Source organism: Fuscovulum blasticum DSM 2131 (assembly GCF_003034965.1).
Classification (GTDB): Bacteria; Pseudomonadota; Alphaproteobacteria; order Rhodobacterales; family Rhodobacteraceae; genus Pseudogemmobacter; species Pseudogemmobacter blasticus.
The window spans coordinates 1-110752 of record NZ_PZKE01000004.1 but is presented as its reverse complement, the minus strand read 5'-3'; the positions used below and the strand labels follow the sequence as shown (position 1 = coordinate 110752).

Sequence of the window (110752 nt, the reverse complement as noted above, 5' to 3'; positions counted from 1 at the left end):
GCGGATGGCGGCCAGTGCCGGGCGTTCGGGCTTGTTGGTGGCGACGGCCATCGCGCAGCCCATGGCGGCCAGGGCATCAAGCGCCTCGACCACGCCGGGATAGAGGGTGTTGCCCTCAACCTCGGTCTCATAGCGGGTGACAAGATCGGCATAGAGCGGATCGAACAGCGGGCCGTCGGGGTTTTCGCCGGCGTTCTGCAACAGGCAGCGCACCAGATGCGGCGCCCCCTTGCCGACGAAGCTGCGCACCGTGGCCATGTCCAGCGCCGGATAGCCGCGCGCCGTCAGCACGGCATTGGACACGGTGTGAATGGCCGGGGCGCTGTCGATCAGCGTGCCGTCCAGATCGAAGATCAGCGCCGTCATTCCGGTTTCCACTTGATCGAACAGCCCATGGCGGCGACCTGATGGTCGGGGCCACGGCCGGTATGGGCGATCTGCACCATCGCCTCATACAGCTCGCGACGGGCGTCGGGGGCGGCGGTCTTGCCGCTGGAATCCAGCCGGCCGCGATAGTGCAGTTTTCCGGCGGCATTCAGGCCAAAGAAATCCGGCGTGCAGGCCGCGCCCCAGGCACGGGCCACCGCCTGCGTTTCGTCATGCAGATAGGGGAAGGGCAGCGCCAGTTTCTTCATCTCGTCGAAACTGTCATCGGGATAGGCGGCGGCATCATTGGCGTTGATCGCCGCCACGCCGATGCCGAAGGCGCGCAGGTCGTTCGCATCGCGGACCAGCCGGTCAAGGATGGCCTTCACATAGGGGCAGTGGTTGCACATGAAGACGATCAGGGTGCCCTTCGGCCCCGCCACATCATGCAGCGTCCACAGCTTGCCGTCGGTGCCGGGCAGGGTGAAGCCCGGCGCCTTCCAGCCGAAATCGCAGACCGGCGCGGCGGTCGCCATCAGGCGGCCTCGGCGGCGGCGCGGATGGCGCGGATGTTGGCGCCATAGACTTCGGGCGCGGCAACCGAGCCGCCCTTGAACACGGCCGAGCCGGCGACCAGCACATCGGCCCCGGCCGCCGCCATCAGCGGCGCGGTGGTCGGGTCCATGCCGCCGTCGATCTCGATATGCACCGGGCGATCCCCGATCATGGCGCGCAAGCGCCGGACCTTGGCCGTCATGTCAATGTATTTCTGCCCGCCGAAGCCGGGGTTCACCGTCATCACGCAGACCAGATCGGTCAGGTCCAGCAGGTGTTCCACCGCATCGGCCGGGGTGCCGGGGTTCAGCGCCACGCCCGCCTTCATGCCCGCGCCGCGAATGGCCTGCAGCGTGCGGTGGATATGCGGCCCGGCCTCGATATGGGCGGTCAGGATGTCGGCGCCGGCCTTGGCATAGGCGTCGATATAGGGATCGACGGGCGCGATCATCAGATGCACGTCCATCACCGTTTTCACATGCTTGCGGAAGGCGGCCACGGCGGGCGGCCCGAAGGTGAGGTTCGGCACGAAATGGCCGTCCATCACATCAACATGCACCCAGTCGGCGCCCTGATCCTCGATCGCGCGGATCTCGCGGCCAAAATCGGCGAAATCGGCCGAGAGGATGGACGGGGCAATCTTGATGCGGCGGTCGAAGGTCATGTCGGTCTCCAGAGGAAGGGGGGCGGGGTGTCCCCCGCCCGTGTATCAGGCCGCTTACGCGACGCCCAGCTTTTCGCGCCAGCCGGGATACAGCTTGTCCGCATCGCTTTGGAAGCTTTCGAAGGCGCGGGCAAGTTCGCGGTGATCCTTGGCATAGGTGACCAGATCCACCCCTGCCTTCCAGGCGTCACAGCTTTGGCGCAGCGATTTCGCCCCGGCGGTGCCGCCGTCGACATGGCCGAAGGCGCCGCCGCCAGAGGTCTGGATCACGTTGGAATGGCCGAGGTTGTCAAAGAACCCGGGCAGGCGCAGCGCGTTCATCCCGCCCGAGATGATGGGCGTGGTGGGTTTCATGCCCAGCCAGTCCTGATGGTAGAACGGGCCTTGGGCGGCATCGTCGGTCAGCATGTAGGCCATGATCTTGTCCGACGCGTCGCCCTCCATCTTGCCATAGCCCATGGTGCCGGTGTGGATGCCGCTGGCCCCTTGCAGGCGCGACATCTTGGACAGCACGAAGGCGGTGTAGCCGCGCATTGACTGCGGGCTGGTCACGGCGCCGTGGCCGGCCCGGTGGTAGTGCAGGAACTGGTGCGGGAACTGCCGCCGCGCGGTGGTGATGGCAGCCGGGCCGGTGACATAGCCATCGACCAGGAAGGCGACGTGATCGGCGTTTTCGCCGAAGGTTTCCAGGATGTATTCGCCCCGGGCGACCATTTCGTAATGGTCATCGGCGGTGATGTTGGCCGAAAAGAGCTTGGCCTCGCCGGTTTCGTCCTGCGCGCGCTTCATCGCATCGGCAACCAGGCGGATGGTTTCCTTCAGCGGCGCGAAGGTCTGGTTGCCCTGCGGTTCATCGTTCTTGATGAAGTCGCCGCCCAGCCAGAATTCATAGCAGGCGTCCGCAAAGGGTTTCGGACGCAGGCCCAGTTTCGGCTTGATGATGGTGCCCACCACCATGCCGCCATCGCGCACATCGCGGCCCAGAACGCGCCACATGTCGGCGATGTTCATCGACGGGCCGTCGAACAGGCGCAGGTAGCAGGGCGGAACCCAGAAGTCGTGCATCTTGGCGTATTCGACATCGCCCATGCCCTGGTTGTTGCCGATGGTCAGGGTCAGGAACGAACACAGCATCGCCCGGCCGTCGATGATGTTGCGGTCGAACAGTTCAACCGGATAGGCGATCTTCATGATCTCCTTCGCGGGGTCGATCTCGTAGACCAGCGCATCGACGCCGCGGGTGAAATCGTCGGTGGTCGACACCTCGACGTTGGTGCCGGTGCTGCTTTCGGCCGCGAAATGGGCGGCGGTTTCAAGGTAGCCGTAGCCCGCCTTGGGTTTCATCACATAGGCGCACAGCACATGGCGGCCCCCGGCGATGAGATCGGCTTCCTTGAGGTCGAGCCGGGCGTAGCGGTTTGATTGGTCCATGGTGGTATCTCCTGTCAGACGGCCTTGAGCGCGCCGCTGGCGTAACGCTTGGCCATGTCATCCATCGCGATGACCTTGATCTTCGATGCCTGTCCGGCGGTGCCGAAGGCTTCAAGCCGCAGCTTGCACAGATCGCGCATGGCATCCATCGCGGGTTTCAGGAACTTGCGCGGGTCAAACTCGGCCTTGTTCTGGGTGGCGATCTTGCGGAACTGGCCGGTCATGGCCATGCGGCAATCGGTGTCGATGTTGACCTTGCGCACGCCCATCTTGATGCCGCGGACGATTTCCTCGACCGGAACGCCAAAGGTTTGCGGCATGGCGCCGCCGTATTCGTTGATGATGTCCTGCAGATCCTGCGGCACGGACGAGGAGCCGTGCATGACAAGGTGCGTGTTCGGCAGCTTCTTGTGGATCGCCTCGATCACGTTCATCGCCAGGATGTCGCCGGTGGGCTTGCGGCTGAACTTGTAGGCGCCGTGGCTGGTGCCGCAGGCAATGGCCAGCGCATCGACCTGCGTCTTCTTCACGAAATCCACCGCCTGATCCGGGTCGGTCAGCAACTGGCTGTGGTCCAGTTCGCCCTCGGCGCCGTGGCCGTCCTCGGCCTCGCCCTTGCCGGTTTCAAGGCTGCCCAGAACGCCCAGTTCCCCTTCGACCGAAGCGCCCACCCAATGGGCCAGTTCGGCGACGCGGGCGGTGACGTTGACGTTGTAGTCATAGCTGGCCGGGGTTTTCGCGTCGGCCTCAAGGCTGCCGTCCATCATCACCGAGGTGAAGCCGTATTTGATGGCGGAGAGGCAGGTCTTTTCGTTGTTGCCGTGATCCTGGTGCATACAGAGCGGGATTTCCGGGTAGATCTGCGCCAGCGCCTCGATCATCTTGGCCAGCATGATGTCATTGGCATAGCTGCGGGCGCCGCGGCTGGCCTGGATGATGACCGGCGCGTCACAGGCCTTCGCGGCCTCCATGATGGCCAGGCCCTGTTCCATGTTGTTGATGTTGAAGGCCGGAACGCCGTAGCCATGTTCGGCCGCGTGGTCCAGAAGTTGACGAAGCGTGATCAGTGCCATGGTGTTCGGTTCCTCAGATCAGTTTGCCCATCGCGACGGCGGTGTCCGCCATGCGGTTGGAAAAGCCCCATTCGTTGTCGTACCAGCTCAGGACCGAGCAGAAGGTGCCGTCCATCACCTTGGTCTGGTCCAGATGGAACACCGACGACCGCGGGTCGTGGTTGAAGTCGGACGAGACGTTCTTGAATTCGGTATAGCCCAGGATGCCCTTCAGCGGCCCGTCGGCGGCGGCCTTGATGGCGGCGTTGATCTCGTCCGCGCTGGTGGCGCGCCTGGCAATGAACTTGAGGTCGACGACGCTGACATTCGGCGTGGGCACGCGGATCGCGAAACCGTCCAGCTTGCCCTTCAGATCGGGCAGGACCAGACCCACGGCCTTGGCGGCGCCGGTCGAGGTGGGGATCATCGACAGGGCGGCAGCGCGGGCGCGATACAGATCCTTGTGCATCGTATCCAGCGTGGGCTGGTCGCCGGTGTAGCTGTGGATGGTGGTCATCATCCCCTTCTCGATGCCGATGGCGTCATGGATCGCCTTGGCAAAGGGGGACAGGCAGTTGGTGGTGCAGCTTGCGTTCGACACGACCAGATCGTCCTTGGTCAGCGTGTCGTGGTTCACGCCATAGACGATGGTCTTGTCCGCGCCATCGGCCGGGGCCGAGACCAGAACACGCTTCGACCCGTTCTTCAGGTGCAGCGCAGCCTTGTCGCGGGCGGTGAAGATGCCGGTGCATTCCATCGCGATGTCGACATTGGCCCAGGGCAGGTCTTCCGGGTTGCGGATCGCGGTGACCTTGATCTTGCCCCGACCGGCGTCGATCCAGTCTTCGCCGGTGGTCACGGTGCCCGGGAACCGGCCATGGACCGAGTCGAAGCGCAGCAGATGCGCGTTGGTTTCAACCGGGCCCAGATCGTTGATCGCCACGACCTCAATGTCGGTGCGGCCCGATTCAATGATCGCGCGCAGCACGTTGCGGCCGATCCGACCAAAGCCGTTGATGGCTACCTTAACCGTCATCTCATTTTCCCGTCAGTTTGCGGGCCGCAGCGGCGGCGGCCTCTTTGGTGATGCCGAAATGCGCGTAAAGCGCGGGGGCGGGCGCCGAGGCGCCAAAGCCTGTCATGCCGATGAAGGCGTCGTCGCTGCGCAACACCGCATCCCAGCCCTGGCGGATTGCCGCCTCGATGCCGACGCGGGGCGCGGTTCCCAGAACGGCCGTTCGGTAATCATCCGGCTGGGCGGTGAACAGCTCGAACGAAGGGGCCGAGACCACGGCGGCGGCGATGCCGTCGGCGGCCAGAAGGTCGGCGGCGGCCAGCGCGATTTCCACTTCGGACCCGGTGGCGATCAGCGTCACGTCGCGTTTCGCCACATCGCGCAGGACATAGGCGCCCTTCGCGGTAAGGTTTTCGGCCGCATCGCTGCGCAGGGTGGGCAGGTTCTGCCGGCTGAGCGCCAGAAGCGTGGGCGTCGTGGCCGAGGCCAGCGCGATTTCCCAGGCTTCGGCGGTTTCCACCGCATCTGCCGGGCGGATCACCGTCAGGTTCGGAATGCAGCGCAGGCCGGCCAGGGTTTCCACCGGCTGGTGGGTGGGCCCGTCTTCGCCCAGACCGATGCTGTCATGGGTGAAGACATAGGTGACGGGCACACCCATCAGCGCGGCCAGCCGGATGGAGGGGCGGCAGTAGTCGGCGAAGACCAGGAAGGTGCCGCCATAGGTGCGGAAGCCGCCATGCAGGGCGATGCCGTTCATCGCCGCCGCCATGCCGTGTTCGCGGATGCCGTAGTGGATGTAAGACCCCGAGAAATCGCCGGGCTTCACAGATTTCTGCGACTTGGCCCTGGTCAGGTTCGATCCGGTCAGGTCGGCCGAACCGCCCACGACAAAGGGCAGCGCACCCGCCACCACCTCGATGGCCATTTCGCTGGCCTTGCGGGTGGCGACCTTGGGCTTGTCGGCGATCAGTTTCGCCTTGTGCGCCGCCATGGCCGGGGCCAGCGGGGCCGGGTCGGCGGCCTGCGCGGCCTCGAACGCGGCGCGGTCGGGGTGGGCGGCCAGTTTGCGCAGCCAGTTGATGCGGGCCGCCGCCCCCCGGGCCGAGACCCGCGCCCAGGCGTCGCGGATCGCGTCGGGCACGACGAAGGGTTCATGCGGCCAGCCCAGATGCGCCCGCGCGGCGGCAATCTCATCGGCGCCCAGAGGGGCGCCGTGCACATCATGGCCGCCCTGCTTGTTCGGCGCGCCGAAGCCGATGACCGAGCGGCAGGCAATCAGGCTGGGGCGCGGATCGGTCTTGGCCGCCGTGATCGCGGCGGCGATGCTTTCGGGATCATGCGCGTCGCAGTCGGCCACATGCCAGCCGTAGGCGGCAAAGCGGGCCTTCTGGTCGGTCGAGGTGGACAGCGCGGTATCGCCGTCGATGGTGATCCTGTTGTCATCCCAAAGCACGATCAGGCGGCCCAGTCCCAGATGGCCGGCGAAATCGCCCGCTTCGTGGCTGATGCCTTCCATCAGGCAGCCGTCGCCGGCGATGACCCAGGTGTAATGGTCCACCAGCCCCGGAAAGCGCGCCGCCGCCATGCGTTCGGCCAGCGCCAGACCGACGGCGGTGGAAATGCCCTGCCCCAGCGGCCCGGTGGTGACTTCGATCCCTTGCGCATGGCCGTATTCCGGGTGGCCCGCCGTGCGCGCGCCCATCTGGCGGAACTGGCTGAGCTGCTCCATCGGCATGTCGGGATAGCCGAGCAGGTGGTTCAGCGCGTAAAGCAGCATCGAGCCGTGACCGGCCGACAGGACGAAACGGTCACGGTCGGGCCAGCGGTGATCGGCCGGGTCCAGCGTGATGAAGCGGTTGAACAGCACCGTTGCCACATCGGCCATGCCCATGGGCATACCGGGGTGGCCCGAGTTCGCCTTCTGCACCGCATCCATGGCCAGCGCGCGGATTGCGTTGGCCATGTCGCGTTCGGACACCGTTCTGGTGGGGGCGTTCATCTTGCTTTCTCCCGAATGTCAGGCGCGCTTGGCGTCGCGCACAAGGCGCTCGATCAGCGGGGTCAGGATCAGTTGCATCGCCAGATCCTGCTTGTTGCCCGGGATCACGATGGAGTTGGCCCGCGTCATCCAAGACCCGGCGATCATCGACACCAGATAGGGGAAGTCGATGCCGCGCGGATTGCGGAAGCGGATCACGACAAGGCTTTCGTCGGGCGTGGGAATCCAGCGCGCGACGAAGGGGTTGGACGTGTCCACCACCGGCACCCGCTGGAAGTTGATGTCGGTGCGGGTGAATTGCGGCGTGATGCAATGCACATAGGCGTGCATCCGGCGCAGGATGGTATCGGTCACCGCTTCGGTGGAATAGCCCCGGGTGGCGCGGTCGCGGTGGATCTTCTGGATCCATTCAAGGTTGATCACCGGAACCACGCCGATCTTGAGATCGGCCAGGCGGGCCAGATCGACGGTATCGTTCACCACCGATCCGTGCAGACCTTCGTAGAACAGCAGGTCCGACCCTTCCTCGAACGGGGCCCATTCGGTGAAGTTGCCGGGGGCGACACCGGTCTTGGCGGCCTCGGCCTCGTCATGGACATAGGTGCGGCTGCGGCCCTTGCCGGTTTCGCCGTATTCGCGGAACACCCGCTCCAGTTCAGCCAGTTCGTTGGCCTCATAGCTGAAATGAGAGAAGGTCTGGTCGCCTTCGGCCGCGCGACGGGCCAGTTCGGCCTTCATGTCGGCGCGGTTGAACTTGTGGAAGGCGTCGCCTTCGATCGACACCGCCTTGATCCCTTCGCGGCGGAAGATCTGTTCGAAGGTGTGTTTCACCGTGCTGGTGCCGGCACCCGACGACCCGGTGACCGAAATGATGGGAAAACGCTTGCTCATGATCTGTCAGCTCCGGAACAGTCCGCGCCGCCCGAACAGGGCGGACTCGATTTCAGGCATGTCGTGATAGGCGGCGATCCGGGCGACCTTGGCCCTGGTGCCGAAGATGAACGGGGTGCGCTGGTGCAGGGTTTCCACCCGCATCTGCAGGATCGGATCGGTGCCGTCGGTGGCACCGCCGCCGGCCTGCGCGCACAGCATGGCAATCGGCGCACATTCATACAGCAGCCGCAGCCGGCCGCGTTCATAGCCCTTGCGGTCATCGGCCGGGTAGAGGAACACCCCGCCGCGCGCCAGGATGCGGTGCGCCTCGGCCACCAGGCTGGCGATCCAGCGCATGTTGAAATTCTTGCCGCGCGGCCCGTCAACGCCGGCCACGCAATCATCGACATAGGCGCGGATCGGCTTGGGCCAGTGCCGGTAGTTCGAGGCGTTCACCGCAAATTCGTTCGATTCCGGGGGAATGGAAACCTGCGGCTCGACCAGAACGAAGGCGCCGGTGTCATAGTCCAGCGCATAGCGCTGCACGCCCTGCCCCAACGTGACGACCAGCGCCGTCTGCGGCCCGTAGATCACATAGCCCGCGCCGACCTGTTCGCTGACCGGGCGCAGGAAGCTGGCATCCGGCGTGTCGGCGGCGGCGTAGATCGAGAAGATGGTGCCGATCGACACGTTGGTGTCGATGTTGGACGACCCGTCCAGCGGATCAATCGCCAGCGCCCAGTCGCCGGCGCCAAGGTCGACGACACGATCCTGCTCTTCGCTGGCATAATGCCGCACCCCCCCGTCACGGGCGGCTTTCAGGAACAGATCGTCCGCCCAGACATCCAGCGCCTTCTGCGAATCGCCGCCGGCATTGGTGGCTTCGGCATCGGCGCCCAACTTGTGCTCAATGCCGTTTCGGGCAATCAGGCGGGCCAGAGAGATGGAGGCGGTCGCGATGCTTTGCATCAGCGGGCGCAGGGGTTCCGGAACATGGGTTTCGGGCAAGGCACGGCGGGTTGACATCTTTATCCCCGATGGCTGTCTAGCAAGAGTTACATACTTGCTTTGACATCAAATGGAATTTAAATCTCTTATCGTCAGTTTAAGGGAAATCTAATGAACCCGGCCGAGATGATTACCCTGCGCCAGTTGCGCGCGCTGGCCACCGTGGCGCGGACCGGGTCGATGACCGCCGCCGCGCGGGAACTGGGGCTGACCACACCCGCCGTGCACAGCCAGATCAAGATGCTGGAAGAGGCGCTTGGCCTGCCGCTGCTGTATCGCCATGGCGACGGATCGGGCAGCGGGCCCACGCTGGCGGGGCAGGTGATGCTGGCCAGCGCCGGCCGGATCGACGCGGCGCTGACCCAGGCGGTGCAGCAGGTGCTGGCCTTTCGCGATGGCCGCGCGGGGCGGGTCACGCTGGGCGTGGTCTCGACCGCCAAGTATTTCGCGCCGCGTCTGGTCAAGGTGCTGCGGTCGCTGCATCCCGACATCGAGGTGGTGCTTGAGGTGGGCAACCGCGAACAGATTCTGGGCGATCTGGAGCGGATGCATTTCGATCTGGCGATCATGGGCCGCCCGCCGCGCACGCCGCCGAACGAGGCCTGGCCGCTGGGCCCGCATCCGCATGGGGTGATTGCCCCGCCCGACCATCCGCTGGCCGGCATGGCGGGGCTGACCGCCGCCGATCTGTCGGGCGAGACCTTCATCGCGCGCGAACCGGGTTCGGGCACCCGCATCCTGATGATGCGCTATCTGGAACGGCTGGGCGAAGGGGCGCCACGGTCGCTGGTCGAGATGGGGTCGAACGAGACGATCAAGCAGGCGGTGATGGCGGGGCTGGGCATTGCCTTCCTGTCGCTGCATACGGTGGCCGACGAATTGCGCAACGGCAGCCTGATCACCCTGCCCGCGCCCGGACTGCCGGTGGAACGGCACTGGTTCCTGGTGCGGCGGCTGGACCAGCCCGCCCTGCCCGCCACGCGGGAACTGGAGAAGACCATCCTTAGCCTGAACGGCTCTTTCCTGCCGGTGCTGCCCGTGCTGCCGACCCCCGTTGCAACCCCGACCACGACAGGCTGACCGATGCGCACCGCCCCCGATGACACATTCGAGACCGAAGCCCGCGCCGCCGGCGCGCTGTATATCGTGGGCGTCGATGAGGTGGGCCGGGGGCCGCTGGCCGGCCCGGTGACGGCCGCCGCCGTGCGGCTGGACCCCGGCCGTATTCCCCCCGGTCTGGCCGACAGCAAGGCGCTGAGCGCGGCCGCGCGTGACCGGCTGGCCGGCTGGTTGCAGGAACATGCGGCCGTCTCGGTCGCACATGCCAGCGTGGAGGAGATCGACAGCCTGAACATCCTGCGCGCCAGCCATCTGGCGATGGAGCGGGCCATTGCGGGGCTGCCGGCCGATTTCGCGCTGATCGACGGCAACCTGCTGCCGCGCGGGCTGGCCCTTCCGGCACGGGCCGTGGTCAAGGGCGACGCGCGCTGCCTGTCCATCGCCGCCGCCTCGATCGTGGCCAAGGTGGCACGCGACCGGATCATGGTGGATTTGGCGCAACAGCACCCCGGCTATGGCTGGGAAAAGAACGCCGGATACCCCACCAAGGCGCATCTTCAGGCGCTTCTACAAATTGGTGTTACCCCTTGGCATAGGCGTTCCTTCGCACCCGTCCACAACATCTTGTGCCAAGAGAAATCAGTAACCTCTTGATTCAAAAAAGAATTTGACGGCGATTCGCGGCTGACTCATTCTGGGGCCCAACATCGGCACACCAAGATGCCGGGGACAGAGGCAGAGAATGAGCATCACCAAGACCAAGGCGGAGCCCGTGCTTCCGCTGAACCAGATCCTTGACGGCGACTGTATCGAGGTCATGGAAGGGCTGCCCGCCGGCAGCGTTGACCTGATTTTCGCCGATCCGCCCTATAACCTGCAACTGAAGGGTGAGCTGCTTCGCCCCGACAACAGCCTTGTCGATGCGGTGGATGACCACTGGGACCAGTTCTCATCCTTCGCGGCCTATGACGACTTCACCCGCCGCTGGCTGAAGGCGGCCAAGCGGCTACTGAAGCCGAATGGCGCGATCTGGGTGATCGGCAGCTACCACAACGTGTTCCGTCTGGGGGCCGAGTTGCAGAACCAGGGCTTCTGGCTGCTGAACGACGTGGTCTGGCGCAAGTCGAACCCGATGCCCAATTTCAAGGGCAAGCGCCTGACCAATGCCCATGAGACGCTGATCTGGGCCAGCCGGGATGAAACGGCCAAATACACCTTCAACTATGAGGCGCTGAAGGCGCTGAACGACGGCGTGCAGATGCGGTCGGACTGGGTGATTCCGCTGTGCACCGGCCATGAACGGCTGAAGGATGAAAACGGCGACAAGGCGCATCCGACGCAGAAGCCCGAGGCGCTGCTGCACCGGGTTCTGGTGGCCACCACCAACCCCGGCGACGTGGTGCTTGACCCGTTCTTCGGCACCGGCACCACCGGCGCGGTGGCCAAGATGCTGGGCCGCGATTTCATCGGGATCGAACGCGAGGCCGCCTATCGCAAGGCCGCCAGCGAACGGCTTGCGCGGGTTCGCAAGTATGACGCCTCGGCGCTGGAAGTGACCGGCTCGAAACGGGCCGAACCGAGGGTGCCCTTCGGGCAGGTCGTCGAACGCGGCATGTTGCGCCCCGGCGAAGAGCTGTATTCCATCGGCAACCGCTACAAGGCCAAGGTCCGCGCCGACGGCACGCTGGTCGGCAATGACGTGAAGGGGTCGATCCATCAGGTCGGCGCCGCCTATGAACGGGCGCCAAGCTGCAATGGCTGGACCTACTGGCACTTCAAGCGCGACGGCAAGATGATTCCGATCGACATCCTGCGCCAGCAGATCCGTGCCGAGATGGAGGCCGGGGGCACCCGCCCGAACTGACCCTTTCCAACCCGGAATTCCGACGCCTGCGTTCCCGGACCGCCCGGAAACGCCACTGCCCCGCCATGCCTGCATGGCGGGGCCTTTTCGCGTGGCAATGGCGCTTTGCGCGGCTTAAGGGGCGCCGTGCGGCAGGGGGGTGCGGCCCTTGTTGTAATCGTGCCAGTCGGTGATGTCGGGGTAGAAGGTCTTGCGCCAGGCCCGCACGCGGGGGTTCATCACCCGGCGCCACAAGGGCGGGATCATCGCGGCGAAGGTCATCATCGGATAGCCGAAGGGCAGTTGCGGCGCCTCGTCTGCGGGATAGTTCTGCAACAGCGGAAACCGCCGGTCGGGCTTGTAATGATGGTCGGAGTGGCGCTGCAGGTTGATCAGCAGCCAGTTCGTTGCCCGGTGGGCCGCATTCCAGGAATGGCGCGGCTGGACATGTTCATAGCGGCCGTCGCCCAGATACCGCCGGGTCAGACCGTAATGTTCGACGTAATTGGTCAGCTCCAGTTGCCACACCGCCACCCCGGCCTGGAACAGGAACAGCCCCAGCCCGGCCCAGCCCCCCAGCAGCAGCGCCAGCGCCAGCATGGCCAGTTGCAGCGCGCCATAGCGCCAGAACGGGTTGGACAGGTGCCACACCGGACGGCCCCGCCGCGCCAGCATTGCCTTTTCCGCCGCCCAGGCCGACCGCGGGCAATCGCGCAGCACCCGCGCGTAATAGCGGTGGAAGCCTTCGTTGTAGCGGGCCGTCACCGCATCGCGCGGCGTGCCGACATAGATGTGATGCACGCGCAGGTGTTCGCTGCGGAAATGCGAGTAGAGCACGCTTGCCAGCAGAAGATCGCCCAGCCAGCGTTCGATCCGCGGGCTTTGGTGCAGCAGTTCATGCGCATAGGGCAGGCCGATGGTGCCGGTCATCACCCCGATGCCGAAGAACAGGCCCAGCCGGGCGCCCAGGTCCAGATGCGGGGCCTGCGGCACATACCACAGCATGAAGCACAGCGTTGCGAACTGCGCCGGAAACCAGGCCATGGTCAGCAGGCGATACAGGCCAAGATGGTCTTCGGGGGTGTCCGGGCTGGCGTCATCAAGGTTCAGCCCGGTTACCGCATCCAGCATCGAGAACAGATACCAGCAGTAGACCGGCAGGGCGATCACCCAGAACCCGCCTGCAAAGGCCCCCAGAAAGGCCAGCGGGATGGTTCCGTAAGACAGAAAGAACGGCAGGGCGGCGCGCGGGCGGGCAACCTCCTGCGGGGAAAGAGTCGTCATGAAACAGCCTCCTCAGGGCGGCTGCAGGATACGCCTCTGGGCGCCAGCCTCAAGCGTGGGTCAATGCCGCATCCGCCAGTGCCAGCGCCTTGCGCATGACCGTGGGCAGATCCGAGGGGCGGAAGCCGTCTGCCGGCACCGGCGCGCCACGTTGCAACGGCACCTCGGCCCGGGCGGCCAGCACGCGCAGGTGCAGGTGGAAATGCGTGAAGGTGTGGCGCACCTCGCCAGCCTCGATCCAGTCGGTGCTGGCCGGGGGCGGGCCGCCGGGGCTGCCGTCCCAGCCATCGCCGGGCAGGCCCCACATGCCGCCCAGAAGGCCCCTGTCGGGCCGCCGTTCCAGCACCCAGCCCACCGGCAGGCGCAGCGCCCAGACCGTGCCTTGCCGCGTGGGCTTGGGCGTCTTCGCGGCCTTGCGGGGCAGGCCGGCCTGCACGCCCTCCATCCGGGCACGGCAGCGGTGCGACCAGGGGCAAAGGGCACAGGCCGGGCTGCGCGGCGTGCAGATCGTTGCGCCAAGGTCCATGACCGCCTGCGCATAGTCGCCGGGCCGGTCCTGCGGGGTAAGCCCGGCGGCAAGGCGGGTCAGCTCGGGCTTGGCGGCGGGCAGCGGGGTTTCCACCAGGAAGAGCCGCGCCATCACCCGTTCGACATTGCCATCGACCACCGCCGCCGGTTCATCGAAGGCAATCGCGGCCACGGCGGCGGCCGTATAGGGCCCCACGCCAGGCAGTGTGAGCAGCCCGTCGCGGCTGCCGGGAAACCCGCCGCGCGCCACCACCGCGCGGGCGCATTTCAGCAGGTTGCGTGCCCTGGCATAGTAGCCAAGCCCCGCCCATTCGGCCATCACATCATCATCCCGCGCCGCCGCCAGCGCCTGGACATCGGGCCAGCGGTCGGTGAAGCGGCGGAAATAATCGCGCACGGCGGCCACGGTGGTCTGCTGAAGCATCACCTCGCTCAGCCAGACGCGATAGGGATCGGGCATCACGCCCGCCGCCCGTTCGGCCGGCCCGACACGCCAGGGCATCACCCGCGCGTGGCGGTCATACCAAGCCAGAAGTTCGGGGGCGGCGTCCTGATCGGACAGGGGGAAGGCGTCACGCAATCTTTATGCTCTCTTCTTCCCGACATGGTGGCGGGGCCACGAACTTTCGCTAAGATAGCCCGCGAAAAGGCAAGGACCAGATGGCCCGCACACCCGCCCCTGCGAAACCTTCAAGCGAACACCGCCGACGCGGGTTCGAACCGGCCTTCTCGCTGATGCAGGGCCAGTTGCGCCATGCCGGCGAGGCGCGCGGGTTTGCCGTGGCCCGGCTGGTGACCCACTGGCCCGAGGTGGTGGGCGAGGACATCGCGCGCGTCACCCGGCCGGTCAAGGTGGGCTATGGCCGCGAAGGCATGGGCGGCAGCCTCACGCTTCTGGTGCAGGGCGCCGCCGCCCCGATCATCGAGATGCAGAAGGACACCATCCGCACGCGGGTCAATGCCGTCTACGGATATAACGCGATTTCGCGCATCCTGCTAACGCAAACCTCGGCCTTTGGCTTTGCCGAAGGCCAGGCGCAATTCACCGCCGCGCCCAAGGCCCCTGCCCCGGTTGACCCGGCGCTGGCCGAACGCGCCAGCGCCGAAACCGCCGCCGTGGGCGACCCGGGCCTGCGGGCCGCGCTTGAACGGCTGGCGCAAAACATCTTAACTCGCCACAAGGCTGAATGAGGACCACTCCATGACGACAATCAACAGACGGGCGCTGATGGCGATGGCCGCCGCGATGGCCGGGCTTCCGGCCTGGGCGCAAGAGACGACCACCGCCGAGACGCCCGCCACGCCGGAGGCCCTGCCCGAGGTGAAGGATTTCTCGCTGGGAGATCCGAACGCGCCGGTGAAGATTGTCGAATATGCCAGCTTTACCTGCCCGCATTGCGCCAATTTCCACAGAACGGTGTTCAAGCCGCTCAAGGCCGATTACATCGACACCGGCAAGGTGCAGTTCACCTACCGCGAAGTCTATTTCGACCGCTTCGCTCTGTGGGCCGCGCTGGTGGCGCGCTGCGGTGGCGATCTGCGCTATTTCGGCATTTCGGACATGCTCTTCGACCAGCAGGCCGAATGGCTGGCCGACCAGGACCCGAATGTCGTGATCGGCAAGCTGCGCACCATCGGCATCACGGCGGGGCTGACCAACGAACAGCTTGATGCCTGTCTGGCCGATGCCAAACAGGTGGATGCCATGGTCAAGCGGTTCGAAGAAAACATGAAGGCCGACGGCATTGAAGGCACGCCGACGCTGATGATCGACGGCGAGAAACACTCGAACATGAGCTACAACGACCTCAAGGCCATCATCGACGCCAAGCTGGCGGGCTGATCCATGGCCGCGCCGCTGGAGGGACTTCGCGTCATCGAACTGGCGCGGATTCTGGCTGGCCCCTGGGCCGGCCAGACACTGGCCGACCTTGGTGCCGAGGTGATCAAGGTCGAGGCCCCCGAAGGCGACGACACCCGCCGCTGGGGGCCGCCGTTCCTTGAAAGGGACGGCGACCGTTCCGCCGCCTATTTCCACTGCTGCAACCGCGGCAAGAAGAGCATCACCTGCGATTTCCGCACCCCCGAGGGGCAGGAAACCGTGCGCCGGCTGGTGGCCGGGGCCGATGTGGTGATCGAGAACTTCAAGGTTGGCGGTCTGGCGAAATACGGGCTGGATTACGAAAGCCTGCGCCAGGTGAACCCGCGGCTGATCTATTGTTCCATCACCGGCTTCGGGCAGGACGGGCCCTATGCGCACCGGGCCGGATACGATTTCATCATTCAGGGCATGGCCGGGCTGATGAGCGTGACCGGCGAGGCCGCGGGCCAGCCGCAGAAGGTGGGCGTGGCGGTGACCGATGTCTTTACCGGCATCTATGCCGCCACCGCCATTCTGGCCGCCGTCGTGCAGCGCGGCACCACCGGGCAGGGCCAGCAGATCGACATGGCGCTGATGGATGTGGCGACCGGCATCATGGCCAATCAGGCGATGAACTTCCTGGCCACCGGCACCGCCCCGCGCAAGATGGGCAATGCCCACCCGAACCTTGCCCCCTATGCGGTGTTCGACTGTGCCGATGGCTGGATCATCATCGCCACCGGCAATGACGGCCAGTATCGCAAGCTGTGCGGCATCCTTGGCCTGCACGACATGGCCGAGGCGCCCGATTTCCTGACCAATGCCAGCCGCGTTGCCAACCGCGTCGCGCTGACCGACCGGCTGACCGCCGTGACCCGCACCTGGACCAAGGACGCGTTGCTTGCCGCCTGCGAAGCGGAAGGCGTGCCCGCCGGCCCGATCAACGATCTGGTCGAGGTCTTTGCCGACCCGCAGGTGGTGGCGCGAAAGATGCAGATCGAGGTGGACGGCATTCCGGGCGTGCGCACGCCCATCACCTTTTCGGGCGCCGAACTGGCCCTTGGCCGCGCCGCGCCAAAACTGGGCGAACATCAGGACGAGGTGCTGGGTTAGGCCCGCAGCCCGTCCATGGTGCGGACCAGCGCCTCGCTGATGCCGGGTTCGGACAGGGCATGGCCTGCCATGGGAATCATGCGGATCTGGCAGTGATCCCAGCCCTCGGCCAGTTTCCAGGCCGAAACCGGGGGGCAGACCATATCATACCTGCCCTGCACCACCGTTGCCGGGATATGGGCGATGCGCTTGCGTTCCCGCAAGATCCAGCCGTCGCATTGCAGGAAGCCGCCGTTCTGGAAGTAGTGGTTTTCCAGCCGGGCAAAGGCGCGGGCGTAATCGGCCGGGCTTTCGCCCACATGCCCGTCATGCTGGATCGAGGCCAGCGCGTTTTCCCAATGCGCCCAGATCCGGCCGAAGCGGGTTTCCTCGATCATGTTGCCGGAAAACAGCCGCCGGTGATAGGCAAGGATCAGGTTGCCGCGTTCATCGGGCGGCACGGCATTGGCGAAGCGGTTCCACACCTCGGGGAAGAAGGCGCCGGCCCCGCCGCCATAGAACCAGTCCAGCTCGGACCGGGTCATCAGGAAGACGCCGCGCAGGACAAGCTGCTTCACCCGTTCGGGGTGGGTCAGCGCGTAGATCAGCGCCAGGGTGGCGCCCCAGCTTCCGCCAAAGGCGATGAACTGGTCGATCCCCAGTTGCTTGCGGATCACCTCGACATCCGAAACCAGATGCCAGGTGGTGTTCGAGGCCACGCTGGCATGGGGGCGTGACCGGCCACAGCCGCGCTGATCGAACAGGATCACCCGGTAATGCGCCGGGTCGAAATAGCGCCGCATCGTCGGGCTGCAACCGCCGCCCGGCCCGCCATGGAACACGACCACGGGTTCGCCTTGCGGGTGGCCGCATTGTTCGACATAGACACGGTGTCCATCGCCAACGTCGATCACGCGCTGATCGAAGGGGTCGATCGGCGGGTACAACATGTCGAACGCGCGTCTTTGGCCTGATCTGTGGTCCATTGCGTTCTATATATAGCCGCAGGGTGACGGAGTCGAAAGCAATGTCAGACGCGATGCACGCAAATACAGCGCCCGGAACGGGCACGGTGGATGCCGCCGAGGTGGCCAAGTTCGAAGCCATGGCCGCCGAATGGTGGGACCCAAACGGCAAGTTCAAGCCGCTGCACAACATGAATCCGTGCCGGCTGGACTATATCACCCGCCAGATCGCCGCCGAATTCGGCCGCGACCTGACGACGCAGCAGCCCTTTGCCGGGCTGCGGCTGCTGGATATTGGCTGCGGCGGCGGGCTTCTGTCGGAACCCATGGCGCGGCTGGGGGCGACGGTCGTGGGCGCCGATGCCGCGCCGCGCAACATTCCGGTGGCGAAACTTCATGCCGAACAGTCGGGGCTGACCATCGACTACCGCAACACCACCGCCGAGGCGCTGGCCGAGGCGGGCGAGCGGTTCGACGTGGTGCTGAACATGGAAGTGGTCGAGCATGTCTCGGACCCGCTGGCCTATCTGACCGCCTGCCATGATCTGCTGAAACCCGGCGGGCTGATGATCTGTTCGACGCTGAACCGCAATCCGAAAAGTTTTGCGATGGCCATTGTCGGGGCGGAATATGTGATGCGCTGGCTGCCCAAGGGCACCCATGACTGGCAGAAGTTCATCACCCCGGACGAGCTGTATGACCTGATCCGCCGCGCCGGGCTTGATCCGGTGGACCGCAAGGGGATGGTGTTCAACCCCATCACCTGGCGCTGGTCGATCTCGGACCGCGACCTGTCGGTGAACTACGTCACCGCCAGCCTGCGCCGGTGAGGGCCGTGCTGTTCTGGCTGGCGCTGGCCCTGTTCGCGGCCTGGGCCGGCCCCATGCTGTGGGTTCAGTTTCCCGCCGCGCGCCCGCTGGCGCTGGCTGCCCTTGCCGGCGCCCTGGCCGCCGTGGTCTGGCTGCGGCTGGGCCCCGGCTGGGGCTGGACGGGGCTGGTGCTGGTGGCGGGGGCGCTGCTGCTGTGGTTCTTCACCTTGCCCCCCCGGCAGGACCGCGACTGGGAGCCGGACGTGGCCCGCATCGTGCGCGGGCAGGTCACGGGCGATACGGTCACGCTGGAGAACATCCGCGCCTTCCGCTGGACCAGCGCCGACCATGCCGCCGTGCAGGACTGGACCAGCCGCACCGTCAACCTGTCGCACCTGACCGGGGCGGACATGATCACCTCGGTCTGGGGCAACCCGGATATTGCGCATCTGCTGGTGTCGTTCCGGTTTTCGGACGCGCCGCCGCTGACCTTTTCGGTCGAGATCCGGCGCGAGAAGGGCGAGAGCTTCTCGGCCCTTGGCGGGTTCTTCCGGCAGTTCGAACTGTCGCTGATCGCCGCGGATGAGGCCGACATCGTGCAATGGCGGGCCGTGCCGCGCGGCGAGGAGGTGCGGCTTTACCCGCTGACCCTGACGCCCGACCAGTTGCGCCAGGTCTTTCTGGGCTTTGTCCAACTGGGCAACGACCTGAACGCCCGGCCGCGCTGGTACAACACCGTCACCGCCAATTGCACCACCGTGGTCTGGCGGCTGTCGCGGGTGCTGTCGCCCGACCTGCCGCTGGACCGCAGCCTGCTGCTTTCGGGCTATCTGCCGGAATACCTGGACCGTTTCGGCGCGCTGGCCGGGCCGGGCACGCTGGCCGACAAGCGCGCCCGGGCCCTGATCAGCCCGCGCGCCCGCGAAATGCCCGCGGGCGCGGATTTCTCGCGCTGGATCCGGCAGGAGTAGCGGTCACTCCGTCTCGGACGACCGCGCCCAGAGGTTCACCGCCGGTTCCTCGGCAATCGCGTCGATGGCGGCCAGCTCTTCGGGGCTGAAATCCAGGTTGCCGATGGCCCCGGCGCAGTCTGTCACCTGTTCGGGGCGGCTGGCGCCGATCAGCGCGCTGGTGATGCCGCCGTTGCGCAGCACCCAGGCCAGCGCCATCTGCGCCAGCGTCTGCCCGCGCGACGCCGCGATATTGGCCAGCGCGCGGACCGAGTCCAGCGCGCGGGGCGTGATGATCGACGGGTCCAGCGATTTGCCCTGCGCCGCGCGGCTGCCCGCCGGAACGCCGTTCAGGTATTTCGAGGTGAGAATCCCCTGCGCCAGCGGGGTGAAGGCGATGGAGCCGATGCCAAGATCGGCCAGCGTGTCCTTCAGCCCGTCCTTTTCGACCCAGCGGTTCAGGATGGAATAGCTGGGCTGATGTATCACGCAAGGCGTGCCCAGATCGCGCAGGATCGCCGCCGCTTCCCGGGTGCGGGCGCTGTTGTAGCTGGACAGCCCGACATACAGCGCACGGCCTGACCGGACGATATGGTCCAGCGCGGCCATGGTTTCCTCAAGCGGGGTGTCGGGATCGAAGCGGTGGGAATAGAAGATGTCCACATAATCCAGCCCCAGCCGCTTCAGGCTTTGGTCGCAACTGGCGATCAGGTATTTCCGGCTGCCCCATTCGCCATAGGGCCCGTCCCACATGCGGTAACCGGCCTTGCTGGATATGATCAGCTCATCGCGCAGGCCGGCGAAATCGGTCCGCAGGATTTCGCCGAACGCCTGTTCGGCGCTGCCGGGCGGCGGGCCGTAGTTGTTGGCCAGATCGAAATGGGTGATCCCGTGATCCAGCGCCGTGCGGCAGATGGCCTGTTTCACGGTATGGGGCGTGTCATCGCCGAAGTTGTGCCACAGCCCCAGGCTGATGGCCGGCAGCATCAGCCCGCTGCGGCCGCAGCGCCGGTAGATCATCTTGTCATGCCGGTCATCGGCGGCGGTCCAGGGCATTGCGGTTCTCCTTCATTGCATCGGCTGATCCCATGACCGGGGCGGGGGCATCAAGCCCTGCCGGCCATGGTTGCGCGCGGGGTGGTTTCACACGACACTGCGCCCATGAAAATGCTGCACCATCTTCGGCGCTTCGTTCTGGCCGTGCTGACCCGGGTGGGCGACGGCCATTTTGGCCTGATCGCCGCGGGCGTGGCCTTCTACGCCCTGTTCGCGGTGTTTCCCGGCCTTGCCGCCGTGGTGGCGATCTGGTCGCTGATGGCCGATCCGGCGGTGATCGGCGGCTATCTGTCCATGGCCGAGCGTTTCCTGCCACATGAGGCGGCGGTGCTGGTGCATGACCAGGTGACGGGGCTTCTGACCGCGCCGCGCAGCACGCTGGGCTGGGCGACCTTCCTTTCGCTGGCCATCGCGCTTTATTCCGCGCGGGCCGGGGTGTCGGCGCTGGTGCAGGGGCTGGATGTGGTGCACCGCGCCCGCCCGCGCGGCTGGATCGCCGGCTATGCCGTTGATTTCGTGCTGACCATGGCGCTGATCGGCGCGCTGATCGTGGCGCTGGCCACGGTGGTGATCATGCCCATCATGCTGGCCTATCTGCCGCTTGGCGCGTTCGAGGGGCGGCTGACCCGCGTGCTGCCCTGGGCGGTGATGTTCCTGTTCGTGCTGACCTGCCTGTCGCTGCTGTATCGCTTTGGCCCCAATGTGCCGGGCGGGTTCCGGTCGCCCTGGATCAGCGTCGGCGTGATGTTCGCGGCGCTGGCCTGGGCCGGCGTCTCGATGGGGTTTTCGCTCTATCTGGCGAATTTCAACAGCTACAACCGGATCTACGGCTCGATCGGGGCGGTGGTGATCCTGATGATGTGGCTTTACTTCTCGGTCTGGGCGGTGCTGGTCGGCGGCGCGATCAATGCCGAACTGCATGACCGCGCCAACCTGTTGCGCCAGATGGGCCGGGGGCGCCGGCAGCGCCCCCCTCAGATGTAGCGGTTCCACAGGTTTTCCAGCCGCTCTTGCCGGCCGGATTTCGGCTGCGGTTCCAGCCCTTCGGACGTGACCCGCACCGCCGCCTGTTCCAGCGTGCCCGTCAGCATGGCCTTGGCAGGTGCCGTCTCCCAGCCGGCATAGCGGGCGCGGCGGGCGGCTTCCAGCTCTCCGCCTTCCAGCATTGCGGCGGCGCATTTCAGCGCCCGCGCGCAGGTGTCCATGCCGCCGACATGGGCCAGGATCAGGTCTTCCGGGTCCAGCGACTGACGGCGGACCTTGGCGTCGAAGTTGGTGCCGCCGGTGGTATAGCCGCCCGCGCGAAGGATTTCGTAGAAGGCCAGCGCTTTTTCCGCATGGTTGTTCGGGAACTGGTCGGTGTCCCAGCCCGACTGGTAATCGTTGCGGTTCATGTCGATGGACCCGAAGATGCCCAGGGCCGCCGCCAGCGCGATTTCATGTTCGAAGCTGTGGCCGGCCAGAATGGCGTGGCCCTGTTCGATGTTGGTCTTCACCTCGGACTCAAGGCCGAATTCCTTGAGGAAGCCATAGACCGTGGCCACGTCGTAATCATACTGGTGCTTCGAGGGTTCCTGCGGCTTGGGCTCGATCAGGATCGTGCCCTTGAAGCCGATCTTGTACTTGTATTCGACCACCTGTTGCAGGAAGCGCCCGGCGTGGTCGCGCTCGGCCTTGAGGTCGGTGTTCAGAAGCGTCTCATAGCCTTCGCGCCCGCCCCAAAGCACATAGTTCTGCCCGCCCAGACGGTGCGTTGCATCCATGTTGGCCTTCACCGTGGCCGCGGCATAGGCGTAAACATCGGGATCAGGGTTGGTGGCCGCACCCGACATCCAGCGCCGGTGGCTGAACATGTTCGAGGTGCCCCACAGCAGGCGCGTCTTGTGGCGGGCCTGCTTTTCCTCAAGGTAATCGACGATGGCGGTCAGGTTCTTCAGGCTTTCCGCGAAGGTGGCGCCTTCGGGCCGCACGTCGGCATCGTGGAAGCAGTAGAACGGCGCGCCAAGGATGTCGAACATCTCGAAGGCCACATCGGCCTTGAGCCGCGCCAGATCCAGCCCGTCGCCGAACCAGGGCCGGTCAAAGGTCTGGCCGCCGAAGGGATCACCGCCCGGCCAGGCGAAGCTGTGCCAGTAGGCCACGGCGAACCGCAGATGGTCTTCCATCCGCTTGCCCATCACCAGTTCATCGGGGTTGTAGTGGCGGAAGGCAAATTCGTTGCGGCTTTCGGGGCCTTCGTAACGGATGGCGGGGAGTGCCCTTGAAGAAATCGGTCATGTCAGATCCTTGAGTGCAGTTTGCGCGGCGCGGAAACGGGCGTGGCCCGCATCGAAGGCCGCTGTCAGACGGGGGTCAGGTTCCACCACCCGGGCGATCCGGGGTTGCGTCGCGATCTCGGCCCCGGCGCCGGTGGCCGCCATCAGCGCAAGCCGCGCCGCGCCGAAGGCACCGCCGAAATCGCCCGCCACCGGCAGCGCGACGGGCACGTCCAGCGCGGTGGCGATCAGGCGCAGCCAGTAATCCGACCGCGACCCGCCGCCAACCGCCAGCAATTGCCCGATCCGGGTGCCGGTCGCGGCCAGCGCATCGCGGCAATCGCGCAGGGCATAGGTCACACCTTCCAGAACCGCGCGGGTGGCGGCCGTGCGGTCGGTGGCATGTTCCAGCCCGGCAAAGGCGCCCCGGACGGACGCACTGTTCAGCGGCGTGCGTTCGCCGCCCAGATAGGGCAGGAACACGGTCTTGCCCGGGGCCTGCAAGGCGCCCAGTTCGCCCGTCAGCGCCGCCGCATCGGCCCCCACCAGCCGCGCATACCAGTTCAGCGCGTCGGTGGCGGCCAGGATCACCCCCATCTGGTGCCAGGTGTCGGGCAGCGCATGGCAGAAGGTATGCACCGCGGTGGCGGGATCGGGCTGGTAGCCGTCATTTGCCGCGAAAAGCACGCCGCTGGTGCCCAGCGAAACGAAGGCCTCGCCCGCGCGCACCACGCCGACGCCCACGCCCGAGGCGGCATTGTCGCCGCCGCCGCCGGCCACGACCACGCCTTTCGGCAGGCCCCAGCGGGCCGCCAGCGCCGGGCGCAGCACGCCCGAGACCTGCGAACCTTCCACCAGGCGCGGCATCGCGCTGCGGTCCAGCCCGGTGGCGGCCAGAAGATCATCCGACCAGTCGCGCGCGCCGGTATCAAGCCAGGCCGTTCCGGCCGCGTCGGACATTTCGGCGACATGTTCGCCGGTCAGCCACAGGCGCAGGTAATCCTTCGGCAGCAGCACCCTGGCCACCCTGGCCCGCAGCGCCGGTTCGTGCCGGGCCACCCACATCAGCTTGGGCGCGGTGAAGCCCGGAAAGACGATGTTGCCCGACAACCGCCGGAACATCGGGTCGCCGTCCAGTTCGGCGGCCTCGGCATGGCTGCGGGTGTCGTTCCACAGGATGCAGGGCCGCAGCACCTCATCGGCGCGGTCCAGCAGGGTGGCGCCGTGCATCTGGCCCGAAAGGCCAAGGCCCCGCACCTGCCCCAGCCCCTGCGCCGCCAGCCGGTCGAACACCGTCTCGGCGGCGGCAATCCAGTCGGCCGGGGACTGTTCGCTCCAGCCTTCCTGCGGCCGCTGCACCGACAGGGGGGCGGTCGCTTCCGCGACCACCTCCTGCGTTTCGGTCATCAGCACGCCCTTGAGGCCCGAAGTGCCCAGATCCAGCCCGATGAACATGTCAGTAGGCCTGCGGGGGCTTCTTGCCCAGGATGATCATCCCCAGGATGTCATCGTCGGTCACGTCCTTCACATCCACCGTTCCGACGCGCTGGCCGTTCTTCATCACCACGGCGCGGTCGCACAGGTCCATCACGGCATGGATGTCATGCTCGATCAGGAAGATGCCCAGACCCTGCTTCTTCAACTCCTGGATCAGCTCGGCCACCATCTGCGTTTCATGCGGGCCAAGCGCGGCGGTGGGTTCGTCCATGATCAGGATCTTGGCGTTGAAATACACCGCCCGCGCGATGGCGACCGACTGGCGCTGACCGCCCGACAAGGCGCTGACCGGCACGTTGAACTTGCGGAAGTTCGGGTTGAGCCGGCCCATGATCTTGCGGGTTTCGGCCTCCATCTTCGATTCGTCCACGAAGCCGAAGCTGTTGACCAGTTCACGCCCCAGAAACAGGTTCGAGGCGGCGTCCAGATTGTCGGCCAGCGCCAGCGTCTGGTAGATCGTTTCGATGTTCTGGGCGCGGGCGTCGCGGGGATCGCGGATCTCAACCTCTTGCCCGTTGATCAGGATCTGGCCCGAATCCTTGCGATAGGCGCCCGAGAGGCACTTGATCAGCGTCGATTTGCCCGCGCCGTTGTGGCCCAGAAGGCCCACCACCTCGCCGGGGTAAAGATCGACCGTGACATGATCCACGGCCTTGATGCCGCCGAAGGCGATCGAGATGTCGCGCAGTTCGACAAGCGGGGTTCCGGTTCTGTCTACCATGGTCTTGGCCCCTTCACTTGATGCGCTTGCGGTAAACGATGTCGAGATAGACGGCGAGCACCAGCGCCACGCCGATCACGATCTTGCGGTAAGACCCGTCTCCGAAGCCGATCAGAACCATACCAGTCTGCAGCGACACCAGAACCAGCGCGCCGATGATCGCGCCATAGATCGTCCCGACCCCCCCGGCGAGCGAGGTGCCGCCCACCACGGCCGCCGCGATCACCATCAGTTCATCCAGATCCCCCAACGCGTTTGTGGCGCTGTTCAGCCGGGCGCTGGCGATGATGGCGGCAATCCCGGCCAAAGCGCCCATCAGCGCAAAGATCTTGACCGTCATCGCACGGGTATTGATGCCCGAAAGCGCTGCGGCCTCGGGGTTGCCGCCAATGGCAAAGACATACCGGCCAAACCGGGTACGGGTCATCAGAACCGTCATCATCAAAACCACGGCAACCATGATGATGACCGGATAGGCAAAGCCGTGGGCTATGAAGGCGCCCTCAGGCACGTCCTGACCCAGCTTTGCATAATAGTCTTTCAGAATGCCTTTCGGCCAAGGGTAGGCGTTCACCACCAGGGTGGCGATGACAACCACGCTGGCGCTGATGCCGCCCACGACATACTCGGCCCAGATCGGGCGCAGAGCAAAACCATGCAGCTTCCGCGCCGCGCGGCCGCGCATCATTGCCCAGGCGATCCCGGCGCAGGCAATGGCGCAGAGAATCCAGCTTCCTGTCGCGCCGATAGCGCCGTAAGGCCCGCCACCCAGCAAGGCAAAGGTGGTGTCGACCGGCGAAATCGTCCGCCCGCTCGAAGCCAGAAACGCCATGCCGCGCCACATCATCAGACCGCCAAGGGTGACGATAAAGGACGGGATCGCCAGATAGGCGATCAGCAGCCCGTGGAACAGGCCGATCAGCGCGCCCAAAGTGATGCCGAAGACAACCGCGATGACCCAGATCATCGGATTGCCCAGCCCCATCATGGGCGGGAGCCATTCCACCTGCAACAGGCCGGTATACATGCCCACCACGCCCACGATGGAGCCGACAGACAGGTCGATGTTGCGGGTGATGATGACCAGAACCATGCCCGTGGCCATGATGCCGATGGACGCGGTCTGCACGGACAGGTTCCAAAGGTTGCGCGGGGTCAGGAAGGAGCCTTCGCCAAGCACCCAAACACCGTAAAGGTGAAAGCCGAGCCAGATCAGCAGAAGGGCCCCCACCATACCCAGCAGGCGGGGGTCAATTTCGGTGGCGCGCAGAAAGCGGCGGACCGCGCCTTCGCCGGGCGTCGTGGTCTGTGCAGAATGAGGAGAGTCGCTCATGTCCTCGTCCAACCTTTGAGAGGGGAACTGGCCGGGAATGCCCGCCTGTGCAAAGGCGCACGGGCGACGCCAGAAACCTGACGCGAAACCACCCGACTGGGAAAAACCCGGCGCCGCCCGGTCAGGCGGCGCCGGAAGATCGGCCTAGATCACTTGCAGGCCGCCACGTCGGGAAGCGCGCCTTCGCAGGCGGCTTCCTTGGTGATGTGGCCCGCGTCGATCGCGACGTTCAGCGTTTCCTTGGTGATCGGCGTCGGCGTCAGCAGGATGGCGTTCATTTCAACGCCCTTCTCGCCGCCCGAGAACTTGGTCGCGCCGGGCACCGCATCCAGCGCGGCCCCATCGGCCAGGGCCGAGGCGATTTCGCCGGCGGCCTTGCCCAGTTGACGCGCGTCCTTCCAGACCGAAACGGTCTGGGTGCCGCGCGCGACGCGGTTGATCGCGGCAAGGTCGCCGTCCTGGCCACCCAGCGGAACATTCAGGCCCTGCGCCGCAAGCGCGGCGGCAGCCCCACCGGCCATGCCGTCGTTCTGCGACAGGACGGCATCCACCGCGTTGTTGTTGGCGGTCAGGATCTGTTCCATGTTCTTCTGGGCGTTCTCGGGCTTCCAGCCGTCCGAGTTCGCTTCGCCGACGATCTTGATGTCGCCCGAGGCCACGGCCGCACCGATCACCTCTTCCATGCCCTGACGCAGGAAGCCGACGTTCGGGTCACCCGGGTCGCCCTTGATGATGGCGTAGTTGCCCTTCGGCGCCAGCTTGAACACTTCTTCCGCGATGATGCGGCCGACGCCCACGTTGTCGAAGGTCAGATAGAAGGTGCGGTTGTCTTCGATCAGGCGGTCATAGCCGACGACCGGAATCCCTTCGGCGGCGGCCTTTTCGATGGCCGGACCGATGGCGTCCTTGTCCCAGGCGTTGATGATCAGCGCGTCCACGCCTTGGGCGATCAGGGCATCCACGTCCGAAAGCTGCTTTTCCGCCGACGATTGCGCGTCAGCCGAAACGTATTCGTTGCCGGCGGCTTCGATGGCGGCCTTCATCGCGGCTTCGTCGATCTTCCAGCGCTCTTCCTGGAACTGCGCCCAGGACACGCCAATCTTCTTGCCCTCGGCCAGCGCAGCCGTGGAGAAGCCCGCCGCAGCAATCACTGCGGCCAGAAAAACCTTCTGCATTGTATCCTCCCGTTCGATACGGCCTCCTCCAAGGCCGGTTCGGCAGATTCGCCGATACGGGGGAAAATTGGCGCCAATAATTTCAGTTGTCAAAATATAAATTTGCCGACAATCCTTGATCCATCAGACACCATGCCAGATTTCGCCGCTTTGCAGCAATATGCCGGGGCGAAGGCAGCATATCCGGCGGTTCTTGCTTCGATGACTGAAGAAAATGTGCTGCAGATGCAGAAAGAACGGGAGGCAGAGCCACGGCGCGGCGTCGGCCCGCTGATTCCCCCGCTGTCCGAAGGCCAGCGCCCGCTGCGCCAGCAGGTGTTTGAACGCATCCGCGCGGCCGGGCTGATTCCGCGGATCACGCTGGCGCGGGAACTGGCGGTCTCGCCGGCCTCGGTCACCACCATCACGCAGGAACTGATCGAGGCCGGGCTGATCGAGGAACTGCCCGCCCCGCGCGACCCCGAGGCCACCGGGCGCGGCCGCCCCGCGGTGGCGCTTGGCGTGCGCACCGGGGCGCATCGCGTGGCCGGGATGAAGCTGTCGGACCGCGAGCATACCGCCGTGATCGTGGATTTCGCCGGAACGCTGATCGCGGACGACGTGATCCCGCGGCGCCCCGGTCCGCTAAGCCTGACAGACCTGCTGGATGCGGTGGAAACGCTGCTTGACCGGGTCTGCGCCAAGGCCGGGCTGGCCCGTGCGGACCTGTCGGCCGTGGGGATCGGCGTGCCCGGCTTTGTCGATGTGGCCGAGGGCATGGTGCTGTGGTCATCGGTGCTGACCGAGCGGCAGGTGCCGCTGGCCGCCGCCGCCGCCGCCCGGCTGTCGCTGCCGGTCTCGATCGACAATGACGCGAACCTTGTCGCGCTGGCCGAACTGTGGTTCGGGGCCGGCCGCGCCCTGTCGGACTTTGCGGTCGTGACCATCGAACATGGCGTCGGCATGGGGTTCGTGATGAACCACCGCATCTATCGCGGCGCGCAGCGGCTGGGAATGGAGCTGGGGCACACCAAGGTGCAGCTGGACGGGGCGCTGTGCCGCTGCGGCCAGCGCGGCTGTCTTGAAGCCTATGTCGCCGACTATGCCTTGGCGCGCGAGGCCTCGACCGCGCTGAACTGGGGCCACAAGGAAGGCCAGCCGATCAACGTGCTGCTGGAAAGCCTGTATGACCATGCCAAGGCCGGCAATGCCACCGCGCGCAGCATCTTCCGCCGCGCGGGGCGCTATCTGGCGGTGGGCCTGTCGAACGTGATCAACCTGTTCGACCCGGCGCTGATCATCCTGTCGGGCGAACGGATGCGCTACGATTATCTGTATGCCGCCGAGACGCTGGCCGAGATGGACAGCCTTGCCATTGATACCGGCCGCCCCCGCCCGCCGATCGAGATTCACGCCTGGGGCGATCTGCTCTGGGCGCATGGGGCGGCGGCGCTGGCCCTGTCGGCGGTGACCGAAGGGCTGCTGGCCCCGGCCGCGCGCGAGATCGCGGCGCAATAGCGGATCAGGCGCCGCCTTCTTCCGCCAGCAGACCGGCCAACCCGCTGCGGTAATCGGGATAGCGCAACTGCACGCCCAGCTCGGTGCGGATGCGGTCGTTCCGCACCCGGCGCGATTCGGCATAGAAGCTGCGGGCCATCGGCGGCAGGTCGGCGGTGTCATAGTCCACCGCCGGCGGTTCCGGCAGGCCCAGCAGGCGGGCGGCCTCGCTCAGCACATCCTCGGGCGGGGCGGGTTCGTTGTCGCAGACGTTGTAGATCGCGCCGGGGTTCGGGCGGGCGATGCTGGCCTCAAGCACGGCGGCGATGTCTTCCACATGAATCCGGCTGAACACCTGTCCCGGCTTGATGATCCGCCGCGCGGTGCCGGCCCGCACCTTCTGGAACGGGCCGCGCCCGGGGCCATAGATACCGGCCAGCCGGAACACATGCACCGGAAGGCCGGTGGCCAGCCACTGGTTTTCGGCCTGCACCCGCCAGCGCGTGCGGTCAGACCCCGGCCGGGTTTCGCTGGCTTCATCCACCCAGTCGCCGCCCCGGTCGCCATAGACGCCGGTGGTGGACAGGTAGCCCACCCAGCGCAGCGGTGCCTGTGCGATGGCCGGGCAGGCTGCCAGGAACGGGTCGCCCTGCGGGCCGGGTTCGGCCGAGATCAGCACATGCGTTGCCCGCGCCAGCGCGGGGGCCAGATCGCCGGGCCAGAGCAGCGGCTCAACGCCCGCGGCCCGCAGGCCGGCGTCCCGGTCGGCGCCGCGCAGGGTGCCGATGACCGACCAGCCCTGCGGCACAAGCCGCCGGGCCAGGGCGGCGGCGGAATAGCCATGTCCAAGTGTGAGAAGTGTCTGCATGGAGATGTTATCAAACCTCTGGCCGCCCCCCGCAAGGGGCCGATCTGCCGCGTCACCAAGGCTTCACTTGCGCCCTGCCACCGCTTGCGGCTTATATGCCCCGATCTTCCTTTGGGACCGATCATGGACGACCTGAGCAATTACCTTCTGCCCGACCACCCCGAAGCCGAAGTCTTTACCAGTGCCGAACCGGCGGTGGAGCGGCTGGAGCGGCTGTATCAAGAGGCAACGGCGCATCTGTCGGCCCATTTCAACGCCGCCCTGCGTGACGGCAGGCCCGCCGCCCGCGTGCGCGCCTATTACCCGGAAATCCGGCTGACGGTGAACAGCTTCGACAAGGTGGATTCCCGGCTGTCCTTTGGCCATGTCTCGCAGCCGGGCACCTATGCCACCACGGTGACGCGGCCCGACCTGTTTCACAAATACCTGATCCAGCAGATCGGCCTGCTGATCCAGAACCATGGCGTGCCGGTGACGATCGGCCTGTCGTCAACCCCGATCCCGGTACATTTCGCGGTGGCGGGCAACCCCAACGTCTCGATCCCGCAGGAAGGGGTGCTGGATTTCAGCCTGCGCGACATCTTCGATGTGCCCGATCTGGCCACCACGAATGACGACATCGTCAACGGCACCCTGTCGCAGTTTCCAGATGGCGCGATGCCTCTGGCGCCGTTCACGGCGCAACGGGTTGACTACTCGCTCGCCCGGCTCTCGCATTACACCGCCACCGACGCGGATCACTTCCAGAACCACGTGCTGTTCACCAACTACCAGTTCTACGTCGACGAATTCGAAGCCTATGCCCGCGCCGCGCTGGCCGACCCGGCTTCGGGCTATACCGCCTTCGTCGCCACCGGGAACGCGATCATCACCACGCCCGACGGGGTTCTGGCGCCGTCCACCAAGACCCCGCAGATGCCGACCTATCACCTGAAACGGCATGACGGGCAGGGCATCACCCTGGTCAACATCGGCGTCGGCCCGTCGAACGCCAAGACGGCCACCGACCATATCGCCGTGCTGCGGCCCCATGCCTGGCTGATGGTGGGGCACTGTGCCGGCCTGCGCAACACGCAGGCGCTGGGCGATTTCGTGCTGGCCCATGCCTATCTGCGCGAAGATCACGTCCTTGACGCCGATCTGCCGATCTGGGTGCCCATTCCCGCGCTGGCCGAAATCCAGATCGCGCTGGAACGGGCCGTGGCGGATGTGACCCAGCTTGAGGGGTTCGAGCTGAAACGCATCATGCGGACCGGCACCGTGGCCACCATCGACAACCGCAACTGGGAACTGCGCGACCAGTCCGGCCCCGTGCGCCGGCTGTCGCAATCGCGCGCAGTGGCGCTGGATATGGAATCCGCCACCATCGCCGCCAATGGCTTTCGCTTCCGCGTGCCCTACGGCACGCTTCTGTGCGTTTCCGACAAGCCGCTGCATGGCGAGCTGAAACTTCCCGGCATGGCGTCGCAGTTCTATCACACGCAGGTTTCGCGCCATCTGCTGATCGGCATCCGCGCGATGGAGCGTTTGCGCGACATGCCGCTTGAGCGGATTCACAGCCGGAAACTTCGCAGTTTTGAGGAAACGGCGTTCCTTTAAGGTCGGGAAATCCGGGTCAATTGGCCTGTTTTCGCCGGGCCTGCCCTATTCGGGTCTTGATTTCGCCCCCGAAAGCGGGCTTCTGGGTCGCGGCCCCGAAGAAAGGGGATGGCCCGCGCTGCCGGGCCCGTGACATGCGGAACAACAAGGGGAAACAAATGTCCAAGCCCATGACCAAGACCCAACTCGTCGCCGCTCTGGCTGAAGAAATGGGATCTGACCGCAAGACTGCCGGCGCCGCGCTGGATGCTGTTGCTGCCGTCGTTGCCAAGGAAGTTGCCGCCGGCGGCACCGTGACCCTGCCCGGCCTGGGCAAGGTTGCCTGCAAGGCCCGCCCCGAGCGCCAGGTCCGCAACCCGGCCACGGGCGAAACCATGACCAAGGCCGCCGACAAGCAGGTGAAGTTCACCATCGCCAAGGCGCTGAAGGATCTTGCCAACGGCTGATCGCCTGTTGCGATCGCTTTGTTCGGGCCGCCCTTGGGCGGCCCTTTTCCATTGCGGCAGGGCCAGAAGTTGCGCCCGGGGCGCGGGGCGCAACTGACCGGCGACCGCGCTTTGCCAAAGAACAAGGCAAAGCCCGGTCCTTTGGCGTTTTCGGCCGGTTCTGGCCTGTCGCGGCTTTCACCAACGCCCCTGACCGCCTAGGAATAAGGCGTAGAGGACGGGAAGCGCGGGGCGCGGCATATGGCGATCAAGGCAAGCATCCATCACCTGACGCACTATCGGTATGACCGGCCGGTCACGCTGGGACCGCAGGTCATACGGCTGCGGCCGGCGCCGCACAGCCGGACGCGGGTGATCAGCCACAGCCTGAAGGTTTCGCCCGACACACATTTCGTGAACCACCAGCAAGACCCCTATGGCAACTGGATGGCACGGTTTGTTTTCCCCGAGCCGGTGCGCGAGCTGCGGATCGAGGTCGATCTTGTGGCCGACATGACGGTTTACAACCCGTTCGATTTCTTCGTCGAGGAGCAGGCCGAGCACTGGCCCTTCGACTATCCGCCGGATCTGACCGACGATCTGGTGATCTACCGCCGGGCCGAACCGGCGGGGCCGGAATTGCAGGCCTTTCTGGCCACCGTGCCGCGCGACCGCTGCCGCACGGTGGATTTCGTGGTCAACCTGAATGCCCGCATCGCCGGCGAGGTGGCCTATACGATCCGCATGGAGCCGGGGGTGCAGTCGCCCGAGCAGACCCTGTCGATCAGAAGCGGGTCATGCCGCGATTCAAGCTGGCTGCTGGTGCAGGCGCTGCGGCATTTCGGTTTCGCGGCGCGCTTCGTGTCGGGCTATCTGATCCAGTTGAAGCCCGACCTGAAATCGCTGGACGGGCCTTCGGGGACCGAGGTGGATTTCACCGACCTGCACGCCTGGTGCGAGGTTTACCTTCCCGGCGCGGGCTGGATCGGGCTGGACCCGACCAGCGGCCTGCTGACCGGGGAAAGCCATATCCCGCTGGCCGCAACGCCGCATTACCGCAATGCGGCGCCGATTTCCGGCGGGTTTGCCGCCGTGGGCACCCCGCAGGTGGATTTCGAGTTCGACATGTCGGTGCGGCGGGTGGCCGAACATCCGCGCATCACCAGACCCTTCAGCGACGAAAGCTGGCAGGCGCTGGATGCGCTGGGGCACAAGGTCGATGCCGAACTGAGGGCCGGCGATGTGCGGCTGACCATGGGCGGCGAGCCGACCTTCGTGTCGATCGATGATTTCGAAAGCGAAGAATGGAACACGGCGGCGGTCGGCCCCACCAAGCGGGCGCTGGCGGACCAGATGATCCGCCGCCTGCGCGACCGCTTTGCCCCCGGCGGGTTCCTGCATTACGGGCAGGGCAAGTGGTATCCGGGCGAAACGCTGCCGCGCTGGACCTTTTCGCTGTATTGGCGCACCGACGGCCAGCCGGTCTGGCGCAACCCCGACCTGATTGCCGAAGAGGGCAAGGATCAGAAGCCCACCGCGCAACAGGCGCAGGATTTCCTGCGCGAGGTTGCGGCCGAACTGGCGGTGCCGGATGACAATATCCTGCCGGCCTATGAAGACCCGGCGGAATGGCTGGTGAAGGAGGCGAACCTTCCCGCCAATGTCACCCCGGAAAATTCCAGGCTGAAAGACCCCGAGGAACGCCACCGCATCGCCGCCGTGTTCAGCCGGGGCCTGACCGAGCCGGTGGGCTTTGTCCTGCCGGTGCAGCCCTGGCAGGCGCAGGGCCAGCGGACCTGGCTGTCCGAGAAATGGCGGCTGCGGCGCGGCAAGGTGTTCCTGGTGCCCGGTGACAGCCCGGTCGGCTATCGCCTGCCGCTGGCCAGCCTGCCTGACCTGACCGCCGCGCAATACCCCTATGTCAACCCGACCGACCCCACGGTGGACCGCCCCGACCTGCCGCCCCCACCGCCGCTTGACCCGGCCGGCAAGGCGCAGCCTGCGGCCAGTTTCGTGGCGCAGACCGCCGGTCAGGCGGTGGTGGGGCAAGAGATCACCGAGGTAGAAGGCCATGTCCGCACCGCCCTGTCGGTGGAACCGCGCGACGGGCGGCTTTCGGTCTTCATGCCGCCGGTGCCCGCGCTGGAAGATTACCTTGATCTGCTGCACGCCGCCGAGGCGGCGGCGTTCCGGCTGGGTCTCAAGGTGCATATCGAGGGCTATGCCCCGCCGCATGACCCGCGGATGAACGTGATCCGCGTCGCCCCCGACCCCGGCGTGATCGAGGTGAACGTGCATCCCGCCCGCAGTTGGGACGAATGCGTCGCCATCACCACCGCCGTTTATGAAGAGGCGCGGCTGACGCGGCTGGGCGCCGACAAGTTCATGATCGACGGCAAGCATTGCGGCACCGGCGGCGGCAATCATGTGGTGGTCGGCGGGGCAACCACGCTGGACAGCCCCTTCCTGCGCCGGCCGGACCTGCTGAAAAGCCTGATCCTGCACTGGAACCGGCATCCGTCGCTGTCTTACCTGTTCTCGGGCCTGTTCATCGGCCCCACCAGCCAGGCGCCGCGCATCGACGAGGCGCGGCACGACAGCCTGTATGAGCTGGAAATCGCGCTGGCGCAGATTCCGGCGCCCGGGCAGGGCCCCGCGCCGGTGCCGTGGCTGACCGACCGGCTGCTGCGCAACCTGCTGACCGATGTGACCGGCAACACCCACCGGGCCGAGATCTGCATCGACAAGCTGTATTCGCCCGATGGCCCCACCGGGCGGCTGGGTCTGGTGGAGTTCCGCGGCTTCGAGATGCCGCCCGATGCAAGGATGAGCCTGGCGCAGCAACTGCTGCTGCGGGCGCTGATCGCGCGGTTCTGGGCCAACCCGGCGCAGGGTGATCTGGTGCGCTGGGGCACCACGCTGCATGACCGTTTCATGCTGCCGCATTTCGTCTGGCAAGATTTCCGCGACGTGCTGGCCGACCTGCGGGCGCATGGCTTTGACCTGCGCGAGGAATGGTTCGTGGCGCAGGCCGAGTTCCGCTTTCCCTTCTGCGGCGAGACCGAGGCCGAAGGCGCGCATCTGGAGCTGCGGCAGGCGCTGGAGCCCTGGCATGTGCTGGGCGAGACCGGCGCCATCGGCGGCACCGTGCGCTATACCGACAGTTCGACCGAGCGGTTGCAGGTCAAGCTGACGGCGGCGGAACCAGGGCGCTATCAGGTGCTGTGCAACGGCCGCGCGCTGCCGCTGGCCCCGGTGGGCGCCGGCGAGGCGGTGGCGGGGGTGCGCTACAAGGCGTGGCAGCCGTCTTCGGCGCTGCATCCGGTGTTGCCGGTCGACGCGCCGCTGACCTTCGACATCCTGGATACCTGGTCACGGCAGCCGATCGGGGGCTGCGTCTATCACGTCGCCCATCCGGGCGGGCGCAACTATGACACCTTCCCCGTCAACGGCAACGAGGCCGAGGCGCGGCGGCTGGCGCGGTTCCAGCCCTTCGGCCACCGGCCGGGCCATGACGTTCAGGTGCCGCAGGAGCGGCGGTCGCGGGAGTTTCCGCTGACGCTGGACCTGCGCCGGGCCGCAGGGGTATGACCACGCATGTCCGCCGCTGCACCAGATGACCACGCCCCGCTGACCGCGCCGCCGCGCGGCCTGTCCGGCTATGCGCCCTTGCCGGGCGTGCCGGATGAAGCGGTCGCCCCGGACGGGACCATCCGCCCGCTCTGGGCGCGGCTGGCCGGCCATCTGGCGGGGCTTGCGCCCGACGACCTGGCCAGCGCGCTGGCGCGGGCGGATCAGTACCTGAACGACAGCGGCGTCTTCTACCGCCAGTATGGCGCCGGTTCGTCAACCGAACGGCCCTGGCCGCTCAGCCATGTGCCGGTGCTGCTGGAGCAATCGGACTGGGATGCCATTTCCGAGGCGCTGGTGCAGCGGGCCGACCTGCTGGAAGCGCTGATGGCCGATCTGTACGGCCCGAACCGGCTGGTCGCCAGCGGACGGCTGCCGCCGGCGCTGGTGGCGGGCAACCCGGAATGGCTGCGCCCCATGGTGGGCATCGCGCCCAGATCGGGGCACTACCTGCATTTCGTTGCCTTCGAACTGGGGCGCGGGCCGGATGGCAAGTGGTGGGTGCTGGCCGACCGGGCGCAGGCCCCGTCCGGCGCGGGCTATGCGCTGGAAAACCGCGTCGCCACCTCGCGCGCGTTTTCGGGGCTTTACGCCTCGCAGCATGTGCACCGGCTGGCCGGGTTCTTCCGCGATTTCCGCGATGCGCTGATGGGGCAGCGGCAGGATGGCGAAACCCGCGTCTCGATCCTGACGCCGGGACCGCTGAACGAGACCTATTTCGAACATGCCTGGATCGCCCGCTACCTGGGGTTCAACCTGGTGCAGGGCGAGGACATGATGGTCGAGCAGGGCCAGCTCAAGCTGCGCACGGTGGCCGGGCCGCGCCCGGTTGAGGTGCTGTGGCGGCGGCTGGATTCCAGCTATGCCGATCCGATCGAGCTGGACCAGAATTCGCGCATCGGCACGCCGGGGCTGGTGTCGGCGCTGCGGGCGGGCGGCCTGTCGATGGTGAACGCGCTGGGGTCGGGCGTGCTGGAGACGCGCGCCCTGATGGCGTTCCTGCCACAGCTTGCCCCCGATCTGACGGGCGCACCGCTGAAGATGCCCAATTTGGCAACCTGGTGGTGCGGCGATCCGCTGGCGTCGGCGGCGGTGCAGGCCGCGCCGGAGCGGCTGATCCTGAGCCCGGCCCTGGCGACCGGGATGCCGTTCGACCTGCCCGGCGCGGACCAGTGCCGCGCGGGCGACCTGGCCCCGGCCGACCTGGCGCAGCGCCTTGCCGCCGAAGGGGCCGGGCTTGTGGCGCAAGAGGCGGTGACGCTCTCCACCACGCCGGCGCTGGTGGACGGGCGGCTGGTGCCGCGGCCGGTGACCATCCGGGTGTTTGTCGCCCGCACGGCGCGGGGCTGGGTGGTGATGCCCGGCGGGTTTGCCCGCATCGGTGCCCGCCCCGACCCCGAGGCCATTGCCATGCAGCGCGGCGGCAGTTCCGCCGATGTCTGGGTGGTCAGCCCCGAGCCGGTATCACAGACCTCGATGATTCCGGTGGCCAATGCCCCGCTGCGGCGGGCAACGCCCGGCGCGCTTCCGGCGCGGGCGGCGGACAACCTGTTCTGGCTGGGCCGCTATGTCGAGCGGACGGAAGGCATGGTCCGGCTGCTGCGGGCCTGCCACATGCGGCTTGCCGAAAGCGGCAGCGCAGCGGCGCCGCTGCTGGAGGCCGCCGCGCCGCTGTTCACGTTGCAGGGCATCGAACCGGACGAGGCCATTCCGCAGGGGCTGCTGGACACGCTGTCGCTGGCCATTTCCAGCGCGGGGCGGGTGCGCGACAGGTTTTCGCCCGACGCCTGGTCGGCGCTGGCCGATCTTGAGAAAAGCGCGCGCCGCATGGCGCTGCGCAGCCAGCCCGGCGACGATGCGGCGCGCGCCCTGTCGGCCCTGCTGCGCAAGCTGGCGGGCATCTCGGGGCTGATCCATGAGAACATGTATCGCTTCACCGGCTGGCGCTTCCTGACCATCGGGCGGCAGCATGAACGGGCGATGGGGCTTGCGGCGGCGCTGGCCGTGCTGGCCGACCCGGGCGCCGCCGAAGGGGCGCTGGATCTGGCGATCGAATACGGCGACAGCGTGATGACGCACCGCCGGCGCTTTGCCCTTGCCGCATCACGCCCGACGGTGATCGACCTGCTGGCGCTGGACCCGCTGAACCCCCGGTCGCTGCGCCACCAGATTGACGGGCTGCGCGAAGAGATCGACCTGCTGCCCGCCGCCAATGACCATGGCGCCCTGTCGCCGCTGGCCTGCACCGTGCTGCGGCTGCACGCCGATCTGGCGACGCAAGACCCGGCAACGCTGACCACCCGCCGGCTTTGGGCGCTGCGCAGCCGGATCGGCCATATCTCGGACCAGATCACCGCGGCCTATTTCCACTGATGCGCTACCACCTGTCCCTGTCCATCCGCTATGCCTTTGACCGCCCCACCGGGATGGCGCGGCAGGTGCTGCGGATCTGTCCGGCCGATCTGCCGGGGGTCCAGCAGGTTTCATCCTGCCGGGTGATGGTGCTGCCCGCCCCGGCCGCGCGGCGCGAGTTCACCGATTTCTTCGGCACCCGGGCCATCGAACTGGCCCTGCCGGGCGGGCTGACAGAGCTGCGCTTCGACATGACGGCCGAGGTGACGCGGCTGGACACCGGGCCGGAGGCCGATCTTTCGGTGCCCCTGCCCGGTCTGGCGGCGGATCTGGCGGCGGAAACCGGGCTGGGCCCGATGTCGCCGCATCATTTCCTTGCCCCCTCGCCGCGGATTCCACCTGTGCCGGAGATTGCCCAGTTCGCCGCCGCCGCGGTGGCCGGGGCGCCAACCACGCGGGCGGCCGTCAGGGCCCTGGGCGAGGCGCTGCACCGGACGCTGCGCTTTGACCCGCAGGCGACCGAGGTGGACACGCCGATCGACGCGGCCTTTGCCGGGCGTCAGGGGGTTTGTCAGGATTTCTCGCAGATCATGGTGGCGGGGTTGCGCAGCCTGGGAATTCCGGCGGCCTATGTCTCGGGCTTTCTGCGCACGCTGCCGCCCCCCGGCCAGCCGCGCCGGGTGGGCGCCGATGCCATGCACGCCTGGGTGCGGGCCTGGACCGGGGCCAGCGGCGGCTGGTGCGACTATGACCCGACCAACGCCTGTTTCGCGGGTGCGGACCATGTGGTCATCGGCCATGGCCGCGATTATTCCGACGCGGCGCCGATCATCGGCATGTTGCGGCTGGACGGCGCGCAGACCAGTTCGCACAGCGTCGATCTGGTCGAGATCTAGAACCCGCCCAGCACCAGAACGATGGCCATGAGCTGCGGCGACAGGATGCGCAGGAACATCACCAGCGGATAGACGGCGGCATAGGCCATGGCCGGGGCGTCAGAGTCGGGCCGCACGGAATTGGCGAAGGCCAGCGCGGGCGGGTCGGTCATCGACCCCGACAAGAGGCCGCAGAGGCTGAGGTAATTCAGGCGCAGCACGATGCGGGCGAAGATGCCCACGGTCAGGATCGGCAGCAGCGTGATCACCGCGCCATAGCCCATCCAGGCCAGACCGTCGCCATTGGTCAGCGTGGCCAGGAATTCGCCGCCCGAATCCAGCCCCACCACGGCCAGGAACAGCACGATCCCCAGTTCGCGCAGCGCAAGGTTGGCGCTGGGGGGCATGAACCAGTGCAGCCGGCCCAGGCTGCCCAGCCGCGCCAGAACGATGGCGGCGATCAGCGGCCCGCCGGCAAGGCCCAGCCGCATGGGCACCGGCATTCCCGGAATGGCAACCGGGATCGCCCCCAACAGAACGCCAAGGCCGATGCCGATGAAGATGGGCAGCATCTGCACTTGGTTCAGCCGCGACGGCACGTTGCCCAAGAGCTTGCCCAGGCGTTCGATCTCTTCGCGTGGGCCGACGATGTTGAGGATGTCACCGAAATGCAGCACCGACCCCGGCCGCGCCACCAGCTCCACCCCGGCCCGGTGCAGCCGCGAGATCACCACATGCCCCTGCGCCTGCACCAGCAGATCGCCGATGCGGCTGCCCACCGCCTCGTCGCTTGTCACCACCACCCGTTCCGAACGGAATCCGGTGCCCTTGGTCGAAAGCGACTCGGCCACTTCGCGCCCGACGATCAGCGTCGCGCGGTGCAGCGCGCCGGCATCCGACCCGACCAGATGCAGCACATCGCCCATGGCCAGCCGGACCCCGGGTTCGGGCACCTTGAGTTCGCCCCCCGATTTCAGCCGCGAACAGATGACCTCTTCGCCCAGAAGCCCGGCCAGTTCGGCGCAGGTCAGCCCGTCGATGCCGGGATTTCCCACCGCCACATTGGTGGCCATCGGGGCCGCCGGGCCACCTTCGGCTTTGGCATGGGCTTCCGCCTCGGCATCCAGACGGATGCCGAAGGCGATGCGGATGATCCACATCGTCAGCAGGATTCCGACGATGCCCAGCGGATAGGCCATGGCATAGCCCAGTGTCAGCACGCCCGTGGCCTGCGGCGGCAGCCCCAGTTCGGCCAGCGTCTGCTGGCCCGCCGCCAGCGACGGCGTGTTGGTGACGGCGCCGGAATAGACGCCCAGCAGCACCTCGGGCGCGACGCCAAGGCCGTAATGCAGCGCCAGCGTCGTCAGCGCCCCAAGCGCCACAATGGCCGCCGCCAGAAGGTTCAGCCGCAGCCCCGACCGCCGCAGCGACGAGACGAAACTTGGCCCCACCTGATTGCCGATGGAATAGACGAACAGGATCAGCCCGAATTCCTTGATGAAATGCAGCGCCCCCTCTTCCACCTGCCAGCCCTGCAGCGTGACGACATGGCCGACAAGGATGCCGCCGAACAGCACGCCGCCGATGCCCAGCCCGACGCCCCGGATGCGGATCGCACCGATCATCAGGCCAAGCACGGCCGCCGCGCAGAGCAGAAGGATGGAAAGGCCGATGGCGCTCACGGATCAGGCTCGCAGGTTATGTCACGATGTTAGACAGGCAGGCGTAACAAGCAAACAGCGGCCTTGGGGGCGGGCCGTCATGCCGCACCGCCCGTCAGCCCGGCTTGCGGCGGCGGGGGGCCGGGGGCGGCACATCGCGGGCCACGGCGCGCAGGGCGGCGCATACGGTGTCGGGGTCATCCAGCGCCTCGGTCACCAGCAGATGCGGTTTCGCGCCGGGATAGGGAAATCCGGTGGCGCAACCGGGCAAGGCGGCCTGCGCGCCGGGCGTGGGCTTAAGGAACAACTGGTCGTCACAGACCAGCGCCACCACCCGACCGTCCAGATACAGCGCATATTCGCCGAACATCTTGCGAGAGGTCAGCGGCAGGTCGGCCAGCATGTCCAGCAGATGCGCCACGGTGTCGGGACGCGTGCCCATCGGATCAGACCCGGAACCCGGCTTCCGCCATCAGGCGGTTGGAATTGGTCTCGATCACATCCTCAAGCTGGCGCATGAAATCGGGCAGCGGCAGGCCGGGGGCAATGGGGGGCAGGAATTCCACCACCGCCAGCCCCGGCTTGCGCAGGATGCCGCGGCGGGGCCAGAACACGCCCACATTGGCGGCCACGGGAACGCAAGGCTGGCCCAGTTGTTCGTAGATCAGCCCGGTGCCCACCTTGTAAGGCCGCACCGCGCCGGGGGCGACGCGGGTGCCCTGCGGATAGATGATCAACTGCCCCGGGTCGGCCGCGCCGGCGGCGACCTGCGCCTTCATCGTGGCAATGGCCGCGCCGCGCTTGCCCCGGTTGACCGGCACGCAGCCCATGCGCCGGGCATACTGGCCAAGGAAGGGTGCCCACATCAGCTCTCGCTTCATGATGAACTTGCCGCGCGGGACGGCGGAATAGATCATGATGATGTCAAGAAAGCTCTGGTGCTTGGCGGCGATCACCACCTCGTCGGTGGGGGGTGTGCCGCGAACCTCGGTCCGCAGGCCGCACAGCAGGCGGGCGGTGAAGCGGACCCAGCGGCAATAGGCATGGGCGGCGGCGAAGGCGCCATTGCGCGACACCAGCGCCCAGGGTGCATAGACAAGGGCCAGCACCGCCATGGCCAGATACATCTGCACGATGAAGATCAGCGAAAGCACCCAGCGTATGGCGATCATTGCAGCTCTCTCAGCTTCTGAAGGGCGGCGCGTTGGGTGGCCGCAAAGGCCACGACCCCGGCAAGCGGGGGCAGAAGGAAGGGCAGCAGCCAGCCGAAGCCGGTAAAGCCAAGCCCGGTCAGGAACCCGCCCGCGGCATCGGCGCGCGGCAGCAGGGCCACGCAGATCATGCCGGCCAGCGCCCCCGCGGCAGCACCGGCCAGCGCGCGCAGGGTGAACCGCCGCACGAAGGCGCCGGCGATGTAGTTGTCCACCGCCCCCACCAGCCGCAGCACCCGGATCACCTGCGCATTCGCCGCAAGCGAGGCATTGGCGGCCAGCGTGATCATGGCGCCCATGGTGGTGCCGATCAGCAGGATCGACAGCCAGCCCAGCAGGCGCAGACGGCCCGCCGCCTCGGCCAGCGGGCGGCGCCAGCGGGTGTGGTCGTCCAGCACGGCACCGGGGGCCTCGGCCGCAAGGCGCTGGCGCAGGCCTTCGCCGTCATAGCCGGGATCGCCTTCGACCAGTTCGATCAGGCGCGGCAGCGGCAGCGCATCGACCGGCAGGTCGGGGCCGAACCAGGGCGCCAGCAGCGCGCGCTGTTCATCATCGCTCAGCGCGCGGGCGGTGGCGACGCCGGGCGTGGTGGCCAGCAGCGCCAGAACGGCATCGGTCTGGGCCTGCATCTGGTCTGGCGGGGCGGCCAGCCGGATGGTGGCGGTGCGCGCCAGCGCATCCGACCAGCGGCTTGCCAGCCGCCCCGACGCCAGCGACAGCGCCAGCGCAAAGACGCAAAGGAAGGTCATCGCGCCGGCGGTGAAGGTGGTCAGCCAGGCGGTATGGCCGGAAGGCGGCACCACCCGGTCGGCCTGCCGGTCGGGGGTCAGGTAGCTGACGATCTGCTGAAACGCCTCTTGCAGCCGGTTCACAGGTCTGCCCCCGCAAGCTGGACCCGGCGCCGCGAAATCCGCAGCACCCGCGCGGCCACCTGCGATTTCGCCTGCCGGATCAGGTTCAGGTCATGGGTCGCCACGACGATGGTCTTGCCCATCTTGTTCAGCTCGACCAGCAGTTTCAGCAGCCGCAGCGACATTTCCCAATCGACGTTGCCGGTGGGTTCGTCGGCCAGCACCACGTCGGGGCCCATGATCACCGCCCGCGCCAGCGCCGCCCGCTGCCGTTCGCCGCCCGACAGCGACGGCGGCAGCGCGTCGGACAGATGGCCAAGGCCCACCCAGCCCAGCAGATCAGCCAGATCGCGCGGGTCGCTCGACCGACCCGACACCGACAGCGGAAGCTGCACATTGGTGGCCAGCGGCAGGTGGTCCAGGAACTGCACGTCCTGATGCACCACGCCGATGCGGCGCCGGCTGTGGGCAATGTCGTCGCGGCTCAGGGTGCGGACTTCGCGGTCGAACAGCGTGACATGGCCCGAGGTGGGCAGCAGTTCGGCATAGGCCAGCTTCAGGAAGGTGGTCTTGCCAGAGCCGGAGGGGCCGGTAAGGAAATGGAACGAACCCGGCGCCAGCCGCAGCGAGACTTCGGAAAGAAGCTCGCCCCCGCCATAGTTGTAGGCCACGTTCTCGAACGATATCACCCGCGCATCCCCTGCAACCGCGCCCCATGCCGGCGCGGGGCCGGATGTTGCGGGTGTGTCTTCAATCGCATGCCCGCAAGCCCTTGTTCAAGGGCAGGCGACAAACTCTTGGATGCACGACAGTTTATTGCTACAACCCCATTGATATCGGCGAAGGGCGAGGGGATCTGATGCGGCTGGTGTGCCCGAACTGCGACGCGCAGTACGAGGTTCCCGAGGATGCCATTCCCGAGGGCGGCCGAGATGTGCAGTGTTCAAGCTGTGGCCATGCCTGGTTCCAGTTGCGCGCTGCCCCACAGGTTGAACCTGAGGAAGCGCCCGCCGAACCGGCAATCGAGGCGGAAGCTGACCGGGCAGAAACGGCCGACGCGCCGCTGCCCGAGGAGGCGCCCGACGCCGAACCGGAGCGCGTGGCCGAACCGGACACCCTGCCAGAGCCGCCTCCCGAGGCCCCCGCCCCGGCCATGGACGCCGAGGCCAAGGCCGTTGCCGCGCTGATTGCCGATGAGGCGGACACACAGACGGCGGCGCCCCCGCCCATTCCCGCGCCGCTGCCCGACCCCGAGACCGAACCCGACGAGCCGGACGATGTGGTGCCCGCCAAGCCGCAGCTTGATGACGCGGTGCTGTCGATCCTGCGCGAAGAGGCCGAGCGCGAGGCCGATGCCCGCCGGCAGGAAAGCCAGAAGGCCGAAAACCGCCGGGCCGAGGCCGAAGGCCAGATGCAGACCCAGCCCGACCTTGGGGTCGAGGCCGCTGGGGCCGCGATGACCGTGGCGCAGCGGCGGCTGGCGATGATCAAGGGCGAAGACCCGGAGTCGCCGGTGCCACCGGCGGCCCGCCCGGCGGCGCGGCGCGACTTGCTGCCCGATGTGGAAGAGATCAATTCGACCCTGCAACCGGGCGATGCCGCGATCGACCCCGATGCCGAAGTGGACGCCCTGCCCGACCTGACGCGCAGCGGGTTCCGCAGCGGGTTCTTCCTGATGCTGTTCCTGGCTCTGGCCGCCGCCGCCGCCTATGTCATGGCGCCGCGTCTGGCCGAGGCCATTCCCGGCCTTGAGGGGATGCTGACCGCCTATGTCAGTTTCGTGGACGGGCTGCGCCTTGGGCTGGACCGGCTGATGGAATCGGCCACCCACATGCTGAAGGGCAGCGAAGGCTGATCCTGCGCCTGCCGCGCGGGATCAGAACATTTCCAGCAACCGCTTCAGATAATCCAGCTCTTCGGCAGGACGCTCGGCTTCGCCAGACCGGCGGCGGATGTCGTCCAGCAGTTCCTGCGCGCGTTTGTCGGGGTCGTTCTGGACCATGTTCTTGTCCGACCCGATCCGCGCCGCATCGCCGGGTTCGCGGCCCAGCGGATCACGTCCGTTGGGGTCGGCCTTGCCGGCCTCTTGCTGGCCGCCGCCTTCCTGACCGTCGCGCTGGTCCTGCGCCAGCGCATCGCCCAGATCCTTCATGCCGTCGCGCATGGCTTCCAACGCCTCGGCCTGCCTGTCCAACGCACCGCTCAGATCGCCCTCTTCCAGCGCCCGCTCGGCCTCGCGCATGGCGTCCTCGGCCCGTTTGAGCGACTCGCGGCCAGCTTCACCCTTTTCGCTGCCGTCGCCCGGCAGCTTGCGGTCCTGCAACTCGCCCAGCCGGTCCCGCAGCTCACGCTGGCGGTCGGCCAATGCGCCCGGGTCTTGCCCCGGCTGTTCGCCGTTGCGGCCCTTCTGCATGTCGCGATAGGCGTCGTCCGACAGGCCCTGCTGGTCGCGCAGCGTGTTTCCCAGATCGCGCATCGCCTGCTGGCCGGGGCCACCCTGGCCTTCGCCGCCCTGGCCCTGCGTCACCTGCAGGTTCTCCATCAACTGGCGAAGCTGCTCCATCAGGGCCATCGCCTCGGCGGTCTTGCCTTCCTTCATCAGACGCTCGATCTCGTCCAGCATCTGCTGCAACTGGTCGCCGGTGATTTCCTGCCCCTCGCCGGCCGGCGGTTGGTCTTGCGGATTGCGCTGCGCCTCTTCCCCCAGCTCGCGGGTGTAGTCGCGCATCGCCTGCTGCATTTCCTTCATCAACTGTTCGATTTCCTCGGGCGAGGCGCCGTTGCGGATCGCCTCTTCCAGCCGGTCCTGCGCGCGTTGCAGCCGGTCATAGGCGCTGTTCAGATCGCCTTCCTCGAACATGAAGGCGATCTTCCACAACTCCTCGGCCAGCGCGTCGCGCTGTTCGGTGGTCAGGCTGTCGGCCGTGGCATCCAGCTTGCGCAGCGCCACCCGCAGCCGCAGATGCGCGTTCGCCGACCGCAGGAATCCTTCGGGACGGTTGGTCACGGCGCGCAGCAGATCGTCCACCCGCGCGGCATTGACCCGGTTCCACAGCAGATCGCGCCGCATCTCGATCACGGCGGCGGCGACCGGATCAAAGAACCGGCGGCCGGGCAGCACAACCGAATAGGGCGGCGATTGCGACACCTGGCCGGCGGCATCGGTCACCGCAAACACCATGCTGACCGGCATGTTCGACAGGACATGCTTCGACAGGTCGTCGATCAGGGTTTCGGTGAACTCATCCCGCTTGCCCTTGGCCGGCATCGGCAGGTCCAGCACCACGGGCGCAACCGGCTCGGGGTCGGGGGTCAGACCGTGGCGGCGGTCCACGGCGGCAAGGTCAAGGCTGATGGTGACCTGACCGGCGACGACGCCATAATCGTCATTCGCCTTGAAGCCCTGCCTGAAGCGGCCGTCCGCCTCGCGCCCGATCTGGCCCGAGACTTCGACCAGCGGCGCGGTATCGGGAATGGCGACAATATCCCAAGCCCGCCCGCCCTTGCCGTCAATCGACAGCCGGCCAGACTGGCTGACCGTCAGGTCGGTCATCGCGGCCAGCCCCTGCGGCTTGGCGGCGGTGGCATCGGGCGGCGGCGGGTCGGCGGCGGGTGGCGGGGTCACCTGCGCGATGGTCTGCTCCACCGTCAGGCTGCCTTCGGGGCCATAGACCCGGATCTGGATGCGGGTGCCCAAAGGCACCTCGACCGTGCCTTCGGCCAGATCGTTGAGGTAAAGCGTCGGCTTGCCGGTATAGGCGGGCGGTCTGGCCCAGCCTTCCCAGGTGGGCCCGCCGGGCATGGCCTCGGCCGGGGTGGGCGCAAGGCCGGCAACCGATGTCACCCGCCAGAGCGAGCCGAACAGCGCCGCCATGACGGCAGCGGTCAGCGCGACATAGCGCAGGGAATAGGGATCGCGCGACGACAGTTTCAGGTCGGGGGCAACGGGTTTCGCCTGCGCCGCCCGCGCGGCCATGCGGGCCTTGTGCGCCCGCCAGACCGAAGCCGAAACCGGATCATCGCGGCCAAGCGCCTGGGAATCGCCCAGCGCGGCGATGGGGCGGCCGGGCAGCGTGGCATCCAGCCGGGCCAATGCCTCGGCCCGGGTGGGGCGGCGAAAGGCGCGCAAGCCCATGACCAGCGCGACCAGCGCCGCCAGCGCCATGACACCGGCACCGATCTGCACCCACAGCAGCGGGCCGTGATCCTGCACGCCAAAGGCGGCGGCCGCGAAGGCCAGCAGCAGCACCGTCCACAGCGGCCAGAAGGCGCGGCTCAGACGTTCGGCCCAAAGGCCAAGCAAGGTCAGCCGGCAGGGCCAGATCAGGGCAGGAAGAACTGTTTCCGGTATCTTGTCCGCCGCCATGCCACCGTTTCCGCCGGGCTGCACGCGCTACAGCCAGAACGGAAGCTTATCGCGGGCAAGGATTTCGTCAAAGGTCGGCCTTTCCCGAATGACAGCGAAGTGATCGCCGTTCACCAGCACCTCGGGGATCAGCGGGCGGCTGTTGTATTCGCTGGCCATCACCGCGCCATAGGCGCCCGCGCTGCGGAAGGCGACCAGATCGCCTTCGGCCAGAAGCGGCATTTCGCGGCCACGGGCGAAGGTGTCGCCGGTTTCGCAGACCGGGCCGACCACATCGAAGGGCTGCGTCGGATCGCCCGGCGCGGATTCGACCACCGGCACGATGTCATGATGCGCGTCATACATCGACGGGCGGGCCAGATCGTTCATCGCGGCGTCAAGGATCAGGAAATCCCGCCCCTCGCCGCTCTTCACATAAACCACCTGCGCCACCAGAAGGCCCGAGTTTCCCGAGATCAGCCGCCCCGGCTCGATCTCGATCTCGCAGCCCAGATCGCCCAGCGTGCGCTGGATCATGGCGCCGTATTCCACCGGCAGCGGCGGCGCGTCGTTCGACCCCGTGTAGGGAATCCCAAGGCCGCCGCCCAGATCCAGACGGGTGATCTGGTGGCCATCCTCGCGCAGTTGCAACGTCAGCTCGCGCACCTTGAGGAAGGCCGCCTCGAACGGGGCAAGGTCGGTCAACTGGCTGCCGATGTGGACATCGACCCCCACCACGCGCAGCCCCGGCAGGGCCGCCGCTTCGGCATAAACCGCGCGGGCCTTGGCGATGGGGATGCCGAACTTGTTTTCGCTTTTGCCGGTGGCAATCTTGGCGTGGGTCTTGGCGTCCACATCCGGGTTGACCCGCAGCGCGATGGGGGCCTGCACGCCAAGCGCGGTGGCGATGTCGGAAATCGCCCGCAACTCGGGTTCGCTTTCCACGTTGAACTGGCGGATGCCGCCTTCCAGTGCGGCGCGGATCTCGGCCCGGGTCTTGCCGACGCCGGAAAACACGATCCGCTCGCCCGGCACGCCCGCCGCACGGGCGCGCAGGTATTCCCCGATCGAAACCACATCCATGCCGGCGCCCAGATCGCCCAGCGTCTTGAGCACGGCCACATTCGACAGCGACTTGATGGCAAAGCACACCAGATGCGGCAGCGGCGACAGCGCCTCGGTGAACAGGCGGTAATGCCGGGTCAGCGTGGCGGTGGAATAGACATAGAAGGGCGTGCCCACCTGCGCGGCGATTTCGGGGATCGCCACGCCTTCGGCATGGAGGATGCCGCCCTGATAAAGGAAGTGGTCCATCTCACCCTCATGCCACCCGGAAACCGGAGCCGGTCTTAGCAGAACAGCCGTGCCGCGCCAACATTTCCCGGTGCCGGACGGCTGCGCAGCCACAGATAAAGCGGCAGGCCGCAGGACACGCCGATGCAGAAGGTGGCAGGAATGGCGATCAGGTTCAGCCAGGCCCGCCGGTAGACGGTTTCGCCAAGAACCCAGACCGTCAGCGTGATCGCGGCGATGGTCAGATCCCAGGTCAGCCCCGTGGTCGAGGCGTTGACATACCAGGCGTCGATCAGCCCGCCCAGGCCGGTGCCGGTGTCACGCATGTGTTTGACGAACCACCACATCGGATGGACGGCGCCCCACAGGGCAAGGGCAAGGAAGACAAGGCGCATGGCGACACTCCGCTTGGGTCAGGCGGAAGGTAGCGGCCTGCGCCGCGCCGTCCAGCGCTATCGGCTGACAATGCCGATTCGGGCAGAGCCGGTGATTTCGATCCCCGGCTGCGTGACGGCCTTGGTCGGCGCCACGGGGGCACCATCCGCCCCGCAGGCGGCCAGCAGAAGGGCGGTGATCAGGGCAGGGACGATACGGGTCATGCGGGCCTCAGGGCGAATAGGACAGGGTGCCGCCGCCTTGCAGCCCGGCCGAGATGCTGGGGCTGATGCGGGCGCCGCCGGGGCCGATGGACAGGCCCGCGTTCAGGCGCGGGCCGGTGCAGGCGGCCAGCGCCAGCGGAAGCATCAGGACAAGCAGGCGCAGCAGCATGGGCATCCCTGGCGTGGCGATTCAGGCGGCGATCCTAGCAGCGCGGCGGCAGCCACGCCACCGCCGCCTTTTCCCACCCTCAGCCCAGCAGCGGTTTCCAGCGCGCGATCTGGGCGCGCACCTGATCCGGCGCGGTACCGCCATAGGACATGCGCGAGCGGACCGAGTTTTCAACGCCCAGCACCGAATAGATCTCTTGCGTGATGCCGGGGTGAACGCCGTTCATTTCGGCCAGCGAAAGATCGGGCAGGTCGCAGCCCTTGCTTTCCGCCAGCGCCACCAGCGTGCCGGTCACATGATGCGCCTCGCGGAAGGGCAGGTTCAGCGACCGCACCAGCCAGTCGGCCAGATCGGTGGCGGTGGAAAAACCGCTGGCGGCGGCGGCTTTCAGCGTGTCGCGGTTGGCGGTCATGTCGCCCACCATGCCGGTCATCGCGGCCAGCCCCAGCATCAGGCTGTCGGCGGCATCGAAGACCTGTTCCTTGTCTTCCTGCATGTCCTTGGAATAGGTCAGCGCCAGGCCCTTCATCACCGTGAACAGCGCCACCGTGGCCCCCAGGATGCGGCCCAGCTTGGCGCGCAGCAGTTCGGCCGCGTCGGGGTTCTTCTTCTGCGGCATGATGCTGCTGCCAGTGGTCCACTTGTCCGACAGCCGGACGAAGCGGAACTGCGCGCTGGACCAGATCACCAGCTCTTCGGCAAAGCGGGAAAGGTGCATGGCGCAGATGCTGCTGGCGGCCAGGAATTCCAGCGCGAAATCGCGGTCCGACACGGAATCCAGGCTGTTCGCCGTGGGCCGGTCAAACCCCAGCGCCGCGGCGGTCATGTGCCGGTCAATGGGAAAGCCGGTGCCGGCCAGGGCCGCCGCGCCCAGCGGACATTCGTTCATCCGCCGCCGCGCGTCTTCAAACCGGCTGCGGTCGCGGGCGAACATCTCGACATAGGCCATCATATGATGGCCCCAGGTGACCGGCTGCGCCGTTTGCAGATGGGTGAAGCCCGGCATCACCCAGTCGGCGCCCGCCTCGGCCTGGGCAACGAAGGCACGCATCAGCCCGGTCAGGCCGGTGATCGCGGCATCGCACTGGTCACGCACCCACAGCCGGAAATCCACCGCCACCTGATCGTTGCGCGAGCGCCCGGTGTGCAGGCGCTTGCCCGCCTCGCCCACGATCTCGGTCAGGCGGGATTCCACATTCAGGTGGATGTCCTCCAGCTCGACCTTGAACTGGAACTGCCCGGATTCGATCTCTGACAAGACTGTGAGCAGCCCTTCCCCGATGGCCCGCGCATCGCTATCCGTTAGGATGCCCGTTGCCGCCAGCATGGCGGCATGGGCGCGCGAGCCGGCAATGTCCTGCGCGTAAAGCCGTTTGTCGAACCCGATCGAGGCATTGATCGCCTGCATGATCGCGTCCGGCCCTTCGGCGAAGCGCCCGCCCCACATCTGGTTGGCGGCTTTGGACGTATCGGATGCGGTCATGGGATTCGGCCTTCGGGCTGGGGAGGTTCGGCGTGCGGAAATTGTTGGCGGTGCTTTATACGGCCTTGGCGCTTGGTGCAAATGTGGCGCAGGCCGATGTGGCCGGCCTGCGCGACGGCGACATGAAGAAACTGGCGCTGCATTCCACGCCGGTGGCGGTGCCCGAGGCGGCGCTGATGACGCTGGACGAAGCCCCCGCCAGCCTGGCCGATTATCGCGGGAAATGGGTGGTGGTGAACTTCTGGGCCACCTGGTGCGCCCCCTGCCGAGCCGAGATGCCCAGCCTTGATGCCTTGCAGGCGGCGCTGCCCGATCTGGCGGTGGTGCCGGTCGCCACGGGGCGCAATGCGCCCGAGGCGATCACCCGCTTCTGGGAAGAGGCCGGTGTTACCCATCTGGTGCCGCTGCGCGATCCGAAATCCGAACTGGGCCGCCAGATGGGCGTGCTGGGCCTGCCGGTGACAGTGATCCTGAATCCCGAGGGGCAGGAGGTGGGCCGCCTGATCGGCGATGCCGACTGGTCCAGCGACAGCGCGAAAGCGGTGCTTCAGGCGCTGATGGCGGGCGGCTGACCCGGCCTTGCCGGGGGCGGGCCATGCCGCCCCCGCGGCCCGCGCTTACAGATCGAAGGTCGCGAAAACCGGAACGTGGTCGGACGGCTGGTCCCAGCCCCGGGCGGAGCGTAGGATGCGGCTGCCGTGGGCCGCGCCGGCAATGTCGGGCGTGGCCCAGACGTGATCCAGCCGGCGGCCCTTGTCGGCGGCATCCCAGTCAGCGGCGCGATAGCTCCACCAACTGTAAAGCCGGCCTTCGGGAATGTCCTTGCGGGTCACGTCCACCCAGGCGCCGGCCTCCTGCGCGTCGGACAGATGCTGCACCTCGATCGGCGTGTGGCTGACGATCTTCAGCAGCGCCTTGTGGTTCCAGACATCATCTTCACGCGGGGCGATGTTCAGATCGCCCACCAGAATGGCCCGCTGCGGGCGGTCGGCGCGGAAGGCGTCGCGCATGTCGGTCAGGAAATCCAGCTTCTGGCCGAACTTCACGTTTTCTTCCCGGTCGGGAATGTCGCCGCCGGCGGGAACATAGAAGTTGTGGATCACCACGCCGTTTTCCAGCCGCGCCGCCACATGGCGGGCATGGCCCAAAGCGGCATAGTCGCTGTCGCCGGCATCGGTGATCGGCAGTTTCGACAGGATCGCCACACCGTTATAGCCCTTCTGCCCCCGCGCCACGAGATGGCGATAGCCCATCGCGGCGAAGCCTTCGGTCGGGAACTTGTCGATCGGGGTCTTGATCTCTTGCAGACACAGGATGTCGGGGGTTTCTTCCCCCAGCAGTTTCTGCACCAGCCCTTCGCGCAGGCGGACCGAGTTGATGTTCCAGGTGGCAAGGGTGAAGGGCATGGCAGACTCCGCTTTGGAAGGGCGGAGCCTAGGCGGGACATGCCCAAAAGAAAAGCCCGGGCCAAGGGCGCCGGGCCAAGTCCAACAGGGAGGTGAAATCAATGTATCACCGAGTCCGCAAACTTAGAATTGATCCAGCGCAAATGTTCCCGGCCATGGCTTTTTGGCCACAACGCGGGGTTGTGCTGCCCCCATATGCCGCAGCTTGACCTTCTTCGGCGCCTGACTCAGTGTCGCGCCATGACACGGGCCAGCCTGTGGCGGAACGGGAATTTCCGCCTTCTCTTCGCCTCGACCACCGCCACGAACATGGGCGACGGCGTGATTGCCGTTGCGGTGCCTTGGCTGGCAACGCTGCTGACGCATGACCCGCTGCTGATCGGCCTTGTGGCGGCAGCCCGGCAGGCGCCCTGGCTGCTGTTCGCCCTGCCCGCCGGGGTGCTGACCGACCGTTTCGATCATGCGCGCGTCCTGATCCTGGCCGATGCGGCGCGGGTTGGGGTGGCCATGGCGCTGGTCGCGCTGGCCCTTCTGGCGCCACCCGGCACCGGCCCGGCGCTGGTGCTGGCCGCGCTGGCCTTTGCCATGGGCAGCGCCGAGGTGGTGCGCGACAACACGGCGCAAAGTTTCCTGCCCGCCGTGGTGCCGAAAGACCGGCTGGAAGATGCGAACGGCCTGCTCTGGAGCGCGGAACAGGTGGCGGGGCAGTTTGCCGGGCCGCCTTTGGCGGGCATCCTGATCGGGGTGGCGGTGGCGCTGCCCTTCGGCTTGCAGGCGGCGATGCTGGCCGGGGCGATTGCGCTGATCACCCGGTTGCGCCTGCCGCCGGCGGAAAAGGCCGCGCCGCAGCCGTTTCTTCCGGCGCTGCGCGAGGGCCTGTCGTTCCTGTGGCACCATCCGGTGCTGCGGCGGATGGCGCTGGCGCTGGGGGCGTTCAACTTCACCGCCTCGATCTACTGGGCGCTGGTGGTGCTGTATGCGCAGGTCGTGCTGGGCATGGGGCCGGCGGCCTATGGCGTGATGCTGGCCGTGGCAGCGGGCGGCGGTCTGGCCGGCAGCCTGATCGGCCCCGCGATCCTGCGCCGCACCGGGCCGAAGGCCGGGCTGATTGCCGGCATCGCGGGCTTTGCCCTGGCCGCCGCGGTGCTGGCCTTTACCCGCAGCCCCTGGGCCGCCAGCGCCGCCATGGCGGTGGAGGCCTTCACCGGCCTTTTGTGGAACATCGCCACGGTCAGCTATCGCCAGCGCCATATCCCCGGCCCGCTGCTGGGCCGGGTGAACGCCGCCTATCGCTTCTTCGGCACCGGCCCTTCGGCCTTCGGCTCGCTGACCGGCGGGGCCATCGTGGCGCTGGGGGCACCGCTGGGGCAGGTCACGGCGCTGCAACTGCCCTATGCCGTCTGTCTGGCGGGGGCGGTGCTGATCCTTGGCTACATCGCGCTCTGGCTGAAGATGGACTGAAAAAAGGCCGGGCACGAAGCCCGGCCAGGTCCAACAGGGAGGAACCGTGTCATTGCCCCGACACGGCAAGGGGAACCTGAACAAGACCCGTCCAGTCTGGCGCAACCCGGTTAACAACAGGTGAACCGGGGCAGACAGGCCGGGCAGCCGCCGCGATCAGGCCACCAGCCGGTAGCCGCCGCTTTCGGTGACCAGAAGCCGCGCGTTGGAAGGATCGGGCTCGATCTTCTGGCGCAGGCGATAGATGTGGGTTTCCAGCGTATGCGTGGTGACACCCGCGTTATAGCCCCAGACCTCGTGCAGCAGCACATCCCGCGCCACCACGCCCGATTGCGCGCGGTACAGGAACTTGAGGATGTTGGTTTCCTTCTCGGTCAGCCGGATCTTCTTTTCCTTTTCGTCCAGCAGCATCTTCTGCGCCGGCTTGAAGGTATAGGGCCCAAGCTGGAACACCGCGTCTTCCGACTGTTCATGCGTGCGCAACTGCGACCGGATGCGCGCCAGCAGGACCGGAAACTTGAACGGCTTGGTCACATAGTCATTCGCGCCGCTGTCCAGTCCCAGGATGGTATCGGCATCGGTGTCATGGCCGGTCAGCATCATGATCGGGCATTTCACGCCGACCTTGCGCATCCGGCGGCACAGCTCGCGCCCGTCGGTATCGGGCAGGCCCACGTCAAGGATCACCAGATCGTAGATCGCGGCCTTGGCCTTCTCCATGCCCTCGGCGCCGGTGCGCGCCTCGAACACGTCGAAATCCTCGGTCATCACCAGTTGTTCGGAAAGTGCCTCACGCAGATCGTCATCATCGTCGACCAGCAGGATTTTTCTGAGCGTTGCCATCGGGGGCCTCCGTTCCTTGTGACCCCGATGTGATCCGGCCGTGTGCGCCCCGCAAGAATTGCAACACCCGACTCACGCGGTCGTGTCGGGACTGCGGGGTATGTTTCAATCCTGTCACGCCCCCGCTAGATAAGGGGGCAGGAGAGAGCCATGACCCTTGCCCCCAGCACCATCGAACGGCTGACCCGCGCGCGGGGCGATCTGCGCATGGGCGTGCCCGTGGTGCTGACCGGCGGCGGCGGCGCGGCGCTGGCCGTTGCGGTCGAGGCGCTGACGCCCGACCGTCTGGCCGACCTGCGCCGCCTTGGCAGCCCGGAACTGGCGCTGACCGCGCGCCGGGCGGTCACGCTGAAGACCGCCGCCTATGACGGCGATCTGGTGCGCGTGGCGGTGCCGGCTGCGGCGGGGGTTGACTGGATCGCCGCGCTGGCCGACCCGGCCGATGATCTGCGGGTGCCGATGAAGGGCCCGCTGCGCGCCCTGCGCGACGGCCCGGCCGACCTGCACCGCGCGGCGCTGGCGCTGGCCAAGACGGCGCGGCTGTTGCCCGCCGCGGTGCTGGTGCGCGTGGAACAGGCGCTGGCGCTGGCCGCCGAACACGGCCTGACGCTGCTGCGGCTGGACGAGATCGCGCCGGAACTCGCCCGCCTGTCCCCGCTGGACGAGGTGGTTGCCGCCCGCCTGCCCATGGCAGCGGCGGGGGCGGGCCGGGTGCATATCTTCCGCCCCGAAGACGGCGGGGACGAACATTACGCCATCGAGGTGGGCCAGCCCGACCGCGCAAGCCCGGTGCTGGCGCGGCTTCATTCGGCCTGTTTCACCGGCGATGTGCTGGGCAGCCTGAAATGCGACTGCGGCCCGCAACTGCGTGCGGCGCTGGCGCAGATGGGCGAGGAAGGCGCGGGCGTGCTGCTTTACCTGAACCAGGAAGGCCGGGGCATCGGACTGGCCAACAAGATGCGCGCCTATTCGTTGCAGGATCAGGGCTTCGACACGGTGGAGGCCAATCACCGGCTGGGGTTCGAGGATGACGAGCGCGATTTCCGCATCGGCGCCGAGATCCTGCGCAAGCTGGGCTTTTCCGCCGTGCGCCTGCTGACCAACAATCCGCGCAAGGTGGCCATGCTGGAAACCTGCGGCCTGCAGGTGACAGAACGGGTGCCGCTCAAGGTGGGCCAGACCCCGCAGAACGCCGCCTATCTGGCCACCAAGGCCGCCAAGTCGGGGCATCTGCTTTAGGGCAAGGCCGGGCGTCAGCTCAGGGGGCAGTCGGTCACGTCCAGATCGACCGCCAGCCGCGCATCGGGGCCGTAGTCGCGATCTGACACGTTGATGTAAAGCGCGCCCTTGTCGGTGAAGATGTCGGTGTCGGTCACCGGCATGGTGGTGAAGGCGCGGTCCACCTTCCAGCCGGCGAACAGCGCGCAATCGGTTTCAAACCGCAGCACATAGCCGTTGAACCCCGCCGCATAGAACCGGCCCATCCCCTTGGGATAGGTCAGCTCCACCCGCTGCGGCCCGATTTCAACCGTGACCGGCACCACATCCAGCCCGCCGGTCAGCCCTTCGGGTTCCAGCCCGAATTCGATGCCCTCGCCCACCTCGACCGTGCGGCCGCGCGCCTGAAGAAAGGGGTGCGCGGGGTCGTCCCAGGTCATCACGGTAAAGGTGACAAGGCGGCCTTCCAGCGTTCCCGCCGCCGCGGGCCAAGCCAGCAGGGCGGCCAGGGCCACCGCCCGGATCATGCGAATTTCAGCGAGATGATCCCGGCCAGGATCAGCAGAACCCCCGCCACCCGCATCACGTTGACGGGTTCCTGGAACAGGAACACCGCCGCGATGGCCGTGCCGATGGCGCCGATGCCCACCCAGACGGCATAGGCCGTGCCCACCGGCAGGCTTTTCATCGCCAGGCTGAGCAGCCAGAACGACGCCACCGCCATGACCAGCGTGGCCACCGAAGGCCACAGCCGGGTGAACCCGTCAGAATATTTCAGCCCCAGCGCCCAGCCGGTTTCCAGCAGCCCGGCGATGGCCACAATGGCCCAGGGGTTCACGCGGCAAGCCCCTTGGACCCCATCTCCAGATACTTGCGGCGGCGGTCGGCCAGCAGTTCGGCCCGCGACTTGCCGGACAATTCGCCCAGCAGGGATTCGATGGCCTTGCCAACCGCCTCGATCGCGTCTTTCGGGGCACGCTGCGCGCCGCCCACGGGTTCGGGCACGATCTTGTCTATGATGCCCAGCTTGGCCAGATCCTGCGCCGTCAGGCGCAGCGCCTCGGCCGCCTCGCGCATCTTCTCGGCATCCTTCCACAGGATCGAAGCGCAGCCTTCCGGGCTGATGACCGAATAGATCGAATGTTCCAGCATCGCCACACGGTTCGCCGTGGCAAAGGCCACCGCACCGCCCGAACCGCCTTCGCCGATCACCACAGAAATCAGCGGCACGCCCAGCGACAGGCATTTCTCGGTGGACCGGGCAATCGCCTCGGCCTGACCGCGTTCCTCGGCTCCCTTGCCGGGATAGGCGCCGGGGGTGTCAACCAGCGTGATCACCGGCAGGCGGAAGCGGTCGGCCAGATCCATCAGGCGGATCGCCTTGCGATAGCCTTCGGGCCGCGCCATGCCGAAATTGCGTTCGATCCGGCTTTTGGTGTCATTGCCCTTTTCATGGCCGATCACCATCACCGGGCGGTCATTGAACCGCGCCAGCCCGCCCATCACCGAATGGTCATCGGCAAAGGCGCGGTCGCCGGCCAGGGTGGTGTATTCGGTGAACAGCCCGTCGATGTAATCCTTGCAATGCGGCCGGTCGGGGTGGCGCGCGACCTGACACTTCTGCCAGGCGGTCAGGTTCTTGTAGAGGTCGCGCAGCGCCGTTTCCGCCTTGCGGTCCAGCGCCTCGGCTTCCTTGCTGACATCCATTCCCGATGTCGTGCGCGCCAGCGCGCGCAACTCTTCGGCCTTGCCTTCGATCTCGGACAGAGGTTTCTCGAAATCGAGATAGTTCATGGTCGCTGCCCCGCTCATTCCGGCCCGTCTTGGCTGGCCCCCTATATGGCCGCACCTGCGCCCAAGTGCAACTCGGCAGCGGGCGGGTGTGGCGGGTTGGCGCCCTGCGGCTGCATCCGGGCCAGCGCGGCGATCAGGTCGGTCCGGGTCAGCAAACCCACGATCCGCCGCCCGTCCAGCACCGGCACCGCATCGCAGGCGGTTTCCGCCAGAAGTGGCAACGCGGCCGAAACCGGCGCATCGGGCGGCAGATGCGGCGGATTGCGGGTCATCACCGCATCCGCCCGAAGCTGCGGGTCAAGTCCGTGGCGGATCAGGTGGATCTGGAACACCACGCCCAGGAATTCGTGATCCGGCCCCACCACCGGAACCGAGGTGAAGCCATGGCTGCGGAAGATCGCGGCCAGCCGGTCCAGCGGCGCCTCGGGGCCGACGGTCACCAGATCGCGCGACATCACCTCGTCGCAGCGCAGCCCGTCGGTATGGTGGCGCGCGGCCAGCGTTTCAGCCGCGCCGATCAGCCGCGCCAGATCCTCGACCCCGATGTTCGCGCTTTGCCGGAACTCCAGCAGAAGCGCGGCCAGCTCATCGCGCGACACGCCCAGCCGGTCGGTCGGGGGCGGGTCGCTGGTGCCTTGCGTGTTCATCTCGGCCGGCTGGCGGAACGGATAGCGCCGGCCGGTGGCCCGCGCATAAACCGCCGCCACCGCGATCAAAGCCGCCGTGCCCGCCAGAACCGGCACCAGAACGAAGCCGAATCCCAGCCGGGCAATCAGGTCAGGGCTTAACGCCACCATCAGCGCCACCGCGCCGCCCGGCGGGTGCAGCGCGCGGGCCAGGTGCATGGCCAGCATCGCAAGCCCGGTCGCCAGCACGACGCGCAGCACCGGGTCGTCAATCGTCAGCACCACGGCAACCGCCACCGTTGCCGACAGGCCATTGCCCACGAAGGCCGACCAGGGCTGCGCCAGCGGGCTGTTGGGCAAGGCGATCAGCAGGAAGGCCGTTGCCCCGAAGGGCGCGATCATCGCCACGCCCGCACCGGGCGGCAGCACGAAGGCCACGGCCAGCAGCGCCAGCGCCATGCCCAGGCCGACCCGCGCCGCCTCGGGCCAGCCGTGGAAGCCCACCGCCGGCCCCAGATGGCGCAGCGCCGATGCCAGCCGTTCCTTGCCCGTCATGCCCTGCGCCCCTGTTCCCGCGAAAAACGGCAACGCCCCGTGGCCGGGCCACGGGGCGTGCGTCCTCCCCTGTGTGCCGCGAGGGGCCTCCTCTCCCCTGGGTCGCGGCTTGGGTTCTTTTCAGATCGCCCGGATTGCGGGCGCCGTTCCGGCAACGCTGCACAAAGGTGCGACGTTTTGTCAACGATTCCGTATCAGCCGGCCGCGATGATCTCGGCCTGACGGACAACAACCTCGGCCTGCCTCATGCTGGCGATGTCAATCAGCCGGCCCTTGTAGGTGGCGGCGCCCTGTCCGGCGGCCTTGGCGGCCTCCATCGCGGCCAGGATTTCGCGCGCCTCGGTCACCGCCTTTTCGCTGGGGGTGAACACCTCGTTCGCCAGCGCCACCTGCTTGGGGTGGATCGCCCATTTGCCCACCATGCCCAGCGTGGCCGACCGCAGCGCCTGCGCGCGGAAGCCTTCGTCATCGCTGAAATCGCCGAAGGGGCCATCCACCGGCAGCACGCCATGGGTGCGGCAGGCGGCAACGATGGCGGCCTGCGCCCAATGCCAGGGGTCGGACCAGTATTTCTGCCCCTCGCGGTGCATGTAGTAGTTTTCCTGCGTGCCGCCGATGCCGGTGGTCTGCATCCCCATGCTGGCGGCGAAATCCGCAGCCCCCAGGCTCATGGCCTGCAGGCGGGGGCTGCTGGCGGCGATTTCCTCGACATGGGCGATGCCGGCGGCGGTTTCGATGATGACCTCAAGGCTGATCGGCTTGCTGCGGCCCTTGGCGCGTTCCACCGCCGTCACCAGCGCATCCACCGCATAGACATCGGCCGCGCAGCCGACCTTGGGGATCATGATCTGGTCGATGCGGGGACCGGCCTGTTCCAGCACCTGCACCACGTCCTGATACCAATAGGGCGTGTCCAGCCCGTTGATGCGGACGGAAAGCGTCTTCTTGCCCCAGTCGATGTCATTGATCGCCTGGATGATGTTGGCACGGGCCTGCGCCTTGTCATCGGGGGCGACCGAATCTTCCAGATCCAGGTTGATCACATCCGCCGCGCTGGCCGCCATCTTCTCGAACAGCGCGGGCCGCGAGCCGGGGCCGAAAAGCTGACAACGGTTCGGGCGGGCGGGGGCGGGCGGCTGGATGCGGAAGCTCATGGTCCCTCGGGTAACGAAGTTTCGTCGTGACGCATGAGGGCGATATAATGTTGCGCCGGCAGCTTCAAGCCTCTTTTTGCGGTCGCAGCAAACCGCGCAGCGGACAAGAATCGTCGAAGTATCGGTGCAGCTTTGCCGATTCCTTCGGCACCCACACAATCTGGCGCTGAAATCTTCGCAAGATTCTGCACCGCAGCGGTAGATTCGCGATGTATTTGCAGCCGCCATGCGTCAACATCCCGGGGTCGTCCCATTACCTGCGTCGTCCTGAAGGAGCCCGCCATGATCGAGACCCCCTATCTTCTGTTCCTGGGCGATGCCCCCGATCAACTGGCCGCCAAGGTGGCGCAGGGCATCAAGGACTGGCGGCCGGAATTCGCCATCGGCCAGTTCAGGATGGAGGGCTGCAAGGCCAATCTTGGCCTGCCCGACATGACGCTGGCCGAAGCCCGAGCCGCCGGCTGCAAGACGCTGGTGATCGGTGTCGCCAACCGGGGCGGCGTCATCAGCCCGGCATGGAAGAAGGTGCTGATCGCCGCGCTGGAGGAAGGGTTCGACCTGGCCTCGGGCCTGCACAACCTGCTGCGCGACGAGGAAGACCTTGCCGCCGTTGCCCGCGCCACCGGGCGGCAGTTGCATGACGTGCGGGTGCCCGAAGTCGATTACCCCATCGCCAACGGCAAGAAGCGCAGCGGCAAGCGGATGCTGGCCGTGGGCACCGACTGTTCTATCGGCAAGATGTATACCGCCCTGTGTGTGGATCGCGAAATGCGCGCGCGCGGGCTGAAAAGCAGCTTCCGCGCCACCGGCCAGACCGGCATCCTGATCACCGGCGACGGCGTGCCGCTGGATGCGGTGATCGCCGATTTCATGGCCGGGTCGATCGAATGGCTGACGCCCGACAATGACCCCGACCACTGGGATCTGATCGAAGGTCAGGGATCGCTGTTCCACGTCAGCTATTCCGGGGTGACGCTGGCGCTGGTGCATGGCGGCCAGCCTGACGCACTGATCATCTGCCACGAACCCACCCGCGAACACATGCGCGGCCTGCCCGACTACAAGCTGCCGACCATCGAACAGGTGCGCGACATGGCGCTGGCACTGGCGCGCGTGGCCAACCCGGCCTGCGTGGCGGTGGGCTGTTCGATCAACACCGCCGCCCTGTCCGATGCCGAGGCGCTGGCCTGCTGCGCCGAGATCGAGGCGCGCACCGGCCTGCCGACCGTTGACCCGTTCCGCCATGGCGCGGGCCGTCTGGTCGATGCGCTGCTGGCGGTGTAATCCGTCGGCATCCTGCCCTGCGGCACGGTCGCAGGGCGCCCCTTCCGGCGCCGGAGAAGGCCCATGATCACCGTCACCCCCGAAAGTTTCCGTCTGGCCGAGGTGTTCACCATCTCGCGCGGGTCACGCACCGAGGCGAAGGTTCTGACCGTCACCGTCACCCGCGGCGGCCTGACCGGCCGCGGGGAATGTGTGCCCTATGCGCGCTATGGCGAAAGCCTTGACAGCGTGGCCGCCCAGATCGCCGCCCTGCCCGCCGATGTGACGCGCGACGCGCTGCAATCGCTGCTGCCGGCCGGGGCGGCCCGCAACGCGGTGGATTGTGCGCTGTGGGATCTGGAGGCCAAGGCCAGCGGCCGGCGGGTCTGGCAACTGGCCGGGCTGGCCGCGCCGGGGCCGCAGATCACCGCCTTCACCCTGTCGCTGGACAGCCCCGAGAAGATGCAGGCGGCGGCAGCACGGAACGCGCATCGCCCGCTTCTGAAGATCAAGCTGGGCACCCCCGACGACATGCCCCGGCTTGAGGCGGTGCGGGCCGGCGCGCCGCAGACGAAGATCATCGTCGATGCCAACGAAGGCTGGACGGCCGAGGTCTATTCCGACCTTGCCCCCCATCTGATCCGGCTGGGTGTGGCGCTGGTGGAACAGCCACTTCCGGCCGGGCAGGATGACCTGCTGGCCGAAATCGCCCGGCCTCTGCCGGTCTGTGCCGATGAATCCTGCCATGACCGCCACTCGCTGCCCGGCCTGAAGGGCAAGTATGATGTGGTGAACATCAAGCTCGACAAGACCGGCGGCCTGACCGAGGCGCTGGCCCTGCGCGATGCCGCGCGGGCGCAGGGCTACGGGCTGATGGTGGGCTGCATGGTCGGCACCTCGCTGGCGATGGCGCCTGCAACGCTGGTTGCGCAAGGCGCGGCCTTTACCGATCTTGACGGCCCCCTGCTTCTGGCAGAAGACCGCCCCAACCCGCTGGCCTATGACGACGCCGGCGTCCACCCGCCCGAATCCGAACTCTGGGGATAAGCCATGGCCCGCACCGTCTATGTGAACGGCGACTACCTGCCCGAAACCGAAGCCCGCGTCTCGATCTTCGACCGTGGCTTCCTGATGGCCGATGGCGTCTATGAGGTGACCAGCGTTCTGGGCGGCAAGCTGATCGACTTTCCCGGCCACCTGGCCCGGTTGCAGCGCAGCCTGGACGAGTTGTCGATGAAGAACCCGCTGTCGGCCGACGACTGGCTTGAGGTTCACCGCCAGTTGGTGGCGCGCAATGACGTGGACGAAGGCATGGTCTATCTGCAGGTCACGCGCGGCAACCCCGGCGACCGCGACTTTGCCTTCCCCCCGGAAGACACCCCGCCCACCGTGGTTCTGTTCACGCAGTCCAAATCCGGGCTGGCCGACAATCCTGTGGCCAGGACCGGCATCAAGGTGATCTCGGTCCCCGACATCCGCTGGGGCCGCCGCGACATCAAGACGGTGCAGCTTCTGTATCCGTCGCTGGCCAAGATGGCCGCCAAGAAGGCCCATGTCGATGACGCCTGGTTCGTGGAAGATGGCTTCGTGACCGAAGGCACCTCGAACAACGTCTATATCGTCAAGGGCGGCAAGATCGTCACGCGCAACCTGTCGAACGACATCCTGCACGGCATCACCCGCGCCGCCGTCGTCCGCTTTGCCCGCGAAGCGCAGATGGAAGTGGAAGAGCGCGCCTTCACCATTGCCGAAGCGCAGGCCGCGGATGAGGCGTTCTTCACCTCGGCCTCGGCCTTCGTGCTGCCGGTGGTCGAGGTGGACGGTCAGGCGGTGGGTGCCGGCAAGCCCGGCCCCGTGGCCACCCGTCTGCGCGAAATCTATCTGGACGAAATGCGCAAGGCCGCGGTCTGACCCTGCGCGGCGACCACGCCCCTTCCGGGCTGGCCCCTTTCGGATGGGCCGGCTTCCGGCGCGGCTTCCGCCTTGGAACCGCGCTGTCCTTTGCCATCTTCATCTACGGGCTGGCCTTCGGTCTGGTCGCCGCGCAGGTCAGCCTTGGCTGGGGCTGGGCGCTGGCGACCAGTGTCAGCGTCTTCTCGGGCTCCGCCCAGCTTGCCTCGCTTTCGCTGATGCAGACGGGCGAGGCAACGGTCTGGACCCTGGCCGCGACCGTGCTGGTGATCAACGCGCGCTACCTGCTGTTCGGGGCCACGCTGCAACCCTGGCTGTCGCAGGCCGGGCCGGCGCGGGCCTATGCCAGCCTGCTGCTGCTGGGCGATGCCAACTGGATCGCCACCATGCGCGCCGCCGAAAAGGGCGAACAGGACCGGGCCTATCTTCTGGGCACCGGCGTTCCGCTGATGGCGGCCTGGCTGGCGGGCACGCTGGCGGGGGTGCTGTTCGGCGGCATCCTGCCCGATCCGCACGCCCTTGGCGCCGATCTGATGCTGCCCTGCTTTGCCGCGGCGATGATGGCCGCCATGGTGCGCAGCCGCGCCGCGCTGGTGCCGGTGGCCGTGGGGGCAACCGCAGCCTTGCTGATCTCGCACTTTGCCGGCCCCGGCTGGGGCATCGTGGCGGCCGGTCTTGCGGGCGCCGGCGTCGCCGCGCTGACCGCCCGGCCGGGGGTGGTGAAATGACACTGTGGACCATGCTGGCCGTGATGGCGGCGGCGGCGCTTTTCTGCCGGATGGCGGGCTATGCCGCGATGCGGTTCCTGCCGCCGTCAAACCGGCTGGATGCCGCGCTGCGCGCCACGCCGCTGGCGGTGATGGCGGGCATCACCGCGCAGGCGCTGGCCGCCGGCGGGCTGACCGAGGCGGTGGCGCTGGCCTCTGCCATCGGCCTTACCGTGCTGACCCGGAATGACGTGGGCGCTGCCGTGGGCGGCGTCGGGGTGGCCGCGCTGCTGCGCTGGCTGGGTGTCTAGCGCGGGGGTTTACTCGCGCGGGCCGACATTCTCGGTATAGGCCACCTCGAAGGCGGCCTTCTGTTCGGGGCTGGCCTCGGTCTGGTGCTGCGCCACCCAGTCGGCATAGGGCATCCCATAGACGATTTCGCGCGATTCCTCTTTCGTCATCGCAATGCCACGGGCCGCCGCCGCCTCCTGATACCAGCGCGACAGGCAGTTGCGGCAGAACCCGCCCAGGTTCATCAGGTCGATGTTCTGCACCTCGGGGCGCTTCACCATCAGGTGATGCACCAGTTCGCGGAAGGCGGCGGCTTCCAGTTCGGTGCGGGTGGCGTCATCCATCGGCATCCTCCAGCGCTGCGGCCAGCACCGGCGCCAGCCGGGCGGCCCATTCCTGCTGCCCTTCGGCAGTGGCGATCAGGTCGTTCCTGACCTCGATCAAGGTATTCAGCCGCCCCGGCACAAGGGCGTGGCGGTCGATCGCATCCCCCGGAAGATGCCCGGAATAGGGTTCGTTGTCGCCGACACAAAGGTCGGGCTGCGCCTGCAGCCGCGCGATCAGCGGGCGGGACAGCCGTTCGTCCAGATGCGAATACAGCACCCCCACCTGCCAGGGCCGGGGTGGCCGGCCGTTCAGGCAGCGGGTGAAACTGTGGATCGCCAGAATGACCGTATCCGCCCGCCGCGCCGCAAGCCCGGCATAGGCGGCATGGTAGGGGCGATACAGGCGTTCCAGCCTTTCGTCGATTTCGGCAGGCGTGATGCGCCGGTTCACCGGAACGATGCTGCCATCATAAAGCCGCATCACCAGTGTCGGATCATCCTCGCCCCGGTTCGGGTCGATCACCAGACGCGAGAAGTCGGAACAGATCACGGGGCTGTCCAACAGCCGCCCCAGCGCCCGGGCCACCCCGGCGGCGCCGGGGTCCCAGGCAATATGGCGGGCCATGTCGGCGGGCGGCAGGCCCAGATCGCCCCCCGCCACCCAGTCGGGCACCCGGTTCGAGGCGTGGTCACAGGTCACCAGCCAGCGTCCCGGCCGATCTTCGCCCTCAATCACATGGGACACCGTTCCACCCCGTTTTTCGCGCCGTGGAATCCGCAGTTATGCCAAGGTCATGGTCAGGTAAACCCTTTCGGCCCCGGGCGGCACCAAAGCGTTACGGGAAGGATGTCAAATCCGCGTTGCGGCCTGCGGCACTTTGCGCCATAACCCGCCTCGGCCCACCACGAACACCAATGCAAGCAGGAGGATGGCAGATGCGCCGCCACCGCAACGTGAAGATCGTGGCCACCCTCGGGCCGGCCTCCAACGACTACCCGATGATCCGCGCCCTGTTCGAGGCGGGGGCCGACGTGTTCCGCCTGAACATGAGCCACGGCACCCATGACGACATCCGCGCGCGGCATGTCATCATCCGGCAGGTCGAGAAAGACCTTGGCCGCCCGATCGGCATCCTGGCCGACCTTCAGGGTCCGAAGCTGCGGGTCGGCACCTTTGCGGCCGGCGCGCATGATCTGGAAGACGGCGACCGTTTCCGCCTTGATCTGGACCCGGCGCCCGGTGACGGCCATCGCGTGCAACTGCCCCACCCCGAGATCTTTGCCGCCCTTGAACCCGGCGCCACGCTGCTGGTGAACGATGGCAAGATCCGCCTTTCGGTCAACACCTGTGGCCCCGACTTCGCCGATTGCACCGTGGTCGTCGGCGGCACGATTTCCAACCGCAAGGGCGTGAACGTCCCCGATGTGGTGCTGCCACTGGCGGCGCTGTCGGTGAAGGACCGCGCCGATCTGGAATTTGCCTGCGAACTGGGGGTGGACTGGCTGGCGCTGTCCTTCGTACAGCGCCCCGAAGACGTGACCGAGGCCCGCGCCCTGGCCAGGGGCCGCGCCGCGATCCTGTCCAAGATCGAGAAGCCCGCGGCGGTCAAGGCCTATGACGCCATCCTTGCGGTGTCAGACGGAATCATGGTTGCCCGGGGCGACCTTGGGGTGGAACTGCCGGTCCATTCCGTGCCACCGATCCAGAAGCGGCTGATCCGGGGCGCCCGCGCCGCCGCCAAGCCGGTGATCGTGGCGACGCAGATGCTGGAATCGATGATCGAAAACCCGATGCCGACCCGGGCCGAGGTTTCCGACGTGGCCACCGCCATCTACGAAGGCGCCGATGCGATCATGCTGTCGGCCGAAAGCGCCGCCGGCAAGTTCCCGGTCGAGGCGGTCCGCACCATGGACAACGTGGCGATGTCGGTCGAGAAGGATTCGACCTACCGCTCGATCATCGCGGCCAGCCGCATCGTCAGCCGCACCACGGTGGCCGATGGAATCGTGGCCGCCGCGCGCGAGATTGCCGAATCCACCAATATCAAGGTGATCGCCTGCTTCACCCAGACCGGCACCACGGTCGGGCTGACCGCGCGTGAACGCCCGCAGGTGCCGATCATCGCCCTGACGCCGCTGGTGGAAACCGCCCGCCGCATTGCCCTGACCTGGGGCGCGCATTGCGTGATCGTGCCCGAACAGGAACGTTTCAAAGGCGCCGTGCTTTCGGCGGTGCAGGCCGCGCTGCGGGACGGGTTCGCCAAGGAAAACGATTTCATCGTTGTCACCGCGGGCGTGCCCTTCAACGTGCAGGGCACCACCAACATCCTGCGCGTCGCCCCCTGCGACGAACGGTTGATTTCGAAGGTTGACCCCGGCTAACCTTGGGTCAACCGCCCTCTGCCATCGGGGACAAGATGGATACCGATCTGTATCTGACCGTCGGGGTCGTGCTGGCGGCCCTGACCATCCCTTCGCTCCTCTCGGCCTGGACCGAGGGGAGACCGCCCCGCATCGGGGCGATCATGCTGATTGCGGCAGGGGCGCTGATCGTGGCGGCGCTGACGCAGAAACCCGGGGGCTATACCTTTGCCCAGGCGACACAGGCCATGGCCTCGGTCGTGGGGCGCTATCTGAACTGACCCGGCCCGCGAATCCCCTTGCGCGCCCGCCGATGGCCGCCTATAGGGGCGACTTCGGAAAGAACCGCGCGGACGGCGAATGTGGCATGCCTCCCCGCGCGCGAAACACTGGAGTGTAAAATGCCCAAGATGAAGACCAAATCCGCTGCGAAGAAGCGGTTCTCCTTCACCGCCAGCGGGCGCGTGAAGGCCGGTGTGGCCGGCAAGCGCCACGGCATGATCAAACGCACGACGAAGTTCACGCGCCAGGCGACCGGGACCATGATCCTGAACGCCAGCGACGAAGGCATCGTCAAGAAATACATGCCCTACAACCGGTAAGGAGAGCGAAACATGTCCCGCGTCAAATCCGGCAAGGTCACCCACGCCCGTCACCGCAAGGTGATCAAGGCGGCTTCGGGCTATTATGCCGCCCGTTCCACCAACTTCCGCACCGCCACCCAGGCGGTCGACAAGGCGAACCAGTACGCCACCCGCGACCGCAAGGCCAAGAAGCGCAGCTTCCGCGCGCTCTGGATCCAGCGGATCAACGCGGCCGTGCGTCTGTTCGACCCGGCCTTCACCTACTCGCGTCTGATCGCCGGTCTGGCCAAGGCCGGGATCGAGGTGGACCGCAAGGTTCTGGCCGATCTCGCCGTGCACGAACCCGAAGCGTTCAACGTGATCGCCGACAAGGCCCGCTCGGCCCTGGCCGCCTGAGCCGCCTAAGCAACCGCATCGCAAGGGCCGCCCGCGCAATCGGGCGGCCCTTTGCTTTTGGCCGCCAACTGCCGCTTCCGCATTGTTGCCGTGAAGATGCGGGTTTTGTTTGCGCCCTGCCTCGCCCCCGTGTCACAGTTTCGTTACCTCGGCCGGAATGCTCTGGCCCGCGGTGCAAGCAACGGGGTGCCAGTCAAGGAGTGCAGGCAGTGACGGCTATCATAGGTTTTCTGAATACGGTCTTCTGGGGGTATGTGCTGATCTACGGCCTGATCGCCGTCGGCATCTACTTCACCATCCGTCTCCGCTTCCAGCAGATCCTGCGCTTTGGCGAGATGATCCGCTCGGTCACCGCCGCACCGGCCGGTGACCGGGGCGGCATCTCGCCGTTTCAGGCGCTTTGCACCAGCCTTGCCTCGCGCGTGGGCACCGGCAACATCGCCGGCGTGGCCGTCGCGCTGGTTCTGGGCGGCCCGGGCGCGATCTTCTGGATGTGGGTCGTTGCCTTCGTCGGCATGGCCACGGCCTATGCCGAATCCACCCTGGCGCAGCTTTACAAGGTGCGGGAACCGGGCAGCGAAGCCGATGCCGTCTATCGCGGCGGCCCGGCCTTCTACATCGCGCACGGCCTTGGCCTGCCCTGGCTGGGCGCCGTCTTCTCGGTCTGCCTGATCCTGTCCTTCGGCCTGGTGTTCAACGCCGTGCAGGCGAATTCCATCGCCGATGCGATGACCGGCGCCTTCGGGATTCCGAAGCCCGTCACCGGCCTTGCGCTGGCCGCGCTGACCGCCATCGTCATCTTCGGCGGCATCCGCCAGATCGCCCGCGTGGCCGAATATGTCGTGCCCTTCATGGCCGGCATCTACATTCTGGTCGCGCTCTTCGTGCTGGTGACCAACCTGACCGAAGTGCCCGCCATGCTGTATCACATCGTCGCCAATGCCTTCGGCCTTGCCGAAGCGGCGGGCGGCGTGGCCGGCGGTCTGGCCGCGGCCATGCTGAACGGCGTCAAGCGCGGCCTCTTCTCGAACGAGGCCGGCATGGGTTCGGCGCCGAACATCGCCGCCGCCGCCTCGCCCAACCCGCACCACCCCTCCAGCCAGGGCTTCGTGCAGGCGCTTGGCGTCTTCATCGACACCATCCTGATCTGCACCTGCACCGCGCTGATGATCCTGTTGTCCGGCGTCTATACCCCCGGAGGAGAGCTGACCGGCACCCAACTGACGCAGGCCGCGATGCAGGAACATATCGGCGGCATCGGAAGCTGGTTCGTGGCGGTGGCGATCTTCTTCTTCGCCTTCACCTCGATCATCGGCAACTACGCCTATTCGGAAATGGCGATGTCCTTCCTGGGCATCGGCAACCGCACCGGGCTGACCATCCTGCGCTCGCTGGTGCTGGCCATGGTGATCTGGGGCGCGTTGCAGGCGGTGTCCACCGTCTTCGACCTGGCGGATGCCTCGATGGGGCTGATGGCCACGATCAACCTGATCGCCATCGTCGCCCTGTCGGGCACCGTGGTGACGCTGACGCAGAACTACTTCCGCCAGCGCGATGCCGGGCGGGAACCGCAGTTCCACATCGCCGATCACCCCGAGATCGCCCGCGGGGTGGATGCCGACATCTGGAAGTGACGCCGCCACGGCTGCGCGTCTGAACAGGGGCCTCGCCGGCAACGGCGGGGCCCTTCCCCTTGCATTCGCGGCCCCGCCCCGCTAACCCCGGACCGGAATTTTACCCGGAGTCCCCGATGGATCTGACCGACATCCGTGGCAAGTACATCGCAGCCGTGGCCGGCGCCGCGGGCGAGGCCGCGCTGGAAGAGGTGCGCGTCGCCGCCCTTGGCAAGAAGGGCGAGATTTCGGCCCTGATGGCCACGCTGGGCCGCATGGACCCCGACGAACGCAAGGCCGCCGGCGCCCAGCTTAACGCGCTGAAAGACGAAATCGACGCCGCGCTGCGCGCCCGCAAGGCCGCGCTGGCCGATGCCGCGCTGGATGAACGCCTGCGCGCCGAGTGGCTGGACGTAACGCTTCCCGCCCGCCCGCGCCGCATGGGCACCATCCACCCGGTCAGCCAGGTGATGGACGAACTGACCGCCATCTTCGCCGACATGGGCTTTGCCGTCGCCGAAGGCCCGCAGGTGGAACCCGACTGGTACAATTTCGATGCGCTGAACATCCCGCCGGAACACCCCGCGCGGCAGGAACATGACACGTTCTTCATGGCCCGCGCGGAAGGCGACAACCGCCCGCCGCATGTGCTGCGCACCCACACCAGCCCGGTGCAGATCCGCGCGCTGCAAACCATGGGCACGCCGCTGCGGGTCATCGCGCCCGGCCGCGTCTACCGCATGGACATGGACCAGACCCACACGCCGATGTTCCATCAGGTCGAAGGCATCGCCATCGACCGTGACATCAGCATGGCCAACCTGAAATGGACGCTGGAGGAATTCTGCCGCGCCTTCTTCGAGGTGGATCAGGTGGAACTGCGCTTCCGCGCAAGCCATTTCCCCTTCACCGAACCCTCGGCCGAGGTGGACATCCGCTATTCCAACGTCGGCGGCCAGCTTCGCATCGGCGAAGGCGACAAATGGATGGAGATCCTTGGCTCGGGCATGATGCACCCCAAGGTGCTGCAGGCCGCCGGCGTGAACCCCGACGAATGGCAGGGCTTCGCCTTCGGCATGGGCATCGACCGCATCGCCATGCTGAAATACGGCATCCCCGACCTGCGCGCCTTCTTCGAAAGCGACCTGCGCTGGCTCAAGCACTACGGCTTCAGCGCGCTGGACGCGCCCGACCTGCCGGGCGGGCTGAGCCGGTGAGAAGGGACGAGGAGCACATTCGCAAGTTGCTCTTGGAGTATGAGAGCGAGGACGATTGGCTTCTGTTAATGCCCGGAACCACGACTGACGCCACGCCGGATGAGCTAAAAGAACGGTACCATATCCTTCTAATGATGGATGCCGGACTATTGGCTATCGTTGGGAGTGGAGCTTTTCGCATCACCAATTCTGGTCATGATTACCTAGAGGCAATCCGAGACGATGGCATCTGGAAAAAGACTCTGGCTGTCGTTGCCGAAACCGGCGGAAATGCAACCCTTGAGTTGATCAAGACGCTAGCACTCGGGCTCTTGAAGGCCAAGATTGAGCAGCACACCGGGCTGAAACTCTAGCGACTGCCCCTTCCCCTTGGCGCAAATACCCTGCGGGGGTGCGGGGGTGCAAAACCCCCGCCGGCGCTACCGCTGCGCCGCCGCCCGGCCCGCCCACCGGCCCGTGGCCCAGCAGCCCGTCAGCAGGTAGCCGCCGGTCGGCGCTTCCCAGTCCAGCATCTCGCCGCAGGCAAAGACGCCGGGCAGGGCGCGCAGTTCCAGACCGTCGGTCATGCTGTCGCGCGTGATGCCGCCCGCGACCGAGATCGCCTCGTCCAGCGGCCGGGGGCCGGCGTGGCGCACCGGCAGCGCCTTGACCGCCTGCGCCAGCGGCAGGCCCCGCCCCCATTCCCGCAGCAGCGCCGCCGTGCCCGGCGCCAGCCCCAGCTTGCGCAGCCGGTTCGCGGTGCTTTCGCCCGGCTTCATCCGCGACAGCCGGGCCGCGACCTCGGCCCCGCTCACATCGGGCATCAGGTCCAGCACCAGCGCCGCGCCGTCGCGCAGCGGGCGGGACACCGCATAGATCCCCCCACCTTCCAGCCCGCGGGCGGAAATCACGAACTCGCCGCGCGAAACCGCCTTGCCCGCGTGCAGGGTCGCGCCCTTGACCGCCGTGCCGAACCAGCGCGCCATGGGCGGCGACCAGTGCACCGCCAGCCCCATGTTCGCCGGCTTCCATGGCGCCACCCCGACACCGCGCCCTTGCAGCCACGGCACCCAGGCCCCGTCCGACCCCAGCCGCGCCCAGCTTGCCCCACCCAGCGCCAGCACGGTGACGCGCGGGTGCAGCACCTGCGCGCCCTCGGGTGTGTCGAAGCGGAACCCGTCCCCGTCAAACCCCGCCCAGCGCCAGCGCGTGCGCAGATCCACCCCCGCCGCGGCCAGCCGCTGCAACCAGGCCCGCAGCAGGGGCGAGGCCTTCATCGCCACCGGGAACACCCGCCCCGACGATCCGGTGAACACCTCCTGCCCCAGACCCCGGCACCAGTTCTGCACCTCGGCCGGGCCAAAGGCGGCCAGCATCGGCGCCAGCCAGGCGGTATCATAGCGGGTCACGAAATCGGCCAGCGGTTCCTGCTTGGTGACGTTCAGCCCGGATTTTCCGGCCATCAGCAGCTTGCGCGCCGGGCTGGGCCTGGCTTCGGCCACCAGCACGCGCCGTCCGGCGGCGGCCAGTTCCCCGGCCGCCATCAGCCCCGCCGGGCCGGCCCCGATTACCAGCGCATCGCATCCGGTCACGTCATCCAAGCCCCAGATCCCCTGCCCAAGCTGCCCCCGCCGCGAACCGGCGGTCAGACCATCGCCTTGATCGCCGCCCCATGCGCCGCCGTGGCCGCCAGCGCATCGGCGCACAGCGCGCGGGCGGCGTCCAGCAGCCCCTCGCCCGCCACGATCCGGTCGATCAGCCCCCAGGACAGCGCCTCGTCCGCGCCGATCTTCTGCCCCGCCAGCAGGATCATCTTCGCCCGCGCCGGCCCCACCAGCGCCGCCAGACGCGCCGGGTCCGAGGGCTGCGGCCGGTAGCCCAGCTTCATCACCGGGTAAAAGAAATTCGCCCCCGGCACCGCGATGCGGCAATCGCAGGCCAGCGCAATGCCGAAGGCCCCGCCCGCCAGCGTGCCGTTCAGCGCCGCCACCGTCAGCCCGGGAAACGCCGCCACCGCGCCCGAGGCGCGTTCCCAGACCGGATCGGTCGCCAGCCCGGCCTTGGCCGCCTCAAGATCGGCCCCGGCGGAAAACACCTTGCCCTCGCCGGTCAGGATCAGCGCCTGCACGCCCGCGCCGGCCGCCCCTTCGGCGGCCTCGGCCACCGCCGCCAGCATCTCTGCCGTCAGCGCATTCGCCTTGTCCGGGCGGTTCAGCCGCACGATCCGCAACCGCCCTTCGTCCTGAACCGCAATCATTCCCGCCTCCGCATCCGCTTGCGGTCCCGCCATAGCCTGCCGCGCGCGCCGCACCAAGCCCCAAGGCCGCCACGGCAAACCCCACTTGACGCCACCTGCGGCACAACGGACCATAGGCGCTGTATTTCATCCATGAGGCTTTCGTCATGAAACACTGGCAGCTTTCGGGCAGCACCGCCCTTGTCCTTCTGCTTACGGCCCCCGCAGCCCTTGCTGTCACCCCCGAAGAGGTCTGGGACAACTGGCAAAAGCTGGTTGCCGCCTCGGGCGAGCTGACCGCCGGCGCCACGCAGCGCAACGGCGACACGCTGGAAGTGACCGGCCTGACCTTCACGGCGAAGAACGTCGAGGAAGGCACCACCTTCTCGACCACGCTTGACCGTCTTGCCTTCCGCGATCGCGGCGACGGCTCGGTCGAGATCACCCTGCCCGAGACCTATCCCTTCACGGTGACGGGCGCCGAGGCGGATGCACCGGCCTCCTTCACGGTCAAGACCGTGGGCACCGGCCTGTCGATTGTCGCTTCGGGCACCGCCGAAGCCACGAATTACGACTATGCCGCCACCGAATATGCCGTCACCGCCGACAGCTTCAAGACGGCCGACGGCAAGGCGATTGATCTGGTCGTCAAGGCCGCGATGAAGGAACTGGCCGCGAAATACGCGGTCACGCCGGGCGCCGCCGGCACCGCGATCGAATCGTCGGGAAGCGTTGCCTCGACCGTGGTCGATGTCGTGGCGAAAGACGCCGAAAAGGGCACCGATGTCACCGCCAGCGTCACGGTCGGCGCCTCGACCGGCACCAGCAAGGCCGTGCTGGTGGATCAGGCGCTGATGGCGAACATGTCCAACGCGCTGAAGGCCGGGTTCATGGTCGATGGCGGTTCCACCGTCGGCCCCGTGACCATCAAGGTCAACGCCACCGAAGCGGGCAAGCCCACCGCCTTCGATGCCACGCTGGGCGGCGCGAATTTCAAGGTCGCGCTTGACAGCCAGCGCGTCGATTACGGGTTCGGCATGACCGATGTCGCCGCCTCGCTGTCCAGCCCGGACGTGCCGGTTCCCGATGCCTCGGCCGCCTTTGGCGAACTGGCTTTCGGCGTCAAGCTGCCGGTCGCCATGACCGACACGCCGCAGGATTTCACCGCGCTGTTCAAGCTGGCCGACCTGACCGCCGCCGATGGCCTCTGGGCGCTGTTCGACCCGGGCGCCCAGCTCAAGCGTGATCCGGCGACGCTGATCCTTGACCTCAAGGGTCAGGGCCGCTGGACGGCTGACATCATGGACCCGGCGGTTCAGGAACAGGCTGCCCCCCCGCTGGAACTGGCCTCGCTTGACCTGTCCGAAGTGCTGTTCAAGGCGCTTGGCGGCGAAATCAACGCCACCGGCGGGCTGACCTTCGACAACACCGATCTGGCCACCTATGGCGGCGTTCCGGCCCCCACGGGCAAGATCGTGGCCAACCTCAAGGGCATCAACGCGCTGATCGACACCGCCGTGTCGATGGGCCTTGTCCCCGAGGACGAAGTGATGGGCATCCGCATGGGTCTGGCGATGTTCGCCAAGCCGGGCGCAGGCCCCGACGAGCTGGTCTCCGAGATCGAGTTCAAGGACAAGCACCTGTTCGTCAACGGCCAGCAGTTGCAATAACACCCCCGAAAGACACAGGGGCGGCGGCACGCAAGCCGCCGCCCCGTTCATTTGTGCAAGGGTCGCCCCCGATGGTCCGTCTTCCCCTGACCGCCGCCCTGCTGCTGGCGCTTTCCACCCCTGCCCTGGCCGGGGTGACGGCAGATCAGCTTTGGCAGGCCATGCGCGATGCCGCCGCGGCCGGCCAAGGCACGCTGACCGCCCGGGAGCAGCGCAGCGGCAGCCAGCTTGTGCTGACAGGTCTGGCCTGGCAGCCCGACCTGTCGCAATCGGGCGTCCTGCGGATTGACCGGATGGTGCTGGCCGAACAGCCCGACGGGTCGGTCTCGGTGATCCTGCCGCCCGAATTTCCGCTGACCATCCTTCCCGATCCTGCCGCGCAGTCCACTCCGGTGGTCTTCAACGTCGCCGCCCCCGATCTGGCGGTCACCATCCGCGGCCTTGGCGACACCGCCGATGTGGCGGCCAGCGCCAGTTCAATCTCGGCCACGCTGGACGAAGACTCGCTCCGCCGCCCCGAGGTGGAAGTCACCGCCACAGCCGCACTTGCCGCTGCCGATCTTGCGCTGCATTACCGTCAGGATCTGGCCTCGCCCGCCGCAAGCGTGGACGGGGCGGTATCGCTGGGGGCGCTTCATGCCGAGCTGCGGATCGACACGCCTCAGAATGGCAAGGGCACGCTCAACCTTGACCTTGCCGCCCTTGCCGGCCACCTGCGCGCCCATCGCCCGGCCTCGGCTGCCCCGACCCATTCCCCCGACACCCCGCCCGATCTGCCCGCCACGATCGCGGCCTTTGCCGACGGCATGTTCCTTGACGCCGGCCTGACGCACGGCGCCGTTGCCCTGCTGCTGGATGTGGTCAACCCGCAGGATGGCCCGGTCTATCTTGATCTTGCCGCGGAAAGCGGCCGCAACCTTCTGCGGGTCGACGGCACCGCCGCCGGCTTCGACACCACCCTTGGCCCAACCCGCCTTGCCATGCGGTTGAGCGACCCCGCCGCGCCGATCCAGGAACTTGACCTCAGCGTTGGCGAATACAGCACCGCCGCCAGCCTTGGCCTGGGCGATCTGGTCACCCCGCAGCCGTGGTCGGCCAGCCACCGCATCCTTGACCTCGCGCTGTCGGAAAGCTTCTGGTCGCTGGCCGACCCCGACGCCGCCCTGCCGCATGATCCGCTGACCCTGTCGATTGGCCTGTCCGGCCTCTGGGCGCTGGACCCGGCCGCGCTGAAACCGGGCTGGGTCGCCCCGTCGCCCGACGCGCCGCCGCCGCTGACCACGCTGACCATGGCGCTGGACGATCTGCTGGTGCAGGCGGTCGGCGCCCGGCTGACCGGCAAGGGAGGGCTGTCCTTCGACATGACGGACACCACCACCTTCGACGGCGCCCCGCTGCCCACAGGCCGCATCGACCTTGCCGCCACCGGCATCAACACCCTGATCGACCGGCTTGTCACCATGGGCCTTGTCTCGCCCGATGATCTGACCGGCCTGCGCTTCGGGCTGATGGCGATTGCCCGCGCCGGGGCCGAACCGGACAGCCTGACCACCGCGCTTGAATTCCGCGACAAGGGGTTCTGGCTGAACGGCGTCAAGATCCGCTGATCCATTCACCTGCGCATGATGCTTGCGGCGGGGGGCGCGGCAGACTACCTGACATCCGCGCCCCCCGCGCGACGAAGGAGCTGCGACCGATGCCCACCCCTGCCCTGCCGGACCTCGCCGCCGCCCTGCTGGATGCCGCCCGCAAGGCCGGCGCCGAAGCCGCCGATGCCATGGCCATTTCCGACAATGCCCTGACCATTGATCTGCGGCAGGGCCGTCTGGAACAGGCCGAACGGTCGGAAAGCCTTGAAGTTGGCCTGCGGGTGCTGATCGGCGGGCGGCAGGCCTGCGTTTCGGCCTCGGACACCGCGCCCGCCACGCTGACGGCGCTGGCCGAACGCGCCGTCGCCATGGCGCGCGAGGCGCCGGAAGACCCCAGCGCCGGGCTGGCCGATGCAGCCGATCTGGCACGCGGCTGGGATGTGGCGGCCCTTGAACTTGCCGATGACACACCCGACCCCAGCGCCGCCGCGCTGGAGGCCGCCGCCCGCGATCTGGACAGCGCCGCAATGGCGGCAGGCGGGGTTGCGCAGGCCGAATCCACCGCCGCCTTTTCGCGCCGCGCCGTGTTCCTGGCGCAAAGCAACGGCTTTGCCGGCGGCTATGGCCGCACCGGCCATTCCCGTTCGGTCACTGCCTTCTGCGGCACCGGCACCGGGATGGAGCGGGACTGGGCCGGCGAAACCCGCACCCATGGCGCCGATCTGCCGGGGGCCGCGTCCATTGGCCGTCTGGCCGCCGAACGCGCCCGCGCCCGCCTTGGCGCCGTCAAGCCGCCAACCGGCCGCTTCCCCGTGGTCTATGACGAACGGGTGGCGGCCAGCCTGATCGGGCACCTGCTTTCGGCCATCAACGGCAGCGCCATCGCGCGGGGCGCAAGCTGGGCGCGTGACCTGCTGGGTCAGCCGGTGCTGCCGCCCGGCCTGTCGCTGACCGAAGATCCGCACCGCCCGCGCAGCGGCGCCTCGCGCCCCTTCGATGCGGAAGGCCTGCCCACCGCCGCCCGCGCACTGGTGCAGGACGGCGTGCTGCAAGGCTGGGTGCTGGACCTTGCCACCGCCCGCCGCCTGGGCCTGCGCTCAACCGCCAATGCCAGCCGCGGGCCGGGGGCGCCGCCCTCGCCGTCCACCACCAACGTCGATCTGACGCCCGGCCTGCAAAGCCGCGCCGATCTGCTGTCGGCCATGAGCACCGGCCTGCTGATCACCGGCATGATCGGCCAGACCATCAGCCCCACCACCGGCGACTATTCGCGCGGCGCCTCGGGCTATTGGGTGGAAAACGGCCGCATCTCGCATCCGGTGAACGAATGCACCGTCGCCGGCAACCTGCGCGACATGCTGCTGCGGATCGTGCCCGCCAATGACGCCCGCCCGCATCTGTCGCTGCGGGTTCCTTCGCTGCTGATCGACGGGATGACCCTTGCCGGCGCCTGAGCCCACGCCCGACCAAGACCTTGCGCTTCTGGCCGATGCGGCGGCGGCGGCCGGGCCGCTGGCCCTGTCGTTCTGGCGCAACGCGCCGCGCGCCTGGGACAAGGCCGGCGATCAGGGCCCGGTGTCCGAGGCCGATCTGGCCGTGGATGCCCTGCTCAAGACCACGCTGCGCGCCGCCCGCCCCGGCTATGGCTGGCTGTCCGAGGAAACGCCCGACGATCCGGTCCGCCTGGGCCATGACCGGGTGTTCATCATCGACCCGATCGACGGCACCCGCGCCTTTCTGGCGGGCGAAGACGGCTTTGCCCTGTCGCTGGCCGTGGCGCAGGCGGGGCGGGTGACGGCGGCGCTGGTCCACCTGCCGGCGCGGGGCGCAACCTATGCCGCCACGCAGCACGGACCCGCCACCCGCAACGGCAACCCCATCGCCGCCAGCCCGCGCCAGGATCTGACCGGCGCCGATGTGCTGGCCAACCGCGCCTCGCTGGCGCCCGAGCTGTGGCCCGGCGGGGTGCCCGACCTCAAGCGCAGCTTCCGCACCTCGCTGGCCTGGCGGCTGTGCCGTGCGGCCGAAGGGCGGCATGACGCGATGCTCACCTTCCGCGACACCTGGGAATGGGACATCGCCGCCGGCTGCCTGATCGCCGAACGCGCCGGCTGCCGGGTGACAGACCGCACCGGCGCGCCCATCCGCTTCAACGCCCCGCAGCCGCGCGCCGCGGGCGTGATCGCCGCCCCGCCCGCGCTGCACGGCGCCCTGCTGACGCATCTGCACCCGCCCGCCGCCCGCTGATCCGGCGGCCCCCATGGGGCCGGCCCCCCTTCATCTGTCCATAAATATCCCGGGGGCGCGCGGGGGCTGGCCCCCGCCGCCGCGCCACAAGACCGGCCAAAGAAAAAGGCGCCCGCGAACCACGGGCGCCTCTTCAGATTCTGTCGGCCGACCTCAGCTCCGCGGCTTTTTCGGCGGGGCAAAGCGCTTCGAGGTGTCGCGCGCGTCGGTCTTGGGGGCTGCGGGCTTCTTCGCGGCAAAGGGCCGGCTTTCCGCCCCGCCGTGGCTCTTGCCACCCCAGCTTTTGGCGCCGTCCTTTGCCCCGGCCGGTTTGCGCGGCCGGTCACCGCCTTCGGGGCGCGCCTCGCGCGGCTTCCACTCGGCCTTGGGGGCCGGGCGGTCGCCATCGGCGCGGCCCTTGTAGCCGGTGCCTTCGGCGGCATGGCTCTTGTAGCCGGCCGCCCGCGCCGGTTTGCCCGCCGCGCCACCGCCATGCGACTTGAACCCGGCGGACCGATAGGGCGCCTTGCCCTCGGCCGGGGCGCTGCGTTCGGCACGGTCATCCGGCGTCCAGCGCGGCTTTTTCGCCGGTTCGCCGTCGCGGCTTTCGCGGGCCACCCAGGGCTTGCGCGGCGCATCCTCGGCGCGCGGCTTGCGCGGGGCATCACTGTCGCGGGGGGTCCAGGGCTTGCGCGGCGCGTCGCCGTCCCGCGGGGCGCGCGGCTTGCGGTCATCGCCACCGTCGCGCGGTGCCCAGGGCTTGCGCGGGGCATCGCCTTCGCGGGCGGCCCAGAGTTTGCGCGGCGCGTCACCATCCCGTGGGGCGCGCGGCTTGCGGTCATCGCCTCCGTCGCGCGGCGCCCAGGGCTTGCGCGCGGCGCCGTCCTCGCGCGGCTTCCAGGGTTGCCGCTCCTCGCCGCCCTCGGGGCGCTTGGCCCAGGGCTTGCGGGCCGGGGCCGCCTCGGCCGCGCCTTCGCCATCCTCGACAAAACGCGAAGGCTTCGGCCGGTAGGCCGGCTTTTCCCGGTCATCGCGGCGGGGCGCGGGGCGGTTCAGGTCCGGCTCGCCGGTCATCCGTTCCATCTGAAGACCGGGTTCAATCTCCAGCGTCTGGCCAAAGCGCGGCGCGGCGGCTTCGGCGATCTGGATATAGGTCACCTCCTGCTGCACGCGGATCGCACCGATGGAATCCTTGGCAATGCCGCCCGCCTCGCAGACCTTGGGCAACAGCCAGCGCGCTTCGGCGCGGCCGGTATGGCCCACGGTCAGCCGGAACCACACCGCGGCCCCGAACTCGCCCCGCGGGCGGGCCGGTGCGGGGGCGGCCGGCATCGGCTCGTCCGACAGCACTTCGGGCGCGGCACGCCCCTTGCGCCACATCCGCACAAAGCCCGCCGCCACCGCTTCGGCCGAATGCTTGTCAAGGATCGCTTCGATCAGCGCTTCTTCTTCCGCCTCGGGGGCGGCCAGCACCAGATCGGCCAGCAGCCGCGAATCCTCGCGCGCCTGCACCTCTTCGGCGGTCGGCGGCTTGCCCCATTCGGCCGTTACCTTCGCGCCTTGCAGGATGCGGTTCGCCTTGCGGAATTCGGCCGTGGGCACCACCAGCACCGACAGCCCCTTGCGTCCGGCCCGGCCCGTCCGGCCCGAGCGGTGCAGCAGCGTTTCCGGGTTGGTCGGCAGATCGGCGTGGATCACCAGTTCCAGCCCCGGCAGGTCAATGCCGCGTGCCGCCACGTCGGTGGCGATGCAGACCCGTGCCCGCCCGTCCCGCAGCGCCTGCAGGGCGTGCATCCGCTCGCTCTGGCTCAGTTCGCCAGACAGCGCCACGGCCTGGAAGCCCCGGTTCACCATCCGCGCGAACAGGTGGTTCACATTGGCCCGCGTCTTGGCGAAGACAATCGCCGTCGGCGCCTCGTGATAGCGCAGCAGGTTGAAGATCGCCGGTTCCTTGTCGCGGTTCGCAACGCTGACCGCCTGATATTCGATGTCGGCGTGCTGCGAAGCCTCGCCCTGGGCCACCACGCGCAGCGCATCCTTCTGATAGGTGCGCGCCAGTTTCTCGATTTCCTTCGGCACCGTGGCCGAGAACATCAGAACCCGCTTTTCATCAGGGGCCGAGCCGAGCAGGAATTCAAGGTCTTCGGCGAAGCCCATGTCCAGCATCTCGTCGGCCTCGTCCAGCGCCACGGCCTTCAGCGCCGACAGGTCAAGGCTGCCGCGTTCCACATGGTCGCGCAGCCGGCCTGGCGTGCCCACAACGACATGCGCGCCACGGTCCAGCGACCGGCGTTCGGTGCGGTAGTCCATGCCGCCCACGCAGGATGCCAGTTGCACCCCGGCCTCGGCGTAAAGCCATTCGAATTCGTGTTTCACCTGCAAGGCCAGTTCGCGCGTCGGCGCGATCACCAGCGCCAGCGGCTTTTCCGCCGGCAGCAGCCGCTCAACCCCGCCCAGCACTTCCGGCGCCATGGCCAGACCGAAGGCCACAGTCTTGCCGCTGCCGGTCTGCGCGCTGACCAAAAGGTCACGCCCCGCCGCCTCGGGCACCAGCACCGCCTCCTGCACCGCAGTCAGCGCCTCATAACCCTTCGATGCCAAAGCCGCCTGCAGCGGCCCGGCTACCCGTTCCATATCCATTCTCTGTCCTGTCCGGGGGGCAGCGCCCCCTCATATGAAGCCAAACGGCCTCATCACCCCCGCCACATCCTTGCCAAGCGGATGCAGCCCCGGGACTTCACAGGCCATCCGGGGGCCATACACGGGTTTTCACCCGCTGTATAGGGAACACCGGCCGGTTGTTTGGCGGCGGACGTAACGCAAGGTCAGGCGGGCCGGCCAAGCTGCCCGCGCTGCGCGCCGGTCTGGCCCCGGTCCAGCAACCAGTGGTCCAGAATCACGCAGGCCATCATCGCCTCGCCCACCGGCACCGCGCGGATGCCAACGCAGGGGTCGTGGCGGCCCTTTGTCACCACCTCAACCGCCTCGCCCGCCAGGTTGACCGACTGGCGCGGCGTCAGGATCGACGAGGTCGGCTTGACCGCGAAGCGGCACACCACCGCCTGCCCGGTGGAGATTCCGCCCAGGATGCCGCCCGCATGGTTCGACCCGAAGCGCAGCCCCTGCGGCCCCATCTCCATTTCGTCGGCATTCTCGACCCCGGTCAGACCCGCCGCCGCGAAGCCGGCCCCGATCTCGACCCCCTTCACCGCGTTGATCGACATCATCGCCCCGGCCAGATCCTGATCAAGTTTGCCATACAGCGGGGCGCCCAGCCCGGCCGGCACGCCCTCGGCCACCACCTCGACCACGGCGCCCACGGAATTGTGGTCCTTGCGAAGCTGGTCCAGATGCGCGGCCCAGGCTTCCGCCGCCACCGCATCGGGGCACCAGAACGGGTTGCGCTCGATCTCGGCCGCGTCGAACCGGCTGCGGTCGATGGCCAGCTTGCCCAGTTGCACCATATAGCCACTGATCCGCACCTCGGGCGCCACGGCCGCCAGCACGGCCCGCGCCACGCCCCCCGCCGCCACCCGGCTGGCGGTTTCGCGGGCGCTGGACCGGCCCCCGCCGCGCGGATCGCGGACGCCATACTTCAGGTGATAGCTGATGTCCGCATGTCCGGGCCGGAACGCCTCGGCGATATTGCTGTAATCCTTGGACCGCTGGTCGGTGTTCTCGATCATCAGCGAAATCGGCGTGCCGGTCGTCACCCCCTGATAGACGCCGGACAGGATGCGCACCTGATCCGCCTCTTGCCGCTGGGTCACGAACCGCGACTGCCCCGGTTTGCGCCGGTCCAGCCAGGGTTGCAGATCGGCCTCGGACAGCGGCACGCCGGGGGGGCAGCCGTCCACCACGCAGCCAATCGCCGGCCCGTGGCTTTCGCCCCAGGTCGTCACGCGGAACAGATGGCCAAAGGTGTTGAGGCTCATGTCACTCTCCCAAATCCCGTTCGGGCATAGGGCGCGTCAGACTTTGCTTCAAGCCCCTCTTGAATTCCTGCATCGTCCCCTTACCTTACCCTCGCGGGACGGGCCCCTCTGACGACGCAAGTCGTGATGTCGGACCGCATCGAGACTGCGCTCGATGTCAGCCCGGCACCCTGCCCCTGAAAAGGCTGACCTCTCGACGCGACAACAAATGAGAGGCGGATGGGGATGGAATTCCTGTTATTACTGTTCATGGGCAAGCCGGTCTGGATGTGGCTTGTCTTTCTGGGCATCGTTCTTGCCCTGCTGGTCCTGGACCTTGGCGTGTTCAACAAGACCGACCACGAAATCGGCGTTGCCGAAAGCCTGAAGATGTCGGCCTTCTACATCACGCTGGGCGTGGCCTTCTCGGCCTTCGTCTGGTGGCAGATCGACGCCGAAGCCGCGAAACTGTATCTGACGGCCTTCGTGGTGGAAAAGACGCTGGCGATGGACAACGTGTTCGTCATCGCGCTGATCTTCAGCTTCTTCGCCATCCCGCGCCAGTATCAGCACCGTGTCCTGTTCTGGGGCATCCTGGGCGTGATCGTGCTGCGCGGCATCATGATCGGCCTGGGTGCGACGCTGGTCGCCCAGTATCACTGGGTTCTCTACATCTTCGCGGCCTTCCTGATTGCCACCGGCATCAAGATGCTGGTGACCGAGGAAAAGGAGATGGACATCAGCCAGAACCCGATCCTGCGGTTCATGCGGCGCCGGATGAACGTCACCGACAAGCTGCACGGCAACGCCTTCTTCGTGAAGGAACCGCATCCGCGCACCGGCAAGCTGATCACCTTTGCCACCCCGCTGTTCCTGGCGCTGGTGATGGTGGAACTGGCTGACCTTGTGTTCGCGGTTGATTCGGTGCCGGCGGTGTTTGCCATCACCACCGACCCGTTCATCGTCTATACCTCGAACATCTTCGCCATCCTTGGCCTTCGGGCGCTTTACTTCGCGCTGGCGGCGATCATCCACCGCTTCCACTACCTCAAATATGCGCTGGCGATCCTGCTCGTGTTCATCGGCTCCAAGATCTTTGTCGCCGACCTGATGGGTTGGGAAAAGTTCCCCGCCAACTGGTCGCTGGCGATCACCTTCGTGATCCTTGCCGCCGGTGTCCTGTGGTCGCTGTGGAAGACGCGCAGCGACAAGGTGGAACAGCACGGCTGACACCACCAGCATCGGCGGCCCTTGCGTCGGCCGCCGATGCCCCTATGCTGACCGATACCTCGGGGTGCCTGGCAACAGGCTGAGATGCAGCGATGCGGACCCGTTGAACCTGAACCGGATCATACCGGCGGAGGGAAGGTGCATCGGAATCCTCCATGCCCGGCCACCCGTCGCCACCATGGAGGACCACATGAGACCCCCCTTCCTTGCGGCGACCGTCGTTTTCCTTGCGGCCAGCGCCGCAACTGCGGAAACGCCTGTCCTGACCGTTCTGACCTATGACAGCTTTGTCAGCGAATGGGGCCCCGGCCCCGCCGTGGAAAAGGCGTTTGAAGAAACCTGCGGCTGCGACCTGCGCTTTGTCGCCGCCGGCGATGGCGCGGCGCTGCTGTCGCGGCTGAAGCTGGAAGGTGCCGCCAGCGAGGCCGATGTCGTGCTGGGCCTGGACACCAACCTTGTGGCCGAGGCCACCGCGACCGGCCTGTTCGCGCCCCACGGCCAGCCCGCCGCCGCCGCGCTGCCGGTGGCCTGGGACGACCCGCTGTTCCTGCCCTATGACTGGGGCTGGTTCGCCTTTGTCTATGACAAGACCAGACTGACCGCCCCGCCCGCCTCGTTCGAGGCGCTGGCGGCCAGCGATGTGAAGATCGTGATTCAGGACCCGCGCTCATCGACGCCCGGCCTTGGGCTGCTGATGTGGGTCAAGGCCGCCTATGGCGACCGCGCGCCCGAGATCTGGAAAGGGCTGGCCGACAACATCGTGACCGTCACGCCCGGCTGGTCGGAATCCTACGGCCTGTTCCTTCAGGGCGAGGCCGACATGGTGCTGAGCTATACCACCTCGCCCGCCTATCACCGCATCGCGGAAAAGGATGACAGCAAGGACTGGGCGCCCTTTTCCGAAGGGCATTCCCTTCAGGTCGAGGTGTCTGGCGTGCTGGCGGCCAGCGACCAGCCCGATCTGGCGCGGGCCTTCGTGGCTTTTACCCAGACCCCCGGCTTCCAGTCGGTGATCCCCGAAACGAACTGGATGTATCCGGCCTCGGAAACGGCCTTGCCCGAGGGATTTGAAACTGCACGGCCCGAAAAATCGCTGCTGATGACGGCGGATGAGGCACGGGCGGCGCGCGACGGGGCGCTGGCGGAATGGCAAGCGGCGCTCGCGCAGTAGGGGCGCTGGCGGCGCTGATGGTGGCCGCGCCTCTGGGCGCGGTTGCCTGGTCGGCCGGGGGGCTGCGGCTTTCGCCCGCCGATCTGGCCGCGCTTCGCTTCACCCTGACGCAGGCGGTGCTGTCGGCGCTGGTCTCGGTCCTTCTGGCGGTGCCGGTGGCCAGGGCGCTGGCGCGGCGGCGGTTTCCGGGCCGCGGCGTGCTGATCACGCTGATGGGCGCCCCCTTCCTGCTGCCGGTGATCGTGGCGGTGCTGGGGCTGGTCGCCGTCTTCGGGCGGGCCGGCTGGCTGAACGGGGCGCTGGCGCTGGCCGGCCTGCCGCGCGTGGATGTCTATGGCTTGCAGGGCGTGGTGCTGGCGCATGTGTTCCTGAACCTGCCGCTGGCGACCCGGATGATCCTGCAAGGCTGGCAGGCCATCCCGGCCGAACGGTTCCGGCTGGCCGAAAGCCTGTCCTTCGGTCCCGCACAGATGGCGCGCTATCTGGAACGGCCCATGCTGGCCGAGGTGGTGCCCGGCGCGCTGGCCACCGTCTTCGCGGTCTGCCTTACCTCTTTCGCGGTGGCGCTGGTGCTGGGCGGCGGCCCGGGGGCCACCACGCTGGAACTGGCCATCTATCAGGCCGTGCGCTTCGAGTTCGACCTTGGCCATGCGGCGGGGCTGGCGCTGGTGCAAACCGCCCTTGGCGGGGCGGCGGCGCTGGCGGCCTGGCGCATGGCGCGGGCGGCGGGGTTCGGCGCGGGGCTGCAGATGGCCCCGGCGCTGCGCGGCCCGGCCGGGTGGCGCCGCGCAGCGGATGCGCTGGCCATCGCGCTGGCGGCGGGGTTCCTGCTGCTGCCGCTGGGGGCGCTGCTGATCCGCGGCCTGCCCGGCCTGTTGCAGTTGCCCGACATGGTCTGGCTGGCCGCGGCGCGGTCCATTGCGGTGGCGCTGCTGTCCACCGCCGTGACCATCACCGCCGCGCTGATCCTGGCGCTGGCCGTGGCGCGGGGCGGGCCGCGCTGGCTGGATCTGGCGGCCGCCTTGCCGCTGGCCACCAGCGGGCTGGTGCTGGGCACCGGGCTGTTCCTGATCGTGCAGCCGGTCATGGCGCCCACGCGGCTGGCGCTGCCCGTCACCATTCTGGTGAACGCCCTCTTGGCGCTGCCCTTCGTGTTCCGCCTGCTTCTGCCCGAAGCGCGGGCGCTTGAGGCAGGCTATGGCCGGCTGGCCGGCAGTCTGGGCCTGTCGGGTGCGGCCCGGCTTCGCCTGCTGACCCTGCCCCGGCTGGCGCGGCCCATCGGCTTTGCCGCGGGGCTGGCGGCGGCGCTGTCGATGGGCGACCTTGGGGTGATCGCGCTCTTCGCCGCCGAACAGGGCGCAACGCTGCCGCTGGTGGTGCAGCGCCTGATGGGCGCCTATCGCACCGATGCCGCGGCAGGGGCTTCGCTTTTGCTGGTGGGGCTGAGTTTCGCCCTGTTCTGGGCCTTTGATGCAGGGGGACGCCGTGCTGCAGCTTGATCGCGTGGAACTGGCCCAGCCGGGCTTCCGGCTGACCGCCGACTGGTCGGTTCCCAAAGGGGCGCGGGTGGCGCTGATCGGGCCGTCGGGGGCGGGGAAATCGTCGCTTCTATCGGCAATCGCGGGGTTCTTTCCGCCGGTGGGCGGGCATGTCCTGTGGGACGGTTCCGCGCTTGACGGGCTGGCGCCCGGCGAACGCCCGCTGTCCATCCTGTTTCAGGACCAGAACCTGTTTCCCCACCTGACCGTGGCGCAGAACGTGGGCATGGGCCTGCGCACCGATCTGCGGCTGTCGGCGGACCAGACCGCGAGGGTGACCGCCGCCCTGGCCCGCGTGGGTCTGGCGGGGCTGGAATCCCGCCGCCCGGCCGAACTGTCGGGCGGCCAGCAGGGCCGCGCCGCGCTGGCACGGGTCTTGCTGCGCGCGCGCCCGCTTCTGTTGCTGGACGAACCCTTCGCCGCGCTGGGGCCTGCCCTCAAGACCCAGATGCTGGATCTTCTGGGCGATGTGGCCGGCGAAACCGACGCGACGGTGCTGATGGTGACGCACGACCCCGCCGACGCCCGCCGCTTTGCCGGGCTGACGGTGCTGGTCGAAGGCGGCACCGCCCACGCCCCGGCCCCGACCGAGGCGCTGTTCACCGCCCCCCCGCCAGAGCTGGCGGCCTATCTGGGCGCCACCTGAAACGAAGAAAGCCCCGCCTGATGGTCAGGCGGGGCTTCCGGTTTCCGGGCTGTGGCCCAAAGGTCAGATGGTGACCTTCTTGCCCTTCACGCCTGCCCACAGCTTCTTGTTGGTCAGGAACAGCAGGGCCGACAGGACCACAAGGAAGGTCACGGCAATGAAGCCGGCCTGCTTGCGCGCCATCAGCTTGGGTTCCGCCGCCCAGTACAGGAACGAAGCGGCGTCTTCGGCCAGTTGGTCCAGCGTCGCCGGGGTGCCGTCGGCATAGGTCACCATGTCGTCCATCAGCGGCGGCGCCATGGCGATCCAGCTTCCGGGCACGGTGGAAATGCCATGCTCGTCCTTGCAGCTATCGGGCACACCGCCGTTCGGGAAGGCGCTGTTGTAGTAGTAGCCGTCAATCCCTTCCGGGGCGCAGGCCGGGTTGTCCTCGAAATGCGTCAGGATCGAGTAGATGTACTCGGGCCCGCCCATGCCGTTGAACAACTGGCTCATCCCGGTGCCATAGGGGCCGTGGAAGCCGGCGCGCGCCTTCGCCATCAGCGACAGGTCCGGCCCCATGCCATCGCCCGCACGCGACGGGAAATGGTCGGTCCATTCGCGGGCGCGTTCTTCGCCATCGGCCAGCGGAACGGCATCCAGACCGGCCGCATAGGCGCGGACCTGATCGGCCGGCAGTTGCGGGCCGTTCGGGTCTGCCAGCGTGCGGATCGGCACATACTTCAGCCCGTGGCACGACGAGCAGATCTCGGTAAAGACCTGCAGGCCGCGCTGAAGCTGCATCTGGTCGAACTTGCCGAACGGGCCTTCATGGGCGAAGGCCTTGTCTGTGAATTCGACATGCGCCCCGGTCGCGGCCATTGCCGCGCCCGATGCAAGCACCAGCGCCGAAGTGGCAGAGAGTGCGATTTTCCTCATCATGGTCATCACCTTTCTCACTCGGCCGGATGCGTTTTCACGCCGTAGTGCGCGTTGAAGTCTTCCTCGATCGTGGCCGGCAGCGGCGTCGGCTTTTCGATCACGCCAAGCAGCGGCAGGATGATCAGGAAGTAGGCGAACCAGTAGGCCGAGGCGATCAGCGAGATCGTGGCATAGGGCTCTTCCGCCGGCATGGCGCCGCACCACATCAGCAGCACGAAGTCGATCACCAGCAGCGCAAACCACCAGCGGAACATCGGGCGATACCGGCCCGACCGAACCGACGAGGTGTCAAGCCAGGGCGCCAGCGCCATGACAAGGATCGCGCCGAACATCGCCAGAACGCCGAAGAACTTGGCGTCAACGATGCCGAAGGTCAGCCAGTTCGCCGCGATCACCACCCAGACATCGGCGGTGAAGGCGCGCAGGATCGCGTAGAACGGCAGGAAGTACCATTCCGGCACGATATGCGCAGGCGTCGCCAGCGGGTTCGCCTCGATATAGTTGTCGGGGTGGCCCAGGTAGTTGGGCATGAAGCCGACCACCGCGAAGAACACCACCAGCACAACGGCCAGGGCGAACAGGTCCTTGATCACGAAATAGGGCCAGAACGGCAGGGCGTCGCGGTTGGCTTCTTCCTTGGACCCACGGCGCACTTCCACCCCGGTGGGGTTGTTGTTGCCGGTGCTGTGGAAGGCCCAGACGTGCACGATGACCAGCGCCGCAATCACGAAGGGCAGCAGGTAGTGCAGCGAGAAGAAGCGGTTCAGCGTGGCGTTGTCCACCGCCGGACCACCCAGAAGCCAGGTCTGGATCGGCTCGCCGATGCCCGGGATCGCGCCGAACAGGCCGGTGATCACGGTGGCGCCCCAGAACGACATCTGGCCCCACGGCAGCACATAGCCCATGAAGGCGGTGCCCATCATGCACAGGTAGATCAGCATCCCGATGATCCAGGTCACTTCCCGCGGCGCCTTGTGGCTGCCGTAGTAAAGACCACGGAAGATGTGCAGGTAGACGGCGAAGAAGAACAGCGAGGCGCCGTTGGCATGAAGGTAGCGCAGCATGTGGCCGCCGTTCACGTCGCGCATGATGTGTTCGACGCTGGCGAAGGCCAGGTCCACATGCGGGGTGTAATGCATGGCCAGGACAACGCCGGTGATGATCTGCAGCACCAGACAGAAGGCCAGGACGATACCCCAGATCCACATCCAGTTCAGGTTCTTGGGCGTCGGGATCATCAGGGTGTCATAGACAAGACCGATGATCGGCAGGCGGTTGTTCAGCCACTTTTCGGCGCCCGTCTTGGGCTCGTAATGGTCGTGCGGAATTCCGGACATGTGTTCTCGCCCCTCAGCCCAGCAGGATTGTGGTTTTGGTTTCGTCGGTGAACTTGACCAGCGGGATGTCAAGGTTCCGCGGCGCCGGTCCCTTGCGGATACGGCCGGCGGTATCGTAGTGCGACCCGTGGCAGGGGCAGAACCAGCCGCCGAAATCACCCGATTCATTGCCCATCGGCACGCAGCCAAGGTGGGTGCAGACGCCCATCATCACCAGCCATTCGCCGGCTTCGTCCAGCGTGCGGTTCTGGTCCGAGGCATCAGCCTCAGGCTTGTTCTTGTTCTCGGCGTTCTTGTCGATCAGGGTCGAGATGTCCACCGCGCGACCGGCGTCGATTTCTTTCTGGCTGCGCCGGCGGATGAACACCGGCTTGCCGCGCCATTTCACCGTCAACTGGGTGCCGACCTCGACGCCCGAGATGTCGACGAAGATCGACGACAGGGCCAGAACGTCGGCCGAGGGGTTCATCTGGTTCACCAGCGGCCAGACCGCCGCACCAGTCGCAACGACACCGGCGCCTGCCGTGGCGTAGTAAAGGAAATCGCGGCGTGTGCCTGCGGGGTCGTCAGCGTGGGACACGGTCATTTCTCCCTTGCAAGGCCACCGGGGACGGTCAGCCAATGAGAATCCGAGGCGGCGGTCGCCCGCAGCCCTGCGGTCGCGCTTGTAGCCAAGGGGGAACGGATCGTCCAGCGGACAAAGGGGCGCATATGCAGGTTTTCCCCTTGAAAGCCCCGCAGTGTTGCAGTTCGCCCGCGCCTTCACCCCACGGGTTGCGTGGCGGTCATGGCCGGTCGCTCCGAGAACTCGGCCTCCCATGCCGCCAGATCGGGATGGGCCGCCCGCCACGCCCGGGCCGAGTGCCGGAAATCCAGATAGCCCAGCGCGCAGGCCACCGCGACCTGCCCCATGTCAAGCGGGCCTTCCAGATGGTCCATCCAGCGCCGTTCCAGCGTGTCCAGCGACCGGGCGATCTTGGCCCACTGGCCTTCCGTCCAGGCCTCGAACTGCCGGTCCTCGGGGCGGACCCGGGCCTCGTAGACCATCAGGATCGCGGCATCCAGAATCCCGTCCGCCGTCGCCTCCAGCGTCAGGGTCTGCCACAGGCGCGGCGCCGGCGGGTAAAGCCCCGCCCCGGCCGTCGAATCAAGATAGCGGCAGATCACCCGGCTGTCATAGATCGCCTGCCCGTCATCGGTGACCAGCGCCGGAATCTTGCCCAGCGGGTTCTGGTCCACCGGCATACTGCCCGGATCAACCGGGTTGCCCGCCACCGGGATCAGCTCCACCCCGGCAATCCCGGCCTCGGCGATCAGCACCATCACCTTGCGGACATAGGGCGAGGTCGGAGAGTGATACAGCTTCATCGTCGGGCTCCTGCACGGGTCGGGTTGCGCCATGGTGCCCCATGCCCGGCCGTCAGACCACCCCTGTTCGGCGAAACGCCGACGCGGCCCGATGTCCGGTCAGGACGCCGGCTCGGCCCGCATCAGCGCCGCCAGCGCGGCAGCGGGCGCCAGCCCCGGCCGGTCCGCAAGCGCCGCCGCGACGCGGGCGCGGATCTCTGGCGGCTTGTTCTGGTTCAGCTTCCACGTCCCGTCGACCTGGGTGATCTCCAGCCGGAAGGGCAGGATCATCCGCATCATGCGGGGCATCGCGCCTTCAGTCATCTTGCCCTTCGTCCAGGGCCGCTTGGGTCGCAGCCGCTCTTCATGCGCGGCGCTGAGGGCGTCCAGATGCGGTTCCAGCGCCTCGGGCGGCAGCGGATGCAGCAGGCCGCGCAGGTGGACGGCCACATAGTTCCACGTCGGCACCTGATCGGGCACCTCGTCATGCGGACCGTACCAGTCTGGCGAGACATAGGCCCACGGCCCCTGCACCGCCAGAAGCGCCGGCACCGCTGCCCCGGCCCGCGCCAGCGGATTGGACCTGGCCAGATGCACCTCGGCCAGGGTTCCGTCGTCGGACAGAAGGAACGGCACATGCGCCGCCAGCGGCCCCTCGGGCCCGTTCACCGACAGAACCCCGAATCCGGTGTCGCGGGCAAAGGCCAGATTGGCCGCGCGGGGGGCCTGACGGAAGGCGGGGTTGGGGTGCATCACCAATCTCCTGTGGCGCAGGCCATCCGGCACCGCGCCGGCCAATGGAAAAGGCCGCCGCGGTGTCCCGCAGGCGGCCTGTCCGTTGATCCAGCTTGCTGAAAGCGGCTCAGCCCTGACGGGCCTTGTAGCGCTTCTGCGTCTTGTTGATCACATAGACGCGGCCTTTGCGGCGCACGACCTGGCAATCGCGATGACGCGTCTTCAGCGAGCGGAGCGAGTTCGCAACCTTCATGGTCGTCTCCTTCCCTTTTCGCGGCGCGATCATTAGCGCCAGATGAAAACCGTTGCCCCTGTTGCCAGAGGCGGTGAATGGTGGGCGGTACTGGGATCGAACCAGTGGCCACTACGATGTCAACGTAGTGCTCTACCGCTGAGCTAACCGCCCGCCTGTCCTTGCGATTCCCCCGGTGTCCCCTTCGCACAAACGAAAAGGACGCGGGGCATCCGCGTCGGCGTGCGGGGTCTATACTGAGAGTCGTCTGCCGCTGCAAGGGGTTTTGGCTTTGGTGTGAAAGCCGTTATACCAAGGGCATGAATTCCGGGGCCTGCCCCGCCTGTTTTTCCCGAGGTGCCCTTGCCCGAGGCCGTTTCCTCTGCCGTCTACACGCTGCGTCGCCCCCGGCAGCAGACCACGCCCGTCGTGTTCGCCTCGCCCCATTCCGGCGCGGATTACCGGCCCGAATTCATGGCCCGTTCGGCGCTGGACCGGCGCACGATCCGCAGTTCGGAAGATGCCTTCGTGGACCGGCTGTTCGATCTGGCCCCGCAGATGGGGGCGCCGTTGCTGGCGGCCCGGGTGCCGCGCGCCTATATCGACCTGAACCGCGCCCCGGACGAGCTGGACCCCGCCGTGATCGAGGGGCTGGCGCGGGCGCCGCACAATCCGCGCATCGCGTCGGGTCTGGGGGTGATTCCCCGCGTGGTGGCCGGCGGGCGGGCCATCTATTCCGGCAAGCTGCCCCGGTCCGAGGCAGAGGCCCGCATCCGGCATTGCTGGCAGCCCTATCACACCGCGCTGGCCGGGCTGCTTGACGCCACCCGGCGCAGCTTTGGCGAGGCGCTGCTGATCGACTGCCATTCGATGCCGCATGAGGCGCTGGATGCCCATACCCGCCCCGGGCTGGCCCGTCCCGACGTGGTGCTGGGCGACCGCTTCGGCACCTCTGCCGGGCCCGAAATGATGGACCGGGTCGAGGCCGCCTTTGCCGGCGCCGGCCTGCGGGTGGCCCGCAACGCCCCCTTTGCCGGCGCCTATATCGCGCAAACCTACGGCCGGCCCGGCCAGAATGTTCATGTGGTGCAGGTGGAAATCGACCGCGCCCTTTACATGGACGAGGTGCGAATCGTGCCCACCCCCGGCTTTGCCGCCTTCCGGGCGCTGATGGCCGGGGTCATGGCCGAAATCACCGCCGGCCTGCGCGGCACCGCGCTGCCTCTGGCGGCGGAATAGGCTCAGCGCAGGGCGCGGCCCTTGATGATGGCATCCTTGCCGAATCTTTCGCGGATCATGTCGGTGGCGCGTTCGGCGGCGGCGCGTTTTTCGGCGGCAGGGTCCAGCAGGTCGCCCTCAAGATCGGCGGCGGATTCGGGCGCCAGATCCGCGATCCCCACCCCGATCAGCCGGAACGGCCCCTTGGTGCCGGCATGGTCGAACAACCCGCGCGCCGCGCGATAGATCCTGTCGGCAAGCTGGGTGGGGCCGGTCAGCCCGTGCCGGCGGGTGACCAACTGGAAATCCCCCCGCTTCAGCTTCAGCGTCACGGTGCGGCCCGACAGGCCCTTGGCCTTGGCCCGGTCGGCCACCTGCTCGGCCAGCCGCCACAGATGGCCGTCCAGCAGATCGGGGTCAGAGGTGTCTTCAAAGAAGGTCGTCTCCTTCGAGATCGACTTCACCTTCTCGTCGCGGCTGACGCGGCGGTGATCCTCGCCCCGGGCCAGATGGAACAGCCGCTCGCCCATATGGCCGAAGCGGGCCACCAGATCGGCGCGGTCCCAGCGCAGCAGATCGGCAATGGTGCGGATGCCGGCGGTTTCCAGCGCGGTCTGGGTGGCAGTGCCGACACCCCAGATGATGCGCACCGGCTTCGGCTTCAGGAAATCGGCCGTCTCGGCGCGGCCGATCACGGAAAAGCCGCGCGGTTTGTCCAGATCGCTGGCGATCTTGGCCAGAAATTTGTTATGCGCCAGCCCGACCGATCCGGTCAGACCCAGCTCCTCCTCCATCCGCTTCGTCAGCCGCGCCAGCATCACCGCAGGCGGGGCGCCGTGCAGGCGGGCGGTGCCGGTCAGGTCAAGGAAGGCCTCGTCCAGCGACAGTGGCTCGATGGCCGGGGTCAGCTCCTCCATCATGGCCCGGATGGCGCGCGAGGCCTGGACATAGACCTGCATCCGCGGCTTCACCACCGCCGCCTCGGGGCACAGTTTCAGCGCCTGGAACATCGGCATGGCCGACCGCACGCCCCGGATGCGCGCCAGATAGCAGCAGGTCGAGACCACGCCGCGACTGCCGCCACCCACGATCACGGGGCGGTCGCGCAGGCTGGGGTCATCGCGCTTTTCGACGCTGGCATAGAAGGCGTCGCAGTCCATATGGGCAATGGAAAGGCTGTCCAGCTCGGCGTGGCTCACAACGCGGGGCGACCGGCAGGCGGGGCAGCGCGTGCCGGCGGGGAACTGGGTCAGGCAATCGCGGCACAGGGCGGGCATGGCAGCACGATAGCGGGCCGGGGGCGGGCCGCAAAGGGTTCGCGTGGGCGCCCCGCAATGGGGTGCGCCACGACAGGAACAAGGATCAACGCCTTACGTCTCGAACATCCAGGCCGGTCAGGTATGGACCCGGCGCATCGGGCCTATGACCGCCAATGATCAGGTCTTTTCAGGGGTCTCGACGACTTCGGTCACGCCATCCAGCGCGGGCGTCGCCTCATCCGTCTGCGGACGGGGATTGCGCGGCCAGTAGCGCGGGCGTCCCCGCATGGACCGGGCGGGTGCCTTCTCGGCCAGGAATTCGGCCAGATTGAACGGCGTCTTCGATACGTTGTAACCCATGGGGTGCAGCCTTTCATACGGAAAAGCGGGATTGGTGGCGGAACACGCCCCGATCCCGCAGTAGCCCCCTCTGCCACCGGCTGTGGCAGACGGGAAACGGGATGCCGTCAGCTCGGCGTCCCGGGTTCGGCTTTCGGGTCCGGCGCACCGGGTTGCTGCTGGCCCGGATCGGCGCCATGCGGGGCCTTGTCGGTGATCGGCGGCGAATGCGGGACAATGTGCAGGGCTTTCGGCCTGTCCTGGCCGGTCTTGCTGGTATCGGATCCCATGAATGGGCCCTCCATGACACCGCAGGGGAATACCCTGCAGCTTCAAGGGATATGGGGCCGCAGCAGCACCAGAACGAGGGGCAGGCCACACCAATCGCGCAGGCCACGGGGAAGACTGGGAAGTTTGTTCAACCCGCCGGGGGGCCGGACCCGCAACAGGATGCAGATGTCGCGAAGGCGGGCAACGGATCAGGCCGCTTGAATAGTAAGCGTGCTTATCATATGTGAGACTTATGATACCGAAGTACGAAAGCCTTGGCCTTCTGTTGCATGACGCCCAGCGGGCGATGCGCCGCGCGTTTGACGCGCGGATGGGGGCGCTTGGCCTGTCTTCGGCGCAATGGCGGCTGTTGCTGCACGCCCTTCGCGAAGGCGGGCCGACGCAAAGCCGGCTGGCCGATCTGCTGGAGATCGAACCGATCAGCGTGTCGCGGCTGATCGACCGGATGGAGGCGCAGGGCTGGGTTGAACGCCAGGCCGACCCGCATGACCGCAGGGTCAGGCTGGTGAAACCTTCGGCCCGGGCCCTGGCGCTGCGCGATGACCTGCGCCGGATGGCGGAAGAGATTTACGCCGAGGCCCTGGTGGGCATTTCGGCGGATGAGAAGCAAAATCTGATGCAGTGCCTGCGGACGATCACCCGGAACCTTGCCGGGGCCGGATTCGCCCCACCGGGCTGCGGGGAGCTGGGGAATGACGACTGAGACGAGTGCCGTGCAGCGCCGGTCACGACTGGGGCGCACGATGGTGATGGGCATTGTGCCCGTGGCCCTGCTGGCCGGGGCCGCCTTCTGGTGGATCACCTCGGGGCGATACGAATCGACCGAAAACGCCAATCTGCACGAAGCCCGGATGAGCGTTGCCTCCGATCTGTCGGGACGTGTGGTCAAGGTCGCCATCCATGACAGCCAGCGCGTCAGCAAGGGCGATCTGCTGTTTCAGGTCGATCCCGAACCCTATCGCCTGGCCCTGGCCGAGGCCGAAGTCAGCCTGCAATCGGCGCGGATCGAGGTCGAGCAGTTGAAGGCGGCCTTTGCGCAGGCGGAATCGCAGGCCAAGCAGGCCCGCGACAATGCCGATTATCTGGAATCCGAACTGACGCGGCAGGAAAAACTGTCAGACCGCGGCGTCGCGGCCGGCACCGCGCTGGACGGCGCCCGGCATCAGGCGGTGCAGGCGCGCGAACAGGCCGAAACCGCCGCGCAGACCGTGGCCGCCGCCCTGGCCGCGCTGGGCGGCGACCCGGCAACGCCGACCGATGACCACCCCAAGGTCCGCAAGGCCCGGGTCGAACGCGACAAGGCCACCTATGACCTTGGCCTGACCGAAGTGCGCGCCCCGGCAGACGGGATTGTCTATCAGGCGTCTTCCTTCCGCGAGGGGCAGTTCGTTTCGGCCGGAAGCCCGCTGTTCGCCCTGGTCGAAACCGGCGAAGTCTGGGTCGAGGCGAATTTCAAGGAAACCCAACTGGACGGCATTGCCGTGGGCCAGCCGGTTGAAATCGCCTTCGACGTGGCCCCCAACCGCAAGCTGACCGGCACGGTCGAGGCGATCGGGGCCGGAACCGGCGCCGAATTTTCGCTGCTGCCGGCCCAGAACGCGACCGGCAACTGGGTGAAGGTCACCCAGCGGGTGCCCGTCCGCGTCCGGCTGGACGATCCGGCAAAGGTCGGCGATCTGTCCTCGGGGCTCAGCGCCGAGGTGACGGTGGACACCGGGCGGCACAGCAACCTGCTGGGCCTGTTCGCCTGGGCTGGTGAGTAACCATGTCCGCCCCCGGCGCAGTGGTTGAGGTCCGCCACCGCGGCCTGATCACGCTGGCCATCATGCTGGCCACGATCATGCAGGTGCTGGACACCACCATCGCCAATGTCGCGCTACCGTCCATGACCGGCGACCTGGGCGCGACGCAGGACACCATCAACTGGGTGCTGACCAGCTATATCGTGGCGGCGGCGGTGATGACCCCCGTCACCGGCTGGCTGTCCGACAGGATCGGCAAGCGCGAACTGTTCCTGGTCTCGATCGTCGGCTTCGTGGTCACCTCGCTGGCCTGCGGTCTGGCCTGGAGCCTGCCCAGCATGGTGGGCTTCCGGCTGTTGCAGGGCCTGTTCGGGGCGGCCATCGTGCCGCTGTCGCAAACCTTCCTGCTGGACATCAACCCGCGCGAAAAGGCCGGTCAGGCCATGGCGCTGTGGGGCGCGGGCATCATGGTCGGCCCCATCATCGGGCCCACGCTGGGCGGCTGGCTGACCGAAAGCTACAACTGGCGCTGGGTCTTCCTGATCAACCTGCCGGTGGGCGGGCTCGCGCTGCTGGGCTGCATGGCCTGGCTGCCGAAATCAACCCTGCGGCAGCGGCGGTTCGATTTCTTCGGTTTTGCCATGCTGGCGCTGGGCATCGGGGCCTTGCAGATGATCCTGGACCGCGGGGTCGAGGTTGACTGGTTCTCGGCCGCCGAGATCTGGGTCTACCTGTTCCTGACGATCACCGGCTTCTGGGTGTTCGGGGTGCATATCCTGACCAAGAAAGAACCGTTCCTGGACCCGCGCATGTTCCTGGACCGCAACTTCGTGACCGGGCTGGTGTTCATCTTCGTCGTGGGCATCATCCTTCTGGCCAGTCTGGCGCTGTTGCCACCAATGCTGTCGCGCATCTTCAACCACTCGTCCATCACCACCGGCATCGTCATGGCGCCGCGCGGCGTGGGCACGATGATCTCGATGCTGCTGGCCGGGCGTCTGGTCCGCAAGGTGGACCCGCGCCTTCTGGTGATGGCCGGGCTGTCGCTGACCGTCGTGTCATTGTGGATGATGACCGGCTTCACCCCCCAGATGGATGACCGCCTGGTGATCTGGAGCGGTCTGGTGCAGGGGCTGGGGCTGGGGCTGGTCTTCGTGCCGCTGTCCACGGTGGCCTTCGCAACCATCAGCCCCATGTTCCGGGCCGATGCCACCAGCCTGTTCAGCCTAGTGCGCAACATCGGCTCTTCCATCGGGATTTCGGTGGTGACGGCGGTGCTGACGCGGAACGTCCAGATCAACCATGCCGAAATGGCCGGCCTGATGACCCCCTATAACCCGGTGCTGCGCGAAACGCTGCCCGCGGCGGTGGCGGGCAATCAGGCCACGCTGCAGCAACTGGACAATCTGGTGAACCTTCAGGCGCTGATGGTGTCTTATCTCAACGATTTCAAGCTGATGATGCTGATCACGCTTTGCGCTGTCCCGCTGGCGCTGACGCTGCGGCGCCCGGATCTTTCCGCCGGCCCGCCACCCGCCGCCCATGCTGATTAGGGCGGCCTTCCGGCCGCCCCTTCACATCAGAAGTCCAAGTTTTCCACCGAAAGGGCGTTGGCCTGAATGAACTCGCGCCGCGGTTCGACCACATCGCCCATCAGCTTGGTGAAGATGTCGTCGGCTTCGGCCAGATCATCCACCTTGACCTGCAACAGGGTGCGGGCTTCGGGGTCAAGCGTGGTTTCCCACAACTGGTTGGGGTTCATCTCGCCCAGGCCCTTGTAGCGTTGCAGCGTCAGGCCCTTTTCGCCCTCGGTCAGCACGCATTTCAGCAGGTCGATCGGCCCGTGGACCATCTGTTCGCGGTCCTTGCGCACAAGGCGCGCGGGATCGCGATAGATGTCGCGATGCTGGCCCGCGATCTGCGACAGGCGGCGTGCCTCGCCCGACCGCAGGATCGCCCCGTCCAGCGTGCGCAGCTCTTCCACGCCCCGCAGGATGCGCGACAGGCGGATGCCGTGATCCTGGGTAATGCGGCCCTGCCAGCCGCGTTCATATTCCACCGCCACCGCATCCAGCCGCCGCGCAACCTGATCCGCCACAGCCTGCAGGTCGGCGTCAACGCGGCCCGGATCAAAGGCGCCGGCAAGGGCGGCCTGTTCCAGAATCGGGCGCGGGTAATGCGTGGGGAAGGCATCCAGCACACGGCGGAACTGCCGCGCGCCTTCGATCACATGCGCCAGATGGTTGCCGGCGATCTCGGTCCCGTCGGCCAGCCGCAGCACGGCGCCTTCGGTGCCCATCTCGATCAGGTAATCGTCCAGCGCCGCCTGATCCTTGAGATAGACCTCGGACTTGCCGCGCGCCACTTTGTAAAGCGGCGGCTGCGCGATGTAGAGATACCCGCCCTCAATCAGTTGCGGCATCTGCCGGAAGAAGAACGTCAGCAGCAGCGTGCGGATATGCGCGCCGTCCACGTCGGCGTCGGTCATGATGACAACCTTGTGGTAGCGCAGCTTGCCGATGTCGAATTCATCGCGCCCGATGCCCGTGCCCAGCGCGGTGATCAGTGTGCCAATCTCCTGGCTGCCCAGCATCCGGTCAAACCGGGCGCGTTCCACGTTCAGGATCTTGCCGCGCAACGGCAGCACCGCCTGGTTGCTGCGCGACCGGCCCTGCTTGGCAGACCCGCCGGCGCTGTCGCCCTCGACCAGGAACAGTTCGGACTTCGCCGGATCGCGCTCCTGGCAATCGGCCAGCTTGCCCGGCAGGCTGGCCACATCCAGCGCGGTCTTGCGGCGGGTCAGCTCGCGCGCCTTGCGGGCGGCCTCGCGCGCCAGGGCGGCTTCGATGATCTTGCCGACAATGATCTTGGCGTTCTGCGGGTTCTCCTCGAACCACTCCGCCAGCTTTTCGTTCACCAGATTCTCGACCGCGGGGCGCACCTCCGAGGAGACCAGCTTGTCCTTGGTCTGGCTTGAGAATTTCGGGTCGGGCACCTTGACTGACAGCACGCAGGTCAGGCCTTCGCGCGCGTCGTCACCGGTGAAATCCACCTTCTCGCGCTTGGCAATGCCGGACGATTGCGCATAGCCGGTGATGGTGCGGGTCAGCGCGCCGCGGAAACCGGCCAGGTGCGTGCCGCCATCGCGCTGCGGAATATTGTTTGTGAACGGCAATACGTTTTCGTGGTAGCTGTCGTTCCACCACATCGCCACTTCAACGCCGATCCCGTTGCGTTCGCCCACCATGTAGATCGGTTCGGACATGATTGACGACTTGGAGCGGTCCAGAAACTTGACGAATTCCCGCACGCCGCCTTCATAGAACAGCTCAACGCGCTGCGGTTCGGCATGGCGTTCGTCTTCCAGCACGATCCGCACGCCCGAATTCAGGAACGCCAGTTCCCGCAGCCGGTTTTCCAGCGTCTTGAAGCTGTAATCAAGGTTCGAGAAGGTGCCGTCCGGCCGGTTGACCTTGGCCGAAGCCAGGAACCGCACCTGCGTGCCGCGCTTTCCCGGCGCGGGGCCAACGGGGTACACATGCACCACACATTCGCCATCCTCGAACCGGGCGCGGTATTCGGTTTCGTCGCGCCAGACGGTCAGTTCCAGCCATTCCGACAGCGCATTGACCACCGACACGCCAACGCCGTGCAACCCGCCAGACACCTTGTAGGCGTTGCCGCTGTCATCGGTGTTGTTGAATTTCCCGCCGGCATGAAGCTGGGTCATGATGACCTCGGCCGCCGAAACGCCCTCTTCATGGTGGATGTCCACCGGGATGCCGCGGCCGTTGTCGCGCACCGAAACGCTGTCATCGGCGTGGATGATCACCGCAACGTCGGTGGCATGGCCGGCCAGCGCTTCGTCAATGCCGTTATCGACAACCTCATACACCATGTGGTGCAGGCCGCTGCCATCATCGGTATCACCGATATACATGCCGGGGCGCTTGCGAACCGCCTCCAACCCTTTGAGAACCTTGATGGAATCGGCGCCGTATTCGGCGGGCTTCTTGGCGGCTTCAGCCATGCGTCGGGAACCTCTGATCTTGCCCGCGACTTATAGCGCCTTGGTGCGGCAATGTCACGGGCAGCACACAAGATTTGGTAGTCACAGGAAGGGGATCGCCAGCCCCACGCCGATCAGCAGGATGCCCGCCGTCATGTTCAGCCGCCGAATCCGCTCGGGCGTGGCCAGCAGGTCGCGCGCCCGGTCCAGAAACAGCGCCAGACCCAGGTTTCCCGCCAGCGGAACAAGGGTGGAAATCAGCAGGACAAGCACGATGTCCATGGTGCCAAGCCGGCCCAGCGGAAAGAAGCCGGGCAGCGCGCCCATGTAGAACAGAATGGCCTTGGGGTTGCCGATCACCGCCGCCACCCCCACCGAAAAGCCGGCCCAAAGGCCCGGCCGGGTCAGCCGGCGGTCGGCCTCCGGCCGGTCAGACGGCTTGCGCAGCAGCAGCGCCCCCATGATCAGGAACACGATCGCCGCCACCCAGCGCAGCAGCGACAGCACATCGCCATAGCTGCTTTCAATCCAGGTCAGGCCCAGGATGGCCGCCAGCGGCCAGACCAGATCGCCCAGCGCCACGCCCACGGCCAGCGGCCAGGCCGCCGTGAACCCGCCCGAAAGCGACCGCGCCATCAGCGCCACCCAGACCGGGCCGGGCACGATCCACAGCCCCGCCATGCCAAGGGCATAAAGCAGCAGTTGATAGCCGGTCACGGTCATTGCGGCAGGGTCAGGCTGCCATCGTCGGCCAGCGGCCAGAACGGGTTGAACGCCACTTCCCAGACATGGCCGTCAAGATCGGCCCAATAGCCGGAATAGCCGCCCCAGAACACCTTTTCCGGCGCCTTCAGCGCGGTGCCGCCCGCGGCAAGCGCGGCGGCAAAGGCGGCATCAACCTCGGCCTCGGTGGCAAAGTTCTGCGCCAGGGTGATGGCGCCGGTGCCCAGCGCGGCGCCGGGGCGGCCCTGATCGGCGGCCAGATCGGCCGCCCCGAACAGCGCCAGCGCGGCCCCGTTCATCTGGAAGAACGCCACGCCGGGCTGGCTTTCCTTGTGCTCGGCCCAGCCCAGCCGGGCATAGAAGGCGCGCGCCGCGGCCAGATCGGCCACGCCAAGGGTTATCAGGGTCACACGTTGCGGGGTCATGGGTCGATCCGGCTGACGCCGCCCTCTTCGGCGACGTGAAATCTCTGTGCCCTTTCGCCCAGGCTGTCAAACAACTGGGCCTCGGTTCCCGTCATCAGGGCCTGCGCCCCCAGCGCGCAGATCTCGTCATACAGCGCGGCGCGGCGGGCCTCGTCCAGATGGGCGGCTACCTCGTCCAGCAGCAGGATCGGCGCGCGGCCCAGATCGGCGGCCAGCGCGCGGGCATTGGCCAGGATCAGCGACAACAGCAGCGCCTTCTGCTCGCCCGTCGAACACTGATCCGCCGGCACACCCTTGGCGGCAAAGACCGCGCCCAGATCGGCACGATGCGGCCCCGCAAGGGTGCGCCCCGCCGCCATGTCACGGCGGCGGCCAGCGGCCAGCGCGGCAGCCAGATCCTCGGGCGGCGCCTCGGGGTAAACCAGATGCACCTCGGCGCGCGGAAAGGCGGTTTCAGCCCCGTCCTGCGCCGTCAGCAGCCGCGCCAGCGTGGCCTTGCGATTGGCCTCGATGGCCGCGCCGGTCTCGGCCATCTGCGCCTCAAGCGCGCCATACCAGAACGGATCGGCCACCTCGTCCCGCAACAGGCGATTGCGTTCGCGCATGGCCTTTTCATAGGCCAGCGACACCTCGGCATGATCGGGAAAGAACGACAGCGTCATCCGGTCAAGAAACCGCCGCCGCCCCTCGGCCGCTTCGATCCAAAGCCGGTCCATCGCGGGCACCAGCCACAGAATCCGCAGGATGCGCCCCAGCGCCACCTGTGTCGCGGCCTTGCCGTCAATGCGGACCTGCCGCGCCTCGGACCGTTCGGCAAAGGTCTCCACCTCATGCGCGGCGGCCATACCGAACACTTGTGCGGAAACCTTCCAGCCAATCGCCTCGGGCTTGCGAACCAGATCGTCCGACGCCGCCCGACGCAACCCGCGCCCGGGCGACAGCAGCGAAACGGCTTCAAGGATGTTGGTCTTGCCCGCCCCGTTCGGCCCCACAATCGCGACCGGCCGCCCGTTGAAAACCAGCCGCGTCGCCCGGTGGCTGCGGAAATGCGACAGGCCGAGCGACTGGATCGAAAGCCCGCTCATGCCGCCCCCTCTGCTGGCTGGCCTGCGCCACAGGGTCCGGGGGCAAGGCCCCCGGCCATCACACGCGCATCGGCATCACGACATAGACGGCGCTGGTGTCGTTTCCTTCGCGCATCAGCGTCGGTTCATTGGCGGTGTTGAACAGGAACACCGCATTCTCGCGGTCAACCTGGCTGGCAATCTCCAGCAGGTATTTCGCGTTGAAGCCGATTTCCAGCCGCTCATCGCCATAGGCGACCGCCAGTTCTTCCTCGGCCGCGCCACTGTCGGGGGCATTGACCGACAGGATCAGCCGGTCTTCGTCCAGGCTCAGCTTGACCGCCCGCGACCGTTCCGAAGACACGGTGGCCACGCGGTCCACCGCCTTGGCGAATTCGGTCGCGTCCACCTCAAGCCGGCGGGTGTTGTTCTGCGGAATCACCCGGGTGTAATCGGGGAAGGTTCCGTCGATCACCTTCGAGGTCAGTGTGATGACCGGCGTCGCAAACCGAACTTTCGTTTCGGAAACCGAAACCGCGATGGTCGCATCGTCATCATCCAGCAGCTTGCGCAATTCGCCCACGGTCTTGCGCGGCACGATCACGCCGGGCATCCCTTCGGCCCCGGCGGGCAGCGGCGCGTCGATCCGGGCCAGACGGTGGCCGTCGGTCGCCACGCAGCGCAGCACCGGCCCGTCTTCGCCCTGCGCGACATGCATGTAGACGCCGTTCAGGTAGTAGCGGGTTTCCTCGGTCGAAATCGCGAACTTCGCCTTGTCGAACAGCCGCCGCAACTCGGGCGCCTTGGCCGCGAAATTGGACGAATATTCCGAGGTGGCCATCACCGGGAAATCTTCCTTAGGCAGCGTCGCCAGGCTGAAGGTTGACCGGCCCGCGGCAATGGTCAGCCGGCCCGACGCCGCATCCTCGGTCAGGTTGACCAGCGCGCCATCGGGCAGCTTGCGGATGATCTCATGCAGCATCACCGCCGAAACCGTAGTCGCGCCCGCGCGCTCCACCATGGCGGCCGCGCGATCCACCACTTCAATATCCAGGTCGGTGGCGCGGAAGGAAACCTGCGCGCCCTCGGCCTCGATCAGCACGTTGGCGAGGATCGGAATGGTGTTGCGCCGTTCGACAACGGATTGCGCCTGGGCCAGCGCCTTCAGAAGCGTGCCGCGTTCGATCGAGAGTTTCATCTTTCTTCCCCCTGCCGGCCCTGATGAAGGGACGCAGACATTATCCGGTTTTCACCGGTTCACAAGCATTTCCGCAGGACTTTGGGTGCGATTCCGGGGGCCGTCAAGGCCACCCGGGCTTATCCCTGAAGCAGGCGCTTCAGCAGTTGCAGATCGTCCGCAAGTTGGCTGTCAATGGCCATCAATTCCTCGATCTTGCGCACACCATGCATGATCGTGGTGTGGTCGCGCCCGCCGAAGCGGCGGCCGATCTCGGGCAGGGACCGGCTGGTCAACTGCTTGGCCAGATACATCGCCACCTGACGCGGCCGCGCAATGGTGCGCATCCGCTTCGGGCCAATCATGTCGGACAGGCGGACGTTGTAATGTTCGGCCACCTTGCGCTGGATTTCCTCGATCGTCAGCTTGCGGTCGCTGGCACGCAGAATATCGGCCAGGCAGTCCTGCGCCAGATCCAGCGTGATCTCGCGGCCCACCAGGCTGGCAAAGGCGAAAAGCCGGGTCAGCGCGCCTTCCAGAACGCGGACGTTGGTGGTGATGCGATGCGCCAGAAACTCCAGCACGCCATCGGCAATCACCAGGCCGCGATACTGTTCGCGGTAGAAATCCGCCTTCTGTTGCAGGATGCCAAGGCGCAGTTCGTAATCGGTCGGGTGCAGATCGACCACAAGGCCGCATTGCAGGCGGCTGCGGATGCGTTCCTCAAGATCCTTGATCTCGCCCGGCGCGCGGTCGGCCGAGATGACGATCTGCTTGTTCTGGTCCACCAGCGCATTGAAGGTGTGGAAGAATTCTTCCTGCGTCGAATCCTTGCCGGCGATGAACTGCACGTCATCGACCATCAGCACATCAACCGACCGGAACAGCGACTTGAAATCCATGACCTGCTTGTCCCGCAGCGCCTGGATGAAGCGGTACATGAACTGTTCGGCCGACAGGTAAAGCACCCGCAGATCGGGGCGGCGGGCCTGCAATTCATGCGCAATGGCGTGCATCAGGTGGGTCTTGCCCAGCCCGACGCCGCCATAAAGGAACAGCGGGTTGAAGGTGACGGTGTCGCCTTCGGCCACGCGGCGGGCCGCCGCATGGGCCAGCTCGTTCGGCTTGCCGACAACGAAGCTGTCAAAAGTGAACCGGGCATCCAGCGGGGCACCGGGCAATTCGTCCTCGGACGCCGCCCGAACCCGCGCCGCCTTCGCGGCCTCGGGGCGCGGCGCCGGGCGCGGCCCGGCCGTCAGCGTGCCAACCGCGAATTCGATACGGTCGATGGTGGCGCCGGCCGTCATCAGATGCGACCGGATATGATCGGCAAAGTTGCGCTGCACCCAATCGCCGAAAAAGGTGGTCGGCACTTCGAAACGGGCGACGCCGTTCTTCATGTGCGAAAGCTTCAGGGGCTCGATCCAGGTGACGTAATTGTTCTTGCCAACCCGGTTGATAAGACCTTCACGAATCTGGCCCCATGTTTCGTTTGTCATCTATCCGACCTGTCTTCTGTTCCCAACACGGGCTTAGCCCAGCGGCACATCACGCACAGCGATCCGAACCGCACGATGGCACCGGCAAACCGGGACCATCGGGGCACAAGACCCCGACCCAAGGAACAACAGGCCGGCAACGGAACCAAAGGGCCCCGCACCCGCATATCAGCAAGTGGCAGCGTCAGACTGCAGACACCAACTTATCGAACGCAAACCCTGATCATTTTGTCTATGGCGGCAGCCGGTCTTCTTTGGACAGTAATCAGCGTCTGCGATCTTCACTTGTCCCCCAAGACGACGTGAATCGCAGGCACACGCTACCAAGCCGCGCTGGCCCCCCGCAACCGAACAACGCGCTTGACAGCGAGTCTTCGAAATCGAATCCCGGGCGCCGTGCAATTCGGCCACGCGGCCGCCGGCGGGCCGCCACGGAACCCCGCCAAAGCAAAGGGCGCCGCCCTTTCGGACGACGCCCCTGACAGAATCGGTTGCGACAAAAATTCGCGGTCAGGCCTTTTCGGCCAGGGCCTTCACGCGCGCGTTCAGGCGCGAAATCTTGCGCGAAACGGTGTTCTTGTGCAGCACGCCCTTGGTCACGCCGCGCGACAGTTCCGGCTGGGCGGCCTTGAGGGCAGCGGCAGCAACGGTCTGGTCGCCAGAAGCGATGGCTTCTTCGACCTTGCGCAGGAAGGTGCGGATGCGCGAGCGGCGGGCCTTGTTGATGGCATAACGCGTCTCGGACTGGCGGGCGCGCTTCTTGGACTGTTCGGTATTGGCCATGGGTTCTGTGGTCCTTGGGTCTTTGTTCGATCTGATCGCACGCATGACCCAAGCCCCGCCAATCAGACGGGAATCATTCTTGCCTAAGCGGGCCCACGCGCATGTGACGCCGGCCTATACGGCAAGGCCCGGCAAAAGGGAACAGGGAATCAGCGGTCGCGGAACTGCGGCTGGCGCTTTTCCAGGAAGGCGGCCATGCCTTCCTTCTGGTCTTCGGTCGAAAACGTCGCGTGGAACATGCGGCGTTCGAACAAAAGCCCCTCCGCCAGCGTGGTTTCCTGCGCGCGGTTGACCGCCTCTTTCACCACCATCGCCGTCAGCATGGATTTCTCGGCAATCTTGCCCGCGATCTTCAGCGTCTCTTCAATCAGCGATTTCGCCGGGAAGACGCGGCTGACCAGACCGCAGCGCTCGGCCTCGGCGGCATCCATGAAGCGGCCGGTCAGGTGCATGTCCATCGACTTGGACTTGCCGACGAACCGGGTCAGCCGCTGGGTGCCACCCATGCCGGCCACGATTCCAAGGTTGATCTCGGGCTGCCCGAACTTGGCGGTGTCGGCGGCAATGATGAAATCGCACATCATGGCCAGCTCACAGCCGCCGCCAAGGCAGTAACCGGCAACGGCGGCGACCACCGGCTTGCGGACCCGCTGGATCGCCTCGGCCTCGGCCCCGAAAAGGTTGTCGAAGAACACGTCCGAGAACGACCGCGTTGCCATTTCCTTGACATCCGCGCCCGCGGCAAAGGCCTTGTCGCTGCCGGTGATCACGATGCAGCGGATCTTGTCGTTCTGATCGGCGGCCGTCATCGCCGCGGCCAGTTCCCCCATCAGGCGCGAATTCAGCGCGTTCAGCGCCTCGGGCCGGTTCAGGCGGATGAGGCAGGTGTAATCCTCGATCTCGACGATCAGTGTCTCATAGGCCATGGCGCGCCTCGCGTCTTCAGGTGGCTCTCGTTCGCGTGATGCGGACTCCTAGCAGTCTGGCGCCGGAAGGCAAGCCGATGCCCTAGGGCTGGCACTGCGGACAGTAAAAGGACGACCGGCCGGATTGCACAATCCGCTGGATGGTGCCGCCGCAGCCGGGCGTTATGCAGGCTTGGCCTTCCCGGTCATAAACGCGGAAACTGTGCTGGAAATAGCCCAGTTCGCCATCGGCCTGGCGATAATCGCGCAGCGACGAACCGCCCGCCTCGATCGCCTCGGCCAGCACCTCGCGGATGATCGGCACAAGGACCGCCGCCTGCGCGGGTCCAAGATCGCCGGCCAGCAGACGCGGCGACAGGCCGGCGCGGAACAGGGTTTCGCAAACGTAGATGTTGCCCAGACCCGCCACCAGATGCTGATCCAGCAGCGCCGCCTTGATCGGCGTGCGGCGGCCCTTCAGCGCCGCCACCAGATAGGCCTCGTCAAACCCGTTGCCCAGCGGTTCGGGGCCCAGCACCGCCAGCAGCGGATGGGACTCGGCGCTTTCGCTGGGCATCAGGTCCATTGCGCCAAACCGCCGCGCATCGTTGAAGGTGACGCGGGCGCCGCCCTCCATGTCCAGCACCACATGGTCATGCTTCTGCGGCGCGGGATGGTCATGGTGAAACGCGCCCAGCATCGCACCCGAAACCAGCATCCGCCCCGACATGCCCAGATGCACCAGCAGGGTTTCACCCCCCGACAGATCGGCCAGCAGGTATTTCGACCGCCGCCGCAGCGCCAGCACCCGCTGGCCCGTCAGCCGCTCGGCCATCCGTTCCGGCAGCGGCCAGCGCAGATCGGGGCGGTTCACCTGGGCTTGCAGGATCGTGCGGCCCTCCATCACGGGCAGCAGGCCGCGGCGGACGGTTTCCACTTCGGGCAGTTCGGGCATGGCGCGCTTTCACAAAGATGCCTTCCAGTTGCCGGAAAACACGGCCCGGCTCAACCCCGCCCCGGCGGGTTGCGTCAGTTTGCGGTTTCCCTTGTCGCGCAGCGGGCGCTATACCCCTGCGCGAAGTCGAATTTCGGGCAAGGGCAAGGCCATGACCGGCGAGAATGAAAAGACCACCCACTTCGGATTTCGCGAAGTGGCCGAGGGCGAAAAGGCCGGCATGGTCCACGGCGTGTTCAGCCGCGTGGCCAGCAAGTATGACCTGATGAACGACCTGATGTCGGGCGGCGTCCATCGCCTGTGGAAAGATGCGATGATGGACTGGCTGGCGCCACGGCCCGGCCAGCGCCTGCTGGATGTGGCCGGCGGCACCGGCGACGTGTCGTTCCGCTTCCTCAAGCGGGCGCCGGGGGCCAGCGCCGTGGTCTGCGACATGACCGAATCGATGCTGATCGAAGGCCGCAAGCGCGCCGATGCCGGTAATCTGGCCGACAGGCTGGGCTGGGTGGTGGGCGACGCCATGGCGCTGCCGTTCGAGGACAACAGCTTTGATGTCTACACCATCAGCTTCGGCATCCGGAACGTGACCCGCATCCAGGACGCGCTGAACGAAGCCTATCGCGTGCTGCGCCCCGGCGGGCGGCTGATGGTGCTGGAATTCAGCCAGATCCCGAATGACCTGATGCAGAAGGTCTATGACCTGTATTCGTTCAACGTGATTCCCGTCATGGGGCAGATCGTGGCCGGCGACCGGGACAGCTATCAGTATCTGGTCGAATCGATCCGCAAGTTCCCCGATCAGGAAACCTTCGCCACGATGATCCGCAAGGCGGGCTTCGGGCAGGTGAAATACCGCAACCTGACCATGGGCGTCGCCGCCCTTCATTCGGGCTGGAAGATCTGATGCGGGGGCCGCACAACCTCTGGCGGCTGATCCGCACGCTGGCCACGATGGAACGCACCGGCGCCATCGGCGTGGTGCTGGAGGCTGTTGAGGCCCCGCGCGGGGTGCGCGTCGCGGCGCGCATCCTGGGCCGGCCGTTCAAATGGCTGGGCCTCAAGGGTGATCCGGCGCTGCCCCCGGTGACGCGCGCCCTTACGGCGCTGGGGCCGGCCTATATCAAGTTCGGCCAGATCCTTTCGACCCGCCCCGACATCGTGGGCGACGAACTGTCGAACCAGTTGAAATATCTGCAGGACCAACTGCCACCCTTCCCGGTGGAAACCGCCAAGGCCATGTTCGCGGCCGAACTGGGCGTTTCGGTGGATGAGGTGTTTTCCGAATTTTCGGAACCCGTCGCCGCCGCCTCGATTGCGCAGGTTCACAAGGCGCGGCTGATCAGCACCGGCGAGGATGTAGCGGTCAAGGTGCTGCGCCCGAACATCGAACGCGCCTTCCGCACCGACCTTGACGCCTTCTATTTCGCCGCCCGCTGGATCGAGATTCTGGCCCCCTTCTCGCGCCGGCTGCGGCCGGTTGACGTGATCGCGCATTTCGAAGGCGTGGTGAAGGGTGAGCTGGACCTGCGGCTGGAAAGCTCGGCCGCGGCCGAATTCGCCGCGAACACCGAAAAGGACGAAGGCATTGTCGTGCCGCGCCCGAACTGGGCGCTGTCGGGCCGCACGGTGATGACCATCGGCTGGGCCGAAGGCATTGGCCTGAACGAGCTTGAGGCGATCGACGCCGCCGGGATCGACCGCGCCGTTCTGGGCCGTCGGGTGCTGACGCTGTTCCTGAACCACGCGCTGCGCGACGGGTTCTTCCATGGCGACATGCATCAGGGGAACCTGAAGGTCGCGTTGAACGGCGATCTGGTGGTCTATGATTTCGGCATCATGGGCCGGATCGACGAATACACCCGCCGCGTCTATGCCGAAATCCTGATGGGGTTCATCCACAAGGATTATCGCCGCGTCGCCGAGGTGCATTTCGAAGCCGGCTATGTGCCGCCCGACCGCGACATCGACGAATTCGCCCGCGCCCTGCGCGCCGTGGGCGAGCCGATCTTCGGCATGGACGCCAGCCGCATCTCGATGGCGCGGCTGCTGGCCTATCTGTTCGAGGTGACCGAACGCTTCGGCATGGAAACGCGGACCGAGCTGATCCTGCTGCAACGCACCATGGTCGTGGTCGAAGGCGTGGCCCGCAGCCTCGATTCGCATCTGAACATGTGGGAAGTCGCCAAGCCCGTGGTCGAAGGCTACATCCGCAGCAATGTGGGGCCGCAGGCGGTGCTGCGCGATCTGGCCAAGACGGCGCGGGTTCTGGCGCGGTTCGGCCCCAAACTGCCCGCTCTGGCCGAGGCGCAGTTGATCCGCGCCGGCAATCCGGCGGTGCAGAACCGGCCGCCGCTGCGGTCCAGCCTTGGCCCCTGGCTGACGGCGGCGGGGGCGGCGATCTTCCTGTCGGGCGTGCTGGTGGGCTGGCTGATCTGATCAGCCCGGCGGCACGCGCAGGGCGGTGATCTCGGTCGCTGCCACCTCGATCCCGCCGTCGAACACCAGCCGCGTGCCGCCGCTGCCGCCCCGCGCCTCGATCACGCGGCCATAGTATTCCACCGGATCGGTCTGCAACAATTCCCCGTCGCGCCAGCTTTCCAGCGACAGGGAATACCTGCCTTCGGGCAGCGGGTCGCCGGCGGCATCGGCCCCGAACCATTGGTAAAGATCGGTCGAAACCGGCAGACTTTCCCGCGTGACAAGGTTTCCCTTGGCATCCTTGACCACAAGAACCGCCTCATCCGCGCTGGCCACCGGGTTGGGCGACAGCGTGACCGGCGTGCCGGAATACCAGACATCCGCCGCCGCCCGCGCCTCTTGCCCCACCCAGCCGGCCAGTTGCGACATGCCCATCAACCCGAACTGCGTGGCCATCGCACCCAGAAGCTGATTGGTCTGCACCTGCTGTTCCACCCCGGAAAAGGTGGCCAGTTGCACCGCATAATCGGTGGAATCGATCGGATTCAGCGGGTCTTGGTTCTGCATCTGAACCGTCAGCATCTTCAGAAACGTCTGGAAGTCCGAGGTCAGGACGGCACTTCCCTGCCCCTTGGCGGCGGTGCTGGCAGAGGTCGCGCTGCCGGTCGCGGTAACATCCATGCTGTCCTCACAATCTCAGATAAAGGCCGGCACCGGCCGGGGTGGAAACGGGCAAAGGCCAGGCGGCAGGGTCTGGCGGCGCGGCCTCCGTCAGAAGCGGCCGCTCGGGCAGGGGGGCGGCAAGACCTGCCCCCTGATCCGGCCCCGCCCCCGGCCCCGACCAAGGCCCGAAGCCAAGGTCCACCTGCACAAAGCCGGCGGCGCGGAAGTCGGCGGCCAGCCGGTCGGAATGGCGGCGCAGCAGATCAAGCGTCTCGGCCCGCTCGGCGCAAAGCGTGACAAAGGCCCGGTCGCCCTCGGTCCGCAACTCGATGCGAAGCGACCCAAGCTCGTCGGGCGACAGGCGAATCTCGGTGACCGGCGATCCGCTGTCGGCCGCCGCCTGCACAATCTGCGCCGGCACCGCGGCGGGCAGCGGCGCGGCAGCCGGCGGGGCGGGTATATGCGGCGGGGCAGGCCCTGTGGGCGGCGGTGGCGGGGCACCTGCAAGGCCGGGCGCATCGGTCAGGCCAGCGCCCGCATCTGCGGCAGGCCCCGGG

Annotated in this window: 107 protein-coding genes, 1 tRNA gene, 1 pseudogene and 1 riboswitch (1 of these 110 cut by a window edge); of the genes and pseudogenes, 45 read left to right on the top strand and 64 right to left on the bottom strand. The window is 67.2% G+C overall.

Going from position 1 to position 110752, the window contains the following annotated elements; genetic code table 11:
* The 9 genes in view from C5F44_RS05680 to C5F44_RS05640 are tightly spaced (at most 54 nt apart) and all read right to left on the bottom strand, a layout consistent with a single transcriptional unit that may run on beyond the window.
* Positions 1–366, bottom strand: partial view of a phosphoglycolate phosphatase gene (locus tag C5F44_RS05680; protein ID WP_107672547.1) — the 5' portion only. 291 nt of this gene lie to the left of the window's left edge; only the first 366 of its 657 coding nucleotides appear in the window; it begins with the start codon at positions 364–366; the stop codon falls past the left edge of the window.
* Positions 363–902 (bottom strand): thioredoxin family protein, encoded by a 540-nt coding sequence (locus tag C5F44_RS05675; RefSeq protein WP_107672546.1) that lies wholly within the window; start codon positions 900–902, stop codon positions 363–365. The genes C5F44_RS05680 and C5F44_RS05675 overlap by 4 nt, the downstream gene beginning before the upstream one ends.
* Positions 902–1585: a ribulose-phosphate 3-epimerase gene (gene rpe, locus C5F44_RS05670; RefSeq protein WP_107672545.1), complete on the bottom strand. Its 684-nt coding sequence runs from the start codon at positions 1583–1585 to the stop codon at positions 902–904. Before rpe ends, C5F44_RS05675 begins: the two co-directional genes overlap by 1 nt.
* A 54-nt stretch (positions 1586–1639) precedes the next feature.
* Entirely contained in the window at positions 1640–3016 is a 1377-nt protein-coding gene (locus C5F44_RS05665) for a ribulose-bisphosphate carboxylase (RefSeq protein ID WP_107672544.1), read from the bottom strand.
* Positions 3017–3030: 14 nt separating this feature from the next.
* The gene (gene fba / locus C5F44_RS05660) at positions 3031–4089 is read right to left on the bottom strand and encodes a class II fructose-bisphosphate aldolase (RefSeq protein ID WP_107672543.1); all 1059 of its coding nucleotides are present in this window, start codon (positions 4087–4089) and stop codon (positions 3031–3033) included.
* A gap of 13 nt (positions 4090–4102) precedes the next feature.
* Positions 4103–5104, bottom strand: coding sequence for a type I glyceraldehyde-3-phosphate dehydrogenase (gene gap, locus C5F44_RS05655; RefSeq protein ID WP_107672542.1), 1002 nt, complete (start codon positions 5102–5104; stop codon positions 4103–4105).
* 1 nt (position 5105) lies between these two features.
* On the bottom strand, positions 5106–7082 hold the full coding sequence (gene tkt / locus C5F44_RS05650) for a transketolase (RefSeq protein WP_107672541.1): 1977 nt from the start codon (positions 7080–7082) through the stop codon (positions 5106–5108).
* An 18-nt stretch (positions 7083–7100) separates the two neighbouring features.
* Positions 7101–7973 (bottom strand): phosphoribulokinase, encoded by an 873-nt coding sequence (locus C5F44_RS05645; protein ID WP_107672540.1) that lies wholly within the window; start codon positions 7971–7973, stop codon positions 7101–7103.
* A gap of 6 nt (positions 7974–7979) precedes the next feature.
* Positions 7980–8981 (bottom strand): class 1 fructose-bisphosphatase, encoded by a 1002-nt coding sequence (locus C5F44_RS05640; RefSeq protein ID WP_107672539.1) that lies wholly within the window; start codon positions 8979–8981, stop codon positions 7980–7982.
* A 93-nt stretch (positions 8982–9074) separates the two neighbouring features.
* On the opposite strand from C5F44_RS05640, the gene cbbR reads away from it, so the two are divergent.
* The 3 genes from cbbR (at position 9075) to C5F44_RS05625 (ending at position 11886) form a co-directional block, all read left to right on the top strand.
* On the top strand, positions 9075–10043 hold the full coding sequence (gene cbbR, locus C5F44_RS05635) for a LysR family regulator CbbR (RefSeq protein WP_107672538.1): 969 nt from the start codon (positions 9075–9077) through the stop codon (positions 10041–10043).
* Between the two features lie 3 nt (positions 10044–10046).
* Complete coding sequence (locus C5F44_RS05630) at positions 10047–10676, top strand: ribonuclease HII (protein ID WP_107672537.1); 630 nt, start codon at positions 10047–10049, stop codon at positions 10674–10676.
* Positions 10677–10764: 88 nt separating this feature from the next.
* Positions 10765–11886 carry a site-specific DNA-methyltransferase gene (locus C5F44_RS05625; protein WP_107672536.1) on the top strand — a complete coding sequence of 374 codons (1122 nt, stop codon included), beginning with the start codon at positions 10765–10767 and terminating at the stop codon, positions 11884–11886.
* Positions 11887–12000: 114 nt separating this feature from the next.
* Here the strand turns inward: C5F44_RS05625 and C5F44_RS05620 are convergent, their stop codons facing one another.
* Together C5F44_RS05620 and C5F44_RS05615 are read right to left on the bottom strand one after the other, a co-directional pair.
* On the bottom strand, positions 12001–13149 hold the full coding sequence (locus C5F44_RS05620; RefSeq protein ID WP_107672535.1) for an alkane 1-monooxygenase: 1149 nt from the start codon (positions 13147–13149) through the stop codon (positions 12001–12003).
* A gap of 49 nt (positions 13150–13198) precedes the next feature.
* Complete coding sequence (locus C5F44_RS05615) at positions 13199–14257, bottom strand: A/G-specific adenine glycosylase (protein ID WP_412917528.1); 1059 nt, start codon at positions 14255–14257, stop codon at positions 13199–13201.
* An 80-nt stretch (positions 14258–14337) separates the two neighbouring features.
* On the opposite strand from C5F44_RS05615, the gene C5F44_RS05610 reads away from it, so the two are divergent.
* Genes C5F44_RS05610 through C5F44_RS05600 form a run of 3 tightly spaced genes read left to right on the top strand, consistent with a single transcriptional unit; the run spans position 14338 to position 16651 of the window.
* Positions 14338–14868, top strand: coding sequence for a DUF721 domain-containing protein (locus C5F44_RS05610; protein ID WP_107672534.1), 531 nt, complete (start codon positions 14338–14340; stop codon positions 14866–14868).
* A 10-nt stretch (positions 14869–14878) separates the two neighbouring features.
* On the top strand, positions 14879–15520 hold the full coding sequence (locus C5F44_RS05605) for a DsbA family protein (RefSeq protein WP_107672533.1): 642 nt from the start codon (positions 14879–14881) through the stop codon (positions 15518–15520).
* A 3-nt stretch (positions 15521–15523) separates the two neighbouring features.
* A complete protein-coding gene (locus C5F44_RS05600) occupies positions 15524–16651 on the top strand; it encodes a CaiB/BaiF CoA transferase family protein (RefSeq protein WP_107672532.1) in 1128 nt (375 codons plus the stop codon).
* Here C5F44_RS05600 and pip read toward each other — a convergent pair.
* Entirely contained in the window at positions 16648–17616 is a 969-nt protein-coding gene (gene pip, locus C5F44_RS05595; RefSeq protein ID WP_107672531.1) for a prolyl aminopeptidase, read from the bottom strand. The genes C5F44_RS05600 and pip overlap by 4 nt on opposite strands.
* 53 nt (positions 17617–17669) lie before the next feature.
* Here pip and ubiG point away from each other — a divergent pair, with 53 nt between their 5' ends.
* Together ubiG and C5F44_RS05585 are read left to right on the top strand one after the other, a co-directional pair.
* On the top strand, positions 17670–18425 hold the full coding sequence (gene ubiG / locus C5F44_RS05590) for a bifunctional 2-polyprenyl-6-hydroxyphenol methylase/3-demethylubiquinol 3-O-methyltransferase UbiG (protein ID WP_107672692.1): 756 nt from the start codon (positions 17670–17672) through the stop codon (positions 18423–18425).
* Between the two features lie 5 nt (positions 18426–18430).
* Entirely contained in the window at positions 18431–19375 is a 945-nt protein-coding gene (locus tag C5F44_RS05585; protein ID WP_235822533.1) for an Lnb N-terminal periplasmic domain-containing protein, read from the top strand.
* A 3-nt stretch (positions 19376–19378) separates the two neighbouring features.
* Here the strand turns inward: C5F44_RS05585 and mgrA are convergent, their stop codons facing one another.
* On the bottom strand, positions 19379–20410 hold the full coding sequence (gene mgrA, locus C5F44_RS05580; RefSeq protein ID WP_107672530.1) for an L-glyceraldehyde 3-phosphate reductase: 1032 nt from the start codon (positions 20408–20410) through the stop codon (positions 19379–19381).
* A 111-nt stretch (positions 20411–20521) separates the two neighbouring features.
* Between mgrA and C5F44_RS05575 the strand changes: the two genes are divergently transcribed.
* Positions 20522–21394, top strand: a complete 873-nt coding sequence (locus C5F44_RS05575) for a YihY/virulence factor BrkB family protein (RefSeq protein WP_181318194.1) — start codon at positions 20522–20524, stop codon at positions 21392–21394.
* Here C5F44_RS05575 and xylA read toward each other — a convergent pair.
* The 5 genes and pseudogenes from xylA to C5F44_RS05550 form a co-directional block, all read right to left on the bottom strand.
* Positions 21385–22687 (bottom strand): annotated as a pseudogene (xylA, locus tag C5F44_RS05570) (xylose isomerase). The gene C5F44_RS05575 and the pseudogene xylA overlap by 10 nt on opposite strands.
* Positions 22684–24120, bottom strand: coding sequence for a xylulokinase (gene xylB, locus C5F44_RS05565; protein ID WP_107672528.1), 1437 nt, complete (start codon positions 24118–24120; stop codon positions 22684–22686). The pseudogene xylA and the gene xylB overlap by 4 nt, the downstream one beginning before the upstream one ends.
* A 1-nt stretch (position 24121) precedes the next feature.
* Positions 24122–24883 carry an ATP-binding cassette domain-containing protein gene (locus C5F44_RS05560; protein ID WP_107672527.1) on the bottom strand — a complete coding sequence of 254 codons (762 nt, stop codon included), beginning with the start codon at positions 24881–24883 and terminating at the stop codon, positions 24122–24124.
* A 13-nt stretch (positions 24884–24896) separates the two neighbouring features.
* On the bottom strand, positions 24897–26216 hold the full coding sequence (locus C5F44_RS05555; protein WP_107672526.1) for a sugar ABC transporter permease: 1320 nt from the start codon (positions 26214–26216) through the stop codon (positions 24897–24899).
* Between the two features lie 149 nt (positions 26217–26365).
* Positions 26366–27391: a substrate-binding domain-containing protein gene (locus tag C5F44_RS05550; RefSeq protein ID WP_107672525.1), complete on the bottom strand. Its 1026-nt coding sequence runs from the start codon at positions 27389–27391 to the stop codon at positions 26366–26368.
* A gap of 225 nt (positions 27392–27616) precedes the next feature.
* On the opposite strand from C5F44_RS05550, the gene C5F44_RS05545 reads away from it, so the two are divergent.
* Positions 27617–28888, top strand: a complete 1272-nt coding sequence (locus C5F44_RS05545) for an ROK family transcriptional regulator (protein ID WP_235822532.1) — start codon at positions 27617–27619, stop codon at positions 28886–28888.
* 4 nt (positions 28889–28892) lie between these two features.
* Here C5F44_RS05545 and C5F44_RS05540 read toward each other — a convergent pair whose 3' ends face one another.
* Positions 28893–29735 carry an SDR family oxidoreductase gene (locus tag C5F44_RS05540; protein WP_107672524.1) on the bottom strand — a complete coding sequence of 281 codons (843 nt, stop codon included), beginning with the start codon at positions 29733–29735 and terminating at the stop codon, positions 28893–28895.
* Between the two features lie 123 nt (positions 29736–29858).
* Between C5F44_RS05540 and C5F44_RS05535 the strand changes: the two genes are divergently transcribed.
* From C5F44_RS05535 to C5F44_RS05515, 5 genes are all read left to right on the top strand, one after another.
* A complete protein-coding gene (locus tag C5F44_RS05535; RefSeq protein ID WP_107672523.1) occupies positions 29859–31334 on the top strand; it encodes an AMP nucleosidase in 1476 nt (491 codons plus the stop codon).
* A 158-nt stretch (positions 31335–31492) separates the two neighbouring features.
* Complete coding sequence (locus tag C5F44_RS05530; protein WP_107672689.1) at positions 31493–31780, top strand: HU family DNA-binding protein; 288 nt, start codon at positions 31493–31495, stop codon at positions 31778–31780.
* Between the two features lie 240 nt (positions 31781–32020).
* Entirely contained in the window at positions 32021–35350 is a 3330-nt protein-coding gene (locus tag C5F44_RS05525) for a transglutaminase family protein (RefSeq protein ID WP_107672522.1), read from the top strand.
* Positions 35351–35356: 6 nt separating this feature from the next.
* The gene (locus C5F44_RS05520; RefSeq protein WP_107672521.1) at positions 35357–37762 is read left to right on the top strand and encodes a circularly permuted type 2 ATP-grasp protein; all 2406 of its coding nucleotides are present in this window, start codon (positions 35357–35359) and stop codon (positions 37760–37762) included.
* Positions 37762–38637 (top strand): transglutaminase family protein, encoded by an 876-nt coding sequence (locus C5F44_RS05515; protein ID WP_107672520.1) that lies wholly within the window; start codon positions 37762–37764, stop codon positions 38635–38637. Before C5F44_RS05520 ends, C5F44_RS05515 begins: the two co-directional genes overlap by 1 nt.
* Here C5F44_RS05515 and C5F44_RS05510 read toward each other — a convergent pair.
* The 5 genes from C5F44_RS05510 to C5F44_RS05490 all read right to left on the bottom strand — a co-directional run bounded on the left by C5F44_RS05510 (position 38634) and on the right by C5F44_RS05490 (position 43028).
* Positions 38634–40298, bottom strand: a complete 1665-nt coding sequence (locus tag C5F44_RS05510) for a putative transporter (RefSeq protein ID WP_107672519.1) — start codon at positions 40296–40298, stop codon at positions 38634–38636. The two genes, C5F44_RS05515 and C5F44_RS05510, sit on opposite strands and share 4 nt — an antisense overlap.
* A gap of 94 nt (positions 40299–40392) precedes the next feature.
* Entirely contained in the window at positions 40393–40719 is a 327-nt protein-coding gene (locus C5F44_RS05505) for a TfoX/Sxy family protein (RefSeq protein ID WP_107672518.1), read from the bottom strand.
* A gap of 4 nt (positions 40720–40723) precedes the next feature.
* Positions 40724–41449: a lysophospholipid acyltransferase family protein gene (locus C5F44_RS05500; RefSeq protein ID WP_107672517.1), complete on the bottom strand. Its 726-nt coding sequence runs from the start codon at positions 41447–41449 to the stop codon at positions 40724–40726.
* Positions 41446–42351, bottom strand: coding sequence for a cell division protein FtsX (locus tag C5F44_RS05495; RefSeq protein ID WP_181318204.1), 906 nt, complete (start codon positions 42349–42351; stop codon positions 41446–41448). Before C5F44_RS05495 ends, C5F44_RS05500 begins: the two co-directional genes overlap by 4 nt.
* A gap of 5 nt (positions 42352–42356) precedes the next feature.
* Positions 42357–43028, bottom strand: a complete 672-nt coding sequence (locus C5F44_RS05490) for a cell division ATP-binding protein FtsE (RefSeq protein WP_107672516.1) — start codon at positions 43026–43028, stop codon at positions 42357–42359.
* Between the two features lie 170 nt (positions 43029–43198).
* Between C5F44_RS05490 and C5F44_RS05485 the strand changes: the two genes are divergently transcribed.
* Positions 43199–44194, top strand: coding sequence for a zinc-ribbon domain-containing protein (locus C5F44_RS05485; protein WP_235822531.1), 996 nt, complete (start codon positions 43199–43201; stop codon positions 44192–44194).
* A gap of 21 nt (positions 44195–44215) precedes the next feature.
* Here the strand turns inward: C5F44_RS05485 and C5F44_RS05480 are convergent, their stop codons facing one another.
* The 6 genes from C5F44_RS05480 to argH all read right to left on the bottom strand — a co-directional run bounded on the left by C5F44_RS05480 (position 44216) and on the right by argH (position 50228).
* Positions 44216–46705: a DUF4175 domain-containing protein gene (locus tag C5F44_RS05480; protein ID WP_107672514.1), complete on the bottom strand. Its 2490-nt coding sequence runs from the start codon at positions 46703–46705 to the stop codon at positions 44216–44218.
* A gap of 27 nt (positions 46706–46732) precedes the next feature.
* The gene (gene lysA, locus C5F44_RS05475; RefSeq protein WP_107672513.1) at positions 46733–47998 is read right to left on the bottom strand and encodes a diaminopimelate decarboxylase; all 1266 of its coding nucleotides are present in this window, start codon (positions 47996–47998) and stop codon (positions 46733–46735) included.
* 35 nt (positions 47999–48033) lie between these two features.
* Complete coding sequence (locus C5F44_RS05470; protein WP_107672512.1) at positions 48034–48372, bottom strand: DUF2834 domain-containing protein; 339 nt, start codon at positions 48370–48372, stop codon at positions 48034–48036.
* A gap of 57 nt (positions 48373–48429) precedes the next feature.
* Positions 48430–48576 carry an argininosuccinate lyase gene (locus C5F44_RS05465; RefSeq protein ID WP_107672511.1) on the bottom strand — a complete coding sequence of 49 codons (147 nt, stop codon included), beginning with the start codon at positions 48574–48576 and terminating at the stop codon, positions 48430–48432.
* 7 nt (positions 48577–48583) lie between these two features.
* Positions 48584–48745, bottom strand: coding sequence for a hypothetical protein (locus tag C5F44_RS17955; protein ID WP_164681925.1), 162 nt, complete (start codon positions 48743–48745; stop codon positions 48584–48586).
* A 79-nt stretch (positions 48746–48824) separates the two neighbouring features.
* On the bottom strand, positions 48825–50228 hold the full coding sequence (gene argH, locus C5F44_RS05460; protein WP_107672510.1) for an argininosuccinate lyase: 1404 nt from the start codon (positions 50226–50228) through the stop codon (positions 48825–48827).
* A 32-nt stretch (positions 50229–50260) separates the two neighbouring features.
* On the opposite strand from argH, the gene C5F44_RS05455 reads away from it, so the two are divergent.
* The gene (locus C5F44_RS05455) at positions 50261–50800 is read left to right on the top strand and encodes a TlpA family protein disulfide reductase (protein ID WP_235822529.1); all 540 of its coding nucleotides are present in this window, start codon (positions 50261–50263) and stop codon (positions 50798–50800) included.
* Between the two features lie 45 nt (positions 50801–50845).
* Here the strand turns inward: C5F44_RS05455 and C5F44_RS05450 are convergent, their stop codons facing one another.
* The gene (locus C5F44_RS05450) at positions 50846–51634 is read right to left on the bottom strand and encodes an exodeoxyribonuclease III (RefSeq protein WP_107672508.1); all 789 of its coding nucleotides are present in this window, start codon (positions 51632–51634) and stop codon (positions 50846–50848) included.
* Between the two features lie 240 nt (positions 51635–51874).
* Between C5F44_RS05450 and C5F44_RS05445 the strand changes: the two genes are divergently transcribed.
* Positions 51875–53095, top strand: coding sequence for an MFS transporter (locus C5F44_RS05445; protein WP_181318192.1), 1221 nt, complete (start codon positions 51875–51877; stop codon positions 53093–53095).
* A 156-nt stretch (positions 53096–53251) separates the two neighbouring features.
* Here C5F44_RS05445 and C5F44_RS05440 read toward each other — a convergent pair whose 3' ends face one another.
* Positions 53252–53938, bottom strand: coding sequence for a response regulator transcription factor (locus C5F44_RS05440; protein WP_107672506.1), 687 nt, complete (start codon positions 53936–53938; stop codon positions 53252–53254).
* A gap of 150 nt (positions 53939–54088) precedes the next feature.
* Here C5F44_RS05440 and ribA point away from each other — a divergent pair, with 150 nt between their 5' ends.
* The gene (gene ribA / locus C5F44_RS05435; protein ID WP_107672505.1) at positions 54089–55177 is read left to right on the top strand and encodes a GTP cyclohydrolase II; all 1089 of its coding nucleotides are present in this window, start codon (positions 54089–54091) and stop codon (positions 55175–55177) included.
* A 14-nt stretch (positions 55178–55191) separates the two neighbouring features.
* Here ribA and C5F44_RS05430 read toward each other — a convergent pair whose 3' ends face one another.
* The 5 genes from C5F44_RS05430 to C5F44_RS05410 all read right to left on the bottom strand — a co-directional run bounded on the left by C5F44_RS05430 (position 55192) and on the right by C5F44_RS05410 (position 59285).
* Positions 55192–55683, bottom strand: a complete 492-nt coding sequence (locus tag C5F44_RS05430) for a hypothetical protein (protein ID WP_107672504.1) — start codon at positions 55681–55683, stop codon at positions 55192–55194.
* The gene (locus C5F44_RS05425; RefSeq protein ID WP_107672503.1) at positions 55680–55994 is read right to left on the bottom strand and encodes a DMT family transporter; all 315 of its coding nucleotides are present in this window, start codon (positions 55992–55994) and stop codon (positions 55680–55682) included. Before C5F44_RS05425 ends, C5F44_RS05430 begins: the two co-directional genes overlap by 4 nt.
* Positions 55991–56950, bottom strand: a complete 960-nt coding sequence (locus C5F44_RS05420; RefSeq protein WP_107672502.1) for an acetyl-CoA carboxylase carboxyltransferase subunit alpha — start codon at positions 56948–56950, stop codon at positions 55991–55993. The genes C5F44_RS05425 and C5F44_RS05420 overlap by 4 nt, the downstream gene beginning before the upstream one ends.
* A 41-nt stretch (positions 56951–56991) precedes the next feature.
* Positions 56992–58131 (bottom strand): HPP family protein, encoded by a 1140-nt coding sequence (locus C5F44_RS05415; RefSeq protein ID WP_107672501.1) that lies wholly within the window; start codon positions 58129–58131, stop codon positions 56992–56994.
* 194 nt (positions 58132–58325) lie between these two features.
* Complete coding sequence (locus C5F44_RS05410) at positions 58326–59285, bottom strand: L-malyl-CoA/beta-methylmalyl-CoA lyase (RefSeq protein WP_107672500.1); 960 nt, start codon at positions 59283–59285, stop codon at positions 58326–58328.
* Between the two features lie 282 nt (positions 59286–59567).
* Between C5F44_RS05410 and dgcN the strand changes: the two genes are divergently transcribed.
* The 5 genes from dgcN to C5F44_RS05385 all read left to right on the top strand — a co-directional run bounded on the left by dgcN (position 59568) and on the right by C5F44_RS05385 (position 63477).
* Complete coding sequence (gene dgcN / locus C5F44_RS05405; RefSeq protein ID WP_107672499.1) at positions 59568–60569, top strand: N-acetyltransferase DgcN; 1002 nt, start codon at positions 59568–59570, stop codon at positions 60567–60569.
* A gap of 63 nt (positions 60570–60632) precedes the next feature.
* On the top strand, positions 60633–61595 hold the full coding sequence (gene dgcA, locus C5F44_RS05400) for an N-acetyl-D-Glu racemase DgcA (RefSeq protein ID WP_107672498.1): 963 nt from the start codon (positions 60633–60635) through the stop codon (positions 61593–61595).
* A 3-nt stretch (positions 61596–61598) separates the two neighbouring features.
* Positions 61599–62459 carry a D-amino-acid transaminase gene (locus C5F44_RS05395; protein WP_107672497.1) on the top strand — a complete coding sequence of 287 codons (861 nt, stop codon included), beginning with the start codon at positions 61599–61601 and terminating at the stop codon, positions 62457–62459.
* Positions 62456–63187 carry an AzlC family ABC transporter permease gene (locus tag C5F44_RS05390; RefSeq protein ID WP_107672496.1) on the top strand — a complete coding sequence of 244 codons (732 nt, stop codon included), beginning with the start codon at positions 62456–62458 and terminating at the stop codon, positions 63185–63187. Before C5F44_RS05395 ends, C5F44_RS05390 begins: the two co-directional genes overlap by 4 nt.
* Positions 63184–63477, top strand: coding sequence for an AzlD domain-containing protein (locus C5F44_RS05385; protein WP_107672495.1), 294 nt, complete (start codon positions 63184–63186; stop codon positions 63475–63477). Before C5F44_RS05390 ends, C5F44_RS05385 begins: the two co-directional genes overlap by 4 nt.
* Positions 63478–63486: 9 nt before the next feature.
* Here the strand turns inward: C5F44_RS05385 and C5F44_RS05380 are convergent, their stop codons facing one another.
* On the bottom strand, positions 63487–63801 hold the full coding sequence (locus C5F44_RS05380) for a DUF1244 domain-containing protein (RefSeq protein WP_107672494.1): 315 nt from the start codon (positions 63799–63801) through the stop codon (positions 63487–63489).
* Positions 63794–64528 (bottom strand): N-formylglutamate amidohydrolase, encoded by a 735-nt coding sequence (locus C5F44_RS05375; RefSeq protein WP_107672493.1) that lies wholly within the window; start codon positions 64526–64528, stop codon positions 63794–63796. The genes C5F44_RS05380 and C5F44_RS05375 overlap by 8 nt, the downstream gene beginning before the upstream one ends.
* 191 nt (positions 64529–64719) lie before the next feature.
* Between C5F44_RS05375 and pyk the strand changes: the two genes are divergently transcribed.
* The 7 genes from pyk (at position 64720) to C5F44_RS05340 (ending at position 70307) form a co-directional block, all read left to right on the top strand.
* Positions 64720–66165 carry a pyruvate kinase gene (pyk, locus tag C5F44_RS05370; protein ID WP_107672492.1) on the top strand — a complete coding sequence of 482 codons (1446 nt, stop codon included), beginning with the start codon at positions 64720–64722 and terminating at the stop codon, positions 66163–66165.
* Between the two features lie 35 nt (positions 66166–66200).
* Positions 66201–66425: a hypothetical protein gene (locus C5F44_RS05365; protein WP_107672687.1), complete on the top strand. Its 225-nt coding sequence runs from the start codon at positions 66201–66203 to the stop codon at positions 66423–66425.
* A 120-nt stretch (positions 66426–66545) separates the two neighbouring features.
* Complete coding sequence (rpmI, locus tag C5F44_RS05360) at positions 66546–66746, top strand: 50S ribosomal protein L35 (RefSeq protein ID WP_107672491.1); 201 nt, start codon at positions 66546–66548, stop codon at positions 66744–66746.
* A gap of 12 nt (positions 66747–66758) precedes the next feature.
* Complete coding sequence (rplT, locus tag C5F44_RS05355; RefSeq protein ID WP_107672490.1) at positions 66759–67124, top strand: 50S ribosomal protein L20; 366 nt, start codon at positions 66759–66761, stop codon at positions 67122–67124.
* Between the two features lie 209 nt (positions 67125–67333).
* Positions 67334–68758: an alanine/glycine:cation symporter family protein gene (locus C5F44_RS05350; protein WP_107672686.1), complete on the top strand. Its 1425-nt coding sequence runs from the start codon at positions 67334–67336 to the stop codon at positions 68756–68758.
* Positions 68759–68874: 116 nt separating this feature from the next.
* Positions 68875–69954, top strand: a complete 1080-nt coding sequence (gene pheS, locus C5F44_RS05345; protein WP_107672489.1) for a phenylalanine--tRNA ligase subunit alpha — start codon at positions 68875–68877, stop codon at positions 69952–69954.
* Positions 69951–70307 (top strand): DUF2513 domain-containing protein, encoded by a 357-nt coding sequence (locus tag C5F44_RS05340; protein WP_181318191.1) that lies wholly within the window; start codon positions 69951–69953, stop codon positions 70305–70307. Before pheS ends, C5F44_RS05340 begins: the two co-directional genes overlap by 4 nt.
* A gap of 66 nt (positions 70308–70373) precedes the next feature.
* On the opposite strand, the gene C5F44_RS05335 is transcribed toward C5F44_RS05340, so the two are convergent.
* Complete coding sequence (locus tag C5F44_RS05335; protein ID WP_107672685.1) at positions 70374–71525, bottom strand: TIGR03862 family flavoprotein; 1152 nt, start codon at positions 71523–71525, stop codon at positions 70374–70376.
* A 53-nt stretch (positions 71526–71578) separates the two neighbouring features.
* Complete coding sequence (locus tag C5F44_RS05330; RefSeq protein WP_107672487.1) at positions 71579–72190, bottom strand: enoyl-CoA hydratase/isomerase family protein; 612 nt, start codon at positions 72188–72190, stop codon at positions 71579–71581.
* Positions 72191–72336: 146 nt separating this feature from the next.
* On the opposite strand from C5F44_RS05330, the gene C5F44_RS05325 reads away from it, so the two are divergent.
* The 4 genes from C5F44_RS05325 to C5F44_RS05310 all read left to right on the top strand — a co-directional run bounded on the left by C5F44_RS05325 (position 72337) and on the right by C5F44_RS05310 (position 77675).
* Positions 72337–73839, top strand: coding sequence for a DUF2125 domain-containing protein (locus C5F44_RS05325; protein WP_107672486.1), 1503 nt, complete (start codon positions 72337–72339; stop codon positions 73837–73839).
* Positions 73840–73910: 71 nt separating this feature from the next.
* Positions 73911–75446 carry a DUF2125 domain-containing protein gene (locus C5F44_RS05320; protein WP_107672485.1) on the top strand — a complete coding sequence of 512 codons (1536 nt, stop codon included), beginning with the start codon at positions 73911–73913 and terminating at the stop codon, positions 75444–75446.
* Positions 75447–75535: 89 nt separating this feature from the next.
* On the top strand, positions 75536–76882 hold the full coding sequence (locus C5F44_RS05315) for a TldD/PmbA family protein (RefSeq protein ID WP_107672484.1): 1347 nt from the start codon (positions 75536–75538) through the stop codon (positions 76880–76882).
* Positions 76869–77675, top strand: a complete 807-nt coding sequence (locus C5F44_RS05310; protein WP_107672483.1) for a 3'(2'),5'-bisphosphate nucleotidase CysQ — start codon at positions 76869–76871, stop codon at positions 77673–77675. Before C5F44_RS05315 ends, C5F44_RS05310 begins: the two co-directional genes overlap by 14 nt.
* Positions 77676–77828: 153 nt before the next feature.
* Here the strand turns inward: C5F44_RS05310 and C5F44_RS05305 are convergent, their stop codons facing one another.
* Both C5F44_RS05305 and aroC read right to left on the bottom strand, forming a co-directional pair.
* Positions 77829–80294, bottom strand: a complete 2466-nt coding sequence (locus C5F44_RS05305; protein WP_107672482.1) for a DEAD/DEAH box helicase — start codon at positions 80292–80294, stop codon at positions 77829–77831.
* Between the two features lie 185 nt (positions 80295–80479).
* Positions 80480–81589 carry a chorismate synthase gene (gene aroC / locus C5F44_RS05300; RefSeq protein WP_107672481.1) on the bottom strand — a complete coding sequence of 370 codons (1110 nt, stop codon included), beginning with the start codon at positions 81587–81589 and terminating at the stop codon, positions 80480–80482.
* 219 nt (positions 81590–81808) lie between these two features.
* Here aroC and C5F44_RS05295 point away from each other — a divergent pair, with 219 nt between their 5' ends.
* The 4 genes from C5F44_RS05295 to C5F44_RS05280 all read left to right on the top strand — a co-directional run bounded on the left by C5F44_RS05295 (position 81809) and on the right by C5F44_RS05280 (position 86153).
* Complete coding sequence (locus C5F44_RS05295) at positions 81809–82798, top strand: TerC family protein (RefSeq protein ID WP_235822527.1); 990 nt, start codon at positions 81809–81811, stop codon at positions 82796–82798.
* 50 nt (positions 82799–82848) lie between these two features.
* Positions 82849–82951: riboswitch (TPP riboswitch) on the top strand.
* Positions 82952–82988: 37 nt separating this feature from the next.
* Positions 82989–83969 carry a thiamine ABC transporter substrate binding subunit gene (thiB, locus tag C5F44_RS05290; protein WP_107672480.1) on the top strand — a complete coding sequence of 327 codons (981 nt, stop codon included), beginning with the start codon at positions 82989–82991 and terminating at the stop codon, positions 83967–83969.
* A complete protein-coding gene (locus C5F44_RS05285) occupies positions 83945–85468 on the top strand; it encodes an ABC transporter permease family protein (RefSeq protein ID WP_107672479.1) in 1524 nt (507 codons plus the stop codon). The genes thiB and C5F44_RS05285 overlap by 25 nt, the downstream gene beginning before the upstream one ends.
* The gene (locus tag C5F44_RS05280; RefSeq protein WP_107672683.1) at positions 85455–86153 is read left to right on the top strand and encodes a thiamine ABC transporter ATP-binding protein; all 699 of its coding nucleotides are present in this window, start codon (positions 85455–85457) and stop codon (positions 86151–86153) included. Before C5F44_RS05285 ends, C5F44_RS05280 begins: the two co-directional genes overlap by 14 nt.
* Before the next feature lie 63 nt (positions 86154–86216).
* Here C5F44_RS05280 and C5F44_RS05275 read toward each other — a convergent pair whose 3' ends face one another.
* From C5F44_RS05275 to C5F44_RS05245, 7 genes are all read right to left on the bottom strand, one after another.
* Positions 86217–87080 (bottom strand): cytochrome c1, encoded by an 864-nt coding sequence (locus C5F44_RS05275; protein WP_328588461.1) that lies wholly within the window; start codon positions 87078–87080, stop codon positions 86217–86219.
* Positions 87081–87088: 8 nt separating this feature from the next.
* Positions 87089–88411 carry a cytochrome b gene (gene petB, locus C5F44_RS05270; protein WP_107672478.1) on the bottom strand — a complete coding sequence of 441 codons (1323 nt, stop codon included), beginning with the start codon at positions 88409–88411 and terminating at the stop codon, positions 87089–87091.
* 13 nt (positions 88412–88424) lie between these two features.
* Positions 88425–88991: a ubiquinol-cytochrome c reductase iron-sulfur subunit gene (gene petA, locus C5F44_RS05265; protein ID WP_107672681.1), complete on the bottom strand. Its 567-nt coding sequence runs from the start codon at positions 88989–88991 to the stop codon at positions 88425–88427.
* A gap of 182 nt (positions 88992–89173) precedes the next feature.
* On the bottom strand, positions 89174–89779 hold the full coding sequence (locus tag C5F44_RS05260) for a glutathione S-transferase (RefSeq protein WP_107672477.1): 606 nt from the start codon (positions 89777–89779) through the stop codon (positions 89174–89176).
* A gap of 99 nt (positions 89780–89878) precedes the next feature.
* The gene (locus C5F44_RS05255; RefSeq protein ID WP_107672476.1) at positions 89879–90511 is read right to left on the bottom strand and encodes an FMN-binding negative transcriptional regulator; all 633 of its coding nucleotides are present in this window, start codon (positions 90509–90511) and stop codon (positions 89879–89881) included.
* Positions 90512–90620: 109 nt separating this feature from the next.
* A complete protein-coding gene (gene ykgO / locus C5F44_RS05250) occupies positions 90621–90746 on the bottom strand; it encodes a type B 50S ribosomal protein L36 (protein WP_023666132.1) in 126 nt (41 codons plus the stop codon).
* 78 nt (positions 90747–90824) lie between these two features.
* A tRNA-Val gene (locus C5F44_RS05245) sits at positions 90825–90899 on the bottom strand.
* Positions 90900–91088: 189 nt separating this feature from the next.
* On the opposite strand from C5F44_RS05245, the gene C5F44_RS05240 reads away from it, so the two are divergent.
* Positions 91089–91964 carry an N-formylglutamate amidohydrolase gene (locus C5F44_RS05240; RefSeq protein WP_107672475.1) on the top strand — a complete coding sequence of 292 codons (876 nt, stop codon included), beginning with the start codon at positions 91089–91091 and terminating at the stop codon, positions 91962–91964.
* Between the two features lie 2 nt (positions 91965–91966).
* Here the strand turns inward: C5F44_RS05240 and C5F44_RS05235 are convergent, their stop codons facing one another.
* The 3 genes from C5F44_RS05235 to C5F44_RS17950 form a co-directional block, all read right to left on the bottom strand.
* Positions 91967–93220 (bottom strand): DNA polymerase IV, encoded by a 1254-nt coding sequence (locus tag C5F44_RS05235; protein ID WP_107672474.1) that lies wholly within the window; start codon positions 93218–93220, stop codon positions 91967–91969.
* Positions 93221–93379: 159 nt separating this feature from the next.
* Entirely contained in the window at positions 93380–93562 is a 183-nt protein-coding gene (locus C5F44_RS05230; protein ID WP_107672473.1) for a hypothetical protein, read from the bottom strand.
* A 107-nt stretch (positions 93563–93669) separates the two neighbouring features.
* Positions 93670–93831, bottom strand: a complete 162-nt coding sequence (locus tag C5F44_RS17950) for a hypothetical protein (RefSeq protein WP_181318190.1) — start codon at positions 93829–93831, stop codon at positions 93670–93672.
* A gap of 233 nt (positions 93832–94064) precedes the next feature.
* Between C5F44_RS17950 and C5F44_RS05225 the strand changes: the two genes are divergently transcribed.
* Genes C5F44_RS05225 through C5F44_RS05215 form a run of 3 tightly spaced genes read left to right on the top strand, consistent with a single transcriptional unit; the run spans position 94065 to position 97127 of the window.
* Positions 94065–94535, top strand: coding sequence for a MarR family winged helix-turn-helix transcriptional regulator (locus tag C5F44_RS05225; protein WP_107672472.1), 471 nt, complete (start codon positions 94065–94067; stop codon positions 94533–94535).
* Positions 94525–95595 (top strand): HlyD family secretion protein, encoded by a 1071-nt coding sequence (locus C5F44_RS05220; RefSeq protein WP_107672471.1) that lies wholly within the window; start codon positions 94525–94527, stop codon positions 95593–95595. The genes C5F44_RS05225 and C5F44_RS05220 overlap by 11 nt, the downstream gene beginning before the upstream one ends.
* Before the next feature lie 2 nt (positions 95596–95597).
* Entirely contained in the window at positions 95598–97127 is a 1530-nt protein-coding gene (locus C5F44_RS05215; protein WP_107672470.1) for a DHA2 family efflux MFS transporter permease subunit, read from the top strand.
* 26 nt (positions 97128–97153) lie between these two features.
* Here the strand turns inward: C5F44_RS05215 and gyrB are convergent, their stop codons facing one another.
* The 9 genes from gyrB to mutM all read right to left on the bottom strand — a co-directional run bounded on the left by gyrB (position 97154) and on the right by mutM (position 107114).
* Positions 97154–99604 (bottom strand): DNA topoisomerase (ATP-hydrolyzing) subunit B, encoded by a 2451-nt coding sequence (gyrB, locus tag C5F44_RS05210; RefSeq protein WP_107672469.1) that lies wholly within the window; start codon positions 99602–99604, stop codon positions 97154–97156.
* Positions 99605–99685: 81 nt separating this feature from the next.
* Positions 99686–100306 (bottom strand): LysE family translocator, encoded by a 621-nt coding sequence (locus C5F44_RS05205; RefSeq protein WP_107672468.1) that lies wholly within the window; start codon positions 100304–100306, stop codon positions 99686–99688.
* Positions 100303–100731 (bottom strand): VOC family protein, encoded by a 429-nt coding sequence (locus C5F44_RS05200; RefSeq protein ID WP_107672467.1) that lies wholly within the window; start codon positions 100729–100731, stop codon positions 100303–100305. The genes C5F44_RS05205 and C5F44_RS05200 overlap by 4 nt, the downstream gene beginning before the upstream one ends.
* On the bottom strand, positions 100728–101816 hold the full coding sequence (recF, locus tag C5F44_RS05195) for a DNA replication/repair protein RecF (protein ID WP_107672466.1): 1089 nt from the start codon (positions 101814–101816) through the stop codon (positions 100728–100730). Before recF ends, C5F44_RS05200 begins: the two co-directional genes overlap by 4 nt.
* Positions 101817–101874: 58 nt before the next feature.
* Complete coding sequence (gene dnaN / locus C5F44_RS05190; protein WP_107672465.1) at positions 101875–102993, bottom strand: DNA polymerase III subunit beta; 1119 nt, start codon at positions 102991–102993, stop codon at positions 101875–101877.
* A 119-nt stretch (positions 102994–103112) separates the two neighbouring features.
* Positions 103113–104471 carry a chromosomal replication initiator protein DnaA gene (gene dnaA, locus C5F44_RS05185; RefSeq protein WP_107672464.1) on the bottom strand — a complete coding sequence of 453 codons (1359 nt, stop codon included), beginning with the start codon at positions 104469–104471 and terminating at the stop codon, positions 103113–103115.
* 510 nt (positions 104472–104981) lie between these two features.
* Positions 104982–105254 (bottom strand): 30S ribosomal protein S20, encoded by a 273-nt coding sequence (gene rpsT, locus C5F44_RS05180; protein ID WP_107672680.1) that lies wholly within the window; start codon positions 105252–105254, stop codon positions 104982–104984.
* 149 nt (positions 105255–105403) lie between these two features.
* On the bottom strand, positions 105404–106180 hold the full coding sequence (locus tag C5F44_RS05175; RefSeq protein WP_107672463.1) for an enoyl-CoA hydratase: 777 nt from the start codon (positions 106178–106180) through the stop codon (positions 105404–105406).
* Positions 106181–106262: 82 nt separating this feature from the next.
* Positions 106263–107114, bottom strand: coding sequence for a bifunctional DNA-formamidopyrimidine glycosylase/DNA-(apurinic or apyrimidinic site) lyase (mutM, locus tag C5F44_RS05170; RefSeq protein ID WP_107672462.1), 852 nt, complete (start codon positions 107112–107114; stop codon positions 106263–106265).
* Positions 107115–107265: 151 nt separating this feature from the next.
* On the opposite strand from mutM, the gene ubiE reads away from it, so the two are divergent.
* Positions 107266–108018: a bifunctional demethylmenaquinone methyltransferase/2-methoxy-6-polyprenyl-1,4-benzoquinol methylase UbiE gene (gene ubiE, locus C5F44_RS05165; RefSeq protein WP_107672679.1), complete on the top strand. Its 753-nt coding sequence runs from the start codon at positions 107266–107268 to the stop codon at positions 108016–108018.
* Positions 108018–109550: a 2-polyprenylphenol 6-hydroxylase gene (ubiB, locus tag C5F44_RS05160; protein ID WP_107672461.1), complete on the top strand. Its 1533-nt coding sequence runs from the start codon at positions 108018–108020 to the stop codon at positions 109548–109550. Before ubiE ends, ubiB begins: the two co-directional genes overlap by 1 nt.
* On the opposite strand, the gene C5F44_RS05155 is transcribed toward ubiB, so the two are convergent.
* Entirely contained in the window at positions 109551–110213 is a 663-nt protein-coding gene (locus C5F44_RS05155; protein ID WP_107672460.1) for a flagellar hook capping FlgD N-terminal domain-containing protein, read from the bottom strand.
* Positions 110214–110220: 7 nt separating this feature from the next.
* A partial coding sequence (gene fliK, locus C5F44_RS05150; protein WP_146161907.1) for a flagellar hook-length control protein FliK occupies positions 110221–110752 on the bottom strand: 532 nt, incomplete at its 5' end.

Bases quoted from the DNA above. Each gene is read 5' to 3' on its own strand.
- C5F44_RS05365 (WP_107672687.1), top strand. From the start codon at position 66,201: ATGGATACCGATCTGTATCTGACCGTCGGGGTCGTGCTGGCGGCCCTG.
- C5F44_RS05625 (WP_107672536.1), top strand. From the start codon at position 10,765: ATGAGCATCACCAAGACCAAGGCGGAGCCCGTGCTTCCGCTGAACCAG.
- C5F44_RS05385 (WP_107672495.1), top strand. From the start codon at position 63,184: ATGACACTGTGGACCATGCTGGCCGTGATGGCGGCGGCGGCGCTTTTC.
- C5F44_RS05575 (WP_181318194.1), top strand. From the start codon at position 20,522: ATGCTGCACCATCTTCGGCGCTTCGTTCTGGCCGTGCTGACCCGGGTG.
- dgcA (WP_107672498.1), top strand. From the start codon at position 60,633: ATGATCACCGTCACCCCCGAAAGTTTCCGTCTGGCCGAGGTGTTCACC.
- aroC (WP_107672481.1), bottom strand. From the start codon at position 81,589: ATGAGCCTCAACACCTTTGGCCATCTGTTCCGCGTGACGACCTGGGGC.
- C5F44_RS05235 (WP_107672474.1), bottom strand. From the start codon at position 93,220: ATGCCCGCCCTGTGCCGCGATTGCCTGACCCAGTTCCCCGCCGGCACG.
- C5F44_RS05560 (WP_107672527.1), bottom strand. From the start codon at position 24,883: ATGGTAGACAGAACCGGAACCCCGCTTGTCGAACTGCGCGACATCTCG.
- thiB (WP_107672480.1), top strand. From the start codon at position 82,989: ATGAGACCCCCCTTCCTTGCGGCGACCGTCGTTTTCCTTGCGGCCAGC.
- C5F44_RS05620 (WP_107672535.1), bottom strand. From the start codon at position 13,149: ATGACGACTCTTTCCCCGCAGGAGGTTGCCCGCCCGCGCGCCGCCCTG.
- C5F44_RS05505 (WP_107672518.1), bottom strand. From the start codon at position 40,719: ATGGGCACGCGTCCCGACACCGTGGCGCATCTGCTGGACATGCTGGCC.
- pyk (WP_107672492.1), top strand. From the start codon at position 64,720: ATGCGCCGCCACCGCAACGTGAAGATCGTGGCCACCCTCGGGCCGGCC.
- C5F44_RS17950 (WP_181318190.1), bottom strand. From the start codon at position 93,831: ATGGGATCCGATACCAGCAAGACCGGCCAGGACAGGCCGAAAGCCCTG.
- C5F44_RS17955 (WP_164681925.1), bottom strand. From the start codon at position 48,745: ATGCTGCTGCGCCTGCTTGTCCTGATGCTTCCGCTGGCGCTGGCCGCC.
- C5F44_RS05260 (WP_107672477.1), bottom strand. From the start codon at position 89,779: ATGAAGCTGTATCACTCTCCGACCTCGCCCTATGTCCGCAAGGTGATG.
- C5F44_RS05535 (WP_107672523.1), top strand. From the start codon at position 29,859: ATGGACGACCTGAGCAATTACCTTCTGCCCGACCACCCCGAAGCCGAA.
- C5F44_RS05285 (WP_107672479.1), top strand. From the start codon at position 83,945: ATGGCAAGCGGCGCTCGCGCAGTAGGGGCGCTGGCGGCGCTGATGGTG.
- C5F44_RS05530 (WP_107672689.1), top strand. From the start codon at position 31,493: ATGTCCAAGCCCATGACCAAGACCCAACTCGTCGCCGCTCTGGCTGAA.
- C5F44_RS05665 (WP_107672544.1), bottom strand. From the start codon at position 3,016: ATGGACCAATCAAACCGCTACGCCCGGCTCGACCTCAAGGAAGCCGAT.
- ubiE (WP_107672679.1), top strand. From the start codon at position 107,266: ATGACCGGCGAGAATGAAAAGACCACCCACTTCGGATTTCGCGAAGTG.
- C5F44_RS05470 (WP_107672512.1), bottom strand. From the start codon at position 48,372: ATGCGCCTTGTCTTCCTTGCCCTTGCCCTGTGGGGCGCCGTCCATCCG.
- dnaA (WP_107672464.1), bottom strand. From the start codon at position 104,471: ATGACAAACGAAACATGGGGCCAGATTCGTGAAGGTCTTATCAACCGG.
- C5F44_RS05440 (WP_107672506.1), bottom strand. From the start codon at position 53,938: ATGGCAACGCTCAGAAAAATCCTGCTGGTCGACGATGATGACGATCTG.
- C5F44_RS05465 (WP_107672511.1), bottom strand. From the start codon at position 48,576: ATGACCCGTATCGTCCCTGCCCTGATCACCGCCCTTCTGCTGGCCGCC.
- C5F44_RS05230 (WP_107672473.1), bottom strand. From the start codon at position 93,562: ATGGGTTACAACGTATCGAAGACGCCGTTCAATCTGGCCGAATTCCTG.
- C5F44_RS05295 (WP_235822527.1), top strand. From the start codon at position 81,809: ATGGGGATGGAATTCCTGTTATTACTGTTCATGGGCAAGCCGGTCTGG.
- C5F44_RS05320 (WP_107672485.1), top strand. From the start codon at position 73,911: ATGGTCCGTCTTCCCCTGACCGCCGCCCTGCTGCTGGCGCTTTCCACC.
- rpmI (WP_107672491.1), top strand. From the start codon at position 66,546: ATGCCCAAGATGAAGACCAAATCCGCTGCGAAGAAGCGGTTCTCCTTC.
- mgrA (WP_107672530.1), bottom strand. From the start codon at position 20,410: ATGCCCTGGACCGCCGCCGATGACCGGCATGACAAGATGATCTACCGG.
- pip (WP_107672531.1), bottom strand. From the start codon at position 17,616: ATGGACCACAGATCAGGCCAAAGACGCGCGTTCGACATGTTGTACCCG.
- C5F44_RS05220 (WP_107672471.1), top strand. From the start codon at position 94,525: ATGACGACTGAGACGAGTGCCGTGCAGCGCCGGTCACGACTGGGGCGC.
- C5F44_RS05600 (WP_107672532.1), top strand. From the start codon at position 15,524: ATGGCCGCGCCGCTGGAGGGACTTCGCGTCATCGAACTGGCGCGGATT.
- C5F44_RS05255 (WP_107672476.1), bottom strand. From the start codon at position 90,511: ATGCACCCCAACCCCGCCTTCCGTCAGGCCCCCCGCGCGGCCAATCTG.
- C5F44_RS05480 (WP_107672514.1), bottom strand. From the start codon at position 46,705: ATGGCGGCGGACAAGATACCGGAAACAGTTCTTCCTGCCCTGATCTGG.
- C5F44_RS05205 (WP_107672468.1), bottom strand. From the start codon at position 100,306: ATGACCGTGACCGGCTATCAACTGCTGCTTTATGCCCTTGGCATGGCG.
- petB (WP_107672478.1), bottom strand. From the start codon at position 88,411: ATGTCCGGAATTCCGCACGACCATTACGAGCCCAAGACGGGCGCCGAA.
- C5F44_RS05225 (WP_107672472.1), top strand. From the start codon at position 94,065: ATGATACCGAAGTACGAAAGCCTTGGCCTTCTGTTGCATGACGCCCAG.
- rplT (WP_107672490.1), top strand. From the start codon at position 66,759: ATGTCCCGCGTCAAATCCGGCAAGGTCACCCACGCCCGTCACCGCAAG.
- C5F44_RS05395 (WP_107672497.1), top strand. From the start codon at position 61,599: ATGGCCCGCACCGTCTATGTGAACGGCGACTACCTGCCCGAAACCGAA.
- C5F44_RS05555 (WP_107672526.1), bottom strand. From the start codon at position 26,216: ATGAGCGACTCTCCTCATTCTGCACAGACCACGACGCCCGGCGAAGGC.
- C5F44_RS05545 (WP_235822532.1), top strand. From the start codon at position 27,617: ATGCAGAAAGAACGGGAGGCAGAGCCACGGCGCGGCGTCGGCCCGCTG.
- C5F44_RS05380 (WP_107672494.1), bottom strand. From the start codon at position 63,801: ATGGATGACGCCACCCGCACCGAACTGGAAGCCGCCGCCTTCCGCGAA.
- C5F44_RS05445 (WP_181318192.1), top strand. From the start codon at position 51,875: ATGACACGGGCCAGCCTGTGGCGGAACGGGAATTTCCGCCTTCTCTTC.
- C5F44_RS05420 (WP_107672502.1), bottom strand. From the start codon at position 56,950: ATGAACTATCTCGATTTCGAGAAACCTCTGTCCGAGATCGAAGGCAAG.
- fba (WP_107672543.1), bottom strand. From the start codon at position 4,089: ATGGCACTGATCACGCTTCGTCAACTTCTGGACCACGCGGCCGAACAT.
- C5F44_RS05430 (WP_107672504.1), bottom strand. From the start codon at position 55,683: ATGATCCGGGCGGTGGCCCTGGCCGCCCTGCTGGCTTGGCCCGCGGCG.
- pheS (WP_107672489.1), top strand. From the start codon at position 68,875: ATGGATCTGACCGACATCCGTGGCAAGTACATCGCAGCCGTGGCCGGC.
- C5F44_RS05540 (WP_107672524.1), bottom strand. From the start codon at position 29,735: ATGCAGACACTTCTCACACTTGGACATGGCTATTCCGCCGCCGCCCTG.
- C5F44_RS05450 (WP_107672508.1), bottom strand. From the start codon at position 51,634: ATGCCCTTCACCCTTGCCACCTGGAACATCAACTCGGTCCGCCTGCGC.
- C5F44_RS05485 (WP_235822531.1), top strand. From the start codon at position 43,199: ATGCGGCTGGTGTGCCCGAACTGCGACGCGCAGTACGAGGTTCCCGAG.
- argH (WP_107672510.1), bottom strand. From the start codon at position 50,228: ATGACCGCATCCGATACGTCCAAAGCCGCCAACCAGATGTGGGGCGGG.
- C5F44_RS05640 (WP_107672539.1), bottom strand. From the start codon at position 8,981: ATGTCAACCCGCCGTGCCTTGCCCGAAACCCATGTTCCGGAACCCCTG.
- ribA (WP_107672505.1), top strand. From the start codon at position 54,089: ATGACCCTTGCCCCCAGCACCATCGAACGGCTGACCCGCGCGCGGGGC.
- C5F44_RS05645 (WP_107672540.1), bottom strand. From the start codon at position 7,973: ATGAGCAAGCGTTTTCCCATCATTTCGGTCACCGGGTCGTCGGGTGCC.
- lysA (WP_107672513.1), bottom strand. From the start codon at position 47,998: ATGGACCACTTCCTTTATCAGGGCGGCATCCTCCATGCCGAAGGCGTG.
- C5F44_RS05550 (WP_107672525.1), bottom strand. From the start codon at position 27,391: ATGCAGAAGGTTTTTCTGGCCGCAGTGATTGCTGCGGCGGGCTTCTCC.
- C5F44_RS05305 (WP_107672482.1), bottom strand. From the start codon at position 80,294: ATGGATATGGAACGGGTAGCCGGGCCGCTGCAGGCGGCTTTGGCATCG.
- C5F44_RS05325 (WP_107672486.1), top strand. From the start codon at position 72,337: ATGAAACACTGGCAGCTTTCGGGCAGCACCGCCCTTGTCCTTCTGCTT.
- C5F44_RS05275 (WP_328588461.1), bottom strand. From the start codon at position 87,080: ATGACCATGATGAGGAAAATCGCACTCTCTGCCACTTCGGCGCTGGTG.
- C5F44_RS05330 (WP_107672487.1), bottom strand. From the start codon at position 72,190: ATGATTGCGGTTCAGGACGAAGGGCGGTTGCGGATCGTGCGGCTGAAC.
- dnaN (WP_107672465.1), bottom strand. From the start codon at position 102,993: ATGAAACTCTCGATCGAACGCGGCACGCTTCTGAAGGCGCTGGCCCAG.
- C5F44_RS05610 (WP_107672534.1), top strand. From the start codon at position 14,338: ATGGCCCGCACACCCGCCCCTGCGAAACCTTCAAGCGAACACCGCCGA.
- C5F44_RS05215 (WP_107672470.1), top strand. From the start codon at position 95,598: ATGTCCGCCCCCGGCGCAGTGGTTGAGGTCCGCCACCGCGGCCTGATC.
- gap (WP_107672542.1), bottom strand. From the start codon at position 5,104: ATGACGGTTAAGGTAGCCATCAACGGCTTTGGTCGGATCGGCCGCAAC.
- C5F44_RS05525 (WP_107672522.1), top strand. From the start codon at position 32,021: ATGGCGATCAAGGCAAGCATCCATCACCTGACGCACTATCGGTATGAC.
- gyrB (WP_107672469.1), bottom strand. From the start codon at position 99,604: ATGGCTGAAGCCGCCAAGAAGCCCGCCGAATACGGCGCCGATTCCATC.
- cbbR (WP_107672538.1), top strand. From the start codon at position 9,075: ATGAACCCGGCCGAGATGATTACCCTGCGCCAGTTGCGCGCGCTGGCC.
- ubiB (WP_107672461.1), top strand. From the start codon at position 108,018: ATGCGGGGGCCGCACAACCTCTGGCGGCTGATCCGCACGCTGGCCACG.
- C5F44_RS05520 (WP_107672521.1), top strand. From the start codon at position 35,357: ATGTCCGCCGCTGCACCAGATGACCACGCCCCGCTGACCGCGCCGCCG.
- dgcN (WP_107672499.1), top strand. From the start codon at position 59,568: ATGATCGAGACCCCCTATCTTCTGTTCCTGGGCGATGCCCCCGATCAA.
- C5F44_RS05415 (WP_107672501.1), bottom strand. From the start codon at position 58,131: ATGACGGGCAAGGAACGGCTGGCATCGGCGCTGCGCCATCTGGGGCCG.
- rpe (WP_107672545.1), bottom strand. From the start codon at position 1,585: ATGACCTTCGACCGCCGCATCAAGATTGCCCCGTCCATCCTCTCGGCC.
- C5F44_RS05200 (WP_107672467.1), bottom strand. From the start codon at position 100,731: ATGACCCCGCAACGTGTGACCCTGATAACCCTTGGCGTGGCCGATCTG.
- C5F44_RS05315 (WP_107672484.1), top strand. From the start codon at position 75,536: ATGCCCACCCCTGCCCTGCCGGACCTCGCCGCCGCCCTGCTGGATGCC.
- C5F44_RS05175 (WP_107672463.1), bottom strand. From the start codon at position 106,180: ATGGCCTATGAGACACTGATCGTCGAGATCGAGGATTACACCTGCCTC.
- ubiG (WP_107672692.1), top strand. From the start codon at position 17,670: ATGCACGCAAATACAGCGCCCGGAACGGGCACGGTGGATGCCGCCGAG.
- C5F44_RS05410 (WP_107672500.1), bottom strand. From the start codon at position 59,285: ATGAGCTTCCGCATCCAGCCGCCCGCCCCCGCCCGCCCGAACCGTTGT.
- C5F44_RS05630 (WP_107672537.1), top strand. From the start codon at position 10,047: ATGCGCACCGCCCCCGATGACACATTCGAGACCGAAGCCCGCGCCGCC.
- mutM (WP_107672462.1), bottom strand. From the start codon at position 107,114: ATGCCCGAACTGCCCGAAGTGGAAACCGTCCGCCGCGGCCTGCTGCCC.
- ykgO (WP_023666132.1), bottom strand. From the start codon at position 90,746: ATGAAGGTTGCGAACTCGCTCCGCTCGCTGAAGACGCGTCATCGCGAT.
- C5F44_RS05500 (WP_107672517.1), bottom strand. From the start codon at position 41,449: ATGATCGCCATACGCTGGGTGCTTTCGCTGATCTTCATCGTGCAGATG.
- C5F44_RS05605 (WP_107672533.1), top strand. From the start codon at position 14,879: ATGACGACAATCAACAGACGGGCGCTGATGGCGATGGCCGCCGCGATG.
- xylB (WP_107672528.1), bottom strand. From the start codon at position 24,120: ATGTTCATCGGGCTGGATCTGGGCACTTCGGGCCTCAAGGGCGTGCTG.
- C5F44_RS05675 (WP_107672546.1), bottom strand. From the start codon at position 902: ATGGCGACCGCCGCGCCGGTCTGCGATTTCGGCTGGAAGGCGCCGGGC.
- C5F44_RS05515 (WP_107672520.1), top strand. From the start codon at position 37,762: ATGCGCTACCACCTGTCCCTGTCCATCCGCTATGCCTTTGACCGCCCC.
- recF (WP_107672466.1), bottom strand. From the start codon at position 101,816: ATGAGCGGGCTTTCGATCCAGTCGCTCGGCCTGTCGCATTTCCGCAGC.
- C5F44_RS05155 (WP_107672460.1), bottom strand. From the start codon at position 110,213: ATGGATGTTACCGCGACCGGCAGCGCGACCTCTGCCAGCACCGCCGCC.
- rpsT (WP_107672680.1), bottom strand. From the start codon at position 105,254: ATGGCCAATACCGAACAGTCCAAGAAGCGCGCCCGCCAGTCCGAGACG.
- tkt (WP_107672541.1), bottom strand. From the start codon at position 7,082: ATGAACGCCCCCACCAGAACGGTGTCCGAACGCGACATGGCCAACGCA.